91 protein-coding genes are annotated in these 115,343 nt (G+C 41.4%); 69 read left to right on the forward strand and 22 right to left on the reverse strand.

The window, feature by feature from the left end; translation table 11 throughout:
* Together N475_RS20105 and N475_RS20110 are read left to right on the forward strand one after the other, a co-directional pair.
* Positions 1–342, forward strand: a 342-nt coding sequence (locus tag N475_RS20105; RefSeq protein ID WP_081232473.1) for a hypothetical protein, incomplete at its 5' end; no start/stop codon positions are given.
* A gap of 549 nt (positions 343–891) precedes the next feature.
* A complete protein-coding gene (locus N475_RS20110; protein WP_063356449.1) occupies positions 892–1,347 on the forward strand; it encodes an NUDIX domain-containing protein in 456 nt (151 codons plus the stop codon).
* A gap of 529 nt (positions 1,348–1,876) precedes the next feature.
* On the opposite strand, the gene N475_RS20120 is transcribed toward N475_RS20110, so the two are convergent.
* Complete coding sequence (locus N475_RS20120) at positions 1,877–2,974, reverse strand: GGDEF domain-containing protein (RefSeq protein WP_162269617.1); 1,098 nt, start codon at positions 2,972–2,974, stop codon at positions 1,877–1,879.
* Positions 2,975–3,275: 301 nt separating this feature from the next.
* On the opposite strand from N475_RS20120, the gene N475_RS20125 reads away from it, so the two are divergent.
* The 3 genes from N475_RS20125 to N475_RS20135 all read left to right on the forward strand — a co-directional run bounded on the left by N475_RS20125 (position 3,276) and on the right by N475_RS20135 (position 5,285).
* The gene (locus N475_RS20125; RefSeq protein ID WP_063365846.1) at positions 3,276–3,614 is read left to right on the forward strand and encodes a gamma-glutamylcyclotransferase family protein; all 339 of its coding nucleotides are present in this window, start codon (positions 3,276–3,278) and stop codon (positions 3,612–3,614) included.
* 42 nt (positions 3,615–3,656) lie between these two features.
* Positions 3,657–4,253, forward strand: a complete 597-nt coding sequence (locus tag N475_RS20130) for a pyridoxine/pyridoxamine 5'-phosphate oxidase (RefSeq protein WP_319609860.1) — start codon at positions 3,657–3,659, stop codon at positions 4,251–4,253.
* Between the two features lie 81 nt (positions 4,254–4,334).
* Positions 4,335–5,285: an ABC transporter substrate-binding protein gene (locus tag N475_RS20135; RefSeq protein WP_063356444.1), complete on the forward strand. Its 951-nt coding sequence runs from the start codon at positions 4,335–4,337 to the stop codon at positions 5,283–5,285.
* Here the strand turns inward: N475_RS20135 and N475_RS20140 are convergent.
* Complete coding sequence (locus N475_RS20140) at positions 5,282–6,307, reverse strand: LacI family DNA-binding transcriptional regulator (RefSeq protein ID WP_063356443.1); 1,026 nt, start codon at positions 6,305–6,307, stop codon at positions 5,282–5,284. The genes N475_RS20135 and N475_RS20140 overlap by 4 nt on opposite strands.
* 279 nt (positions 6,308–6,586) lie before the next feature.
* Between N475_RS20140 and glk the strand changes: the two genes are divergently transcribed.
* The 6 genes from glk (at position 6,587) to adk (ending at position 13,310) form a co-directional block, all read left to right on the forward strand.
* A complete protein-coding gene (gene glk / locus N475_RS20145; protein ID WP_063356457.1) occupies positions 6,587–7,603 on the forward strand; it encodes a glucokinase in 1,017 nt (338 codons plus the stop codon).
* Between the two features lie 12 nt (positions 7,604–7,615).
* Positions 7,616–8,626, forward strand: a complete 1,011-nt coding sequence (locus N475_RS20150) for a LacI family DNA-binding transcriptional regulator (protein ID WP_063356442.1) — start codon at positions 7,616–7,618, stop codon at positions 8,624–8,626.
* 269 nt (positions 8,627–8,895) lie between these two features.
* Complete coding sequence (gene edd / locus N475_RS20155; RefSeq protein WP_063356441.1) at positions 8,896–10,749, forward strand: phosphogluconate dehydratase; 1,854 nt, start codon at positions 8,896–8,898, stop codon at positions 10,747–10,749.
* 22 nt (positions 10,750–10,771) lie between these two features.
* Positions 10,772–11,392, forward strand: a complete 621-nt coding sequence (locus N475_RS20160) for a bifunctional 4-hydroxy-2-oxoglutarate aldolase/2-dehydro-3-deoxy-phosphogluconate aldolase (protein WP_063356440.1) — start codon at positions 10,772–10,774, stop codon at positions 11,390–11,392.
* Between the two features lie 16 nt (positions 11,393–11,408).
* A complete protein-coding gene (gap, locus tag N475_RS20165) occupies positions 11,409–12,413 on the forward strand; it encodes a type I glyceraldehyde-3-phosphate dehydrogenase (protein WP_063356439.1) in 1,005 nt (334 codons plus the stop codon).
* Between the two features lie 252 nt (positions 12,414–12,665).
* The gene (gene adk, locus N475_RS20170; protein WP_063356438.1) at positions 12,666–13,310 is read left to right on the forward strand and encodes an adenylate kinase; all 645 of its coding nucleotides are present in this window, start codon (positions 12,666–12,668) and stop codon (positions 13,308–13,310) included.
* A 174-nt stretch (positions 13,311–13,484) separates the two neighbouring features.
* Here the strand turns inward: adk and N475_RS20175 are convergent, their stop codons facing one another.
* The gene (locus N475_RS20175; RefSeq protein WP_155730865.1) at positions 13,485–15,719 is read right to left on the reverse strand and encodes a GGDEF domain-containing phosphodiesterase; all 2,235 of its coding nucleotides are present in this window, start codon (positions 15,717–15,719) and stop codon (positions 13,485–13,487) included.
* Positions 15,720–16,071: 352 nt separating this feature from the next.
* On the opposite strand from N475_RS20175, the gene tmk reads away from it, so the two are divergent.
* The 6 genes from tmk to N475_RS20205 all read left to right on the forward strand — a co-directional run bounded on the left by tmk (position 16,072) and on the right by N475_RS20205 (position 24,397).
* On the forward strand, positions 16,072–16,704 hold the full coding sequence (gene tmk / locus N475_RS20180) for a dTMP kinase (RefSeq protein WP_063365847.1): 633 nt from the start codon (positions 16,072–16,074) through the stop codon (positions 16,702–16,704).
* A gap of 30 nt (positions 16,705–16,734) precedes the next feature.
* Positions 16,735–17,649, forward strand: a complete 915-nt coding sequence (gene holB / locus N475_RS20185; protein ID WP_063356435.1) for a DNA polymerase III subunit delta' — start codon at positions 16,735–16,737, stop codon at positions 17,647–17,649.
* A 4-nt stretch (positions 17,650–17,653) separates the two neighbouring features.
* The gene (locus N475_RS20190) at positions 17,654–17,980 is read left to right on the forward strand and encodes a PilZ domain-containing protein (protein ID WP_063356434.1); all 327 of its coding nucleotides are present in this window, start codon (positions 17,654–17,656) and stop codon (positions 17,978–17,980) included.
* 9 nt (positions 17,981–17,989) lie between these two features.
* The gene (locus N475_RS20195) at positions 17,990–18,787 is read left to right on the forward strand and encodes a TatD family hydrolase (RefSeq protein ID WP_063356433.1); all 798 of its coding nucleotides are present in this window, start codon (positions 17,990–17,992) and stop codon (positions 18,785–18,787) included.
* Entirely contained in the window at positions 18,768–20,612 is a 1,845-nt protein-coding gene (locus N475_RS20200) for a metallophosphoesterase family protein (protein WP_063365848.1), read from the forward strand. Before N475_RS20195 ends, N475_RS20200 begins: the two co-directional genes overlap by 20 nt.
* Before the next feature lie 74 nt (positions 20,613–20,686).
* On the forward strand, positions 20,687–24,397 hold the full coding sequence (locus tag N475_RS20205) for a sensor histidine kinase (RefSeq protein ID WP_227008414.1): 3,711 nt from the start codon (positions 20,687–20,689) through the stop codon (positions 24,395–24,397).
* A gap of 85 nt (positions 24,398–24,482) precedes the next feature.
* On the opposite strand, the gene metG is transcribed toward N475_RS20205, so the two are convergent.
* The gene (metG, locus tag N475_RS20210) at positions 24,483–26,507 is read right to left on the reverse strand and encodes a methionine--tRNA ligase (protein ID WP_063356431.1); all 2,025 of its coding nucleotides are present in this window, start codon (positions 26,505–26,507) and stop codon (positions 24,483–24,485) included.
* 193 nt (positions 26,508–26,700) lie between these two features.
* Here metG and apbC point away from each other — a divergent pair, with 193 nt between their 5' ends.
* Positions 26,701–27,774 (forward strand): iron-sulfur cluster carrier protein ApbC, encoded by a 1,074-nt coding sequence (gene apbC, locus N475_RS20215; RefSeq protein ID WP_063365849.1) that lies wholly within the window; start codon positions 26,701–26,703, stop codon positions 27,772–27,774.
* Between the two features lie 215 nt (positions 27,775–27,989).
* A complete protein-coding gene (locus N475_RS20220) occupies positions 27,990–30,455 on the forward strand; it encodes an EAL domain-containing protein (protein WP_063365850.1) in 2,466 nt (821 codons plus the stop codon).
* Here N475_RS20220 and N475_RS20225 read toward each other — a convergent pair.
* The 3 genes from N475_RS20225 to N475_RS20235 all read right to left on the reverse strand — a co-directional run bounded on the left by N475_RS20225 (position 30,440) and on the right by N475_RS20235 (position 34,016).
* Positions 30,440–32,479 (reverse strand): hybrid sensor histidine kinase/response regulator, encoded by a 2,040-nt coding sequence (locus N475_RS20225; protein WP_063365851.1) that lies wholly within the window; start codon positions 32,477–32,479, stop codon positions 30,440–30,442. The genes N475_RS20220 and N475_RS20225 overlap by 16 nt on opposite strands.
* Positions 32,480–32,632: 153 nt before the next feature.
* The gene (locus N475_RS20230; protein ID WP_081215880.1) at positions 32,633–33,421 is read right to left on the reverse strand and encodes a CLCA_X family protein; all 789 of its coding nucleotides are present in this window, start codon (positions 33,419–33,421) and stop codon (positions 32,633–32,635) included.
* Positions 33,402–34,016, reverse strand: coding sequence for a tRNA-uridine aminocarboxypropyltransferase (locus N475_RS20235; protein WP_063356426.1), 615 nt, complete (start codon positions 34,014–34,016; stop codon positions 33,402–33,404). The genes N475_RS20230 and N475_RS20235 overlap by 20 nt, the downstream gene beginning before the upstream one ends.
* A 132-nt stretch (positions 34,017–34,148) precedes the next feature.
* On the opposite strand from N475_RS20235, the gene N475_RS20240 reads away from it, so the two are divergent.
* Positions 34,149–34,493 carry an Hpt domain-containing protein gene (locus N475_RS20240; RefSeq protein WP_063356425.1) on the forward strand — a complete coding sequence of 115 codons (345 nt, stop codon included), beginning with the start codon at positions 34,149–34,151 and terminating at the stop codon, positions 34,491–34,493.
* 184 nt (positions 34,494–34,677) lie between these two features.
* Positions 34,678–35,892 (forward strand): pyridoxal phosphate-dependent aminotransferase, encoded by a 1,215-nt coding sequence (locus tag N475_RS20245; RefSeq protein WP_063356424.1) that lies wholly within the window; start codon positions 34,678–34,680, stop codon positions 35,890–35,892.
* A gap of 40 nt (positions 35,893–35,932) precedes the next feature.
* Here the strand turns inward: N475_RS20245 and N475_RS20250 are convergent, their stop codons facing one another.
* The 7 genes from N475_RS20250 to N475_RS20280 all read right to left on the reverse strand — a co-directional run bounded on the left by N475_RS20250 (position 35,933) and on the right by N475_RS20280 (position 42,458).
* Positions 35,933–36,619, reverse strand: coding sequence for a M15 family metallopeptidase (locus tag N475_RS20250; protein WP_063365852.1), 687 nt, complete (start codon positions 36,617–36,619; stop codon positions 35,933–35,935).
* Positions 36,619–37,770, reverse strand: coding sequence for a succinyl-diaminopimelate desuccinylase (gene dapE, locus N475_RS20255; protein WP_193343320.1), 1,152 nt, complete (start codon positions 37,768–37,770; stop codon positions 36,619–36,621). The genes N475_RS20250 and dapE overlap by 1 nt, the downstream gene beginning before the upstream one ends.
* Positions 37,767–38,114 (reverse strand): ArsC family reductase, encoded by a 348-nt coding sequence (locus tag N475_RS20260; protein WP_063365853.1) that lies wholly within the window; start codon positions 38,112–38,114, stop codon positions 37,767–37,769. The genes dapE and N475_RS20260 overlap by 4 nt, the downstream gene beginning before the upstream one ends.
* Positions 38,111–38,617, reverse strand: a complete 507-nt coding sequence (locus tag N475_RS20265; RefSeq protein WP_063356421.1) for a PTS glucose transporter subunit IIA — start codon at positions 38,615–38,617, stop codon at positions 38,111–38,113. The genes N475_RS20260 and N475_RS20265 overlap by 4 nt, the downstream gene beginning before the upstream one ends.
* Positions 38,617–38,997, reverse strand: a complete 381-nt coding sequence (locus N475_RS20270) for an ACT domain-containing protein (protein WP_063356420.1) — start codon at positions 38,995–38,997, stop codon at positions 38,617–38,619. Before N475_RS20270 ends, N475_RS20265 begins: the two co-directional genes overlap by 1 nt.
* Positions 38,998–39,111: 114 nt before the next feature.
* Entirely contained in the window at positions 39,112–41,256 is a 2,145-nt protein-coding gene (gene pta / locus N475_RS20275) for a phosphate acetyltransferase (protein WP_063356419.1), read from the reverse strand.
* Between the two features lie 2 nt (positions 41,257–41,258).
* Entirely contained in the window at positions 41,259–42,458 is a 1,200-nt protein-coding gene (locus N475_RS20280; RefSeq protein WP_063356418.1) for an acetate kinase, read from the reverse strand.
* A 152-nt stretch (positions 42,459–42,610) separates the two neighbouring features.
* Here N475_RS20280 and yfbV point away from each other — a divergent pair, with 152 nt between their 5' ends.
* Complete coding sequence (yfbV, locus tag N475_RS20285) at positions 42,611–43,057, forward strand: terminus macrodomain insulation protein YfbV (protein WP_063356417.1); 447 nt, start codon at positions 42,611–42,613, stop codon at positions 43,055–43,057.
* A 52-nt stretch (positions 43,058–43,109) separates the two neighbouring features.
* Here yfbV and N475_RS20290 read toward each other — a convergent pair whose 3' ends face one another.
* Entirely contained in the window at positions 43,110–43,718 is a 609-nt protein-coding gene (locus tag N475_RS20290; protein ID WP_063356416.1) for a PKD domain-containing protein, read from the reverse strand.
* A 284-nt stretch (positions 43,719–44,002) separates the two neighbouring features.
* Between N475_RS20290 and N475_RS20295 the strand changes: the two genes are divergently transcribed.
* From N475_RS20295 to N475_RS20330, 8 genes are all read left to right on the forward strand, one after another.
* Entirely contained in the window at positions 44,003–44,647 is a 645-nt protein-coding gene (locus N475_RS20295) for a hypothetical protein (protein WP_063356415.1), read from the forward strand.
* 52 nt (positions 44,648–44,699) lie between these two features.
* Positions 44,700–46,409 (forward strand): hypothetical protein, encoded by a 1,710-nt coding sequence (locus N475_RS20300; RefSeq protein WP_063365854.1) that lies wholly within the window; start codon positions 44,700–44,702, stop codon positions 46,407–46,409.
* Positions 46,410–46,490: 81 nt separating this feature from the next.
* Complete coding sequence (locus N475_RS20305) at positions 46,491–48,557, forward strand: Lcl C-terminal domain-containing protein (RefSeq protein ID WP_162269618.1); 2,067 nt, start codon at positions 46,491–46,493, stop codon at positions 48,555–48,557.
* Between the two features lies 1 nt (position 48,558).
* Complete coding sequence (locus N475_RS20310; RefSeq protein WP_063356412.1) at positions 48,559–49,065, forward strand: Lcl C-terminal domain-containing protein; 507 nt, start codon at positions 48,559–48,561, stop codon at positions 49,063–49,065.
* A 5-nt stretch (positions 49,066–49,070) separates the two neighbouring features.
* Complete coding sequence (locus N475_RS20315; RefSeq protein ID WP_063356411.1) at positions 49,071–50,996, forward strand: calcium-binding protein; 1,926 nt, start codon at positions 49,071–49,073, stop codon at positions 50,994–50,996.
* Between the two features lie 22 nt (positions 50,997–51,018).
* Complete coding sequence (locus tag N475_RS20320; protein ID WP_063365856.1) at positions 51,019–54,120, forward strand: M4 family metallopeptidase; 3,102 nt, start codon at positions 51,019–51,021, stop codon at positions 54,118–54,120.
* Between the two features lie 23 nt (positions 54,121–54,143).
* Positions 54,144–56,162, forward strand: coding sequence for a Hint domain-containing protein (locus N475_RS20325; protein WP_063356409.1), 2,019 nt, complete (start codon positions 54,144–54,146; stop codon positions 56,160–56,162).
* A 229-nt stretch (positions 56,163–56,391) separates the two neighbouring features.
* Entirely contained in the window at positions 56,392–60,165 is a 3,774-nt protein-coding gene (locus tag N475_RS20330; RefSeq protein ID WP_063356408.1) for a PKD domain-containing protein, read from the forward strand.
* 61 nt (positions 60,166–60,226) lie between these two features.
* On the opposite strand, the gene rlmA is transcribed toward N475_RS20330, so the two are convergent.
* The 3 genes from rlmA to xthA are packed head-to-tail and all read right to left on the reverse strand — an operon-like array spanning position 60,227 to position 62,496.
* Complete coding sequence (rlmA, locus tag N475_RS20335; RefSeq protein ID WP_063365857.1) at positions 60,227–61,030, reverse strand: 23S rRNA (guanine(745)-N(1))-methyltransferase; 804 nt, start codon at positions 61,028–61,030, stop codon at positions 60,227–60,229.
* Positions 61,027–61,647 carry an energy-coupling factor ABC transporter permease gene (locus N475_RS20340; RefSeq protein WP_063365879.1) on the reverse strand — a complete coding sequence of 207 codons (621 nt, stop codon included), beginning with the start codon at positions 61,645–61,647 and terminating at the stop codon, positions 61,027–61,029. Before N475_RS20340 ends, rlmA begins: the two co-directional genes overlap by 4 nt.
* Before the next feature lie 39 nt (positions 61,648–61,686).
* Positions 61,687–62,496 carry an exodeoxyribonuclease III gene (xthA, locus tag N475_RS20345; RefSeq protein WP_063356406.1) on the reverse strand — a complete coding sequence of 270 codons (810 nt, stop codon included), beginning with the start codon at positions 62,494–62,496 and terminating at the stop codon, positions 61,687–61,689.
* A gap of 241 nt (positions 62,497–62,737) precedes the next feature.
* Between xthA and N475_RS20350 the strand changes: the two genes are divergently transcribed.
* From N475_RS20350 to yccX, 3 genes are all read left to right on the forward strand, one after another.
* Positions 62,738–63,181: a hypothetical protein gene (locus tag N475_RS20350; protein ID WP_063356405.1), complete on the forward strand. Its 444-nt coding sequence runs from the start codon at positions 62,738–62,740 to the stop codon at positions 63,179–63,181.
* 225 nt (positions 63,182–63,406) lie between these two features.
* Positions 63,407–66,073: a TonB-dependent receptor plug domain-containing protein gene (locus tag N475_RS20355; RefSeq protein WP_081215879.1), complete on the forward strand. Its 2,667-nt coding sequence runs from the start codon at positions 63,407–63,409 to the stop codon at positions 66,071–66,073.
* 180 nt (positions 66,074–66,253) lie between these two features.
* Complete coding sequence (yccX, locus tag N475_RS20360; protein ID WP_196765593.1) at positions 66,254–66,520, forward strand: acylphosphatase; 267 nt, start codon at positions 66,254–66,256, stop codon at positions 66,518–66,520.
* Positions 66,521–66,638: 118 nt separating this feature from the next.
* Here the strand turns inward: yccX and N475_RS20365 are convergent, their stop codons facing one another.
* Positions 66,639–67,925: a citrate synthase gene (locus N475_RS20365; RefSeq protein WP_063356403.1), complete on the reverse strand. Its 1,287-nt coding sequence runs from the start codon at positions 67,923–67,925 to the stop codon at positions 66,639–66,641.
* A 415-nt stretch (positions 67,926–68,340) separates the two neighbouring features.
* On the opposite strand from N475_RS20365, the gene sdhC reads away from it, so the two are divergent.
* From sdhC to N475_RS20415, 10 genes are all read left to right on the forward strand, one after another.
* Positions 68,341–68,718 carry a succinate dehydrogenase, cytochrome b556 subunit gene (gene sdhC / locus N475_RS20370; protein WP_081215878.1) on the forward strand — a complete coding sequence of 126 codons (378 nt, stop codon included), beginning with the start codon at positions 68,341–68,343 and terminating at the stop codon, positions 68,716–68,718.
* A complete protein-coding gene (gene sdhD / locus N475_RS20375) occupies positions 68,709–69,056 on the forward strand; it encodes a succinate dehydrogenase, hydrophobic membrane anchor protein (protein ID WP_063356401.1) in 348 nt (115 codons plus the stop codon). The genes sdhC and sdhD overlap by 10 nt, the downstream gene beginning before the upstream one ends.
* Complete coding sequence (sdhA, locus tag N475_RS20380; RefSeq protein WP_063356400.1) at positions 69,057–70,829, forward strand: succinate dehydrogenase flavoprotein subunit; 1,773 nt, start codon at positions 69,057–69,059, stop codon at positions 70,827–70,829.
* 10 nt (positions 70,830–70,839) lie between these two features.
* Positions 70,840–71,565: a succinate dehydrogenase iron-sulfur subunit gene (locus N475_RS20385; RefSeq protein ID WP_063356399.1), complete on the forward strand. Its 726-nt coding sequence runs from the start codon at positions 70,840–70,842 to the stop codon at positions 71,563–71,565.
* Between the two features lie 88 nt (positions 71,566–71,653).
* Entirely contained in the window at positions 71,654–74,467 is a 2,814-nt protein-coding gene (sucA, locus tag N475_RS20390; RefSeq protein WP_063356398.1) for a 2-oxoglutarate dehydrogenase E1 component, read from the forward strand.
* Between the two features lie 10 nt (positions 74,468–74,477).
* Entirely contained in the window at positions 74,478–75,965 is a 1,488-nt protein-coding gene (gene odhB / locus N475_RS20395) for a 2-oxoglutarate dehydrogenase complex dihydrolipoyllysine-residue succinyltransferase (RefSeq protein ID WP_063356397.1), read from the forward strand.
* A gap of 185 nt (positions 75,966–76,150) precedes the next feature.
* Complete coding sequence (sucC, locus tag N475_RS20400) at positions 76,151–77,317, forward strand: ADP-forming succinate--CoA ligase subunit beta (RefSeq protein WP_023399327.1); 1,167 nt, start codon at positions 76,151–76,153, stop codon at positions 77,315–77,317.
* Positions 77,317–78,189, forward strand: coding sequence for a succinate--CoA ligase subunit alpha (gene sucD, locus N475_RS20405; protein WP_046356227.1), 873 nt, complete (start codon positions 77,317–77,319; stop codon positions 78,187–78,189). The genes sucC and sucD overlap by 1 nt, the downstream gene beginning before the upstream one ends.
* Positions 78,190–78,524: 335 nt before the next feature.
* A complete protein-coding gene (locus tag N475_RS20410) occupies positions 78,525–79,538 on the forward strand; it encodes a hypothetical protein (RefSeq protein WP_063356396.1) in 1,014 nt (337 codons plus the stop codon).
* A gap of 177 nt (positions 79,539–79,715) precedes the next feature.
* The gene (locus N475_RS20415; RefSeq protein WP_081232474.1) at positions 79,716–81,467 is read left to right on the forward strand and encodes a diguanylate cyclase domain-containing protein; all 1,752 of its coding nucleotides are present in this window, start codon (positions 79,716–79,718) and stop codon (positions 81,465–81,467) included.
* A gap of 33 nt (positions 81,468–81,500) precedes the next feature.
* Here the strand turns inward: N475_RS20415 and N475_RS20420 are convergent, their stop codons facing one another.
* Entirely contained in the window at positions 81,501–82,571 is a 1,071-nt protein-coding gene (locus tag N475_RS20420; protein ID WP_063365859.1) for a DUF3083 family protein, read from the reverse strand.
* Between the two features lie 210 nt (positions 82,572–82,781).
* Here N475_RS20420 and N475_RS20425 point away from each other — a divergent pair, with 210 nt between their 5' ends.
* From N475_RS20425 to N475_RS20505, 17 genes are all read left to right on the forward strand, one after another.
* Positions 82,782–84,035: a hypothetical protein gene (locus N475_RS20425; protein ID WP_063356393.1), complete on the forward strand. Its 1,254-nt coding sequence runs from the start codon at positions 82,782–82,784 to the stop codon at positions 84,033–84,035.
* 292 nt (positions 84,036–84,327) lie between these two features.
* Positions 84,328–84,909: an RNA polymerase sigma factor gene (locus tag N475_RS20430; RefSeq protein WP_081232475.1), complete on the forward strand. Its 582-nt coding sequence runs from the start codon at positions 84,328–84,330 to the stop codon at positions 84,907–84,909.
* Between the two features lie 348 nt (positions 84,910–85,257).
* Positions 85,258–85,773, forward strand: coding sequence for a UpxY family transcription antiterminator (locus N475_RS20435; protein WP_063356391.1), 516 nt, complete (start codon positions 85,258–85,260; stop codon positions 85,771–85,773).
* Positions 85,770–86,204 (forward strand): glycoside hydrolase family protein, encoded by a 435-nt coding sequence (locus N475_RS20440; protein WP_063365861.1) that lies wholly within the window; start codon positions 85,770–85,772, stop codon positions 86,202–86,204. The genes N475_RS20435 and N475_RS20440 overlap by 4 nt, the downstream gene beginning before the upstream one ends.
* Before the next feature lie 2 nt (positions 86,205–86,206).
* On the forward strand, positions 86,207–88,171 hold the full coding sequence (locus tag N475_RS20445; RefSeq protein WP_063365862.1) for an ATP-binding protein: 1,965 nt from the start codon (positions 86,207–86,209) through the stop codon (positions 88,169–88,171).
* 1 nt (position 88,172) lies between these two features.
* Complete coding sequence (locus N475_RS20450; RefSeq protein WP_063356388.1) at positions 88,173–88,808, forward strand: Pvc16 family protein; 636 nt, start codon at positions 88,173–88,175, stop codon at positions 88,806–88,808.
* A gap of 99 nt (positions 88,809–88,907) precedes the next feature.
* Positions 88,908–90,974, forward strand: a complete 2,067-nt coding sequence (locus N475_RS20455; protein WP_063365863.1) for a tail fiber domain-containing protein — start codon at positions 88,908–88,910, stop codon at positions 90,972–90,974.
* 17 nt (positions 90,975–90,991) lie between these two features.
* Positions 90,992–93,019 carry an Ig-like domain-containing protein gene (locus N475_RS20460; RefSeq protein WP_063356386.1) on the forward strand — a complete coding sequence of 676 codons (2,028 nt, stop codon included), beginning with the start codon at positions 90,992–90,994 and terminating at the stop codon, positions 93,017–93,019.
* 144 nt (positions 93,020–93,163) lie between these two features.
* The gene (locus tag N475_RS20465) at positions 93,164–93,583 is read left to right on the forward strand and encodes a hypothetical protein (RefSeq protein WP_063356385.1); all 420 of its coding nucleotides are present in this window, start codon (positions 93,164–93,166) and stop codon (positions 93,581–93,583) included.
* A 54-nt stretch (positions 93,584–93,637) separates the two neighbouring features.
* Positions 93,638–93,994 carry a hypothetical protein gene (locus tag N475_RS20470; protein WP_063365864.1) on the forward strand — a complete coding sequence of 119 codons (357 nt, stop codon included), beginning with the start codon at positions 93,638–93,640 and terminating at the stop codon, positions 93,992–93,994.
* Positions 93,995–94,059: 65 nt separating this feature from the next.
* On the forward strand, positions 94,060–94,458 hold the full coding sequence (locus N475_RS20475) for a hypothetical protein (protein WP_063356383.1): 399 nt from the start codon (positions 94,060–94,062) through the stop codon (positions 94,456–94,458).
* A 37-nt stretch (positions 94,459–94,495) separates the two neighbouring features.
* A complete protein-coding gene (locus N475_RS20480; protein ID WP_063365865.1) occupies positions 94,496–96,757 on the forward strand; it encodes a GNAT family N-acetyltransferase in 2,262 nt (753 codons plus the stop codon).
* A gap of 109 nt (positions 96,758–96,866) precedes the next feature.
* A complete protein-coding gene (locus N475_RS20485; RefSeq protein WP_063365866.1) occupies positions 96,867–98,036 on the forward strand; it encodes a hypothetical protein in 1,170 nt (389 codons plus the stop codon).
* Between the two features lie 175 nt (positions 98,037–98,211).
* Positions 98,212–99,159: a hypothetical protein gene (locus N475_RS20490; protein ID WP_063356380.1), complete on the forward strand. Its 948-nt coding sequence runs from the start codon at positions 98,212–98,214 to the stop codon at positions 99,157–99,159.
* Between the two features lie 272 nt (positions 99,160–99,431).
* Positions 99,432–100,910, forward strand: a complete 1,479-nt coding sequence (locus N475_RS20495; RefSeq protein WP_063356379.1) for a DNA/RNA non-specific endonuclease — start codon at positions 99,432–99,434, stop codon at positions 100,908–100,910.
* A gap of 119 nt (positions 100,911–101,029) precedes the next feature.
* Complete coding sequence (locus N475_RS20500) at positions 101,030–103,864, forward strand: hypothetical protein (RefSeq protein WP_063356378.1); 2,835 nt, start codon at positions 101,030–101,032, stop codon at positions 103,862–103,864.
* A 544-nt stretch (positions 103,865–104,408) separates the two neighbouring features.
* Positions 104,409–105,728, forward strand: coding sequence for a hypothetical protein (locus tag N475_RS20505; protein WP_063356377.1), 1,320 nt, complete (start codon positions 104,409–104,411; stop codon positions 105,726–105,728).
* Positions 105,729–105,774: 46 nt separating this feature from the next.
* Here N475_RS20505 and N475_RS20510 read toward each other — a convergent pair whose 3' ends face one another.
* Positions 105,775–106,563, reverse strand: coding sequence for a hypothetical protein (locus N475_RS20510; RefSeq protein WP_063356376.1), 789 nt, complete (start codon positions 106,561–106,563; stop codon positions 105,775–105,777).
* Positions 106,564–106,907: 344 nt separating this feature from the next.
* Positions 106,908–107,519, reverse strand: a complete 612-nt coding sequence (locus N475_RS20515; RefSeq protein ID WP_063356375.1) for a FecR family protein — start codon at positions 107,517–107,519, stop codon at positions 106,908–106,910.
* 124 nt (positions 107,520–107,643) lie between these two features.
* On the opposite strand from N475_RS20515, the gene N475_RS20520 reads away from it, so the two are divergent.
* From N475_RS20520 to N475_RS20560, 9 genes are all read left to right on the forward strand, one after another.
* Positions 107,644–108,474, forward strand: a complete 831-nt coding sequence (locus N475_RS20520) for an enoyl-CoA hydratase-related protein (protein ID WP_063365867.1) — start codon at positions 107,644–107,646, stop codon at positions 108,472–108,474.
* A 107-nt stretch (positions 108,475–108,581) separates the two neighbouring features.
* Positions 108,582–108,992 carry a hypothetical protein gene (locus N475_RS20525; protein ID WP_063356373.1) on the forward strand — a complete coding sequence of 137 codons (411 nt, stop codon included), beginning with the start codon at positions 108,582–108,584 and terminating at the stop codon, positions 108,990–108,992.
* Between the two features lie 511 nt (positions 108,993–109,503).
* Positions 109,504–111,204, forward strand: a complete 1,701-nt coding sequence (locus N475_RS20530; protein ID WP_063356372.1) for a phage tail sheath family protein — start codon at positions 109,504–109,506, stop codon at positions 111,202–111,204.
* Between the two features lie 121 nt (positions 111,205–111,325).
* Positions 111,326–111,772: a phage tail protein gene (locus N475_RS20535; RefSeq protein WP_039609825.1), complete on the forward strand. Its 447-nt coding sequence runs from the start codon at positions 111,326–111,328 to the stop codon at positions 111,770–111,772.
* A 48-nt stretch (positions 111,773–111,820) separates the two neighbouring features.
* Entirely contained in the window at positions 111,821–112,282 is a 462-nt protein-coding gene (locus N475_RS20540; protein ID WP_063356371.1) for a phage tail protein, read from the forward strand.
* Positions 112,283–112,298: 16 nt separating this feature from the next.
* On the forward strand, positions 112,299–112,532 hold the full coding sequence (locus N475_RS20545) for a hypothetical protein (protein WP_063356370.1): 234 nt from the start codon (positions 112,299–112,301) through the stop codon (positions 112,530–112,532).
* Between the two features lie 2 nt (positions 112,533–112,534).
* Positions 112,535–113,272, forward strand: coding sequence for a CIS tube protein (locus N475_RS20550; protein ID WP_063365868.1), 738 nt, complete (start codon positions 112,535–112,537; stop codon positions 113,270–113,272).
* Position 113,273: 1 nt separating this feature from the next.
* Positions 113,274–114,863, forward strand: a complete 1,590-nt coding sequence (locus N475_RS20555; RefSeq protein ID WP_063365869.1) for a phage baseplate assembly protein V — start codon at positions 113,274–113,276, stop codon at positions 114,861–114,863.
* Positions 114,864–114,877: 14 nt separating this feature from the next.
* Positions 114,878–115,279 carry a GPW/gp25 family protein gene (locus N475_RS20560; protein ID WP_063356367.1) on the forward strand — a complete coding sequence of 134 codons (402 nt, stop codon included), beginning with the start codon at positions 114,878–114,880 and terminating at the stop codon, positions 115,277–115,279.
* Positions 115,280–115,343 lie beyond the last annotated feature (64 nt).

The following is a 115,343-nucleotide window of genomic DNA, read 5'->3' on the forward strand; positions in this document are numbered from 1 at the left end:
TATTTGATCAACAAGGCCCTTTCACTTGCTCTTTTGAGTCCTTTTGCCTCGTATGCTGTAGGCAAATGTATACCTGATCATTGTGGCAGTGTGTATATTGAAAGGCTGTATGTAGAAGCGTCTGGGACCATATATATCGGCACAAGTGGAGATGAGAAAGTTCTAAATTGTCAGGCCGTTGCGGGGGTTTATGCCACTATACCAGCAGGTACACCTGGAGCAGATCTGCTTTATTCAACTTTGCTTGCTGCGCAAATGTCGAATAAGGTGATAACCACGTTACAAGTGGACGACAACAAGCCCGGCTGTGTTGTTCAATATGTAACCTTAGACAAGCAATAAGTTAAGTTGTGAATGATGGCGAGTATTTGGCCATCAAACCAACTCGGTAATAGCCCTTTTGCGATGCCAGAGCAATCGGGCTAGAGTGCTTAAAGCACACCGAGATTGAGCTGTTTTAAATATAGAGGCAAAAACGGTTTATTAGTTACAATCGAAGGCTTAATTTAACGGTCGCGTTTATGACCCATTACATCAATTAAGTTTTAAGATAAAAAGCTTTCGGGTTTATGCTCTAAATTTAATCGCTGCTCATCGATGAATTTTTGCGTAATCTATTTAGATAAACCCAACTATAATGAAGATTATACATTCCTAGTTTTCAACTCTCCCAAATTACATGCGATGACCTTTAAAAAGTGAATACAGGTCTAAATCTCAGGGGGGTACATTCTGTATTTTTGGCGGCTTTTTCATAATGAAAGCTAAATGCAATCAAGATTGCTACTTAATATCAATATGGCATCATTATATTTTAAGCTGTATTGGTGTGCTGAAGGTACACGTCTAAAATTATAAAGTTAACCAATAATATATAAAGGTGAGGTAGTTATGGAGCAGAGAATTTGCGTCGGTGCATTTGTTATACAAAACGAAAAGCTACTTATGGTGAACCATAAAAGAGAGGGGAGATATGACTTTTGGGTGACACCCGGTGGCGGTGTAAAAGGAACTGAGTCTTTAGAAGAAGCAGCAACCCGCGAAGTAAAAGAAGAAACTGGGCTTAACGTAAAGGTTAATAAACTCATGTATATAGAGCAAATGTTCACGCCCGAAGAGCGTTCAGTGAAATTTTGGTATCTCTGCGAGTTAATTGATGGTGAGCTCGACAGTAGCGCAGAAGAAGCCATTCGAGAGTTTATTGTTGACGCCGATTTTAAGGATAAAACTTTTATTAAGTCGAATGAAGTTTTTCCGCCGATGTTGAACGATGGGTTTTGGGAAAAAATAGCAAAAGATAATATACAACCAGAGGTTATAGAGCTTAGAGAGCTTAAGTTTTATTAAAGTTTAAACTTAGAATAATAATTTTAGTGTAATTCAACCCAGTCGTTTTTATATATAATAGCAGTGGTTTATATGGTACCGTTCCTCTTTTATGATATGAGATCAGTAAAAAGTGAAAAGAGCGATACTAACTCTGGCTCTACTAGCAACGGGGAACGTTGTTGCACAGCCGATTTATTGTAGTGGGAAAATTTCCAGTGTTTACATTCAGTCAGATGGGAACGTAAATATAAATGGAACTTGGCGAAATAGTTGGACATCAATTTGTAACACTAAAGGCAGCGATCCAATTACATGCTCATTGTGGGCTTCATATGCTGCTAGTGCAGTACAAAATAATTTAAAAGTTACGGTTAGCTATAACCTGCCCGCAGGTAGCAGTTGTGCTTCATTGGAAACATATGGTAATGCACCAAAGCCCACTTACTTTATGATACATAATCCTAGTATGTAATAAACCAATATTAATCGTAAATAGGCCATCGTACCCAAGCGTTAATTGTGCGAGGGTCTATTTACGATTTAATGGCTAAATATCTTCATCACTATACATTTCACTACGGTTGCGACCATTCTTTTTTGCAATGTACAGCGCGCGGTCAGCTAATGCCTGAGTTGATTCAATATGTTTTCTTGACACCGTACTACTAAAAGCAAGCCCTGCACTTACTGTTATTGGATTAGTGATAAACTCTGGCGACAATTGTTGCGCTTTGTGGGAAAAGGCTTCTCTAATTTTTTCTGATAATTGAAGCGTGTGAGTTGGTGTGATGTCAAACAGCAATATACAAAATTCCTCACCTCCCCAACGAACCACCAAATCCGAGCTCCTTACTTGGGATTTTAGTGTCGAGCCCAGCTCTGCCAAAATTGCATCCCCCATTGTATGTCCATACGTATCATTTACATGCTTGAAGTGGTCCACATCAAGCATAATCACGGCAAAAGAGTCACATTTCCTTTTTGATAAGGGCAAAATACTCTCAAGGCTCTTACTCAATCCATGGCGATTAAGTAAATCCGTTAGTTCATCATGGTGTGCAGAGTATTCTAATTTGCGAACAAACCGCCCAGCACTGAGTAGCATTAGTAATGGCGTACCGGCAACAATGCCTATCAAGGCTACTAGCCAAGTATAACCACCTACCCAACTAAAGTTAGACCCAATGTTTGGCAGTGAACCAAATGCACCGTAGAGTGTGTATAGAGCGCTAAGTGTGATTTCAAGAATAACTACCGCAATGGTTATTTGGGTAGCGAGGTATTCGTTTTTATCATGCTTTGCGTGCTGCCACAGTACCCAACCATAATGAGATCTAACACATATTAGCCAAATACCTATTACGGCTAGTCGCCATTCTCTATCAGGCATAACTAAGGTAAATAGAATTGACAAAGCCAAAACTGGAACGATTAAGAATGCAATACGTCTCGTAGAAGGTTTGATATACACGAAATGCCATGCACCGATGAGCCACAGAGAGTGCCCTAAAATCAAACAGGTATTAAAGGTGGTTACTAAGAGTGCGCGAGGCACATTTTGCATTGATAGCTGAGAAAGATAAGCTACGGATAGCACAGCTAAAGCTGCAGCCCAGTAGCGTGCTCCTTCTACTTTCTGGCTCATTCTTGCCATTGACATCAGGACTATTGAGCCTGTCAATGAAGCAATAAACAAAGAGAGCATTAACGTTAAATCATGGACTTGCACTTGTCGCTTAACCTGCTTATTTAACTACAAAAAGGACAGGAATGTTGATTTTTATTGAGCAATCAATTGGTTCCTTGTCTGCGCGCATAACGTAAAGCTTAGCAAAGCCCAGTTATTTTGCAGCGTAGTACGGTGACTCTATTTTACTTTACGCCTCATGATTATCATGCAATAAAGGTGGGATGTAGTGGTATGTATTAGGTTCTGGGAAAGTTTTATGGTCACTAGCAATAAAGTTTTGTTTGTATATGGAACATTGGCGCCAAATAGAGCGAATTCACACTTGCTTGAAGATATTGGTGGTAGTTTTGAGAAGGCTTTTGTGAGGGGAGATTTGTTCGAAGAAGGGTGGGGAGCTGCACAAGGGTACCCAGGTATTAAGCTCAATAAGGAAGGGCCTAGAATAGAAGGGTATATTTTTATATCTGAGCAATTGCCAAATCATTGGCGAGCGTTAGATGATTTTGAAGGGCCTGAGTATGAACGGGTTGAGTGCGATGCATGTACAGAAAGTGGTGAATACATCAAGGCAAGTGTCTATGCATTGGCAAAATAACGATTAACTCGAAGCAATGAATAAGAAGTAAAACAGAGAGTAATAGCATGGAGCAAAACAATGAATAATCCTATTGAGCAATTTTCGCAATGGTGGGAACAAGCGCTTATTGATTCGCCACTGAAGCAAAAGAGCGCTGTGTGTGTATCGACGATTGACCAAGAAGGTTTCCCAGCAGCGCGTTTTGTTGATTTGAAATCCGTTTCAAATGAGGGCATGGTGTTTTGTACTTACCTCAGCTCTCAAAAAGGCATAGAAATTAGTAAATGTAACAAAGTTGCACTTACTGCATGGTGGGATCATATTGGCTATCAAGTTAGAGTAACGGGCTGCGCTACAAGGTTGTCTGACATAGATGCAGAGAAGTATTGGAAAACGCGCACTCGATCAGCTCAAATAACGACACACGTTTGCGAGCAAAGTCAGCTCATAGCCAATCCATCTATGCTTGGGGGGAAAGTTGCCGAATATACTCAAAGTAATGAGGCTGAACCGATCGAAAGGCCAGTTAATTGGGGTGGGTACCGTATCAAGCCAATCCGCATTGAATTTTTGACATTCAAAGAAGATAGATTACACATTCGCGAGCTTTATACTTTGTGTAATGAAAAGTGGAATAGAGCTTATTTGCAACCTTAATTGCTAATGCGCTCATGAGACATGTCGTTATTGATTTAAGTATCTATAATTTAGAAACGCTTATACAAATGTTGGACGACTATGAACAGGTGCTTGATTGCACTTGCTTTACTCGCAAGTAGCCACTTTCCAGCTTCTTCACAGCCCATAAGAGTTGTTGTCAATGACTGGTCAAGCCAGCGAATATTGGCGAATATTGCAGGCGAGATTTTTCTTCGTTTAGGTTATGAAGTTGAGCTGATTAACATATCAGTAGATGTGCAATGGTATTTGCTTAAAACCAATCGTGTTGACCTGCAGCTTGAGATTTGGGAAGGTACGATGGAGGACAAGTATGAACAGCTGCACCAAGCAGGTGACCTAATTGATTTAGGGGACTACTCGGTTACAACTCGAGAGGATTGGTGGTATCCATTGTATGTCAAAAGCATGTGTCCAGGTTTACCGGATTGGAAAGCGCTTAAACAGTGTTTTGGTATTTTCGCTAGTCCAAGTTCACGAGGCAAGGGGGTTTATATTGCAGGCCCTTGGGAAAAGCCAGATCGAGCACGGATAAAAGCGCTGGGATTGAACTTTATCGTTGAGCAGGTAAATGACGACACAGAGCTTTGGAAACAATTAAAGCAGGCTGTTTCGAAACGCAAACCTGTGCTTATATTTAACTGGACACCCAATTGGGTAGGTGCGGTGTATCCAGGAGAGTTTGTAGAGTTTCCAGAGCACAGTGTTGAGTGCGAAACCGAGCCTGAATGGGGGATCAACTCTACATTAGTCCATGATTGTGGCAACCCCAAATCGGGTTGGTTAAAAAAAGTTTCCAGCAGACGCTTTGTAAAACTTTTTCCTTGTTTGGCTCAAAGTATTGAACGTTTTGATCTAACCAATGAAGAGATAGAGCAGCTATCTGCTCAAGTTAACAGAGAGTTGTTAAGCCCAAAACAAGTGGCACAGCGCTGGGTAAAAAGTCATAGAAAGCGTTGGGAGCAGTTATTTTCTGAGTGTAAGGCCCCCAAATTAAAAACTAATAACTAGGATGTTGACTGGCGTAGAATCAGTTTTGGTGGCAGTAAAGTATCTGTTATTTGCTCTTCACGAATTAACGCCAGTAGGTTTTGTACGAGCATTTGACCGGCTAATGTTGTATTTTGCTGAACTGTCGTCAGTGAAGGGCTAATATAATTAGCGGCGGCAATATTATCAAAGCCTATAACATTGACATCTTCAGGCACCCTCAAGCCAGCCTCTTTCAATGCTTTGATAGCACCGATTGCAATTAGATCGCTAGCTGCAAACAGCGCATTAAAAGAAACATTGTTCGCTAACAAAGAGCGAGTTGCATGGTAGCCAGAGTCTTCTGTAGAAATTGCATTCGCAACACAACGCTCTCCCAATGATATCTGGTGCTGATCTAAGGTATCTTTAAAACCTTTAAAACGAGTTAAAAACTCGGGGCTGTGCTCTGAAGCATCTCCAATAAATACGCAGCTGGTTTTGTTAAGCGAGATAAAATGCTGTGCGGCAAGTTGTCCGCCACCATAATTGTCACAACTGACCGTAAGATCTGGCCGCCCCTCGACCTTTGCACCCCAACAAACAAACTTAGTGTTTTGCGACAATAAGTTTTGTAACCGTGATTGATAATCCATGTAATCGCCATAACCAAGTAGAATTATGCCGTCTGCGCGATGGCTATCTTCATATTCAGCACGCCAATCTTGGCTAGCTGACTGAAAGGACACGAGTAGGTCATAACCTTCTTTTGCGCAGGCTCGAGTGATGCTACCAAGCATGTTTAAAAAGAAAGGATTGATCTGAGACTCATCACCGGTAGGGTCCTCGAAAAGTAAAATAGCTAGCGTTGCACTTTGTTGCGTGCGCAAATTACTGGCATTTTTATCTACCTTATAATTGAGCTGCTTAGCAATTTCCCAGACTTTTTTGCGGGTTTCCTCATTTACAAGTGGGCTGTTTCTGAGCGCTCTTGAAACAGTCGATTGGGAAACTCCCGCATAGTGCGCGATGTCAAAAGAGGTTGCTTTTCCTTTCGTTTTCATGTTCTGCGTTATTTTAATGATGTCTTGGACATTGTCTGTGATTAAATTTTTTTTGCAACCAATTTCACAAAAGGTGCAAATTTTTATTGATGAAGTTTGACACCGGTGTCATAATGTCACTGTTTTATCATTTTGTTGTCAAAACATATTTGGCTGCCCTTTATAGGGCAGCATTTTTTCAGCCTGCGTGCAAAGTTTCGGCTGAGTATTTATTGGGATAACAAGCAGGGGCAACCCTGAATGGTGGTTGGAACACCACTACAACAGAGAAAAAACAACATGAGCCAGACAACACTTAAAAGTCTAAATGGTCATGACCGTGCGTTCGAACCGATCATCGTTGCAGATATTGGTGGAACAAATGCGCGATTTGCTGTCGTGACAGAATTTAATTTGGAAACAAACCAGTTCGTTATAGACCATCAATTCACTTTTCCCAGTGCGGAATTTCAATCCTTTGAATCTGCCCTTTCAGCATTTCTTGCTAAATTAACAATTAAAAAACCTTCCAGAGCCTGCTTTGCTGTCGCAGGACCAATCAAAGGTCAGCAAGTTTATCTGACTAACTTGGGCTGGAATTTTAATACCCAAGATGTAAAAAGTGATTTTGGTTTTAGCGAGCTCGCTGTAATTAATGATTTTGCTGCTTTTGCTTTTGCGGCGCCTCACTTAAGCAAAGAAGACAATATTCAAGTGAAAACAGGTCAAGCAGATCCAAACGCCAACATTGCAGTGTTAGGTCCAGGTACTGGGTTTGGCGCGGCTTGCCATGTGAAAGATATCCATGGCAGTGCGGTAATGAGCTGTGAAGCAGGGCACATTAGTTTGGCAGCGGTAACCGAATTAGATAGACAACTTTTGCAAGTACTTAAAGAAAGCACACAACATGTATCTGTAGAAACGGTTTTTTCAGGACCTGGTTTGGCTCGATTGTATAAAGCAATGGCGCAAGTAAAAGGTGTACCAGCTGAAGATTTGAATGCAGCGCAGATCAGCGCGAGAGCGAATGAATGTGATGTATGTGACGCTACACTCAATCAATTTTGTGATTGGATAGGTAGTGTTGCCGGTGATATCGCGTTGACCTTTGGGGCGTTAGGCGGCGTATTTATAGGCGGTGGAATATTGCCCCGCATGACCGAGCGGCTTATTTCTAGCCGATTTGTTGAAAGGTTTACGGAAAAGGGGATAATGTCTCAGTACGCTGGGCAGATTCCAGTGACTTTGGTTGTGCAGGACAATATTCCTCTAATTGGTGCTGCGGCATGCTTACATGACCGAGACCAGTTTTCGTAAATTGGAATAAATATGAAAAAAGTTACCATAAACAGTGTTGCAGAATATGCCGGGGTATCCAAAAAAACGGTATCTCGTGTATTAAATAATGAGCCAAATGTTAGCCCCGCAACACGTGAAAAGGTGCTCAAAGTATTCAAAGAGCTCGATTACAAACCTAACCCAATAGCACGAGGGCTCGCTCGGAATAAAAGCTTCATCATTGGTTGTTTGTATGACAATCCAAGTAAAAGTTATATTACACGTGTGCAAAGTGGCGCACTAGAAGCCTGCCATAAGTTCAATTACAACTTGCTTATTCACCCTTGTGAATTGAGAGGCACAGAGCTGATTGAAAATGTGGGGCAATTACTAACAACATCGAGGCTAGATGGCTTGGTGTTGACGCCACCATTTTCCGACTCACAAGAACTAATTGACTACTTGAAACAGCAAGATATTCCATATGCGCGGGTTGCTTCGGCTATTCAAGATGACTCATCAATTTCTGTGCGTAGCAATGATGAGCAGGGAGCATTTGAATTAACAGAGCATCTTATATCTCTGGGTCATAGAGATATCGCTTTCATTAAAGGTCATCCAGATCATAGTGCAACTGAAAAGCGTTTCAGCGGTTACCGCAATGCACTTGTGAAACACGGTATTGACTTCAAATCTCACTTGGTTGCTGAGGGTAACTTTAGTTATCACTCAGGTGCAGATAGCGCAAAAGAAATTCTTGATCTTGATCCTATGCCTACGGCCGTGTTTGCCTCAAATGATTACATGGCAGCTGCTGTTTTAAAGTTGGCGACGCAAAGGCAGTTGAAAGTACCCGGGGATATTTCTATAGCGGGGTTTGACAATGCACCTATTGCGAGACATATCTGGCCTGGATTGACTACAATTGCGCAACCTGTAGAAGAAATGACACGTCAAGCTGTTGAGCAGTTAATTATGCAAATATCTGATCCTTCAACAGAAGTTTATCAAAAAGTATTAGAGGCAAAACTTATCACGCGAGAGTCTACTGCTGCGAGATAGTTACTATCTTTTTACATTTACTTGCCAAAAGCCCAATCCTAGCGATTGGGCTTTTTTTGTCCATAATTTAGATATGGGTTTTATTTAATCTAATTTTCATATTCAACTGTTGACACCGGTGTCAGGAATGTGAGTTAATACAGTGACACCGGTGTCAGGTTGAGGTGAGAGACAACCTGATAGCGTACCTTTGAACGGGTAAATCAAAGCAGCTCAGTACATATGAATGTGCTGAGCCTTTTTCCTCTAAACATGCAGAGAGGCAGATTATGTTGCATCCTCGAATTCAAGAAGTTACTGAAAGAGTTGTAAAACGCAGCCAACAGACTCGAAGTGCCTACCTAAAGCGTATTCAAGAAGCAAAAAAACAAACGCGCGTTAGAGCTGGGTTAGGTTGTGGTAACTTAGCACACGTTATGGCTGCGTGTTCAAGCAGTGACAAAGCGAGATTAAAGGCTGACGATCAGCCAAACCTTGCGATCATTAATTCTTACAATGATATGCTTTCTGCTCATGTCCCCTATATCGAATATCCAGATTTAATCAAAAAGATAGCAACCAAATACGACGCTACAGCACAAGTTGCTGGTGGTGTACCTGCAATGTGTGACGGTGTAACGCAAGGCCGTGACGGAATGGAGCTATCTTTGTTCTCGCGTGATGTAATCGCAATGTCGACTGCTGTTGCGCTATCTCATGACGTTTTCGATGGTGTATTTTGCTTAGGTGTGTGCGACAAGATAGTACCAGGGCTATTAATTGGCTCATTGTCTTTTGGTCATTTACCTATTTTCTTCTTACCAGCTGGTCCAATGGAATCTGGTATCCCAAATAAAGAAAAAGCACGTGTTCGTCAGAGTTTCGCTCAGGGCTTAGTAAGTCGAGAAGAGTTGCTGGAAGCTGAGAGTGCATCTTATCACAGTGCTGGTACATGTACCTTTTATGGAACAGCAAACTCAAACCAAATGTTGATGGAAATTATGGGTTTGCACTTGCCAGGTAGCTCATTCATCAACCCATACACCGAATTGCGTAATGGCCTTACAGCCAGTGCCGTTCAATTGATGCTTGAACAGCTAATTAAGACCAAATCAGCAAATCCAATTGGCGAAGTTGTCAGTGAGAAAACCGTTATCAATGGTTTAGTTGGCTTGCTTGCAACAGGTGGCTCAACAAACCATGCAATTCATTTGGTGGCTATGGCTAAAGCCGCAGGCGTTCAGATTACTTGGAAGGACATGGCAGAATTGTCAGAAGTTGTTCCACTACTAACACGTATCTATCCAAATGGTTCTGCAGACGTTAACCACTTCCAAGCAGCAGGTGGCATGGGCTTCCTAATGCGTGAATTGCGTGACGCTGGCTTTTTACATAACGATGTTAAGACAATTGTTGGTGAAGGGTTAGATGATTATACCAAAGAGCCTGTATTGGATGTGGACACAAATGTGATCATGACTAATAGCGAAGGCCCGAGCAAAGTTAAGTGGGTGCCGTGTCCAGAAAACTCACTTGATGAAGATGTATTGAGACCGGTGTCAAATCCGTTTAATAAGCAAGGTGGCTTACAGTTGTTAACGGGCAATTTGGGCAAAGCGGTTATCAAAGTTTCAGCGGTAGATGAAAAGCATCAGGTTGTTTCTGCTCCTGCAAAAGTATTTAGCTCTCAGGCGGCTCTACAAGATGCTTTTGCAAACGGTGAGCTAAATAGAGACTTCATCGCAGTTATTAAAGAGCAGGGGCCGAAAGCCAAAGGGATGCCTGAGTTACACAAGCTAACACCTGTTATGGCGACACTTCAGGACCAAGGCTACAAGGTGGCAATCGTCACTGATGGTCGTATGTCTGGCGCATCTGGAAAGGTACCGGCGGCAATCCACTTGGCACCTGAAGCGGTAGAAGGTGGCACGATAGCGAAAATTCGTGAGGGCGATTTAATCACTTTAGACGCACCAAATGGTGATCTAGTACTTCATGTTTCAGATGAAGAGCTTGCCAAACGAGAGCTTGAGCTAACTCAGCCAGAGTTAACTTTTGGTACAGGGCGAGAGCTATTCACTGGCTTTAGAAACATGGTAAGCAGCGCAGATATGGGCGCAAGCGCCTTTGGTATCGACGAATAACATCATTGGGAATGGGGTAATTATGAAAATACAAGAAATTTTATCGGCAGCACCAGTGGTACCTGTCATTGTTATTGAAGAGCTAGAAGATGCTATCCCTCTTGCTAGAGCGCTTTATAACGGTGGTCTGCGCGCGTTGGAAGTAACTTTAAGAACTCCGGTAGCAGCAGAAGCAGTAAAACAAATTAAAGAAGCGTTGCCAGAGGCATATGTTGGCACAGGCACGGTTGTCGACAAAGCGTCGTTTGAAGCATCTGTAAATGCTGGTGCAGATTTTATGGTCAGTCCAGGTGTGAGCTCTGAGTTATTAGAGTTAGCAAAAAGTACTGATATTCCATTTTTGCCAGGTGCTGCAACACCTAGTGAAGCAATGGAGCTAGCTGCACATGGCTTTAAGTTTTTAAAGTTTTTCCCAGCGGAAGCTGCGGGTGGTGCACCAATGTTGAAATCTATTGGTGGGCCTCTTCCACAAGTGACATTTTGTCCAACTGGTGGGATTTCACTGGAAAGTGCGCCTAAATATTTGGCGCTAAAAAATGTAGTTTGCGTTGGCGGTACTTGGATGCTGGATAAATCGCTAATTGCAAATAAAGATTGGCAAGCCATCGAAGCGCTTGCGAAACAAGCAAGTGAAGTTAAATAATTAGGGGAATGTAATCATGATTAACATCGCAATTAATGGCTATGGCCGTATCGGTCGCAACGTACTACGTGCACTTTATGAGTCTGGCCAGAACGAACAAATTAAGATTGTTGCTATTAACGACTTAGCACCAGCTGAAACAAATGCACACTTAACGCAATTTGACTCAGTTCATGGTCGTTTTCAAGAAAAGCTAACTTTAGCTGGCAACACTCTTATTATTGGCAACGATGAAATTACATTAACCCAAGAACGTGACCCTGCTAACCTGCCTTGGAAAGCTCTTAATGTGGATATCGTACTTGAATGTACAGGTATTTTTACTTCACGTGATGCGGCTGCAAAGCATATTGAAGCAGGTGCAAAGAAAGTGATTGTATCTGCACCAGGTACTGACTTAGACGCGACAGTTGTTCATGGTGTGAACAGTGAAGTGCTAAACGCCGAGAGCAATATTGTCTCTAACGCTTCTTGTACTACGAACTGTTTAGCGCCTGTGGCTAAAGCATTAAACGATGTGGTAGGCATTGAGCAGGGAAGCATGACAACAATTCATGCGTTCACTAACGATCAGAATCTATGTGACGTTTATCATAAAGATTTATATCGTGCTCGTAGTGCAACGCAATCGATGATCCCAACTAAAACGGGAGCTGCAAAAGCGGTTGGCTTAGTACTTCCAGAGCTTGCAGGTAAGCTTGATGGAATGGCCGTTCGAGTTCCTACGGTGAATGTGTCACTTGTAGATTTAACTTTTGTTGCTAAGCGCGAGACTACTGCAGAAGAAGTGAATGAAATCGTTAAGGCAGCTGCTGAAGGCGCTATGGCTGGCGTACTTGAGTACAACACGTTACCGCTCGTTTCTATTGATTTTAACCACAACCCTGCGTCATCTGTGTTTGATGCTACGCAAACAAAAGTTGAAGGTAAACTGGTTAAGGTCATGGCTTGGTATGACAACGAATGGGGCTTCTCTAACAGAATGATTGATCAGGTTAAAGCGTTAGGCGCATTCCTGTAAAAATGTTTATTTAAAAGGCCCCGCAAATGCGGGGCCTTTTTTGTTTATACGCATAAAGAACTTGGCTTTGTGTGCTAAATATATCTCAACTCGGCCTATTTCTTAAACAGAAGCATATTGGTCGAGGTCATTTCGGTATAAACAACGATTAAACCTATTATCAATTGGTATAAGTCACTTGTGAATCATCGCGCAATGTGAAAAAATTCCAACCAAACAAAATACAGTAAACTCCGATTCGAGGAACATAATATGCGCATTATCCTTTTAGGCGCGCCTGGTGCTGGTAAAGGCACTCAAGCTCAATTTCTGATGGAAAAATTTGGTATCCCACAAATCTCTACAGGCGACATGTTACGTGCCGCGATCAGTGAAGGTACACCGCTAGGTTTAGAAGCAAAGAAAGTAATGGATGCAGGCCAGTTGGTTTCTGATGAAATTATCATTGGTTTAGTTAAAGAGCGTATTGCAAAGCCTGATTGTGAAAAAGGTTTCCTACTAGATGGTTTCCCGCGCACTATTCCTCAAGCTGATGCAATGAAAGAAAACGCGATCAATATTGATCACGTAATTGAATTCGATGTTGCTGATGAAATTATTGTTGAGCGCATGGGCGGCCGTCGCGTACACCCAGGCTCTGGTCGTGTTTACCACGTTGTTTACAATCCACCTAAGGTTGAAGGTAAAGATGATGAGACAGGTGAAGACTTAATTATCCGTGCTGATGATACCGAAGAAACGGTACGTAAGCGCCTAGGTATCTACCATGACCAAACAAGACCTCTAGTTGACTACTACCAAGCAGAGGCGGAAGCTGGCAATACGCAGTATCACAAACTTGACGGTACACAAGCAGTAGAAAGCGTGAGCCAAAAGCTAGGTGAATTACTAGGTTAATTTACTGACCAAGTATTTAGACAGTAAAGCCCAGCGATAGCTGGGTTTTTTTATGCGCGAAAAGTAAGAAAAAGTGCGCCTTATTTCGAGCAAGGCGCGAATATATTTGGGGGAATCCAAATGCCAAACCATATAATTTGGGCAGGGATATTAAACACTATATTTATGACTAAATTATGACAAGGTGGCGCTGCCAGACTGATGGGCTTTGTGTTGCATCACTAGCTTATCAGCAGCACAAGGCTTGCTAAACCAGTACCCCTGGAATTCTTTAATGCCGAGCTCACACAACATAGCATAATCGCTGTGTGTTTCTACACCCTCTGCAAGCAGAGATATGTGCATATTGTCGCAGATAGTAATTAACCCAAGTAATAATGCATGCTGCTTTTTAACATCATTGATATCAGTTAGTAAGCTCCTATCTAGCTTAAGGCGCTTAATGGGGCATTCTAGTACGCGAGCAATGTTTGAGTATCCAGTACCAAAATCATCGATGCTGAGAATAAACCCGAGTTCTTCTAGCCTGTTCATTGTGTGGTTGTGATCATCTGCAAAGCTATACTCAGTTAGTTCAAGTTCTATAGAGCTAGGGGAGATACCATAAGCCTGTGTAATTCTCTGAACATCATTTACAAACTCAGGGTCCGCAATATCACGAGAGCTGATATTGATGGCTATTGGTACATCAATATACGAGTTCTTAGTTAAAAACTGGCAAACCATTTCGAGCATCGTTCGTGTAACATAGCTGACAAGTCCAAATTCTTCCGCAATTGGAATAAATTGAGAAGGCGGAACCCAGCCTAATAGATTACTATGCCATCTCGCCAAGGCTTCATAACCGATAATGTTTTTGTCAATATCATGCTTACTTTGCAGATATAACTTAAGTTCGCCCAGTTCAATGGACTTTTCTAAAAGCAGTGCCATTTCATGACGAGCAAGCGTTTGTCTTCGCGTTAGTTGATCAAATATGGTGACCATTTGTTCGGGGGCGCGAAGTTCGCATGCCTGTAGTGCATTCTTCAGTAATCTCTCAGCAACATAACCATGTTCGGGATAGGTTGCGATACCGATTGCGTACTTTGAATGAAATTGGTGTTGCCCTAGTTTTAACCAAAAGTCGAGGTTCTTATGCCATCGATTTGCGGTCTCACTCAGAGAGCTTTGGGTTTCAACAAGAATAGCGATACGCCCAGCGCCAATATATGCGATTTGGTCAAGCAAATCAGCTTCCTGCTCAACTAATTGGTTTATACGAGAGTAGAGCGTACGATGTTGTTCACCATCAATCATATAGTCTAAAACATGCTTATTCAGATTGTCTGCTATTAACAAAGCAAAAGGAGTACCTCTATCAATATGTACTTGTAATTGCTCTAGCAGCCATGTTTTGTTCGGTAAGTTGGTTGTTTTATCAAAGTATTTGGCTTGCTGGTGCGCGACGTCCAAAGCGAGTAAATCGTGCTGCATTTGTTGTTGATCAGAGACATCTTCTAAATACCAAGCTTTAATTCTGTCTGAGTGCTGTTCTTGTGCAGCTACTTCAATACATTTATTGTCAATGGTAAATGTTTTGGCAACATCCATCAGTAATTCGTTGTCAGAAGTCAGAAAAGTTATGTCATCTTTAGTAATGCGACTTAGATTAAGTGGCAGGGGAGTCGTTTGGATCCCAAGCAACCTTTTTGCTTTATCATTAGCCTCAACAATATTTAGTGATGGATCGACGAGAAGAATGGCATTATATGATTTTTGAAAGAAGCGCTGATATATTTGTTTTTGAGATCTCAAAAGTGAATTATTTTCCAGCATGTGCTGGTTTAACCGATTTGCAGCTAAACTCGTCCTCCATACAGCTAACGGAATACAGCAATTTAAGAAGAAAAACAGTAAGAGCTGAATGTGCAAAGGCGCGTCCACCAGCATACGTTGACCTTTCGGCAGAAGTGACAGGTCGATATTGTTCACAATCATTAGAAAGGGAAGGATATTGATAAGCGCGTAAAATGTTGCCGTTTTCTTACCAATTAAAATCAGTGCAATGATTGGCGTAATATACATAAATATAGAGCCAAGGTGTGCAAGCGTTACGTTTGGGATAAATAAGTTGATAAACACACCTGCCATCACAATGCTGAATAGCAATAATTGCGCAGTGATGAAAAATGCTCGTCTACTTAAATAAAGTAAACCAGCTAAGCTGACTGTATAACCTGCTGTTAAAGCAATAACATAATCCAAATTATAGTCGATGGCTGCAGGCAAGCTGTTGAGGAAAATTCCAAGGCAAAGTATCAAGCCCGTGGTTAGAATAATTCTAAGCGCACTAAGCCTCCATGCTGGGACCTTAACAGTGGGTCTTTGTTCTTCTTCAAGCAAGAAAAATCGACTAAAAGTACTCAAAACTAAATATTTCGTATTATTATTTTGAACAATACTAAGGTCTACGCGTACACAATTCAATGACAAATAGTTAAAATAAGGACCTAAATCAAAGTGATTACGCTGTCATAAGGTATCGCGAACATAGTAAAATGCATTGTTTAGACCGAAGTTTAAGCTTTTCAGACATAATTGCTGAATGTTAAGGGCAGTTAAATATCGCCGTTGTTTCAGGCGAAATATTACATCAACCCTTTTGTTATGAATGAATTGATTGATAAGTATCCAAAAACACACCAGAGTACTGATAAATTACTTAAAAGCAGTTAAGATGTTGGCATAGCACCCATTTAATAGAAGGCTTGAGTAGAAAATGAGCAAAGGGTTTATGTTGGTTTGTGATGGCAGCAATGGCGCAGGAAAAACCACCGTAATTAAGGGTATCGAAGCGCATTTGCAATCAAAAGGGTACGAAGTCGTTTTGACACGTGAGCCTGGTGGAACTGAGATTGGTGAAAAAATACGTGAGGTGATTTTAGATCCATCTACGCCACAGATGTCTGATATGACAGAACTGATGTTATTTGGTGCAGCAAGAGCACAACATATTGTAGAGAAAATTAAGCCTGCATTAGATGCGGGTAAAATAGTGATATCTGACCGGTTTGATGCCGCAACATTCAGCTTTCAACACTATGCACGTGGCATTGATTTAGAGACGATAAAAACGATCAATGATTTGGCATTAAGCGGGTTTAAGCCTGACTTGAATATTATTCTTGATTTAGATCCTAAAGTTGGCTTGCAGAGAGTTCAACAGCGTGGTGAAGGAATGGATCGACTTGAAGTTGAAAAACTAGATTTTCTCAACAGAGCGAGAGAAGGTTATTTAGCCCAAGCTGCCGCAGAGCCCGAAATATTTACCGTCATCGATGCGAGTTTTTCAAAAGATGAAGTCTTACAGCGCTGTCTTAATGCGGTAGACAACTTGTTTGAGAAAGTATGATGTACTTTTCATTAGCTGAGGCCCTTTAACATGATGTATCCATGGTTACAGGCCTTTCAACAGCATCTGCAAGCTAGTTTTTCTCAAAGACGATTTCATCATGCACAGCTTTTTTTCGGTTTAGAAGGCACAGGTAAGCGCTATTTAGCGTCAAATTTGGCTGAGGCTTTACTGTGTAATACTACTCAAAATGAGCTTAATCGTTGCGGTAGTTGTAAAAGCTGCAATTTACTCAAGGCACAAAGTCACCCTGATTTATTTACCCTTTCTGGCGAACAAAGCAGTATCGGTGTTGATGAAGTTAGAGCGTTGAATGATTTTATTTTCCATTCTGCTCAGCAGGGAGGCAACAAAGTAGTTGTAATCGAAAGAATTGAGAAAATGACGGAGTCAGCTGCAAATGCTTTGTTAAAAACGCTTGAGGAGCCGGCACTAAAGCGATATATACTGATGACATGCAACGATGTCTCAAAATTAAAAGCGACCATCTTAAGCCGCTGCAATAAAACTCAAGTAAATATCGGTGATAATCAACAGGTATCTTTTTGGCTTGAACAACAAGGAATTAACGCGTCTACACATCCATGGGCGGAAATTTTTCATAATCAGCCTTTGTTGCTGGACAAGTGGCTAAAGCAGGACTCTATGGATGAAGTAGATAATCTATGGAAAGTAGCCCATGATATTGATAGGATTTCAGATATTGCAGCCCTTGAAAATGAAATAAATAAAGATCCAAGCCTACTCAATGTTTTTAGTCGCTTTTTAATGAGCGCTTTTAAACAGCAGGTAATGAATGGTCAATTGAACTTTGTTCAGTACCAACATTGTGTGGCAAGCATTGAAACGTTCTTGTCTGACCATCATCAGGTGTTGGGGATTAACAGGACTTTGAGCCTATCGAAATTAGTTTTTGGGCTCCAGCGTGCAATAAAACAGGATTAATACAGTGCAAGAGCTATTAGTAGATATTGAAGATCAAGACGAGTTATATCGAAGTTACATGCCATTTTTGAAAAGTGGCGGTATTTTTATCAAAACGAATACTCGCTTTGATATGGGGGCGGCAGTCTCTTTGCGGATTATGTTGCCTGATGCGCTGGAGGAAGAAGAAGCAACAGGTAAAGTCGTGTGGATTACTCCGCAAGGCGCGCAAAATTCTAACCCACCTGGGATTGGTGTTAGCTTTGACACCGAGTTTGAATTATTAAATGATAAAATTGTTAAGTTGTTGGGCACCGCTCTCAACCATGACAAACCAACCTATACAATGTAAGAAGTAGTAATGATTGTAGATTCACACTGCCATTTAGACCGTTTGGAATTCGCTAAACTTAAAAGCGAACTGCCTGAAATATTGCAAAATGCCCGTGACAAACAAGTGGAACACTTTTTGTGTGTCAGCGTTACTCTTGAACAGTTCCCCGGCATGCTAAAAGTGATTGAAGGGTTTAGCGATGTTTCGGCTTCTTGCGGAGTGCATCCGCTTAACCAAGATGATGCGCTTGATAAATCACTGTTATTGGAATTGGGAAAACACGAAAAGGTAGTGGCAATTGGCGAAACAGGCCTAGATTACTATTATTCCAAAGATACACATAAAGTTCAGCAAGATAGCTTTGCAGGTCATATTGATGTGGCGAATGAACTCAATAAGCCCCTAATAATTCATACACGAGATGCGAAAAAAGATACGCTGGATATTATGAGAGCACACAACGCAGATAAGTGCGGTGGAGTGTTACATTGTTTTACGGAAGACTGGGATATGGCGAAAAAAGCGATTGATATGGGCTTTTATATCTCTATCTCGGGTATTGTGACTTTTAAAAATGCGGTTGAGCTACAAGAGGTCGTTAAACAGATCCCGCTAGATAGATTGCTAATTGAAACTGACTCGCCATATCTAGCGCCAGTTCCACATCGCGGTAAGACAAATCAGCCAGCGTATGTACAAGACGTTGCGTACTTCATATCTGATCTTAAAGGTATATCTTATAAAGAGCTTGCAACCGCTACCACCAACAATTTTTATCAGCTATTTAGCTTAGCAAAACGGAACAATGGCATTACCACAGGCTAAAATACCAACGATACTCTGCGGGCCGATGGTTCGCAGGGCAGACCCTCTAAGCATTTGCCTACAATTTGTTATTACAAAGCCGTTAGAATTGAGCGCGTCAATTGAAGGGTTGCAAATTGACTTAGAGCAGACAACAATCCGCCTCGGGGAACGGTTGTATTTGGCGTTTCTGTCACTTTCGAGCTCGGGGAAGGGGTTTCCAACGGATCAAGAGCTACGTTATAAAGTGGCTATTGATGGAAATGCTTATCAAAATGAAGCTTTGTTTTACGGTGATAGCTTCAGTTTGATAGTGCCTAAAGTATTGTCAAATGTTCTGCATGGCTCTTGCAGAAACCCACATCACCCTAGTAAAGACAGTTTGGTTGCCGCAGATAACTTTTTACAACAACGTCATCAAGCATATGAACAGCGGCCAAGTTTATTATTAATGTCTGGTGATCAGGTGTATGCGGATGATGTAGCGGGGCCCATGCTCGTTGCTATCAAACAGCTGATATCTTTGCTTGGGATCTATAGTGAGCAGCCCTTAGCATTGCCTTTACCTGAAGCATTAAAACCCCAGCTATATGCAAGAGATAAATATCTTCCAGTGGAGCCTTGGCAGAGTCGCAGCAAGTTTTCGCTTGGGTATTGGACTCGAAAAGATGAACCTCATTTTTCCAGTGTGAAAGCTGGGAATCACTTAATTAGTTTCGAAGAGTTTGTTGCTTTTTATGTCCTTAATTTCAGCTCCGCCGCTTGGCGACAGGTTAATCCATTTGAGTTTGACATTGAACAGCTATCTAAATCTCATGCACTGCAATTTGAAGCAGAAACACGCGCGCTAGAAGATTTCATATCGACTTTACCTAGGGTAGAAAGGTTGATGGCTAACGTCTCTACTCTCATGATGTTTGATGACCATGATGTTACCGATGACTGGAATCTTACGCCTAAATGGGAGCAAAACATAGCAAACTCGCTAGAAAGCAAGCGCATTGTCAATAATGGTTTGATCTCTTATTGGCTTTTTCAAGGGTTAGGAAACGATGCATTAAAAGAGACAGGATCATTAATGACCGATTTTAAAGGTGCATTAGTCGATGATGTTTGGCAGTTTTCTAAGTTTGATAAAGCAATCAACCGATTTGGTCAATGGCATTACTGCCTTGATACTTATCCAAAAGTAGTTGTACTGGATACGCGAACCCACCGCTGGCGCAGTGAGCAAGACTTCAACGAACCCAGCGGCCTGATGGATTGGGAAAGTTTGATGGAGTTGCAAGAAGTACTTATTAATCATGATAGTGTCTTGCTTGTGAGCCCCGCGCCAGTGTTTGGCGTGAAAGCCATAGAGACTATCCAAGCAATATTCAATACCTGCGGGGAGCCACTGGCTGTGGATGTGGAAAACTGGATGGCACATGAAGGGGCTGCGAAAAAGCTGATCGATATCTTCAAAAGAGAAGATACTCCCAAGGAAACCATAATATTGTCTGGTGATGTGCACTATTCATTTTGTTTTTCTGTACAAGCGCGTTTTGGCCGCCACCACAATCGAATATGGCAGCTGACAGCATCAGGCATTAAGAATGAATTTCCAAAAGGTTTACTTAATATTTTGGAAAAGCTTGATACCTGGTTATTTGCCACTTGGAGCCCTTTTAACTTATTTACCAAGCGTTGGCAGTTGGCAGTGTCAAAACACAGATCAGATTATGGTAAAGGTCGGTATTTAGTATCCGATTCAGCGATAAGTTTAATTGAACTGGAAGAAGGAAAGCTAAAAAGTTATTCGTTATTGCATGGAACTGGGGAAGTAAGCAATTTCGATTTGAATTAAAGCGCTTTACGATGAAGCGCCTAACGCAGCTTTTGCTATAGTTATTGATAAGTTTAGATACTAAGTGGCATTATATGCTGTTTAAGTTGCACTTACGAGTAATAGACAATTTGCTGGCTTCAAGCGCTTTGTTTGTGCGAGCAATGTGTATATTGGTTATTTGTGGGTTGTCCTGTGTTTCGATAGCCGGTCCTCTATTTACTGACACCTCCCAAGTTATGCGCCGTTTTGACTATGAGTCTGGTCTTAGTCAAGTTACGATAATGGCTCTGGCCGAAGATCAGCTTGGCTACATTTGGATTGGAACTCAAGCGGGACTAAACCGTTTTGATGGCCATGAATTTAAACAGTTTACAAGCAGGCAGCAAGATCCAAATGAACTGGCCGGCGCTTTTATTACTGGCCTTTGTCACAGTGGTGAAACGGTTTGGATAGGCACAAGTACTGGGTTGAGTGCCTACCATACGGTTACAGGTCGTTTTCAGAGTTTTTTAAAAGAGCATCATGACGCGATTACCTCTGACCGTGTTAAAACTCTCAGCTGTACAGGCAGTCATATAGCTGTCTCAACGGAAAATAATGACTTTTATTTAATTGACAAAGGCTCTCTTAACCCTAGCTCACTAGAGTTGAGTGGTCGCTTTATCAGCCATGTTGTTACCTACAAAAACTTAATTTATTACCTCTCTGAAGAGGGGGTGATGGCTTTCAATACGCAATCAGGTATTGGTAGCCAGCTTTTACAAGATGACTTTAAGCACATGCGTTTGAACGGTGAGCGCATATTCCTCCTATCAAAAGACAATGAACTAATTAGTTATGACACATTATACGAGCGTGTTTTGTGGCGCAGCAAAGTTGATGATCGCGTTGGGCTCGAATTAAACAAAATACATATCTCATCAGATAGCTTATTTTTGGGTACTAACTTTGGTGTTTACTTGTTTGACTTGAAAGGCAATCTCAAAAAACACTGGTTCAAACATGAGGGGCAAGGTTTAGGGCTACAAGACAACAGTATTATGTCGGTGCTGAAGGACAGCAACAGTGATTTATGGTTTGGTACCGAAACAGGAGGGTTACACTTTATTAGCCGCTTGAGCGAAAATTTTGGTCATGTGAGTGCTTACAATTATCCTGATAGCCCTTTGCAAGAGCCAGATATTCGAAACTTTTCATTAGATATACAGGATAGACTTTGGCTCGCAACGTCTTCTGGACTGTACTTTTTTGACGGTTCAGGGTTTAAAGCTGCACAAGAAGAATATGCGCAGTTGTCGATACTGGCAAATGCCTTTATTACCAAGTTGCACATTCAGAACAAATATATGTGGCTAACAACCCGTGGTTTGGGCGTGTTTCGACTGGACTTAGATAATGGAGAGCTACTGAATCTCGCGCCTGATGTTGGCAAAGGCCCAGAACTTAGTTTCAATGATGTGGTTTCATATCGGGACAGAGTATTGGTTAGCTCGAGGACGATGGGGTTATTGTTCTTTAATGAGGCAACTCAAGAGCTTGAGTCTTATTTAAAAGTACCAAATGCACCAAACCATGTATCATCAATTATTCCATATGGCGATGGGCTTTTGTTTGGCAGTATTGGGGACGGGTTGTTCAAATATGAAGAAGGGCAATTAGAACAGCTAACGATTGCAGACGGATTAGTGTCCGATATTGTATTTATGTTACAAGAAGATAGTTATGGCCGCGTTTGGGTAGGGAGTGAGTCCGGTGTTTCAGTCGTCAACTCTAGCTTTTCAGTAACTAAAATTATTAAAAAATCTGATGGACTGACGAATGGTGCTGTTTGGGCATTGATATATGATGGACAAGATCACGTGTGGCTGGGCTCAAGTGGAGGTTTATCACGAGTTAATATTCACGATTTTAAAATAGATAATTTCCTGCCAGTTGATGGTGTACAAGGGAACGAATTCAACTATAACGCAAGTTGGTTGTCGCCTGATGGCAGAGTGTTTATTGGTGGCTCTAAAGGATTTAATCAGTTCTATCCTAAGCAAATTAAAATCGCACCAACAAGCCGGCCTCTTTTAGTATCTAGTATTGAGTTACTGGGTAATGAACTTCATCCTTCTACCGATGAAGAGCTGAAGTTAGCGCCAGAATTAACAACGCGAATTGAGTTAAACCATAATCAAGATATTTTATCTTTGCATTATTCGAGCTTAGATTATGGTTCTGAAGGGCTGCGTTTTTATTATCGTATAGTCGGGCTAAGTGAGAAATGGTTGAAGCTTGCAGATGGCGTTAGGCAAATAAACTTGCTTAAGCTCAACCCTGGGAAGTATCAAGTACAAACTTACACAATAAATCGGTTTAACCAAGTATCTCCTACGCATCTATTCGATATTTTGATCCATGCGCCGTGGTGGTGGAATGATTTCACAAAAGCAGCTTATATACTGACCTTTGCCTTAGCATTTTATATTTGGATAAGACAAAGACAAAAGCGCTTCCAACAGGTTGTTAGCGACAACCAAATTATGAATGAATTACAAGAGCGGTTAGAGCTCTCTTTATGGGCAAGCCAAGATGAGCTTTGGGATTGGCACATCGAAACAGGCAAAATCTATCGTCATAGTGTTAAGCCCCGAATCGATTACGGTGAATGCAGATCGAGGATGGCAGTGATTGATGCCATGCAATTTATACACCCTAAAGATTGCGTTGCTTGGGAAGAAAAGTTAGATGCGTGTTTAGAAGGTGATGAAGATACCTATGAAATAGCGATACGCGTTAAAACAGTGGATGGTGATTGGACATGGGTGCTTGAAAGAGGCAAGGTGGTCAGTCGCGACAGTCACGGAAAGGTAATGCGGGTCGCAGGAGCTCTCAAAGACATTGCTGAATTAAAAGCACATCAAAACGCGTTGCAATCACTTAATGAAGAGTTGGAAATTAAGGTTGCAGTACGTACGGACGAATTGTATCGCAAAAACCAAAAGCTAGAACAAGCAATGATGGAGTTAAAGCGCACACAACAAGAGTTGATAGAAAGCGAAAAAATGGCATCTCTTGGAAATGTCGTTGCTGGTATTGCGCATGAGATTAATACACCTTTAGGTATTTCCATAACTGCCATTTCGTATAACGAAGAAAGCTTGAAGCAGATTTCTACAAAACTCGAAAATCAAACCTTAAAACAATCTGAGCTTGAGCAGTCCATCAACGAACAGAGAGAAGGTTATCAACTGATGAATCGCAACCTTGATAGGGCGAGAGAGCTTATTAGTAATTTTAAGCAAGTGGCGGTAGACCACTCTAGTGAGGTACAGCGAGATATCAATGTAAAGGAATATGTAGAGGACGTGTTTAGCTCGCTAGCACCGCTGGCAAAAGGTAAAAATATCACCTTAAGAATAAATGGTGATGAGAGCATTGATGTAAATACGTATCCGGGTGCAATTTACCAAATACTCACAAATTTGTATAACAACTCAATGATTCATGGTTTCGAGCATAAAGAAAAAGGAACAGTTCAAGTTAGCTTACAGCTATTAGAAGGTGCTTGGACGTTAATTTACAAGGATGACGGTATCGGGATGTCCGATAGCAGCCTCACCACTTTGTTTGATCCTTTTGTTACGACTAAACGCAGTCAGGGTGGGTGCGGGCTAGGCATGCATATTGTTTATAATTTAGTTACGCAGTTGCTTAAAGGGGAAATTTCAGCTTGGTCAAAACCAGAAAAAGGATTAGAAGTTAAAATAAAAGTACCATATATAAAAGCAGCAAGCTCAGTTAAAGCTAAAGAAGCATGACATAGGGTTTGAATGACAAAAAATATAGCGAGTCACATATAAAAAACCGCCTAATCTAAGGCGGTTTTTTATATTCAAAGTGCTGTTACATCACTCGCATGCCTGGCTCAGAACCTTCGTCAGGGTTAAGGATGTAAATCTCCTTACCACCAGGCCCTGCTGCTAGCACCATGCCTTCGGATAAACCAAAGCGCATCTTACGTGGTTTTAGGTTAGCAACCATTACAGTCAGTTTGCCTTCAATATCCTCAGGTGCATAAGCAGACTTAATACCTGCAAACACTTGACGTGTTTCTCCACCTAAATCTAATGTGAGCTTTAAGAGTTTTTCCGCGCCTTCCACATGTTCTGCTTTTGCAATTTTAGCGACACGCAAATCGACTTTTGCGAAATCGTTAAACTCGATTTCATCGGCGATTGGCTCCTTGGCAAGCGGGCTGTTCGGGTCAATTGCTGGCTTTGCTGCTTCTAAGCTCTCTTTTGAAGCTTCTACCATTGCATTTACTTTGTCTAAGTCAACACGTTGCATTAGCGCCTTGAACTTATTAATTTGGTGACCTTTAAGTGGCTCACTCACAGAATCCCATTTAAGTTCTGTTGCAAGGAACTGCTCAACATTGGCACTCATACCCGGAAGAACAGGCTTCAAGTAGGTGAGTATTACTTTGAACATGTTTAGACCAAGAGAGCAAACTTGATGTGCACGTTCTTGCGTTGCTTCATCTTTGATTAAAACCCATGGCGCTTCAGCGTCAATAAACTGATTCGCTTTGTCTGCAAGGGTCATGATTTCACGAATTGCACGACTGTACTCGCGGTTTTCATAATGTGTCGCAATTGTTTCAGAGACTGCCGTAAACTCAGCTAACAAAGCTTCGTCCATCACACTGTCGCTTAACTTGCCTGCAAACTTTTTAGTAATAAAACCTGCACAACGACTGGCAATATTAACTACTTTACCAACGAGATCAGAATTTACACGTTGTGCAAAGTCTTCCAAGTTTAGGTCTAGATCCGTAATGCCGCTATTTAGCTTAGCCGCGTAGTAATAGCGCAAGTATTCTGGGTCAAGGTGTTCAAGATACGTCCTAGCCTTAATAAACGTGCCCTTTGACTTTGACATTTTCGCGCCATTGACCGTTACGAAGCCATGTGCAAATACGTTTGTTGGTTTTCTGAATTCAGCACCTTCAAGCATTGCAGGCCAAAATAGGCTGTGAAAATAAATGATGTCTTTACCGATAAAGTGATAAAGCTCAGCATCGGAGTCTTTGCCCCAGAAGCTATCAAAGTCGATACCACTTTTATCGCATAAGTTTTTAAAGCTCGCCATGTAGCCAATTGGCGCATCTAGCCATACATAAAAGTATTTGCCAGGGGCACCCGGGATCTCAAAGCCAAAGTAGGGAGCATCACGGCTGATATCCCACTGCTGTAAACCTTCAGCAAACCACTCTTCAAGTTTGTTAGCCATTTCCGCTTGTAAACTACCTGAATGAAGCCACTCTTTAAGCATGCCCTCAAATGCAGGTAAATCGAAGAAAAAGTGCTCAGAATCTTTTAGTACAGGTGTTGCACCTGACATTGCAGATTTAGGGTTTTTTAGCTCTGTAGGGCTATAAGTCGCACCACACGCGTCACAACTGTCGCCATTTTGGTCTTCTGCATCGCAAGTAGGGCAAGTACCGGTAACAAAACGATCCGGTAGGAAGATGTTTTTCTCAGGGTCAAAAAGCTGTGAGATAGTGCGCTTTTTAATATGCCCTTTGTCGTTTAAGCGAGTATAGATAAGCTCACTCAATGCTTTATTTTCTTCGCTGTGTGTGCTGTGGTAATTGTCAAAAACGATATTGAAATCAGCAAAGTCACGCTGTCTTTCAATACTTACGTTTTTAACCATTTCTTCAGGTGTAATGCCCTGTTTCTGAGCATTCAACATGATAGGAGTACCATGAGCGTCATCCGCACATACATAGTATGCTTCGTGGCCGCGCATTTTTTGGAAGCGAGACCATACATCGGTTTGAATATATTCTAATAAATGCCCTAAATGTGTTGGGCCATTTGCATACGGTAATGCACTGGTAATGAGAATTTTTCTCTTTGTCATAGTTTTCCCATGGATTTCTTGCCGCATTGACTAATACCAATTAAAGCTGTGTACCAATTTTCATGGTTGAATTTAGTACTGTTTTGCCCCTTAACTGGAATATGCCCTCTTAACGCGAATTTGACTGGTCTTAATGAACTGAATGTTACATAATTCCAGCGTTATTTTCACCACCTGATGGCGTTTTATTTGTATGTTTGGTATCAAGAGTTTGTTCAGCAAAGAAGATCCGGTCGAAAAGCAGATTATTGAGCTTTTAAGCGGCTACAGAAGTGCGATTTTTCCGATGGGTATTCAGTCTGAGTGGATTAAGCAAACGAATAAAGAAAGTGATTGCTGGCAAGTACGTATTGAGTTGCCGTTTGCTGCACGATCACAAACCGCGCTTATTCAGAGTTACTTGGCGGAACATCTTAAAGTTACCACAAATATTGTGTTAGATACGCAACTTCCCGAGGCCTATAAGTTCAAAAAAATTAAGCATATAATCTTAGTTGCTTCAGGGAAAGGTGGGGTAGGAAAGTCTACAACAGCTGTAAATTTTGCATTGGCTCTTCAATCCCAAGGGGCAAATGTTGGTTTGTTGGATGCTGATATTTACGGGCCTTCGATCCCTTCATTACTCGGTCTAGTGGGTGAACAGCCTACAGCAAAAGATGATAAAATGCTTAATCCAATGGAAAAGTATGGGCTGAAGAGCATGTCCATTGGTTACTTGGTGCCTGCAGAAAACGCTACTGTGTGGCGCGGTCCTATGGCTTCTCAAGCACTTAATCAGTTACTGAACGAAACGGACTGGGGCGATTTAGATTATTTGATAGTCGATATGCCACCAGGTACGGGAGACATTCAGTTAACAATGACTCAAAAGCTGCCGGCAAGCGGTGCGGTTATTGTAACCACTCCTCAGGATTTAGCCTTGGCTGACGCGCAAAAAGGCATCGCGATGTTTTCACAGGTCAACCTGCCCATAATTGGGCTTGTTGAAAATATGAGCTTTTTTAACTGTACTCATTGTGGGGAAAAAAATCATTTGTTTGGTCAAGATGGCGGGAACCAGCTCGCCGCCCGCCATGGTGTGCCACTATTAGCAGAAATTCCTTTGGATGTGAACATACGTGAAGAGTCTGAACGTGGTGCTAACTTCATTGAAAACGCTTCTCCAATAACTGAGCATTATACATATTGTGCACAGCTAGTAAGCAGCATGCTATTCCTACAATCACATGAGAACCAAGGCGTAAAAATCGTCGTTACTGACGATTAATAGCTGCTCAACTTTCAAATACGGTATTATTTTTCTAATAAACTGGTAAATATTCATTGAGCTTCCATACTTGAATCATGAAACTGTCAGTTGTGGGCCATGTACCTGTGTTACTGTATAAAAAATGCAATATGTATTTTTTATTATAGGTACTTATACTGAGTAAACTGACTGTAATGTAAGCTAGGGTTAATCACTTACTCAAGGAGGTGGGTATGTGGTTTTTAACAGTAAAGCTGTCTGCGATTCTCTTGTTGGTAAGCTGCTTTAATGCAAATGCAGAGCTGCAAAACTATCATATTGAACGTTTAACTGACACGTCTAACCAGCTGTCAATTGATGCTGTTATTGATCGAAAAGACCAGTTCAGTAAGATAAATACGAAAGCCAAGTTTCACAAAGGCGAAACGGTTTGGGTTAAGGTAAGTAGCCAAGCAAGTTCTGATCAACTAGTCGCGATAACAAGTCCAATAGAGGGGCATGTTAAGCTGTACCGGGTTGTCCAAGGTGCTGTCGTCAACTATGAGCTTGTTTCACCGGTTTTCGGTTATACATCTGCCGAGCAAAGTATACTTCCTCACCAGTCTATTATTGAAAATGGAAAATACTCAGAAGTGTATATTCAAGTATATGCAAAGTATAATGGCATACTCTCTTTATCAATAATGTCCCCTGAAGAATATCGGAATGTTTTAAATAAACGGCTATTTATTTTAGGTGCGAGCAGCGGAGTACATTACTTCATTGCCTTTTTTGTTTTTTTAATGGCAATTGGGCAATCGCGCAAGGGGCTTGGTGCGCTTGGCGCCTATTTTGTGTGTATTAGCCTACAAAGCGGCGTATACAATGGCGCTAACATGTTGTTGTTTCCCAGTGAATTGATAAGCTATTTTGCGACGTTTCATAGCCAGATATTTTTATTGTCGCTGATTTTTGCGATTATATTCCTCTACTTCTTCATGATCGAAAAGCGGGCAGACAATCGGTATACCAAACTTGCCACGGCTTCTATTTGGTTTATTGCCGCACTAGCTGTCTTAATCGCGCCTCTTAACGCTCAAAATTCCCTTGTTTTCCATGCTATTGCAAGTTTAATTTGTTGCGCTTTGTATGCCGTCGTACTCAAGAGCCAATATACAGAGCATAAAGATGAAGTTTTAGTGTTAGCCCTTACTTGGTTGCCAATTTTTGTGTTGAAAGCCTCTATCTTTGTTAATCAATTTGGATTTTTTTGGCCAGTCGATGAGTCACTCTTAAGTCATCTCTTGATTACCCTTCATGTTGTTATGCTTGCGTGCTATTTGTACTGGCATGATAAAAATAAAAAAAGGCGATTAATGTTTTATGCAACGCATGACAAAGATACGGGTGCACCAAATAGCTATATGTTGCAGCAAAGCTTAGAAGCGTTAGACAAAGCAAATAAGCCACATACATTACTGCTCTTTAGACCGCTGGTTTTACAGACGATTCGTTTGAATATGGGCTGGAATTACGCAAACTCACATCTTCGAAAGCTACTTAGCAAAGTGGGGAAACAACTCGATACGTATGGAAATGTTGTGATAGTGGAAGACATAAAAAGCCATACTTCGATTTATCGACTTGACGACTCCCTCTTTGCGGTTGTTTTAATTGGTAAGTTTGAGTTGAGTCAGATAGAGCAGTTTGTTTGCGTGTTGTCAGCGAGTTTTGAAGAAGGCATAGATTTTGGTGGCGATCTATTAGTAGACCAACTTGAGATAGGTGTAGCAAGTAATCCGATCCACGCATCCAGTGCTGACTCTATTATCCAATGTGCAATGCAAGCTATGGCGGCAAAGCCTGTAGGGACAAACAAATGGCAGTTATTTGATTTTGGGAATTCCATTGTGTCTCAGAGACGCATAAAAATAGCTTCTGCCTTGAAAGTCGCAATTGAACGCGAACAACTGAGCTTATATTTACAGCCACAGCTGCACTTAAAGTCGGGTCGTGTATATGGTGCTGAGGCTTTATTAAGGTGGCATCATCCTGAGCTCGGTATCATTCCGCCAAGCGAGTTTATTCCGATAGCTGAGTCTTCGGGGATTATTTATGAATTGACCGAATGGGTTATCGAGCGCGGATTAAAGCAACAAGCTGATTTGGTCAAATTGTTACCCTCTCATCACCTCTCCTTGAATATATCTGGCCGTGATGTTGGGCGCAAGGAATTAACAGTGCAGTTAATTGAATTGATAAACCAATATAAATTGCTGCCTGGGCAACTTGTGTTAGAAGTGACAGAGTCTGCAACCGTAGAAAACGAAACAACGCTATGTGATAGTCTCGCCGACTACCGCAGTATCGGTATTAAAGTAGCGATTGACGACTTTGGTACGGGCTATTCCTCACTCGCTTACCTCAGTCAACTCGGGTTTGACAAATTAAAAGTGGATAAGCGTTTTGTCATGGACCTTGAAAGCTCTAAAACAAATCAAACAATATGCAAAGCTACTTGCGATATGGCACATAGTTTGGGATCTGTAGTGGTAGCTGAGGGCGTCGAAAGTGAAGGCAGTTACCGACAGTTGCAAAGCTTTGAGTGTGACATCGGCCAAGGTTACTTTATCTCACGACCTCTACCATTTGACGACTATAAATTGTGGCTACAAAGAATGACACAAGTTGAAGATGTTATTCATTACTTAACATCTTGAAGAGTGTTGTGTGCTTGTAAGTTTTCTAAACAATTAGACAAGGCTTCGGCAAGTGGCATGAGTTCTATCGGTTTTGATAATACATCCTGCATACCTGCCAGCTCATAAGCAGCTTTGTCGTCTGCAGAAGTGTTTCCCGTGAGTGCTACAATATGTGCGTGATTTGGCAGTAGCTTCTTTTTAATTAAATTTCTGGCTGTTGTTAAGCCATCCATGACTGGCATAATACTGTCCATAAATACTAAGTCATATGATTTAGTAGCGCACTTTTGCAATGCGATTTCGCCATTACTTGCGAAGTCAGAGGTGACATTGAATTTTTGCAAAAATGCTTCCATCACTTTTTGGTTTATCTCATTATCTTCGACCACAAGCACAGTCAACTTAGATGCATCAAATGCTTCGCACTGAATTGTATCATCGTGCGTGTTTATTGAAGCGTTTGTAAAGGGGATTGATACTTTGAATCGACTACCTTCACCGAGCGTACTCTGCACTTCAATTTGTCCATTCATAACTTCAATTAACTCTTTTACGATGGACATGCCAAGACCGGTACCACCGTAACGACTCCCAATATCTTCTTCACCCTGTTTAAAAGGTTGAAATAAAGTTGCAAGGCTAGTTTGTGACATGCCAATCCCTGAGTCAGAGACAATGACATGAAGTACAATGCCCGTATTCGTATTGTGAGTGTGAACTGACAGCTTTATTTTACCCTGAGATGTAAATTTAAGTGAGTTGCTCAACAAATTCGTAATTATCTGGTTGAGCCTTACAGAGTCGCAAAGTATGGTGCATCCACGGGTGAGGTTTATATCAGCTTCGAATTGAACATTTGGTTCTTCAATAAGCTGCTTGTACAGCTCGACAATATCGGAAATAACAATTGATAAATCCGTTGGGTGAGGAGATAGGCTCAGCCCCTCTTGAGAGATTTTAGAAAAATCGAGTACTTCATTCACTAAGCCAAGTAATATGTCTGCGCTACGCAGGGCAAGTTGCACATTCTCTGTTCTTTTGTCTGCGTTTTGTTCATCAAGTGAGTTTATCAGTAGTCCAGATATCCCATTTAGTGGTGTACGCATCTCATGACTTATTTTTGATAAGAAGTGACTTCTTTCGTCAAGGAGCATCTCGGCTTCTTTGCGCTGAGCTTTTAAAGTTTCTCTTAACTCTACGGATTGGGTGATGTCTTGAACTGAGCCGAATAAGCTAACGCATTTATCCTCATTAAATTGTGCTTCGCCATGACAAGATACCCAAATATGTCTGCGATTTTTAGTGACAACTTCGAGTTCAATCTCCCAAGGCGTGCCACTATTAATGGCGTCTGCAAGGGCATTAGAGAATTTTTGCCGACAATTTGCTTTTTCAAAAAAAGAAAGCCACTTATCTAAAGTTGGCTTTTCATGCGTATAAACATCATGGATAAACTTAGTTTGGTCACTCCAAAATACTTCATTTGATTCTAGGTCAATTCTCCAACTGCCTATTGAAGCAACTTCTTCCATTTTTTGCAGAGTTTTATAGTTGTTATAAAGAACGGATTCGGCTTGGCGCCGTGCAAATTCTGAACCTAGCCACTGCGCAAAAAGCTCAACGTAATCTACGTGTTCGCATGTGAATGGTTCACTGACTTTCGCGGAAGAAAAATTCACAGTGCCTAAGGTCTTATTGCCTACACGTATCGGCGCACCTATATAAGATTCCAATTGAAAATTGGTGTAGCAAGGGTGAGTTGAAATTACGCTTTCACCAGCATGGTGAAATGAGAGAGCTTTGTTAGCCTTTAAAGTATGTGTACAGTATGTGCCTCCCAAGTCAAAGGTACATTTGGGGGTGAGGTCAGGGTTTTCAGACTCGACATATAGAATAACGTAATTGCTTCCTACAACTTCACTGACAATAGCAATATCAAGAGAAAAAACTTCTAAACCAAACTTAAGTAGACACTGAATTTTTTCATCGGTTGAAAGTGCTTGATCCGAAACGATGGTGTGAAATTGCCTTAAAAAACTCAATTTGTGGTCCCTCTACTAGTGCCTATATTATTGATGGCATTTGCGTTCAGCACGGTTTGTATTAATCATATAGTATATTAATAGAATAACGTTGCAATCAGGTAATTTATTATCGCTATAGTGTTGTTAGGGTTTTACGCGTAAATATATAGTCTAAATTTGCTGTGAATGTAATACATTGCCCAGAGATTGAAAGTAGCAAATTAGCTTTTGAGCTATGTCGCTACGTTCACCTGTTAAAGGAAAGCCACCAGAGCGTTCAAGTTTGGAATGTATCACATCAGAGACTAAAAACTCGTTTTCAATTTCTTTTTGATACGCAATTGTGCACTCAAATGCCCGTGCTGTTAATTCTTCGGGCAGGCTGTAGTATAGGCGTCCTAGTTGTTTGTCCAAACTCATTGAGCGAGTAAAAAAGTTGCTAGGCTGCTCGCCATTTTCACTCAGCAGGACGGACTTATATACATGATTGAGCTTTTGATTAAGTGGGTGACTGATGTTAGGAGATGTTTTTAGCCACATGGAAGACGCGAAATCGGTTGGGCTACAATGTTCAAACAAGTGTTTGCAAATGTAATGATCAAAAGCATGCCACCACTCGTGTGCCAGAGCACCTGCACCTGCATTTTTTGCTAGAGCAAGCGTCCTTCTATCTGGTTCATAATGAGCTTGAACACCTTTTTGACCTCGGCTACCAAAAGCTAAATTTAACGTGTTTCTTAATCCAATAGCTTTTGGTGGAATAGCTAATATTTGAGCGAGATCGGCCAATGCATCATAAATAAGATTTGCTGCGACATGTTGCTCATTTTTAGTAACCCAATGACCTAAAATGATAGTTTTAAAACCAAATGTGGTTTTAATTTCATCGAAACACACTTGATCCCCAAATCTATAGTCTGGGCCTGTGCGACTAAATTGTCTATTCAGTCGAGTCGTCATTATCTAAGTACCGAGCTTTCACATGTTCTGGCATGAATTTGGTTTGTTCGAATATCATACCTTCGAGCAAAGTATACAAAGGCGTAGTATCGAGGGCATCGTAAGCACTCAAAAAGTAAGCGCAGGCCTCTAATGTAGAGAGGCTATATTGTTGTTCCGCTTTGCGTATTTTGTATTGGTTTGCAGGTGGGCTGTTGAAGGAAACCTGAGGTAACTCTTTGAGCCAAGGATTTAACATGGCCAGTTTGTGTGCTTTTTTCCAAGTACCATCCAACACAAATAAATAGTCTATTTGAGTTTGGTCCGGTTTAATATCTTCGACAGCGAGGGCATCTTCTCCTGGGTATAAAAGTGCACACTTATTCTGTCTAGCAATTTCTTGTGCTTGTTCAAAGTCACTAGGTGCTTCACCTACAAAGACTTGTATGTTTTTTAACTGTAAACTAAGTAGCCTCACTGTATTTTTAGCTGTGGTGAGTTCACTCGGATGTTGTAAGACCACAACGTGTGTTTTATTACAGATCGGCTCAGAAATATGTGAGCAGACACATGTTTTTACAGAAAAGTGGCAAATTTTACAGGTACTTCTTTTCATAAAGGGTAAGTGCGAGTTAAAGTGCTCGTTATATTAACATATTTTTGTGGTTATCTTTGCCCTTGCAGCGACTCTTAGCTAGCATATAGTTATGAAAGGGTGTGTACGGGTCTACTACTGTAAAGGATTTTTATGAGCACTATAATTGACGAAACCTGCTTGGACAACATGCAGTCTCTTTTGGGTGATCAGTTTATTGATACTTTGGAATTTTGCTTATCAGAGTTTGAACGACTTGAAAGTGAAGTCAGAATGACGATTGACTCTGATTTAGAGGCTGCAACGAGAAATGCGCACAGCTTGAAGTCAAATGCAGCACAATTTGGCGCAATGAGCTTATCTGACGTTGCAAGAGAAATAGAAATGGCATTACTCGCCAACGAAGTTGATAAGGCAAAAGCGCAGGTTGATAAATTAACTGAACAAGTAGTTGCTTCCAAAGCAAAACTACAGCAGTGGCTCACTTCTAGCGTGTAAGCCTCTCAAATTTGCTTCCCAAACCTTGTAATTATTCACCTTGTAAAGGCCAGAGTCTAGAAAGACTATGGCCAAAGTCCTCTCTTTCATAAAAATCATCTAATTTGTAGACATTTAGCTCAGATAGGCGCTTTAAAATTATCTGTGTAATGGGTATGCTAGCCAAGGAGTGGGGAGATGAAATATGAATAAAATAAATAAAAGTAATAAGTTAACGGGTGTTTGTTACGACATACGAGGACCTGTGCTGAGCCAAGCACAAAAAATGGAAGATGAGGGTGTCAAAGTACTTAAACTGAATATAGGTAACCCAGCTGCATTTGGCTTTGATATGCCAGAAGATATGCACCGAGATATCATTCGAAATCTTCGTCAAGGGCAGGGCTATTGTGATTCAAAAGGGCTTTACTCAGCAAGAGTCGCAGTTTATCAATACTATCAGCAAAAAGACTTCCCTAACTTGAGTGTCGATAATATTTTCATTGGCAACGGCGTGAGTGAGCTGATTCAGATGGTGACTCAAGCGTTGCTAAATGACGGTGACGAAGTGCTGATACCGGCACCAGATTATCCTCTGTGGACGGCTTCAGTTAGACTCGCGGGTGGCTCTCCTGTGCACTATATGTGTGATGAATGCGCGGATTGGTTTCCTGATTTGGCGGATATTCGTGAAAAAGTGACCAGTAAAACTAAAGCGCTAGTACTGATAAACCCAAACAACCCGACAGGCTCGGTTTACAGTAAAGAGCTTCTTGAAGGGTTACTTGATATTGCAAGAGAACACAATTTATTAGTGTTAAGTGATGAAATTTACGAGAAAATTCTATTTGATGATGCGGAACATTTTTCAGTTGGTTCGCTTTGTGACGATTTGCCGATAATTACCTTTAACGGGCTGGCGAAAACATATCGGGCCGCAGGTCTTAGAATGGGATGGATGGTCGCCAGTGGCAGGGTGTCGGCAATGCGTGATTTAATGGAAGGGTTAAACATGCTCGCCTCAATGCGTTTGTGTGCAAATGTGCCTGCTCAGTTTGCAATTCAGCAAGCATTAGGAGGTGTACAGTCGATAGACGACTTATTGCTGCCTGGGGGGCGATTGTATGAGCAGAGAAATATTGCGTGGCAAGGATTAAATGATATCCAGGGGATCTCATGCGTTAAACCAAAAGGGGCCTTGTATGCATTTGCTAAGGTTGATACCAAACATTTTAATGTAAAGAATGACGAACTAATGATGCTAGACCTATTGCGAGAAGAGAAGATACTTCTTGTTCACGGTCGAGCATTTAATTGGCCATCACCAGATCATTTTAGATTGGTGTTTTTGCCTCACAAAGATGATCTCGAACCAGCATTACAATCCATGAAACGATTCTTTGATAACTATCGACAATAGATGACGTGAAAAATGCCCCACAGAAGTGGGGCGTTTGGTTTTACTTTGGTAGATTGGTCGATGCGACGTTAATAACAAACCGTTGATAAAGCTCATTAAGGTTGCCGATGATGGTGTCTTTACCCAAGACATCATATTTTGAGATTACATCAGCAATTACCGCAATATCGAGATTTCTGGACATGTTATTTGCAAATTCAACATGGCTAATGTGCCACGGCTCGATAGCTACGCCTCCTCTAAATTGATCATAGGGTTTGTAGAACCCGTACCGAGCCAAATTATCTTCAAGCCAACACGAAAACTCATAAAAAGGCCCGCCAGCTTGATATTCCCATGGTTCTAGCTGCAACGAAGCTCCGCTTGCTAGACAGTTTTTTGCATAGATATCTAAGTCGGTACCAAAGTGGTGTCTACTCGCGCCTGGCAGAGCAGAAAACAACATTATAGACTCAACTATTTCTTCACTTGAGAGTTGCGTAATGTCCACAGCTTGATTGTGGCTATTCAAAATTGGCCGTTGTCCACTGTATTTTGCATTCCAGATCGCTTTTTGGCGATGAAAATCACGGTGGGCAGATGCAATTGTAAATTCAAATCCAGCAGACTTTGCTGCCATATTCAGGCTTTTGAGTTCTGTCAGAATACCTGCATGAACTTGGCTGCCATGGTAGGCGACCAAGTGAGAATTTGAAAGCCCAAGTGCTTGAAGCTGAATTTCGGTCATTATTTATTTGCCAAAAGTTTTTCCAGAATAAGCTCATAAATAAGAGCCAAATCGTCGAGTGACTTTGCACAAACTTGCTCATCCACTTGATGGATAGTTTTATTTAATGGGCCCAGCTCTATGACTTTACACCCTGTTTGAGCGATAAAGCGCCCATCTGATGTGCCTCCTGATGTCTCTGGTGTGGAGGCAACCCCGGTGATTTCTTTAATAGACTCAAGCGTAACATTTAGCAGGTCGCCTGGCTCAGTTAAAAATGGCAAACCATTTACTGTCCAGTTAATTTCATAGTCTAAATTATACGCGTCTAGAATATCACAAACGCCTTGCTGCAACCCTTCGACGGTCGACTCTGTGCTGAATCTGAAGTTAAATTGTACATCTACAGTTCCTGGAATCACATTGCCAACACCTGTACCGCCATGGATATTGGAAACCTGAAAGCTTGTTGCTGGAAAATAAGCATTCCCGTTGTCCCACTCCTTTGAACTCAGATCCGCAAGTGCAGGTGCAACTTCATGAATTGGATTCTTTGCTAGGTGAGGATAGGCCACATGACCTTGTATGCCTTTAACTGTTAAATGCCCAGTTAATGATCCTCTGCGTCCATTTTTGACAACATCTCCTAGCGTGTCTCGAGAAGAGGGCTCACCAACGAGGCACATATCGATTTTTTCATTTCTGGCTTCGAGTAAGTCAACGACCTTGGTTGTACCATTGATAAAAGGACCTTCTTCATCCGATGTAATTAAAAAGCTGATTGAACCTTTATGGTCAGGGTGTTTTTTTACGAACCGCTCAGTCGCCACTACCATAGCCGCGAGTGAGCCTTTCATATCTGCTGCACCACGGCCGTGTAAAACGCCGTTCTCTATCAACCCAGCAAAAGGAGGGTGCCGCCAGTCTTTTTCATTACCAACAGGCACAACATCAGTATGACCCGCAAAGCAAAAGTGCGGCCCATCTGAGCCCTTTCTCGCCCAGGTGTTTAGCGTATCAATGAAGAAATGCTCTTCAATATTGAAACCAAGTGGTGCCAGTCGGCTATTTATGAGTTGCTGGCACCCCGCATCTTCTGGCGTTACCGAAGGGCGCTGTATGAGCGCTGATGCGAGTTCAACAACATCACTCAAAGGTGTTGATACGCTCATTTAAATATCTCTTGATATTGATCTGCTTTGAATCCGATGTGATAGCTAGAGTTTACATCTAATATTGGACGCTTGATCATCGCAGGAGACTCTAACATATATTGCTTGGCAGATTCTTCATTGAGGTTTTGTTTTTGTTCATCGCTTAATGCGCGATAGGTGGTGCCTCGTTTGTTTAAAACCGTCTCCCAACCAAGCTGGGTTACGAAAGTGTCTAACAGCTCAGCAGTTAATCCATCTTTACGGTAATCATGGAATGTAAATTCAATCTCGTTTTGCTCTAGAAACTTTTTTGCTTTTTTTATCGTGTCACAGTTTGGGATACCGTATAAAACTATACTCATAATTTACATGCTCTTGCTAATGTTATAAGCGGATCTTTGCCCGCATTGACTTGATTGAGAGGATAATAACATGGCCCTAATTTGTCCGCATTGAGAATTACCATTGACCCCAGAATTGGCTGCTCTTGGGGCACATCAAAATAGCAAAGAACATCTCCAGCGGACACCGTGTTTTTTCCGACACTATGTTGTATCAACTTTTCCATTTTTTTGTATTCGGAAGGGATATGTAAGTGAAGTAAAAGTTGTAACCCTGACTCAGCGCGAATAACAAACTCACATCCTTGTTGGGTAGTTTTAATGACTTTGCCTTTACATGGTGCCAACATCAGCGCTTGATTGCTTTTTACACACACTCCAACTCCCAAAACGCCAGTGGCAAAAAGCTGTATAGGATGATTTTGTAGTGGAAGTACTTTGCCTGAAAACGGACTGGCTATGTGCAGCAAGGGGTTCGCTATTTGCGTGATAGGTGCATATTTTATTGGGGTAGAAAATATCATTAAACGAAAAGGTAACCGTCTTTTTTAAGTGCTTGAATGGCATTATTCAATTGCTGTTCTTTGACTAAAATATAGTCTGTGTCATATGTGGAAATAGAAAATATCGATACATTAGCAGAGGCTAAAACTCCCGAAATGTTTGACATTATCCCAGTTAAAGAGAACCCAAGTGGTCCAATAATTTCTATTGCTCGCCAGTAGGGCTCAGCAGCGAAGCTCTGAACAGAAACATGGGAAGGGCACACAATTGATAACTCTTCAGCTGTTTTGGCTATAAAAAAGATGTCTGACTTTAAAACGCTTGCGGGAATACCATCATCGCTATCTAGGCTATGGATAGTAAAGTCTTGTTGTAGTATTTGTAGCGTTTGTTTTGACATACTTGCGCTCTAACAGCATCGACTTATTCATAGTATAGGCAAGCATGATGAAAAGAAACCCTTTTGTGAAGAGAGAAGATAAATCTTCTCTCTTCAGCAAGTTATCACTGGCCCTTAATGGCGCTGAGCAGCTTGGATAGCTGTAAGGGCAATCGTATAAACAATGTCATCTACCAAAGCACCGCGGCTCAAGTCGTTGACCGGTTTACGCATACCTTGGAGCATAGGGCCGATACTGATAAGGTCGGCACTTCGTTGGACTGCTTTATAAGTTGTGTTACCCGTATTTAAATCAGGGAAAACAAATACGGTTGCTTTACCAGCAACTTTGCTGTTTGGTGCTTTTTTCCTCGCCACATTTTCCATAATGGCTGCGTCGTATTGTAAAGGTCCATCAATATCTAAATCTGGACGTTTAGCCTGAGCAAGCGCAGTTGCCTCTCTGACCTTGTCAACGTCAGCGCCTTGTCCAGACGTACCTGTACTATAACTAATCATGGCGACTTTTGGCTCGATGCCAAATGCGGCTGCAGAATCAGCAGATTGGATTGCGATGTCGGCGAGCTGCTGCGCAGAAGGGTCAGGATTAATAGCACAATCACCGTAAACGAGTACTTGATCAGGCAGCAGCATGAAGAAAACAGAGCTGACTAGTGATGAGTCCGGCGCAGTTTTAATTAGCTGAAGAGGTGGACGAATAGTGTTTGCAGTTGTATTGACTGCACCCGATACAAGGCCGTCGACTTCGCTCTCTGCAAGCATCATAGTGCCAAGCACTACATTGTCTTGAAGTTGCTCAGCCGCAACGACTTCAGTTAGTCCTTTGTTTTTCCTCAGTTCCACCATGGGCGCAATATATTTTTCAATGGCTTGGCTCGGATCTAAAATTGTGACATTTTCATTCAATACAACACCTTGCTGAGCGGCAATACGCTGAATTTCATCATGCTCACCTAACAATACAGTTTTTGCTATACCTCGCTCACCACAAATCGCTGCAGCTTTGATTGTTCTTGGTTCATTGCCTTCAGGCAAAACAATCGTCTTATCGGCACGTCGTGCCAAATCAGTTAGCATGTATCTAAAAGCGGGCGGAGATAGCTTTCTTGTACGTGCAATACCTTGAGATAAGCTGTCTAACCAATCAGGATCAATATGATCGGCATTGTGTTGTTTGACTTTATCTATGCGTTGTTCATCGTCTGCGGGTACTTCCATATTGAAATTATGCAGCAACAACGATGTTCTCCACGTATCGGCCTCTGTGGCGAGGATTGGGAGCCCTGTATTCATCGCTTGCTCACAAAGCTCCATAATTCGGGGCTCTGGCTTAAAGCCGCCAGTGAGTAAAATAGCACCAAGTTTTGTACCATTCATCGCAGATAAGCAGGCTGCAACTAAAATATCCGACCTATCTCCCGGAGTAACGAGCAGTGCGCCCGGTGTGAAGTGGTTTAATATGTTTGACACTGTGCGCGCACAAAATGTGACGCGGCGTAGGCGTCGATGCGCCATATCACCTTCATTTATAACCTCAGCTTGTAAATATTCGCTTAAGTCTCTGACACGGGGGGCAACGAGGTCAAAATCCCATGGAATGGCACCGAGTAGCATAAATGGGTGCTTTCTAAAAATAGGCAATGAGGCCAAACGATTCATCTCGTTTTCTAATTGCTCAGGCTCATGTTGGTCGACTAAATCTGCGCGAGCTCGGCCATCCTCATCAAGCGGTGCGTTGACTTTATTGAATATACAACCAAGTACGCGGCCATGATCAATGCCACCGTAATTTCCAGAGGCAATTTCTAAACGGTCTTCAAGCTGGTCATTGCTGTCATTGCCAGGTGTCAGGACAAATACGATATCAGCGCCGAGTGTTTGTGCTATCTCCCTATTAACTCTTCCTGCGTAGGGTTGTTTTCTGGTTGGCACCATCCCTTCGATGATAGCGACTTCATCGTCATTTACAGAACTTTCAAAACGCTCTACGATTTCTTCCAAAAGATCATCACCCTTTCCGTCTCCGATCATTTGCTCTGCATAATGCAGTTCAAAAGGAGTTGGTGGCGCGATAGAGGAGCCTTGCTTAATAATGAGTGTTGATTTCTCTGGGCCGATATCGGCGTTTCTTGGTTGTGCGATTGGTTTGAAGAAATTAACCTTAACGCCTTTTTGTTCTAACGCACGTACTAAGCCAACAGAGACAGACGTTAAACCAACCCCAGTAGAAATAGGGATAAGCATGATTCTACGACTCATATTTATAGCTCCTCGGCTAGTTTTGCCGCATCTTGAGCGATGACTAATTCTTCGTTTGTTGGAACTACCAATGCTAGTGGAGTTGAATCTTGATCAGTTATCACCCCTTCGTTGCCAAACCTTGCCGCTAGGTTGCTTTCATTGTTTAATTTAAATCCAAGGAAACTCAGTTGATTAACAACTTTTGCACGAATGACATCTGAATTTTCGCCAATACCTCCAGTAAATACAAGCGCGTCAATACCACCAAGAGGTACAGCGAAGCTCGCAATTTGCTTTGCCAGTCTGAAACAGAAAATATCGAGAGCGAGTTGCGCTTGAGTATGGCCTTCGGCAGCACTTTCTTCTATTGTACGGCAATCGTTAGATAGCTCGCTGATACCTAAAAGACCACTTTCCTTATTTAACAAGGTATCGATTTGAGATGCCGTATAGTTAAGTTGATTTACCAAGTAAGCAAACAAACCCGGATCAATATCACCACTGCGAGTGCCCATTACTAGGCCTTCAAGCGGCGTAAGTCCCATGCTGGTATCAACCGATTTACCGTCTTTAACGGCACAAATAGAACAGCCATTTCCAAGGTGGGCTGTGACTATTTTTGAGGGCTTGCCTTTTAAACCTAAAAGATCGATTGCCTGTGCCGATACGTAATAGTGGCTGGTACCATGAAACCCATAGCGTCTGATACTGTGTTTTTTGTATAGTTCATACGGCAGCGCGTATAAAAATGCTTGTGGCTCCATAGTTTGATGAAAAGCAGTATCAAAAACAGCTACTTGAGGTAGTGTTGAAAAAGCATCACTTGCGGCTGTTATGCCAAGTAAGTTGGCTGGATTATGTAAGGGCGCCAATGTTGCGGTTTGTTTAATCGCTTCCAAAACAGTGTCTGTTATGAGTGCTGAATGGGTAAAATGCTCTCCACCGTGAACAACACGGTGTCCAACAGCGACCAATTGTTGATCAAGTTTTAGAGATTTTACTAACTCGACCAATTGGTTAATGGCGACTTCATGAGCGTCTCCATTGGCTAAAGCTACAGTGTGCTTTTTACCATTGAATTTATATTTAATTTGAGGTGAGGCTTCACCAAGGCGCTCAGCTAACCCTGATAAGTGCTCTATTGCAGAGTTAGAGTCAATGATTGCGAATTTGAGGCTAGAACTGCCACAATTGAGGACCAAAACATGCGACGATGACATAATGACTTTCCGTTTTGACAATAAGAGTATTTGCGTATTAAGCTAAATGAAGAAGTTCAATCGGCATTATGCTTAATACTAAGGTATAATTGACATGTATGACTTCAATTTTACCTCATTTTTTAGATAATAGTTAGCACCTAGGAGTTATGATGCAGAAAAGTCTTATTTCACAAGTGCAACTGGGTCGTCAATACGCCAAAGAGTGGCCAATGCGCAAAGAATTAGCGCCGTTATTTCCGGAATTTCGAGTAATTAAGGCCACGGAACTGGCACTCCAGACAATGCCTATTCTCGCATTGTTCACTGTTTTTTTTCAAACCAGTCAGCTAGGAATGGACTACCTACCTCAATCAATCGCGATCGCGTTGTTTTTTCTTACTTTACCAGTGCAGGGGTTACTTTGGTTAGGCAAGCGATGTGACACATCTTTAAACCCGGCGCTCTCGAGCTGGTATCGTGATCTATATCAGAAAATGGTTGCTCAAGGTTATGAAGGGTCAATCTGTACAAGAAAGCCCACATATAGGGAACTTGCAAAGCTATTAACAGATATGTTTGAAAAAATGGACAAAGCGTTCACCAAAGAAAATCTTTGAGATGCAAAATAAAGGCGCGTCAAATAATTACAGACGCGCTTAGTGACTTAGCTCAATGTCTTTTGCGTCTTAGTTTAACGAGCATTAACATCCATATAGGTAACCAAAACATCGAACCACCGCCGGAGTCACTTTCTCCCTGAGAGGGTGGAGACGTGGGTTCTTCTTTGGCTAACACGTTGATATTGATAGTTTGTTCAGATACCAGGCGTTCATTAAAGTAGGCACTAAGTTCAACTCGGTTTTGACCACTATTTTGAAATATAACGTCAGAGCTTTTACCAGAAATGACTTCACCATTAGGCATTTTCCATTTGTAGCTCAAATTTAGGTCATAATCAGATTCTAAATTAACCGATATTAAGGCGTTTTTTCCCTGTTCTACTCGGTCAGGTAAGTTCAATGTAAGTGATTTAATCGCGGGGGTCACCGCATCAACTTCGTATTGCTTACTGTAGCTTAAGTCTTGATTTGCAAAGGCTTTAAGAGTCACAGTGTAAAAATTTGGAGTGGTGTACTCATGATTTGGGTTTTCTTCTGTACTGACATTACCATCACCAAATTCCCATTGGTAGGTCAACTGCTGAGCATGAACGTTAGCTGCTAACGTTAGCGTGCTCAGTAAAATCACTTTTGTACAAAAGTTCCATTTTAGAATCATTTTTTAGTCCTTAATTCCTTCTTCGAGTTGCATATTATCCGTAATGGGTGCGCTAGTCGACAACTTTTACACACAATCTTTACAGTGCCGTTTCACTTCTGGGAAACAAAAGTTAAGTTTATATTATTTTAATTGTGTAAATCAAAAGTGAAAAAAAGTGGATAAAAAGGTTGATTTCATATCCGAACTAATGTTTATAATTTGTTAGGCAATTTACTCAAAAAATAACATATTAAATTTCTAATTCTCATAAATGATGTCCAGGAAGATTCAAGGAGTGAGCAGTGAAAGTTAAATCATATGTGGTATCTGTTGTAGTAGTATCGTCTGTAATTACAGCATGGATTGGCTATGAAAATTATTATTTGGCTAGTGATAACAAATCAAAAAATGAGATTTCTAAGCTAGATAATAAGCCTTCATCACAACCTTCAAATGCAAATATTGAAATGAAAGGTAAGTCTGAAATGCCGGTGTTGTCGGTACAAACAGACTTGGCTGAAAGTTCAAATTTGACATCTTCGCACAGTGAAGCTTCTGTTTTTGACTTCCCACTTCGTCCATTGGAGGACCTACACGATTTAAGAGAGTTGGAAAGAGAGTATGACTTTATTCGAGAGCAACTCGAAGCAACCCAAGCAGTTGAAATGATTAACCAAAGTAACTTGAGTGAAAAAGATATTGCCTCTCTCAAGCGTACTTATACCCACCTTAACAAAGTAATTAAGCGTATTGGTGAACTAGATCTCGAAAGGATTGAGGCCGAGTTTGATGAAAAGTATGGCGAAAACGCCTACGAAGAAGACTTAAACTATGTTCGCAGTACCGTCGCTGAAGCATTGGAAAAGAGAAGAGAATCAAGGAAGGAATGGCAACGAGAAATCGATGCAATGACAAATGCAGTAAAAAATGAACAAGAAGTTCAGTAAATCACTACATGGGTCCAAGGACTCGCTTAATACTAATATAAGGATGAAAACAGTGAAAAAATCTATTTTAGCACTGGCAGTTCTATCAATTCCTGCAACTTCAATGGCGCTACCTAGCCTTCGTGAAGATTGCTCGTTTGGTAGCACAGTGAATACAGGTGGTGCAGATGTAATGTTTAGCCAAAATTGTAAAACGGCTTATGTTGCTCCACCTGATTTGGGGACGGCATCTCTCGGCGGATATGTGGAAACACAGGGTATTTCGTTTTGTAGTAACCTTGATTACGCTAAATCAGAGTTTGACTCTTCACAAACTCGTTCAAAAGTTTGGCGTGATAAAGCATTTCAACTTCAGCTAGATGGTGAGCCTCTAGTTGATGCAAAGATTGAATCAAACGTTGAGCTTACAGCATTAAAAGGTCAGATTGATTACTGGCAATACGGTGTATTAAAGCAGTCATACGAAATGGCTTTACTTGAATATACAAACCGTTTTAGTGCTTACAGCGGTTGTTTAAGAAGTGGTGTTATGACGTCTCAAGAGTGTCTTGAAGCACGTTACGCTACTGAAGATGCATATTATGAAGCGAAGCGCATTTATGACGATTACCGCTCTACAAACAATATTGCATTGTATCAGATTGATCGTTTAACGGCTGAAATTGAAGGCCTTGAAGACCAGATCCTTGAGATCGATGACCGTGTAATGCGCTATGAAACATATGCAGATAACATTGAGCAACGCGCTAAAGAAAACTACATCGAATTAGCGACAATGTATGGTGCTAATACAAAAATCATCTATCAACTTGATTACGATGCGCACGTTGAAAGCATTCGTCGTTTGAATACCAATATTCCACAGCTTACTTCGTGGAGACCAATGCCACTGGTTGCTGCAGAATTTGTTCTTAACATGAGCCCAACATATGCAGGAACAGGTGACTCTGCTCTGAATAACATCACTCCAGTGCACAGCGTGACACTTCCTAAGCAAATTATCAGCTATAAGCCAAAAGGGTTTGATAACTTGTACGAAAACTTCAACGGTGAAGAGAAATCTACCGAAGAAGGCGCGTACATGAACAACATTAATCCAAACGATGTAGATGCACTGGTATACGGTAGTTTCGGCTCTTCAAGTGCGAGTATTGCAACAAACCTTCACGGTGCTTGTAAGCTTAAAAATGATGGCGTAACTGAAAGTGAACTTGCTGCTAAAATGGATACATATATTCAGCCTTCACTGCGTCTTCAGTGGTTGATCGAAGTGCCGTTTGGCTATGAAGCTAAGTACAAAGCGCATAGTATCATCAGCCGTATGACTTCTAACAAGTCAAGTGGTTTCCTATTCTGGAAAAAGCGTAAGAGCAGCTTCCATGAGTGGACTAAGAATACGCAAGACTTCGAAGTTAACTTCATTAACCCTCCTTTCAGCCAATACTGGGATGAGGACATGAAAGCGACTGTTAAAGAAGCAATCATGCGTAGAATTGCATTTGGAGTTATGGACAGTGTTTATCCACGTATCACTGCTGCACCTTTAAATGATGCTGAGCACCAAGCCTGGTCTGATGCTGCTAAACAAGTTGGTTGTAGTTTCGGTCCTTGGGGTTGTGCGATTGGTTGGGTAGTCGGTACTTTAGACAACCGTCGTAACTACAGCAGATTCTATAGCGATAAGAGCCGCTTCTACACTGAGCGCTCTAATGAAATAACTTATATCCCGAAAGATAAGTATCTAACTTTCAAGGCTAACTAAGTCAGTCCCACCAAAATAGTAGAAGCTGCTACCGCAGCTTCTACTTATATTTCAGGTTTTAATAAGGAAAGTTCTATGTGTATGAAGCATTTATGGCTTCCGCTTGTGCTTGCGTTGGGTTTTGAAGTAGAAGCATTAGAAGTCCATGGGCCTAAATATATCCAGCCTGGTGAAGCAGTTATGTTTAACGTGGTTGACAGTGAAAAATACCAGCAGATTGAATGGCAGCAGTCGTTTTTTAACGGCGAAATATATACGACAGGGGATAAGCAACAAACGTTACAACTAGCTTTAAGCCCTACGAGTACAGATTCGTATATTTTTATACGTGCTTATGGTATCGACGGATGGAACTACGATATTGCTGATTTAGAATTAGAGATCAAGCAGAATAAGCCTCAGCCAGTAGACGTTTCGATACAAGGGCCAGAAAAATTAAGTAAGGGCCAGTCGGCAGATTATACCTTGATGGGGTTGCCTGCGGGTACGCGTATAGATTGGGTTATTGCGGATGAGTTTGGCAATGACAGAGGCTTGAAAGTGACACCAAATGGTGATTCAGTAACCTTGAAGGTAAACAAGCGTTATTCAGGATCTGATGCGTTAACTGTTAACGCTGTCTATGTGCAAAACGGGTGGCAATACATTCAAACTAAAAGTGTCACCATCGGAACAGCGGTTCCACAGCCAGAATTATCTTTAGAATTTGACGCGCGTTATACTGCGCTAATAAACGGTGGCGTCAAAGCGACAGTGAACAATCTGCCAGCGGGTGCTCAGGTTGACTATGCTTGGCGAGTCGTAACGCCACCATTAGCTAGTTCGATTACTTTATTCAATGAAGCTACAAGTAATGTGGCGTTGTTGGCACAAAACCTAGACGTCGCTTCTAAAGCAACGTTAGCGCTAAGAGTTGAAATCACAACTAATGAACAACAAGCAGTATTAGAAAAAGAGTTCGATATAACAATAAATCCTAACCTAGCACCACAACTGTCACATCAGCTAGTAAGCGCTGCGCTGTGGAATACAGAAAAGACCAAGTTGACGGTCAATGTGTCAGAGCCAGAGCAAGAAGTATATGACTATAGCTTAGATAATTTAACTCCAGCACTCATACAAGTTCAGCAAATTGCGGCCGGGGAGTATGAAGTAACTGCAAGCGCGGATACAAATGATATTGCGAGCCTAAAATTGTCGGCGTCAGATATACACGGAAATACAAACCACCAAGTAATAGATATCAATATCAAAAAGCTGCCAGTGATTGCATTTGAGCACGCCTCTAAGCGCTATACCAATAGCAAAGTACCATTGATAGCGAATATAAATGTACCTGCGTCTTTCATTCAAAATGTAACGTGGCGCCAGACTTTTGGTAGCAACGCAAATTTAGATGATATTACAACGTTTACACCCAGCTTTATGGCTAATGGGCTTCCTCAAGAATATCGGTTTGAACTGGAGGTTGATTTAGGGAATGGTGTAAAAGTTACTAACGATACGAAAGTGAATACATTCCCTGTAACTGTCCTCAATGACACTGGTGATAGAAGGTTAATTGATGAAGCTGACAAGTGGTATGGCGCCTCTTCCACTACCGTATTGCAGGGGCTTGATGCACAACATGGCAGAGATTCAGAGTCAAATCTCATTAAACTGGGAAGTGGTCCTGATGGTTTCGATTTCATGTTTTTGGATGAACAAGGCCAAATTGTCGAGAACTTTGCTGCAGGAGCGCAGTGCCTAAAAGATAATGTCTCTGGCCTCACATGGCTTTTAAAATCTTCAGATTCATATCCGCTGGAGCAACAACTGCCGCTAGAAGACAGCCTGTGCACGGGGTCGAAATGCTCAGTCAATGCCATTATCCGAGATTTGAACGCACGTAGCCTTTGCGGCAAACAAGATTGGAAGATACCAAGTATTAATCAAACATTATCTATTTTGAGTATTAACCAACAAAACTCGACTCTAGCCTGGTTAAGTAACAATGAGCTAGCAAGCGTACAGGGTCTATTGAACTTAAGAACCTCGAAAGTCAACGAACAGAAAAACTATGTTTTTCTTTTATACGGCGAAGAGCTCAATGGCACATGGAAAAGCGTAGAAGACAGCGCTCAATTTTTACTGGTAGCGGAGCAATAACATGGATAAGTTGATTTTTGTTTTAGGTGTACTAGCAAGTGGTCAAGTTTTTGCCAGCTGCAATGCGGAATCACCGATTCGATTTGATAAAGAAGCCAATCATATATTACTCGACAACAAGCATCGGTTGATGTGGATGGACTGCGTAATAGACCCAGCAACAAAAGCATGTCTCACTGACAATCAAAGCTCGTTTTCTGCAACCGCAAAGCAAGCTTTAGAAATTGCGACAAGTGCAACCCTTGAAGGGCACAGCAATTGGCGATTACCCAATATTAAAGAGTTAGTCAGCTTATTTGCTCACGAATGTGAAGCGGAAAATGCCAAGCTGGTCATGCAAGTTCCTGAACGACTCAATTATGTGTGGACCTCGACCACCGCATCAAATGGTAATTCGGCTGGTCTGTTGGTGCTAAGTACAGTCAGCACTCAAATAACACCTTGGGGACTCAGCCGTACTGGCCCTGCGGTGTTATTGGTTCGTGATATTAACCAAACTGTGGAGTAGTCATTATGTCTTTAGTTATGCTAACACTCGCCACAGTGGCAATGGATCCGGGTTTACCAAGAAGCCTAGAGCAACTGCCGTTTGAGATTAATCAAACGCCATATGTTTATACCCGTGAAGTTCGACTGGTTAACAATTATGTCAGTGCGATAACAGTTCAAGGGATCATTGAGGGTACAGAAGGTGATGATGTACTTGTGGGCACCAATGGTATTGATGAAATCATTGGTTATGCTGGCAACGATAAACTAGATGGTGGTCAAGGAAACGACATATTAATCGCAGGTGAAGGAGATGACGAGCTTATAGGCGGCAGTGGTGAAGATACCATGGTTGGCGAAAGCGGTGCAGACACACTTTATGGCGGTCAAGACAACGATAATATGCGCGGTGGTCAAGGGGACGATCTTGTTCATGGCGAAGAAGGTGATGACAAGCTGTATGGAGACAGCGCAAATGATCAACTTTTTGGTGGGCAAGGAAAGGATTTACTTTCAGGTGGTGAAGGCATCGACACTCTCAAAGGAGGCTCTGGAAACGATGAGCTAAAAGGGGGCGATGGAGACGATTCACTCTTTGGTGAAAGTGGTGACGACATCTTGAGAGGAGATGAAAGTCCGGCCTATTTGGGTAATGATTATTTGGATGGTGGCATAGGCGCGGACCTCATCTACGGTGGCGCTGGTAATGACGAGTTGCTCGGGAGTGATGGAAACGACAAGCTATGGGGGGGAGATGGCACGGATACCCTTCATGGCGGTAATCATAACGATGAACTATTTGGCGATGATGGCGCTGACCATCTATTTGGTGAGTCAGGAAATGACACGCTTGAAGGTGGGGATGGCGCAGATTATTTATACGGTGGAGCCAATGATGATCACCTCTTTGGTGATGATGGTAATGACTCACTAGATGGCGGCAGTGGCGTTGATTATGTATACGGTAATTTTGGCAATGACAAGTTGTATGGTGGTGATGGCAATGATGTGATCTCCGGTGGTGATGGGGATGACCACTTGTATGGTCAAAATGGTGATGATTTACTCGATGGAGATTGGGGCAACGACACTTTTTACAATTCTTCAGGTATTGATTTGATGGATGGTAGATATGGCGATGACCTATTTCTTTTGGATGATGCCGGATTCAATCGTCATCAAATATACGGCGGGCCGGGTACAGACACTATTCAAGTAAGTGGCGGGCAAGACCTTATCGCGTTAACTACGCAAGTTGAAGGCGTAGAAGTTTTAGCTGGCAACGATCAAAATAATCAACTTATTCCCGCTTTTGGCATCTCTCGTATCGAAGGAAGAAAAGGGGATGATTTCCTTTTCGACTCTCATGGAGACGAGACCCTAATGGGGGGAGAAGGGAACGATACGCTCAAGAGTACAGAAGGGCAAGACAAACTCTTTGGTGAAGAGGGCGATGATACTTTGATCGCTCATTCAAGCACTGGAGAGTATTACGGGGGGAATGGGAATGACACGTTCAAACTTAAGCTGCCTGTTGGATTGATTGATGGTGGCTCAGGCAATGATGTAGTTCACTTTGAAAGTGACGCTTCTACGTTAATGCGTATTTCAGAGCTTAAAAATGTGCAATCAATACTCGGAAATTCAAAGCCTAACGTCTTAGAAATTCAATATGTTACTCCTGGGAGCACAATAAATGTAGATCTTGCTCAGGGAATCGATCGATTTGTTGCTGGTGTCATAGCGGACGACCGTTCAGGTGATACTTTCCAAGTTCGTTATGGGGCTACTTTTGACAACGGTGTCACATTGACAACGAGCAACGCTACTTACCATTTAAAAAATGTCGAATTTATTTTATATGAGCGAATTAGGCAGGGATATTTTGCCCAGTTCTTACTGAACTTAACAACAAAACAACTCACGGTTATATCAGAACAACCGCTTTAAAATATGCTACAAGGAGAATAGTGTGAAACACCTAACTTGTGCTGCGAGCTTTGCGATTGCTGCTCTGCCTGCACTGGCCACTCAATATCAAGCTGTACCTGCATTTACAGGAAACGCGACAATGGGTATCAATTGTGTCCATGCGCCTGGTACTGACTTGGTAACTAATAAGGCTGACAAGTGCAGCCAATTTGTGCCGCCAACAAATCCAAGAATTGATGCACAATTTCCAACTCCACCGACAACGAACAATCTGGTATATAGAAACCCGCAATCGAAATCGTTTACGGCGTTTGATGGATACCCAATGGTGGTTGAAGTAGAACAGGGGAAATGCTACTTACGCAATGAATTAGTAAATACGATTATTGCAGAGCGTAATGTTGCACCTGAAGACTTCACAACGTATTCGTATGACTGCCCAAATGGCAATGAAGAGAGCTATGACGACAGTAACATGCTTTATAAATACATCGTGAGCGGGGCATTCCAACCGCAAAATGATGCGCACCTATTTGCTGGTGTTACCATGCAAATGGCTGTTGACTATTTTTCTGAGTTATACCCAGAGCAAACGTCTCTGTGCCCTACATGGAATGCGCAATATTGTATCAACCAAATGCAACTTCGAGTCAACTACTCAGTCGATGGTCAAACATATAGCAGTAGTTGGGATGGGACTTACGTAAATTTGGCAGCTGGTGGTAATGCTTTTGGCCAATTTGCACACGGTAGCTCATTTGACATTGTATCTCATGAAATTGGTCATGCATTGTTAACATGGAACAGCGATTTACAATACAGTGGTGGTGAACAGTCAGCGGTACATGAAGCTTTTTCAGATATGACTACGCTCGCCGCGCGAGATTATTTTTTCAAAAATTTACAAGCGACGACAAATGCGTTCCAAGACACTCCGTTTGGCTTGTCATGGCAAAATGACAACGAAAAAAAATGGTGGTTTGCAGCGGATCGTAACTTTAACGGCATGCCGTCTAGATATGTCAATTTCCCAAGATTCGATTTGATCAGTGTTGATGATTACAGAGATATTGAAGAGGCTTCTGGGCCACACCAAAAGTCTGGCGTGCTAAGCAAGTTTTTTTATCTATTGAGCAAGCAGCAAGGTTGGGACATTGCCAAGGCATACAAACTAGTTCTTAGTGCAGCGAAGCAGTGTTTCAACACCAATAGTGACATTGACCATGCTGGATTCTGTTTAGTAAAACACGCTAACGATCCTGTATTGGTTAGTACGTTACTTCAGCAAGTTGGTGTAACGCCAAGCAACTCAGGTGTTGATAACTTGCAGTTTGATATTGCAAGGTTGCTAGATGAAGCAAAGTACGACATTACTGATCGTAGTTTTAGCTACAGTCAAGTTGACACGTTAAAAGTATTAGTTAACGGCGTCACAAAAATAGATTGGGCAAAAAATAACGGTCAAGGAAGCTACTCATCAGTTAAAAGTAGTAACGTTGTTTTAGACCAAGGTGAAAGCATCATTGAGTTAAGGTTACGTCTCACTAATGGGCAAGAAAAGAATGCGTATAGAATCGTCTATGGTGCAGATACACCAAGGTGTGTGCCTGAAACAGCGGCAGTTGCTTTATCGAGCTTAACCATAAATGGTCAACAAGTTAATGCAAATTCGGGCTATACATTTGCTTCGTTACAACAGCCTGTCTATTCATTAAACCAGTTCAGAGCAGAGTTTAATACACAGTTAAGTAATCGCCACGTAAATGTGTACGCTGATTTTAATCGAAATCGCGTGTTCGAAGAAAAAACAGACCTACTTAGTAACGAACTGTTACTTTCTCAGAGTAGTGTGACAACGGATATCAATTTTGACTTCAGTAGTTTCCAGCATGTTGAAGCAGGCCCTATGCTACTTCGTATCCGAGTTGATGATGCAAAGCAAAGCGGTTGTGCGAAAACAACGACGGGTCAGGTTGTCGATTTATTGGTTGATTTTGTTCAGGGCAGTGATGTTAAGACAGTTGAGTTTACACATCAACAAGTGAATGACTCTATTACGCTTACAGCATCAAGCACTGGTGTAGAAAATCCAACATATAACTGGTATTTCAATGATCAGCAAGTAGCTCAAAATACAGCTGTAATTACGCGTCAAATGACCGATACAACCAAAGTGCGTGTTGATTTGCTATCTAATGGTCAAGTTGTTCAAAGCTCTGAGCAAAATATAACGCCTATCGCATCACCAAGATTAAACTTCAGCTGTACTGTACAACAGACTCAATGTCAATTCTCTGTACAACATGATGAGCTAACGGCATCTCCTCGTTACTTGTGGAGTTTCGGTGACAGTTTCGATACTAAAACCACACGCTATACAAATGAAGTGTTCACATTTGACTATCGTGAATATGGTCAGTTTGATGTCTCTGTGGACTTGTATTTAGATAGCTTAAATGCGCAATTCACTGCTACAAAGCGCGTCCACGTAGAGTCTTTACCTGATGGTGTAACTTTTGATGTGAACGTATCGCAACAAGACCCACTGAAAGTAACTTTGACACCACAGATAGGTGCATTGGACATCATTGATTTACGTTGGAATGTAGAGCGAGTTTGGCACCAACCTCAGGATCTAAAAGGGGATTGGAGTTATACATTTGCACAGGCTGGTACCCACGATATTTACATGGCCTTGACGCTTAACAATGGTGCGATCCATACCATCAAGCAAACAATTGTACTTGAGGATGTCACGCCACCAGAAGTCGTTACGATAACTGATGTTGATGTGACAATGGATTACAGCTATTGGTGCTGGGTTAATGAAACCTTTGACGGTATTAAAGATAACGACACGGTTAATTACTGGGGTAACTACAGTTATGGGTGTTTGAATCGAGTCAAAGTCAATGCCACAAGTAGTGCAGGCTCGCCAATTAAAACAGAAGTTTGGGTAGATGTTGATAAAGATGGCGTCTATGAAACAAACGAAAGAAATAAGTACCACACAAGATTAAGGTTATCTAATAAGTCTGTGAATGTATGTGTTGTTGCATATACGGACGAACAAGGTAGTTCAGCAGTACCATGCGTTCCGCAAGAAGGCGCGGACAGCATGCAATTTAAAATAGTGAAGTAAATATATAAATTAAGGAGAATATAATGAAACTTAGCTTTTTAGCGCTTACTGTTAGTTCGGCATTGGCATTTGGATCTGTCGCTGCATTCGAACAACCAATAACTAAAAAAGTGAGCACGCCTATCGTTCAAGGTCTAAACGTACAACAAGGTGTTCAGTACGTTGACCCTGATAGCAAAGAGGCAATTGCTGAGATGGAGAAAATTTTTAAAGAAGCAGGTTGGAATGAGAAAAACAGTCCACAGCTTTTCAAAGAGCTAAATACTCCTCAGGCAAAAATTGATGTACAAGATGCACGCTTTGTAAGAAGTTACAACAGTAGCGATACAACGGAAGCAGAACTAGAGTCATATTTTAGCCACCTAGGTTTTAACATTGTTGGTGAAGGTGCTTCTAAACTATTCAAAATCCGTTTATTAAATGCTGAGCCTAAGGCTACGAATTTAACAATTCTTTCTATCAAGTTAGTGAATGAAAAAGGCGAGCAAATTACTACTCAGCAAACGGCTCGTTTCTTTGGTGACGGTGGCTCAAACTTAAACCGTAAAGTGCTAGGTGGTGAAGCGACAGTTGAAAGTGCTTACGAGCATGTTAGCCGCGCGAAAGAAGTATATGGTAAAGGTACTGCTTACGTAATGTTTGCTGACGGCACTAAGGTCTTGAAAAAGATTGATGTTAAGTACGACAAACACGCAATCTTGGGTATGTTAGCTAAAGAACTGGGTTTACCTATTAATAACCGTCCTGCAAATGCACCTTTGGTAATGGCTAAAGCGGGCTTCGCTGAAGCAGCAGGTGGTGTGGGTATTGCTCAGTTTGACGCTTTCCAACACGTTGTTGATCACCCAAGAGATTTCCGTAAAGCGGATGCAAACAAGCAAAACGTTGCGGGTCAAGACGGTGTGATCATGGTTTGTTTGAACCGTGACTATGGTGATTGTGATTACCCTATGGTTCAAGCTGGTGGTGACTATAACAATATCCCGCATGTAACGATTCCATTTAAGGGTAGCATTACATTACCGACGTACATCTCTCGTGTACTATTTAAAGAAGATGATGTGCTAGGCGCGCAAAACGTACCGCCGACAGATGTGATGATTCAATCAAAAGAAGCTTTCCATGACAAATTGTCGCTACATAATCCAAACATGAAAGCGAAGTTTGAGCAGTATTTCACAATTGACTATCGTTTTGACCAAGCTACTTGGTCTCCGGTAACAACTCTAACTTGGGATATTCCTCGTGAAGCTGCGCTTTTTGCTCGTCCAGGTATTTTCCAACGTCGTGCTGATGCATATTGGATCATGAACATCGCGCTAGAAGTTAACTGGATGGGTAACTTGCAAGATGCAATGACATACTTTGGTGCAACTGAAGAAGAGTATAACTACATTACTGGTTTCACTTCTTACATCATTGCATCTGAAGAAGCGCCAGAACTACCAAAAGATATGGCTCGATATGACCAAGCGCCACTTCAGTTTTCTTTCAGCTGTTTAGCTAAGGGTACTCAAATCTTAATGCCGAACAAGCAATCTAAAGCAGTTGAAACGTTCAACGTTGGTGATTTAGTTCTTGGTGCTAGTGAGTTTGAGCCAGACAATACAGAAGTTCTTAAAGTTGTAGATGTGTCTGTAGGTGTTGAGCACTTACCGATGGTTAAATTAACAACTGAACTTGGACAAACGTTAACGTTGACTGAGTCTCACCCACTTGTACGTGAAGGTGGTAAAGCGGTATGGGCGCTAAATGTAGCTGAAGGCGATGTAATCCAAACAGCTAAAGGTCCGGCTAAAATCACTAAGTTTGAAAAAGTTGACTATAAAGACAACGTATACAACCTTAAACTAGCGCGCGTTAATGGTAAGCAAGACGCAGGTGAAACTTTCGTAATGTTTGCAAATGGTGTGTCAGTTGGTGACTTAGCAATGCAAACAGAGAACGAGCTAGACACTCACAAGGAAACTGTTGAAGAAGTACTACAGCGTATTCCTCAAGAGTGGCACGCAGATTACCTAAATAGTTTAGAAACTAAATAATAGGTAAGTATTGGAAAAAGCTGGCTTTACGCCAGCTTTTTTTTTGATAAAAACCAAGGCGATATTTATGGTTTGAATTTAACTGTTGAGCTAATTAGTATATTTTAATATAGAAAAAGTAAGTTAATAATTTTTACTAGATAAAAAGTACTTTTTAAAGTAATAGCTGTAGAACATAATGGTGAGTTGTGTAAAATAGAAGTTAACTTAACGAAATAAGGATTAGGCAGTGCGCATACTAGGAAGTGTCGTTGCACTATTTGCTTGCTTCTCAGCGGCGAGTAGTCAACTATCGTATCAACATCTAGATAAAAATACTCATTTACTCCCAGCCTCCGACGTATTGAATAAGGGTGAGCTTAATAATCCTTCGCCATTCAAATATATAAAAACAAAGTCAGTTATTATCGCAGAAGAGTCAAAGCTAGAACACTATGCGCTCTATTGGCGAGATGTCAAAGTACTCAATACCAACCTTGTGATTCGTATTGATGACAATCACACACAACGAATTGTTTCTGGTGAATTACTTTTGCCAGAAATACTTAGCTCGAGCTACTTTGCCAAAGCAGCAATCACAGCGCAATTTCCGTACGATGACAAAACGCTAATTGAGAAAGTCTCTAAAGATTATGGGATTAATGCGTCAGAAATTCGAAATGTAAATAAATATATTGCAATGGGTGATAATAAAACCTTGTCACCTATATATAATATTGAGCTTTTAGATAATCGCTATCAGCGTAAATTTATTAACTTTGATGCTCACTCTCTTAAAGTTGTCTCGAAGTACAATGCAACTGCTTCTTTTTTATCTCCACACTCAGCTGATTATCATGCAGTAGCGACGACGACAGGCAACTATAAATTAGGCCTCAATTGCCATCAATCACCAAATATGGCAACTGAGAAGTGTCAAAATACGGAACTCCCCCAAGCACACCCTATAGCTCAACAGTATTATCCAATCGCACCGATTGTGAGCAATCTTTATTTTAGAAATACAGAGGGAGGCGCTTTTGCCGAATTTGATGGTTATCCGATGGTGGTCAAATTGGAAAACGGTCAATGTGTATACGCTAATAATTTAGTCGAAACTTACTATGGGAGTGCACAAGCTCCCTATGCATATGAGTGTGCTCAAGGTATTGAAGAGAGTCATGGAATTAGTGGTGACCCATACATTTACTATCTATCAAAAGGCGCTTTTAAATCTGTTAATGATGCCCATTTTTATGCGGGAGTTACTGCTCAACTGTTCTATCACCACTTTACAAGTTTATACCCTGAGCAAATCGAACGATGCCCTCAAGGAGGTAGTTACTGTCTCAATGTAATTAAGCAACGGGCTGACGCAGGCAATATTGCGCAAAGTAGTTGGGATGGTGAGTATACCAATTATGCAAGTGGCTTCAGAGGAAGTCCATTCCCTCATGGAAGCTCTATTGATATAGTTTCTCACGAAATTGGGCACGCGATATTAGAGTGGAATACAGGCAATATAATTTCTGATGTTGATGATATCGGCGATTCTGATGGCAATCGACAGCAAAGAAGTGCCTTCCACGAGAGTTTTGCAGACATCACTGCGATTGCGGTTAAAGATCATTATTTTAGCAATCTGCTTTCAGAGCCGTCCGAATTAAATTGGAAAAATACAGATGTATTTTCCAAGCTGTCTAGCGAAGATGAGTACTTCTGGGCAATTGGCTGGGATGCGAGAATAAGAAATGCCTACTCAAGATATGTAAAACACCCACGACGTGACGGGGTTAGTATTGATGATTATAGGGATTTTGAGCGTGTTAGTGGGTCGCACCAAAGAGCGGGGGCGTTTAGTAAACTGTTTTATTTAATTGCGACGAGCGAAGGCTGGAATGTGAAAGCAGCTTATGGGTTGGTAATTAAAGCGATGACTGCATGTTTCACCGAAACTACAGGTATGTTGGAAGCATCGAATTGTCTTGTTGAAGTTGCCGATGATTCTGATAAGCATCATATTGCGACGCTTGCTCAAAAGGTTGGGCTAATTCCAGAAGCACAACAAGAAAGTACTTTAAACGTAAATATTGAACGTCTTTATGGGCAAGTTTTTTACAAGCTGGAAGACAATCGATTGTCTTCAGACAATGTTGCTCGCTTAGTTTTACGAAAAGGTGAAGAGGTACTGCTTAATTGGGATCAAAGTAGTGAGGTTGAGTGGCAAAATGTTGCTCAAGGAACTTTGACTCTAGAGGAAGGAGATCATGAACTTTATTGGTTAGCTGAGTTAACAAGCGGTACATATTTAGAAGCTTATCGTATTGCCAATTTGATTGATCAGGCAATTTGTCAACCTGAACCTAGTACTGGTGCTTATACTGACTCGGTTGTTGTCAATGGAGAAAGTGTACCTGTAGAAGCCGGATTTGGACATGTGACATTAACAGACTCAGTATATTCACAAGAGCCATTAAGCATAGTACTTTCACAGAGCTTGGGAGAAGCTTCGATTAAAGCATACGTTGATTTGAATCGAAATGGATATTTTGATGGCGAAGAAATTACGCTGCCTTCTGACATTAGCGATACAATTTCATTGCCAGCCCAGCCATTTGGTGAACTTAGTCAAGGCCCAGTAGTCGTGAGGTTGGTTTTGGGAGAGCAGTCAGGTACATCTAGCTGTACAAGTGAAACGCAAGCGCAGACCGTTGATTTTAAGTTTGTATATCAGCATGGGCAATATATTGCTCCAGCGATAGGCTTTGAGTTTAAGCAGGTTGATCAGGACATAAATTTTTCAGTAGTCAATCAATATAGTAATGCTTATTCATTTAGGTGGCTTGTTGAAGGTGAGGCAATAGACAGCCGTGAATATGAATTTACAAAACAAATGCAGCAGAGCTCAGAAGTCACTTTGCTTTTATTACGTGATGGTGTTGAGGTAAATCGCATTGTGCAGCAAGTCAATGTGATGGCTGAGCCTTTATTTGATATTCAGTGTGTTCAAAATGGCACACTGTGTCGGCTAAGTTTAAATTATGAAAATCCAATTGCAGGCACTACATATCAATGGGAGATCAATGGGGAGGTGATTGAAAAGGATGACTTGGCCCCATTTGAGTATGATTTTAAAGAATATGGCCAGTATCCAATATCTGTAAGTGTGTCTATTGGTAATGGAGCAACACAATTTACGCACTTTGAAACGATATCACTACAAGAAATACCTACGGTAGATGTAAAGGTTACTCAACAGGATATGAACTTTACCTTTTCACTGACTGAACCACTTCCACAAGGGTACGAGTTAGTGTGGGTTATTGACGGTATGGAGTATCAGTATGACGAGTTGGGAACACAAATCAATTTGCCAAGCCAGCCATCAGATATCCAGTTTATTTTGAGAAAAGATGGGGTTGTTGTTAAACAACAAGAGATACAAATTGATTACGTAGAAGACCCTGAGTTAAAACTCAATTGCAATATTCAAGGACAAACCTGTACATTTAGTGCAGAGCACAGAGACCTAGGTGTTGTAGCTAAGTATATGTGGGTATTTGGAGATGGTAATTCGGTGACTACTGAAGAGCCAACAGTTTCACATACTTATCTTGAATCAGGTAACTTTACAGCGCAATTAACATTAATGTTGAATGAAAATACAGTATTTACAACTGAAAAAGAGTTGCAGGTGGGTATTTTGACGCCAACGTACGAAATTAGCTCAAAACAGCATAACCAGATTCTTCAGTTGCAAGCCAAAGGAGATGTTTCAAGCAATACAACGTTTACCTGGTTTATTGACTCTGAGCGCCTTGTTGGGGAAATAGTTAGTTTTCCAATTGGAGACTTGGGTGGTGAGTATAGTATTCGACTCCAAGTGAGTGAAAATGGGGTTATCACTGAAGAGGTCGAGCAGGAAGTGATAGGTTACCCAGATATTGGTTTGGACTTTGAGTGGAAGCAGCAAAAACAAAACTCGCTAAGCTTTGAGTTTTCTGCGTCTCAAGCAAACCCGTGAGGTAAATAGTTAAACAGAGCCCGATAGAAGCTTACCTTCATCGGGCTCTGTAAAGTAACTATCAGTTCTTTTTAAATTGCGTAATTAAAAAAGACAAAGTGACATCATGGTGTGTTTGCTTAGATAGGTCCTCAAAATGTGAAGGTTTAAATTTCCAAGCAAAAGGCGTCATTTTAATTAAGTGGAATATTACATCTGTTTCGATTGAATGAACTTCTTGAATAAGGTTTTGCTCTACTTGATTGAACCCTTCTGGACATTCTGGCGCATCATGTAAGTGTACATTTTCATATATCTGTTGCTTTAACTCATACAAGTGATTGGGCCCAGGGCTTACAACGATTAGAGTGCCTTGCTCATCTAGTAACCTGGCAGACTCAGTTGCGAATACTGGGGCAAAAATACTCAGTACGATATCTGCAAAGCCATTATTGAACGGCGCATCTTTGCTTGAGGCAACACTGAATTTTGGCTGAGCATAGCGTTTAGCAGCGTACTTAATAGCTGGTTTACTAATATCTAAGCCATACACATGACTGTTAGTGCCTAATGCGTCGGCAACTGCGTGTGTATAAAAGCCTTCACCACATCCCAAGTCAATTACCGTATTTGGGGATTTATATGCAATTAAATTTGCCAACGATTGCTGTAGGAATTGATAGTGTGAAGTGGCGAAAAATGCGCGTCTAGCCTGCACCATATCAAGGTTATCGCCTGGCTGCTTAGAGCGTTTAAACTGTACGGGTAGAAGGTTGACATAACCCTCTTTTGCAAAGTCGAATTGATGACGGTTGGCGCACCCCAAGCTGTTACCATTACGGGTAAGGGGTTCGGAACATATTGGACAACGATATTCTACGGTCATCTATCTAAGTATTCCTTATCATAAAAAGTTCTCACCCAGTGAGGGCGATACGTGATCAAGAGCGTGATAGCCATGCCATTGAGCATTGCTTCAGGAAACCACATGATCACAGAATAAAACATATAATTGTCTTTGAGTACTTGCCAGTCATAGAGGCCTATGGACCAGAAGTATACCGCTGAAAGTATAATTTTCAGAGCAGCTACTAGTCCGCCAGATATAAATGCGCACACAAAAATATAAATAAAAAAGTGTCGAGGCAAATAGTGATAACAAACTACAAACAATGCATAACTGATATAAACTGGCAGAATTCCATTTAGTAGCCAAAATGACGAAAAGTTTATCTCAGATGATGCAAAGAAGTAGCAAAGTAATGAGGCCAGCAAGCTACTTAATAAAGACAACCGCCAGCCCAGCACTAATGTGACAGCAGTAACTGCTAAAATATGGATGTTTAAGCTGGGCAGTATTCCTGCTTGAACCTGCCATAGTAATGCCATTACTAACGCACAGCTTAAAATACCAATTTGCCTTTGCGAGTTGCGAAAAAGCGCACCGTATTGAACCTTGTCTAGGCTCATGGCAAATGCAAATATGGCAAACATAAATGTCATCATGCTCTACCATCCATATAATCAGTTGTCGTTTAACAGCTAGATCTCAAACGTTGCCCAAATAGGAGCATGATCAGATGGCTTCTCAATACCTCTGAGTTCATAATCTATGTCACTTTCTTTACATACTGACATTAAGCTTTCTGTTGCTAACACTACGTCAATGCGCAGACCTCGGTTGTCATTGAACCCTTTAGAGCGGTAATCAAACCACGAAAACTTATCATCTACATCAGGAGTTAGTTCTCTGAAAGTATCTTTGAATCCCCAATCCATCAGTGTTTTCAACCATTCTCGTTCTTCAGGCTGGAAAGAACATTTACCTGTTTTTAGCCAGCGTTTGCGATTTGCTTCGCCGATGCCAATATCGCTGTCGGTCGGGGAGATATTAATATCACCCATAACGATTAGGTTACTATCAGGCTTTTCGTAAGTATTGAGATGGGTCATCAAATCTTTGTAAAACTGTCTCTTGTATGGGAATTTTGTTTCATGGCCAATATTGTCACCTTGAGGGAAATAGCCATTCATGACGGTTACTTCATTACCATTTGTGCTTTCAAACACACCTGTGATCATACGCTTTTGAGCTTCGTCAGTATCCGTAGAAAACCCTTTTTGAATCGATTTAGCAGGCGTCTTTGATAGTAAAGCCACACCATAATGGGCCTTTTGACCATGAAAATAGACGTGGTAGCCCATGGCTTCAACATCCTCTACTGGGAATGCTTCATCATGCACTTTTATCTCTTGAAGGCCGATGACATCGGGCTGATGTTTGTCGATGAGAGCTTGTAATTGATGTAGACGGGCACGAAGGCCATTAATGTTGAATGAGATAACTTTCATATTTTTATTTTTGAGAGTAAATGATGTAGGAAGTGTATCATTTTGTCTGTCTGAAAGGGGAAAAATGTGGTCAGAAGATGGGGGAGAGTTGTTAACTAAAGAACAAAATTTAGCAGGTTTGAACGATGAGTTTATTGATATGTAAATAGTACATTAAATAATCAGAAAAGTTAAAAATTACCATTTACAAGACTGAAAGTGACTATATAATGCGCACCAATTCGTTCTTTCGAGGTAAATTATGTTTAAGTCTCTCTCAATTGCTACTCTTATTTCTATTGCTTCAACTTCTGCATTTGCTGCTGGCAGCCAGAGTTTTGTAGCGAGTGATGCATCTACGATTTCAAAAGTATGTGAAATCGCGGCAAACCAAGGCCTTAGCGAAGCACGTAAGTTTGGTGCTCAACAGGGCGTATTCGTTTCTCGTTTTTCTCCTTCTGTAGAGTGCAATGGTGAAGATATTCGTACATTCGCGAAAGCTCAGCAGAGAATGCAAAATACTGAACAATCAGTTAAAGCTAAATTAGTAGCAGAAAACACATCTAGAGCGACTGAGTTGTGCATGAAGGCGGCAAAAGAAGGTGTAGCGAGTTTACACAAGTACCGTAGTCAAGCTAGAAACTTAAAATGTAACAATTTACCTGTAAAACAATTTGTTAAAGAAGTTAGAAATACTGCTATCTAAACACGTTGTTAAGTATCATAAGCCCAGCAAACATGCTGGGCTTTTTTTTGCGTAAAACTTAGTAAAGTCGTCATTCTTATGCCTATGAGCTCAAAAAGAAGAAAAGTATGAACAGGAAAATTAGAATTATGTAAATTCTTTTAGGTGTTTTTATTGTTTTTATTGTTTTTTTAGTGTGTTATAAAAGTTAAAAAGATGTTTTATACACTACGGAGAATAAAGATAATGAAAAAGGGGATTACGCTAATAGCATCTTCAGTTAGTTTTGCATTGCTTGGGGGAGCAAATTTAGCAAATGCGAATGAATCTGAGGTTGAACGTATTGAAGTTACTGGATCACATATCAAGCGTTCAGATTTAGAGGGGCCATCACCTGTACAAACCATTTCTGCAGGTGACTTAGCAGCGACAGGGTCTACAGATCTGATTGGCGCGTTACAAAAACTACCAGTTGCTGGTGCAGGAACATTTAGTACACAAGGTAACTCTAGTGACGATACTGCAAATGGCGGCTCGAGTGTTGCGCTTCGAGGTTTAGGTGCATCATCAACACTCGTGCTGATTAATGGTCGCCGTGTTGCTGTTAGTCCATTCGCTAAAGATATCGAAACGTCATTTGTTGACCTAAATACCATTCCGGTTTCTTCAGTAAAAAGAATCGACGTTTTAAAAGATGGAGCGTCAGCGACTTATGGTTCCGATGCTGTTGCGGGGGTTATCAATATTATCCTTCGCGATGATATTGATGGATTTGAAGTTGCAGGCAAAATTTCCGACACGGCAGACGGTGGTGCTGAAGAAGAAAACTTCACTTTACTTTGGGGTAGTTCAACGGACAAGGGACATCACAACTTCTCTTTGGACTACTTTAAACGTGGCGACGTATTTTATGCAGACAGAGATTATGCATCTACCGCAGATCAAAGGTTCAGAGGTGGTAATAACGCATTAAGCTCCTCTGGTTTCCCTGGTAGTATCGAAGTTGTAAGAAGCCAACTTACAGATGAGCAATGGGATGCGCTTCCAGTTACGCGCGTTGAAGACGATGGTACTAAAGTAAGACAAACCATCTTTGCAGACGTTTGGGGCAACGATAAGTGTCCTGAAAATATGATTATTGGTGATATTTGTCGATATGATTATGCGCCACACATGACACTTATTCCATCTACTGAACGTATCAGCTTTAACTATAATGGCGTACAAGAAATTATGGATGGAGTAGAGGGATTTGCTGAGTTCTCTGCACAGCATACTTCTACATTCATTCAAGGTGCAGCTAGCCCAAGTTTCACTGAGTTGACCATGGCTGGTGACAACCCAAATCATCCTCTTGCAGCATTACCGGACCACTTCTTACATGGCGTAGACATTTCTATGCGTCGCCGTACAGTGGATATTGGCAATCGTAAAAAAGACGTTGACTCTGAGTACTATCGAGCAGTCATGGGTATGCGCGGCGAGTTTAAAGAGTGGGATTGGGAGTTTGCCTACTCTGCAATTCGTTCGAGTGCAGTAGAAAAAGGCTTTGATGGTTTCCCGAATAAGCTAAGAGCACAAGCGGCGATTGATAGTGGTGAATGGAATCCATTTGAACCAAGTCAGAATAGTCAAGCTGTATTGGATAAAATCGAGACGACAACGACACGTTACGGCGCTTCCACAATGCAATCATTCGATGCGACTATTTCTGGCGAGTTGTTTGAGTTTGGAGATGGGTATGTTGCAGCTGCATTTGGTTTGGAGCATCGTTATGAAAAAATAGAAGACAATCCCGATAATCAATATTTGAATAACGAAATCTTTGGTACTGAAGCGACACAAGCAAATGGTGATAGAGATAATACAGCTTTGTTTGCTGAATTTAACGTGCCTGCGACTGAAAACCTAGAACTACAGTTTGCACTGAGATATGAAGATTATAGTGATTTTGGTAATACTACTGATCCAAAAGTTGCATTCCGTTGGACTCCTATCGATGAAGTGGTAGTTCGAGGTTCTTGGGGTACTGCGTTTAGAGCCCCTTCTTTAGTGCAGTTACACTTGGGTAAAACAGATGAATCACCAAGTGTTATAGACCGTGAGCGCTGTAAAATTACGGCTGACCCACTAGACTGTGAACCATTTGAGTATACCGCAGAAGTTGCTGGTAACAAAAATCTTCAACCAGAAGAGTCAACTAACTATAACTTAGGTGTTATTTGGCAGGCGTCTGATAACTTTAGTATTGGTATCGATTACTGGAATTACGATCAGGATAATCTAATCAAGAAAATTGGCGCACAAGAACTTGTAGATTGTTGTGGTGATAATCCAAATTTGGTTATTCGTAACCCAAGCACTGGTAGTACACCAGGTCGTATACTTTTGATTAATGATACTTTCGTCAATATTGGTGGCAGAAAAACTGATGGTATCGATATCGATCTGGAATATAAGCTTGAAACACAAGGGATGGGTGAATTTAAGTTTGGCTACAACGTAACTTATGTAATGAGTTTCGATGAGGAGCTTGTAGAAACAGATGCAAATGGTAACTCAGTCTCCGTTGTTAAAGACGAGAATGGAGAGTACCAGCACCCAGATTTACGCTGGAACGCACGTGTTGATTGGGCACTTGACGATTGGATTGCAAATGTAAGCGTGAATTATATTAATTCATACAATGATTTGGCTGATAGCTCGGGCAATAAGTTTGAAATCGATTCTTGGACTACAATCGATACAAGTGTGACGTACGTCGGTTATGAAAAGCTTACTGTGACAGTAGGTGCCTCTAACCTAACCAATGAAGAAGCGCCATTTGCGCCTTCAGAATCTATGGGTGTAGATAATAAGACACACAGTATACTTGGTCGTCAAGCGTACTTGAAGTTTGCCTATAAGTTCTAAATAAAAAGACACGACTTTCCAGTCTGAAGGCCCTATTAGGGCCTTTTTTTATGGATTATATTGATAATAGATGCGTTGTTTCTATTTATAGGTGCATTCGGGTCATTTGTGTCGGGACCTTCAATTCTGTTGTATTGGGGCCTAAGCTAATAAATATATTTGCTTATGAGTTCAAATAACATGAAATGTTCTAAATTCATAATTACTGGGGTTGTACAAGGTGTTGGTTTTCGCTACCACACTAAACAAATAGCTACAAAACTAGGCTTATGTGGTTATGCTAAAAATCTACCAGACAGAAGTGTTGAGGTGGTAGTGCACGGGTTTGATGGCAGCGTGTTGGAAATGGCAAGCTGGCTCAAGCGCGGCCCTGCAATGGCCAAAGTGGAAAACGTAGTTGAAAAGGTTATTGACCAAAAAAGCTACACTGGGTTTGAGATATTCTAATTATTTTAAAAATATTAGAGTTGTTACTACCGTAAAATATACTGTACGAAATCGTTTTGTGGTTAAAAATGAGGCGAAAAAAAGGGCCTTAAGGCCCTCTTTCTGATTAAAGCGATGATTAACGTTCGCCTTGATCCTCATAATCACGTGCAGTATAGCCTGTGTATAGCTGACGTGGACGGCCAATTTTGTGGCCTGCTTGAGAAAGCATTTCATTCCAGTGTGAGATCCAGCCAACTGTACGAGACATAGCGAAGATTACAGTGAACATGCTTGTTGGAATACCAATTGCTTTCAAGATGATACCTGAGTAGAAGTCTACGTTAGGGTATAGTTTCTTTTCAACAAAGTACGGGTCTTCCAGTGCAATTTGCTCTAGCTTCATTGCTACGTCTAGAAGCGGGTCTTGGATGTTTAGTTCTTCTAAAACTTCGTGGCATGTTTGACGCATTACTGTCGCACGAGGGTCGAAGTTTTTGTATACACGGTGACCAAAGCCCATCAAACGGAATGGGTCGCTCTTGTCTTTTGCTTTAGCAACGTACTCGTCGATGCGATCTACTGAACCAATCTCTTCAAGCATGTTCAAGCAAGCTTCATTTGCACCGCCGTGCGCAGGTCCCCAAAGAGAAGCAATACCGGCAGCAATACATGCATAAGGGTTTGCACCTGAAGAACCAGCTAGACGAACTGTAGATGTAGATGCGTTCTGCTCATGGTCAGCGTGAAGCATGAAAATACGGTCCATTGCTTTGGCAAGAACAGGGCTTACTTTATATTCTTCAGCTGGAACAGAGAACATCATGTGTAAGAAGTTTTCTGCATAGCTTAGGTCATTGCGAGGATATACAAATGGTTGACCTACATTGTATTTGTAAGCCATTGCAGCGATTGTAGGAAGCTTAGCAACTAGCTTTGTTGCACAGCGCATACGCTGCTCTGCGTCCGAAATATCCAAGTCATCGTGGTAGAACGAAGATAGGGCACCAACCACACCACAAAGCATCGCCATTGGGTGTGAATCAACACGGAAGCCTTGGAAAAATGCAGCGATTTTTTCGTGCATCATCGTGTTACGCGTGATCTCGTCAGAGAAGCTTTCAAGCTGCTCTTTATTTGGTAGTTCACCGTTTAAAAGAAGGTAGCAAAGCTCAATGTAATTTGAGTTTTCTGCTAGTTGTTCAATTGGGTAACCACGGTGAAGTAATACACCTTTCGCACCATCAATGTAAGTAATAGATGATTCACAAGAGCCAGTTGACATAAAACCAGGATCGTATGTGAAGAAGCCGTGAGCACCTAACGTACGAACGTCGATAACGTCTTGGCCGGCTGTGCCAGAGTGAATCGGTAGTTCGATTGGGTCGTGCCCATCAATATGGACTGTGGCTTTCTTATCTGCCATCTATCTTATCTCCTATGAAATAACAACATTCTGATTGTTATGTTGTGATACTAATGTTAAGCAAATTCAGATCATTGTAACTTATAAATGGGGTGAAAAGTCAATTTTTCTAAGAATTATGCAAAAATGTATAATAAGTATTCTAAGCAGATTAAATATTATACCATTGGCTAATTCGCAAGCGTCTCAAACTAAACAAGAATTGTAAAAACACGGATAGCCTTATATACTGTCAACGGTTTTATACCGTGTCGTCTGTGGGTAAACCTATTTTTACATCGAAGTTTTACAGGCAAGTGATCTTTTAAGTGTTTAAACAGGTTTATCTAGAGTGTGCCATTTGTGCATGTCGTGCAAGTGGGTTGATAAAAACAAGTAGATGAAGCTCTAATCGAGCAAAGATGGGCAAGTAACTGTGAAAAAGCAAAGACCTGTAAATCTAGATCTTACGACTATATCTATGCCGCCAACGGCAAAGGCGTCGATATTACATCGTGTCACTGGTGTCGCGTTGTTCTTCGCGCTGACATTTGTCATTTGGGCGTGGTCTGAATCTCTCTCTTCTCCTGAAGGTTTTAATTTTGTAAAAGAGCTTATGACTGGCTTTGTTGCAAAATTTATTGCGTGGGGCACCTTCGCTGTATTGTCTTACCATATCATTGGCGGTATCCGTCACATGATCCAAGACATGGGGCATTGGGAAGAATTAGAGTCTGGCAATGCAAGTGCTAAAATTGCAATCGCTCTATGGGTAATCGTGGCTATCCTTGGTGGAGTGTGGATATGGTCTTAAATCAAGCAACTCTTAAACGTGATGGTGTACAAGACTACGTATCACTTCGCGCTACAGCATTAATCATTGCAGCATATGCTGTATTTATTGTTGGCTATTTAGCATTAACTCCTGAATTAACGTATGAAGCTTGGTCTGGGTTGTTTGACAACCTAGCGATGAAAGCAGCTACTATTATTACCTTAATTTGTATAATGGTTCATACTCGTATTGGCCTTTGGCAAGTACTAACTGATTACGTTAAGTGTTCAACAATGCGTTCAGTTTTGGGCTTTGTATTGAATCTAATGGCACTAGCATACGTTGCTGTTGGTTTGTTTGTTCTGTGGGGTGTTTAAGTGAAATATAATGTCCGTGAATTTGATGCTGTAGTTGTTGGCGCCGGTGGTGCAGGCATGCGTGCAGCACTAGCGATTTCTGAGTCTGGTAAGACATGTGCGCTTATTTCAAAAGTATTCCCAACGCGTTCTCATACTGTATCTGCGCAGGGTGGTATCACTGTAGCGCTAGGTAATTCTCACGAAGATAACTGGGAATGGCACATGTACGATACAGTCAAAGGTTCTGATTACATCGGTGACCAAGACGCTATCGAGTACATGACTAAAACAGGTCCAGAAGCTATTACTGAATTAGAAAACATGGGTCTACCATTTTCTCGTTTTGAGAATGGCCGTGTTTATCAGCGTCCTTTCGGTGGTCAGTCTAAGCACTTTGGTGGCGAGCAGGCTGCACGTACTGCGGCAGCAGCTGACCGTACTGGTCACGCACTTCTTCACTGTCTATACCAACAGAACGTTAAAAACAAAACTAACGTTTTCTCTGAGTGGTATGCACTTGATCTAGTCAAGAATGACAAAGGCGATGTTGTTGGTGTTACAGCGATTGAGATCGAAACAGGCGAAGTTGTATACTTCAAATCTAAGGCTGTAGTACTTGCAACAGGTGGTGCTGGTCGTATCTATGCATCTACTACAAATGCTCACATTAACACTGGTGACGGTGTAGGTATGGCTGTGCGTGCTGGTATCGGCATGCAAGACATGGAAATGTGGCAATTCCACCCAACGGGTATTGCAGGTGCTGGTACACTAGTAACCGAAGGTTGTCGTGGTGAAGGTGGTTACCTTCTAAATAAAGACGGCGAGCGTTTCATGGAACGTTATGCGCCTAACGCGAAAGACCTTGCGGGTCGTGACGTTGTTGCCCGTGCAATGATGACTGAAATCCGTGAAGGTCGTGGTTGTGAAGGCCCTTGGGGTATCCACATTAAGCTTAAGCTCGATCACCTTGGTGAAGAAATGCTTAACCTTCGTCTTCCAGGCGTTTGTGACCTGTCTAAGACGTTCGCGCACGTTGATCCAGCTAAAGAGCCAATTCCGGTAATCCCAACTTGTCACTATATGATGGGTGGTGTGCCAACTAACGTTAACGGTCAGGTACTTGACGTTGATGTAAATGGCAAAGAACGTATTGTCGAAGGTTTATTCGCAGTTGGTGAAATCGCTTGTGTATCTGTACACGGTGCAAACCGTCTAGGTGGTAACTCACTGCTAGACTTAGTTGTATTCGGTCGTGCTGCAGGTAACTTCTTAGGTTCTTACCTGAAAGACTTTGAGTCAACAGGTGAAGCTTCTAAGGACGACGTCGATGCTGCATTTGCACGTTACAATCGCTGGGAAACTTCAGAGATTGGTAAAGGTGAAGATCCGGTACAAATTAAGAAAGACTTACAAGAGTGTATGCAACTTAACTTCTCGGTATTCCGTGAAGGTGATTCAATGGCGGATGGCTTGAAAGAGCTTAAAGAAATCCGTGAGCGTCTTCAGTATGCACGTCTAGACGACAAGTCGACTGAATTCAATACACAACGTATCGAATGTCTAGAATTAGACAACTTAATGGAAACAGCATACTCAACAGCAGTTGCTGCAAACTTCCGTACTGAGAGCCGTGGTGCACACTCAAGATTTGACTTCCCAGATCGTGATGACGAAAACTGGCTATGTCACTCAATGTACCACCCTGAGAGCGAGTCAATGACTAAGCGTGATGTAAACTTTGCGCCAACGACCCGTGAAGCATTCCCACCTAAAGCTCGTACGTACTAGGAGTTAAACGATGGCAACAGCAACTTTAGAATTCTCTGTTTATCGTTACAACCCAGATGTAGATACTGCACCTCGTATGCAGGAATACAAACTTGAGGTTGAAGAAGGGCGTGACATGATGGTGCTAGATGCACTATTAATGTTGAAAGAGCAAGACTCAACTCTTTCATTCCGTCGTTCATGTCGTGAAGGTGTATGTGGTTCTGACGGCGTAAACATGAATGGCAAAAACGGTCTTGCATGTATTACTCCGTTGTCAGCTCTACAAAAGAATGGCAAAGGTAAAATTATCATTCGCCCATTACCAGGTCTTCCTGTAATCCGTGATTTGGTAATTGACATGAGCCAGTTCTACACTCAATACGAGAAAGTAAAACCTTACTTGATCAATGATAAGCCAACAGGTGGCGAAGAGCGTCTTCAGTCAGTTGAAGATCGTGAAAAGCTTGATGGCCTTTATGAGTGTATTTTATGTGCATGTTGTTCAACTTCATGCCCATCATTCTGGTGGAATCCAGATAAATTTATCGGTCCTGCTGGACTACTTCATGCTTATCGTTTCTTGGCTGATAGCCGCGATACAGCAACAGAAGAACGTTTAGCTGGTCTTGATGACGCGTTCAGCGTATTCCGTTGTCACAGTATTATGAACTGTGTTAGCGTTTGTCCAAAAGGTTTGAATCCAACCAAAGCGATTGGACACATTAAATCTATGCTATTAAACCGCTCGGTTTAAAGCATAATTATCTTAAGATGGCATGCAATGCATGCCATCTTGTTTTCGTTTAAGTTAAAGTTTCTGCGCTAGAGAAAAGGGCTAATAAATGCACGAAGGTGTGATGAAGGCATGGCTGGAATCTTCTCACTTATACGGCGGCAACGTTGCGTATGTAGAAGATTTATATGAGGCGTATCTTGACGATGCGGCTTCAGTGCCAGAAGAATGGCGAGAAGTGTTTGATCAACTACCTAAAGTTGAAGGTGTTGATGTTGATATTAAACATTCGGATGTAAGAGCACAATTTGCTGAGCTTGCTAAGAACAAACACAGAGAAGTAGTAGTTTCTGCAGAAGGTGCGGCAGATGCAAAACAAGTGCGTGTGTTGCAGCTTATTAATGCATTTAGATTTAGGGGCCACCAGAATGCCAACCTAGACCCGTTGGGTTTATGGCAACGTGAACGAGTTAGAGAACTCGATCTGGCTTACCATAATCTAGATGATGTGGATCTCGATAAAGAATTCAATGTTGGCTCTTTTGCCTGTGGCAAAGAGACAATGAAATTAAAAGATTTATACGCGGCGCTTAAGTCTACATATTGTGGCTCTGTTGGCGCTGAGTATATGCACATCACATCAACAGAAGAAAAACGCTGGTTACAACAACGTTTAGAAGCTGGTTTCTCACAGACTCAATTCAGCAAAGAAAACAAACTTCGCCTACTACAAGGCTTGATTGCTGCTGATGGCCTAGAAAAATACCTTGGTGCGAAATTCCCAGGTGCAAAACGCTTCTCTCTTGAGGGCGGTGACGCACTAGTACCGATGCTTAAAGAACTTGTTCACAGAGCTGGTGAGAGCGGTCAAGAAGAAGTCGTTATTGGTATGGCACACCGTGGTCGCCTTAACGTACTGGTAAACGTGTTAGGTAAAAACCCACAAGAGCTATTCGACGAATTTGCTGGCAAGTATGGTGAATCTGCGGGTTCTGGTGACGTTAAATATCACATGGGTTTCTCTTCTGATTTCGGTACTAAAGGTGGCGATGTTCACATGGCATTGGCCTTTAACCCGTCTCATTTAGAAATCGTAAACCCAGTAGTAATGGGCTCTGTAAGAGCTCGTCTGGATCGTTTAAATTGTGCAAGTGGCTCAAAAGCATTGCCAATTACAATCCACGGTGACTCAGCTATCGCAGGTCAGGGTGTTGTTCAAGAAACATTTAACCTCTCTAAGACTCGCGCATATGGCGTAGGCGGTACGGTACGTATTGTTGTTAATAACCAAGTAGGTTTTACAACATCTAAACCTGAAGATACACGTTCTACAGAGTACTGTACTGACATCGCTAAGATGGTACAGGCACCAATCTTCCATGTAAATTCGGATGATCCTGAAGCCGTTGCTTTGGTAACTCAGGTTGCATTAGATTTCCGTAATAAGTTTAAGCGCGATGTTGTAATCGACTTAGTTTGTTACCGTCGCCACGGTCACAACGAAGCTGATGAGCCAAATGCGACTCAGCCTCTAATGTACCAGAAGATCAAAAAACACCCAGTACCACGTCAGCTATATTCTGATAAGCTAGTTGCTGAAGGTGTGTTATCTGCACAAGAAGCAAAACAGCTTGCAGATGAATACCGTAATGGTCTAGACAATGGCGTTTGTGTTGTTGACGAAATCCAACCAGAAACTAAGCACTCTTCTGAGTGGTCTAAATATGTTGGCCATGACTGGGATACGCCGTATGAAACGGGTGTTTCTGTAGAAAAGCTGAAAGAGCTTGGTGAAAAGGTTGCGACTTACCCAGAAGATCATAAAGCACAGTCTCGTGTTAAGAAAATCTACGATGACCGTAAAGCAATGGCAAAGGGTGACAAATTACTAGACTGGGGTATGGCTGAGACATTGGCATACGCTACTATGGTTGACCAAGGCACAGACATTCGTCTAACTGGTCAGGATTCTGGTCGTGGTACTTTCTTCCACCGCCACGCTGTAGTCCATAACCAAAATGATGCTTCAACATACTTGCCACTACAAAATATTAGTCCAGAACAAGGCACCTTTGAAGTTTACGACTCTGTACTTTCTGAAGAAGCGGTACTTGCATTTGAGTATGGTTACGCAACAGCAGAGCCAACCTCATTAGTACTTTGGGAAGCTCAGTTTGGTGACTTCGCAAATGGTGCTCAAGTTGTGTTTGACCAGTTTTTAAGCTCTGGTGAGCAGAAGTGGGGTCGTCTATGTGGTTTGACTTTATTACTTCCTCATGGATACGAAGGTCAAGGCCCAGAGCACAGTTCTGCACGTATGGAGCGTTACCTTCAGTTGTGTGCTGACCATAATATGCAAGTGTGTGTTCCTACAACACCTGCGCAGGTTTATGCAATGCTTCGTCGCCAATCAGTGCGTCCACTGCGTCGTCCACTGATCGTAATGACACCTAAGTCATTACTACGTCACCCACTGGCGGTTTCTAGTTTGGAAGAGCTTTCTGATGGTGTATTCCACAACATGATCGACGAGATTGACGAAATCAATCCTGAAAATGTTGAACGAGTTGTGTTCTGTAGTGGTAAAGTTTACTACGAACTACTGCAAGAGCGTCGTAAGCTTGAACTAAATAACGTTGCAATCGTCCGTGTTGAGCAGCTATATCCATTCCCTCACAAAGAAATGGATGAAATTATGGCGCGTTACCAGCACGTGAAAGATTTCGTATGGTGTCAGGAAGAACCACAGAACCAAGGCGCTTGGTACTGTTCTCAACACCATTTCTGGGAAGCTATCCCAAGTGGAGCAAAACTTACTTATGCAGGCCGTCAGGCTTCTGCTGCTCCAGCTTGTGGTTACATGTCTACCCACACTAAAGAACAAAACGCGTTGATTGCTGACGCATTAACAATTAAGAAATAAGGAATAAGAGATGACAACCGAAATTAAGGTTCCTGTTCTTCCTGAGTCAGTTGCAGACGCGACAGTTGCAACTTGGCACGTAAGCGTTGGTGACACTGTAAGCCGTGACCAAAACCTAGTTGACATCGAAACTGATAAAGTAGTTTTGGAAGTTGTTGCACCTGAAGACGGTGTAATTGTTGCAATCTCTGAAGAAGAAGGCGCAACTGTACTAGGCGAGCAAGTAATCGCACAAATAGGTGCTGCCGGTGCAGCACCAGCTCAATCAAATGAACAACCAGCAGCGCCAGCAGCGGCGCCAGCATCAGAAGGTAAAGAAGTGGACATTAAAGTACCAGTACTTCCAGAGTCAGTAGCAGACGCTACAATCGCAACTTGGCACGTTCAACCAGGTGAGGCAGTAAGCCGTGATCAAAACCTAGTTGACATCGAAACTGATAAAGTAGTTCTTGAAGTTGTTGCACCTGAAGACGGTGTAATGGGTGAGCAGCTACATGCCGAAGGCGATACAGTACTTGGCGAACAGGTAATCGGTAAGCTTTCAGCGGGTGGCGCACCTGCAGCTCCGGCAGCATCTGACGCAGCACCTGCTGCATCTGACGAGAACGCTGATGTTCTTACTCCTTCAGTTCGTCGTTTAATTGCTGAGAAAGGCCTTGATGCATCTCAAATCAAAGGCACTGGTAAAGGCGGTCGTATCACAAAAGAAGATGTTGACGCATTCTTGAAAGCACCAGCAGCTAAGCCAGCTGCGGCTCCTGCTAAAGCAGCTGCTGCACCTGCAGCACCAGTTGGTGACCGTACACAAAAACGTGTACCAATGACTCGTCTACGTAAGACAATTGCTAACCGTCTTCTTGAAGCGAAAAACTCGACAGCAATGCTTACTACTTTCAACGAAGTTAACATGAAGCCAATCATGGACCTTCGTAAGCAATATAAAGACGTATTCGAAGAGCGTCACGGTATTCGCCTAGGCTTCATGTCTTTCTACGTGAAAGCTGTAACTGAAGCACTTAAACGTTTCCCTGAAGTAAACGCGTCTATCGACGGCGATGATATCGTTTATCACAACTATTTTGATATCAGCATCGCTGTTTCAACTCCACGTGGCCTAGTAACACCAGTTCTACGTGACTGCGACAAGTTATCAGTTGCTGAAATTGAAAAAGGCATCCGTGAGCTAGCGCTTAAAGGTCGTGACGGTAAGCTAACAGTTGATGACATGACTGGTGGTAACTTCACTATCACAAACGGTGGTGTATTTGGTTCACTTCTATCTACGCCAATCATCAACCTACCTCAGTCTTCTATTCTTGGTATGCACAAAATCCAAGAGCGTCCTATGGCTGTAAACGGTAAAGTAGAAATTCTACCGATGATGTACTTAGCGTTGTCTTATGACCACCGTCAAATTGATGGTAAAGAGTCTGTTGGTTTCCTAGTAACAATTAAAGAATTACTAGAAGATCCAACACGTCTACTTCTAGACGTTTAATCAAAAGATTAAAACTTAAGCTGTATGAGTGCAATAAAGCAACATACAGCTTTTTTTTTGCGCCTTTGGTCTTACTGGGGTTTTCTTACAAGTCCGTGGGATCTATACTATGGGCGCAATTTGGGATAGCTGATTATTTGCATAAATATTCAGCCTTTTTAGTATAAAAAATTGGATAAAGCATCATGAATTTGCATGAGTATCAGGCAAAACAACTTTTTGCCGAATATGGTTTACCTGTATCTGAGGGTTACGCTTGTGACACTCCTCAGGAAGCGGTTGAAGCTGCTGGTAAGATTGGTGGCGACAAGTGGGTCGTTAAATGTCAAGTACACGCGGGTGGCCGTGGTAAAGCTGGCGGTGTTAAGCTAGCTGATAGCAAAGACGAGATCCGCGCATTTGCTGAAAACTGGTTAGGTAAAAACCTAGTTACTTATCAGACTGACGAAAAAGGTCAGCCTGTTGCTAAGATCTTAGTAGAAAGCTGCACTGATATTGCAAATGAGCTATACCTTGGTGCTGTTGTTGACCGTGCTTCACGTAAAATCGTGTTCATGGCTTCAACTGAAGGTGGTGTAGAAATCGAGCAAGTTGCTGAAGAAACACCAGAACTAATTCACAAAGCTGAAATCGATCCACTAGTAGGTCCTCAGGCATACCAAGGTCGTGAGCTAGGCTTCAAGCTTGGTCTTAACCCAGCTCAAATCAAACAGTTCACTAAGATCTTCCTAGGTCTTGCGAACATGTTCATCGATCACGATTTCGCACTACTAGAGATCAACCCTCTAGTAATCACTGACGAAAACAACCTACACTGCCTAGACGGTAAGATTGGTGTTGATGGCAACGCGCTATTCCGTCAGCCTAAGATCCGTGAATTCCACGATCCTTCACAAGAAGATGCACGTGAAGCACACGCTGCAAGCTTTGAACTAAACTACGTTGCTCTAGACGGTAACGTTGGTTGTATGGTTAACGGTGCAGGCCTAGCGATGGGTACAATGGACATCGTAAACCTACACGGTGGTAAGCCAGCTAACTTCCTAGACGTTGGTGGCGGCGCGACTAAAGAGCGTGTATCTGAAGCATTCAAGATCATCCTTTCTGATGACAATGTTAAAGCAGTACTAGTAAACATCTTCGGTGGTATCGTTCGTTGTGACATGATCGCTGAAGGTATTATCGGTGCGGTTAAAGAAGTTGGCGTAAGCGTACCTGTAGTTGTACGTCTTGAAGGTACTAACGCTGAAGCTGGCCGTGAAGTACTAGCTAACTCTGGTCTTGACATCATCGCTGCTGAATCACTAACTGATGCTGCAGAGAAAGTAGTTGCTGCTGCGGAGGGAAAATAATGTCTGTACTAATTAATAAAGATACTAAAGTAATCTGTCAGGGTTTCACTGGTGGTCAAGGTACTTTCCACTCAGAGCAAGCTATCCAATATGGTACGCAGATGGTTGGTGGTGTATCACCAGGCAAAGGTGGTCAAACTCACCTAGGTCTTCCTGTATTCAACACTGTACGTGAAGCTGTAGAAGCGACAGGCGCAACTGCAACTGTAATCTACGTACCAGCTGCATTCTGTAAAGACGCTATCTTAGAAGCGATTGACGGTGGCATCGAGCTTATCGTTTGTATCACTGAAGGCATCCCTACACTAGATATGGTTGATGTTAAAGTGAAGCTAGAAGAAACTGGCGTTCGCATGATTGGTCCTAACTGTCCAGGTGTTATCACTCCTGGTGAGTGTAAGATCGGTATCATGCCTGGTCACATCCATCTTCCTGGTAAAGTAGGTATCGTATCTCGTTCAGGTACTCTTACTTACGAAGCGGTTAAGCAAACTACTGACGCTGGCTTCGGTCAATCAACATGTGTTGGTATCGGTGGTGACCCAATCCCAGGTACTAACTTCATCGACGTACTAGAAATGTTCCAGAACGATCCTAAGACTGAAGCAATCGTAATGATTGGTGAGATCGGTGGTACAGCTGAAGAAGAAGCAGCAGAGTACATCAAACACAACGTGACTAAGCCAGTTGTTTCTTACATCGCTGGTGTTACTGCTCCTCCAGGCAAGCGTATGGGTCACGCAGGTGCAATCATCTCAGGTGGTAAAGGTACTGCTGATGAGAAGTTCGCAGCTCTAGAAGAAGCAGGCGTTAAGACTGTTCGTTCTCTAGCTGAGATCGGTGCTGCACTTAAAGAAAAAGCTGGCTGGTAATCTACGATTTCCAATCAGATAAAAGGCTCCTTTGGGAGCCTTTTTTAGTTTTGCTTCCATGTCTTTATCCTCGTTCTTCTGCTCTACCACGAGCTGTGCAGTGCTTCAATAGTAAAAAACACAATCGACAGGCACTCGGTTTGTAGAGGGGATACTCATTTTATCCTAGAATTAACATACTAGATCATTTGTACCCGATACTGATTTATTCTTAAAATTACCTCATACCATTATTCAATCACTTAAATCTTTGTAATTCGTAACTAAATGTACTTGAAGTTAAGTATTGTTAACTGATATAAACGCAATCTCCCATATTACAGATAGGTAAGACTATGTCTCAAAAGGATTTCATAAGCCACTTGTTAACAGAGTGTGATGTTATGATTCGTTATGCGTCTGGGCAGGGAAAAACAATACCCAGTTATATGCCAAATACAGTTTATCAGTTACAGCGTAAGCAAGAAGTGATTGAGTCTGAGGGCTCTAGTATTGAGGGCGGTATTGGGTTTTACGAACATGAATTATCTGAGCTAACGAAATGTCACAAAGAACTTTCAGTTCTTGTTTGTCCAGCAAAGCCATTAACATTGGCCATTATGGATAAAGAATCAACTTCTGTGGGGTGGATTAGGTTTTTGGGGCCCGTCAAGCTTGTAAGGCATATGTCTGTATTGGCGGTATTTTTTCTGTTGTCTATTATCGGTCTCTCAATATCGCCTGAAGTTAATCAGAAAACAATTAATGAAGGGCTGTTTAATTCGGAAGGTAAAACGCTACTGCTGAATCAGTTGTTTTTGTTGTGTTGTGCAGGCCTTGGCGCTACGTTTGCTTGTTTACACAAATCTCGAAATTACATTCGACAGTGTAATTATGATCCTAAGTTTGATTCAACTTATTGGTCTATGGTGATTATGGGTTTCATGGCCGGTTTGATAATTGCTGAACTTATACCTACAGCTGACTTAGCTCATGGTAACCCAACTATCAGTGACTTTCATAAACCTCTCGCAGCGTTATTGGGAGGATTTGCCGCAGATGTTATTTATAGTGTATTAAATCGATTGGTTGATGTATTTAATCAATTATTGGGTAGCACAGATCAGAAGACAAAAGATAAGGTCAAAAATACCATTACGCAGGCCGATTTGGCTGAGCAATTACATCAGCACAACAAAGACCTAAAAGAAAGCATTGTAACGACCCAAGATACAAACAGGCAGTTGTTGTCTTTAATAGCAGATGAGCTGACTATATCTGTCGAAAGAAAGCAGCTACTATTGCAACAGCTAGGAAGTACAAACAACACAATACATTCGGATACAAGCAAAGAAAAAACGACGGTGTAAAGTGAGTGGCAAGTTGTAATACCAGATACTGACCAAATATCCTATAAAGGTTAAATTTATTGAACATTTCAAAATTAGGGATTACATTTAAACTAGTATAAAATTCTGGGATTTTTCTAGTTGCGTTTACATTTTGTTATCCTTTATTTGTGCTTCTTTTCAGGCCTCTCTGTTGCAATGACTAAGCAACAGATGCTTGAATTTGAGGCTCAAGCGATTGAAGACCCTATCAAAATACTGACAGCAGATCATAAACCTGACGCGATGAACCGCGCTTTTTGGCTAACTATGAAAGCGAGAGCTGCATTTTTCAAGGGAGACATTCAGGCTGCGCAAAAATATTATGATAATGCCAAGTTTTACGTGAAAGAACACCCGCTGAGTTTAAGCTCAGGGTATTGGTATCTGTATCGCGCATTTTTTTCAATAGAACAGGGAGAGTTGCCAAAGGCTAAACAATATATAAAGCAAGCCCGTCTCAGCTTTACACAACAAAAAGCTTCAGATTTATTGATTAGAACAGATGCAATGGAAGCTGTGATTGCGGTGTGGCGAGAAGAGTATAGCTTGGCATTAAAGTCGCTTCAGACAGCTCAAGGGTATATTTCACGAAACCCAGAAAGCGTGGACGATACTACCAAGCTTATGGTTTATGACAGTTTAACGGCGTACTATTTAACACTCCAGTTTTATGTCAAAGCTCTTGGATATGCGTATCAAGCTCAAGACTTAGCGCGTGAGAATGGTAATTTGCTTGATGGTTTACCAGTTAAGTACAATTTGTGTTTGGTTTTACTGCGAGCAAACTTAATCGATAAAGCTGAACAGTGCTACCACGAAATGCATGATTTGGCACACACTAAGAACTTACCACGATATGAATTTTGGGGGTTATCAGGATTAGGTAAGATAGCACTTAATAAAAAGGAATTTAAAGAAGCGATTGAATACTTTAAGCAAGCAAAATTGGCCCAAGTAAATGCGATAATCAACCCAGCTCATTTAATTGTTTTGAACAACAATATGGCTTTAGCTTATTCTGATATAAAGGATTTTGATAAGGCGTTGGCTCAGCTCAGCTTCTCGAAAGAACTATTAAAATCCTACGACAACACACTTAACAACCGTTACACCCGTCAAACATTAAAAATTGAAGCTGACGTATACCAAGCTAAACAGGATTTGCCTCAAACAATAGCGACACTTCGCACCTACGTAAAGTTTCTTGAGGAAAACGACGAGGTGTCCAAAAATAGAAACCAGTTTAAGACAAACGGGTTGATTGAAACACAACGGCAAAGAGTTCAATTGGTATCATCGGCTAACACGAACAGTGCTCAAGCCGGACAATCGGAAGACGGAACTGGTAGCCATGATTTACTAAAAGCATACATAGTAATTGCACTGCTAGTCGTGACGCTTATGGTCGTCGTGGCTTACTATCGGCGCTCTAAAAGTAATCTGACTGAGGTCCTTAATTATAAAGACTTTGGTACTGGGCTGTACAATAGGCGCTATTTTGTTGAACAATTTGAGGTTGTCTCTAATCGTACTATTGATTATGCGATGGCTTTAATTGAACTTGATGGTATTAGGGACCCAGAGTTTCAAAGTCGAGGACGCGAAGAGATGCTGAAATTGGCGGCTGATCTCATTTTAAAACAGTTTAGGGACGACGGAGACTTGGTATGTAGGGTGAGTGAAGAAGAATTTGTGATTTTGTGCGAGGGGATGAAAAAAGCGGTTCTGCAAAAAAGGTTATCAGCATTTAAAGAAGCACTTAGAGAGCAAGAGAAGCTGAACAATGTTAGTTTTTCTGGTGCTTTGATTTGCTCAGAAGAAGGGGACTTTGGCAATATTTTTGCTGAGCTTGAAAGCCGTTTGGTTCATGTCAAAAGAAATGCTCCAGGGCAGGTTGTTGCTTTTTAACCGACCCAAAGAGCTTATTCTTGACTAGGTAAATTAATACGTATAGCTGATGTGCTGGAAGAATCGCATTGTGATGTCTTGTTTTTCAGGGTTTATCGGCATTTGTGTTGTAAAACGTCTTACCATAGTTTCGACGTTGTTCATAAATTTACCATAGCCCACGTCCTTGTTGTCTTTATCGTTCGCAACAACGACAAAGTGCATCACTTCACATAGATACTCAGGATCCCAGATAGCATGGGTTTGTCCGTCTTCTAAAGAAGTATCAAAGCTAAGCTTTTGCAACTCTCTATTGTGATCTGATTTGTCTATTTGGCTGTTTCTAACGATAGGCATTCTGCCGTCGGCAACGAATCCAACGTGGCTCAATTGCAACTGGCTACAAATCGTCAGGAACTTGTCTTCGATGGTTTGGTAAAACGAGGTGTAGCTGCCGGGTCTTAGCAGATGTTGATATTCAGTTTTAAGTGCACGGGTAATTGGCACTGAAAAAGTGACGTAAGTAATCTCGCTGTGGGATTCTGGCAGTGTACAATTTCTTGCTTGATATCTTGGGTAAAGGCTTCGTAGCTTATAGCCATATGTTTCTCTATGCCCCTTAATTTTGGAGAAGATATCGTATGTTAAGTGTTGGTGATCCCGTACTCTAAAATGAATACTTTGATCAGCATACTGTGATTGTAGTGCATCTAAAGTACGTTTCACTTTACTGTGAAAAGCGGCAGCATTGGCACGTAATTCATCACCAGTTGCTAAAAATAGTAAGCGTATTTTTCTAGCTTTGTGATCTTTATCGCTGTAGATTTTGTGAGCTTCATGGTATCTCGGGTTGTAGAAAAACAAAATTTGTTTGTCGGTTTGCAAGTTGTAAGTTTCTTCATGATAGCGAACAACCGGCAACTTATCGTTAACTATCAACTGCACGTTGTACAGTTCAAATTCGTCGCATAACGCAAATAACTTTCGCCCAAGTCGTTGATATGCACTGTCTATATCATCAAAATGACTGTAAAAGGAGTCATCAGGTTTAAACTCGGCCAAAATATAGTGATTATTTCGGGCATTTGTGGGAATGTAGACGCGGTGTAAATTCATTGATGCCATTTTTAGTCCTTAACAATACATCTTAGTTGGCCTCATATTATTGAATTTACATGACGATTTTATTGCGCTAGAACAAAAATTGTCACACTACTTTTTTTGAAGTCTAGACAAAAAGTTACAAATATATTTGTGTTTATATTTGATTTTACAATAGTGTGTAGACATGGGAATGATTCTTGTTTAATGTCTGTTGTTAAAAAAGGAACTTCAATGAAGAAATCATACCCTTTAATTCCATTAAGTGCGAGAGCCTTAAACTTTTTAGCCTTATCTGACGCAAACGACAATGGTAACTCGTGTGATCTGGTAATTCTGAAAAGCAGTCCAAGCCAAAAGCAATTAAATGAAGCTGTCGACCACATTGCTAAAAGCCATCCGATCATGCAAAGTCGTATTGTCCGTAAACGCTGTCGGTATTTTTGGCAATTCGATCAACAGCTGTTTCCAGAAAAGCGTTTTTTAAACTGGTCTGAAAAGTACTCTAGTTATGAAGATTGGCATGATGCTCTGAGAAACTACTTATTTGATGATGTAATTGACCCATTCTCTTCTTCACCTGTTAAATTTATCTGTATTCATTATCATCAATATTGCGCATTGTTGTTTATATCCTCACATACAGCGTCTGACGCTAGAAGTGGTTATCTGCTTTTTGAGCAAATTAATGCGTATTTGAATTCTCGTTCTTTAGATATAGAAGACCGTTCTTTTGAGCGTGAAGACAAGCTCTTTGAGTCCTGCAAAGTGAGAGCATACTTTAGCGCATCACAGCTATTACTCAAAAACTTCACTCGACCGAAAAAGCAAGTTGATTTGATGCACAAAAGGAGTGACCAATGGCAGGTTGATTACATGGATCTTGGTGAGCTAGCAACTAAAAAGCTAGTAAGTTGGTCAAAGAATCACAAAGTTTCAGTAAACGTGGCACTTAACTACATATTGAGTCAGTCTATTTGCGCAGACAAGGAGTTAAATGTACTTGAAACAATGTCGGTTCGAGATCTTTCGAACAAGAATCTTAAATGGGCTTATAACAATCTCATTATTGTTTTTGAATCTAATATCGGTGGTGACAATAATTGGTTGGAAGATTATCGACAGCATTTGGATAAGGTTAAGGGAGGGGGCTACAAAACCTTTCAAGCTCAGCAAGAAATCCAAGCGTTGACAATAAATCTTCTACCTAGATCAGCATTAAAAGGGCTTGTAAGTATATACAAAAAGCTTTTTCTAAAAGGAAATATGATCCTGTCTAATTTAGGTGCACTGGAGTTTGACTTGAGCCATTTAGGTGAGCATGAGATTGTGGATATCTATAACTTTAGTGTACCGCTGCCTCCAGCTGGCTTGGCGTTTGTAGTGAGTACTTATAGGCAAAAATTGAGAGTTTCATTAGCTCACAGAGGTGATGATGTTGATCCTATATTGAGTGAAATTAGGTCAAATATTCTATCAATTAAATAAAAGCTTATATTTGATTACTACGTAAAATGAATTTGGCTTTAAATCTTTAGAGCTGGTTGTCGTTTACGAGCGGCTAGCGAATAACAGCTAAGATAACGTAAAAATTAGTCTTAACTAGAGTAATTACTTCCTTGTTTTGATGGTAGGATTTAGTTTTTGTTTAATTTGTTGTATTTACTTATATAAACATTGAATCCTATAGATACAATGGTTTACAAAATGTGTTAATTTTGTTTTCACAGAGTCATTGAGACCCCGTCTTTCCTCCGATATAAATTTTTTTATTGGAGAAATGATGTTACATACAGGGGAGTTAGTTGCAGCAGAACAAAGGCAGCTAGAAGGACATAGTGAGTTTTGGAGACTCAGGTTAGAAAATAAAGAAAAACTATTAAGTTGTTGCTATCGCTGGCTGAGAAATGACAGTGATAAAATAGAAGACGTAATCGCGCACACCTGTGAAAAAGCTTTCAAAGCATACACCCGCTCAAGTGCTATTATTGAGAATGAGTTTGCTTGGTTGTGTCGAATTGCGCACAATTTATGTATGGATGTGCATAGAGCTAACGCAAAACACCAAGATATTGTAAATCACGTATCAGAACTTCCAGACCAATTCTATTTTGCTGATAATCAATCAGTGTCGTTAGAGAGTGAACATTTAAACCTAAGCCTTTATAAAAAGCTTATTCAAGAAATAGATATTTTACCCAAAGAGTTGAGATTGGTAATGCAATATAAATTTATGTATGAAATGGAATATACAGAAATTGCTAGCCGATTACAGCTATCGCCAGAAAATGTAAGAAAGAGAGTACAGTTAGCTCGAAAGCGTCTGTCTGTTTTAAAAGAAGAATATAGAGTTTTAAGCTAATTAAATAGATGTTTTTAAATAGGTTGATGGCTGTTTTTTTTCATTGATGAAAATAAAAAGGAATAAAAATCACATAATACACATTACTTCGTCTTATCATTGCTAGGTTTTTGAACTATAGCCCAACCTTTAAAGTGGTGACTTGCAAAAGTCACCCTTTTTTATCTATGACCACCTATTAATATCTAAATTTTTTTAAATCAAATTCACGAAATTTATTTCTCTGCGTCAGTTGTTTACAACAGTGGTCAAAGCTTTTCTTTTGGCCTGACTATGCAATAGATATTAGCGCCAATTTTACTTCGCCTGCTATGTGGGTGATGTGGCGGAGCGTATGTGGATTTTATAATGACAATAAATAGAAACTGGTATGTAGTTTATACAAAGCCCAATATGGAGAAAAAGTTTGCAGATCAAATTACGAGGCTAACTTTTGGCTGTGAAGTTTACTTGCCGCTATTAACTGAGCAAAAGCAGTGGAGTGACCGTGTTAAATCCGTATCTAGACCACTATTTAAATCCTATGTTTTTGTATATGCAGATGAAAGCGAATATCACCATATCAAGCGAATTAATGGATTTGTTGAATACATTAGATTCAACGGTAAACCAAGTATTATTCGTACTACAGAAATTGATAAAATTAAAAATATCATTGCCTCTGGCTTCCCATGTGAGCCCGCTTTTAATCAATTTACTGTAGGCCAAACAGTAGAGATCCACACCGGTAGTCTAAGAGGCTACCGAGGAAAACTCGTCGAGATAAAAAACAACACGTTATTTGCAATAGAAGTGCAAGGCCTAGACCAAAGTCTTTTGATGTCTGTACCCGTTTCTATGTTGAACAAGACGGAGGAAGCATGAGTCACTCTACAATATCAGTGGAAAACCTAGAAGCACTCAAAGTGCAGTTAATTTGCCATGAGGGGCTTACAACAATACCAACTAAGAACGGTTTAGGCGAATTGACAATTGGTGTGGGTAGAAACTTGTATCACAAAGGAATAAGCGAAGACGAAGCAGAGAGGATGCTTGCTCGCGATCTAGACGAGTTGCACAAAGAAGTCAGTGACAATCTACCAATTTTTAATCAGTTAGGTGAACTGAGAAAGCTTGTATTGTTAAACATTGCTTTCAGCTTAGGTGTTGAAGGGCTTAAATCGCAGAAGAAACTTATAGCCGCTTTGTGCGTACAAGACTTCACTGTCGCGGCCAATGAAATATTACGTTCTAACTGGATACCAGATTGTCCAGATAGAAAGGAAGAACTCTCTATGATGATGAAGGCAGGGTGAAAATGACTGAGAGCTTATCGGAGCACTTTGAACCCCAGCATGAACTAGAGAGGGCTTTGGCTAAAAGCTTCTTTTTGGTGGGAAGTGCGCTGCAGAGCAACGATGAAAGCTTAGGAGATAGTGTGAGCAAATTGCATCAAGCACTTGAGCGGATCCTTAGCCAACAACGATTTAAGTTTGTAAGCCGATGCTTTGAGCTTAGTGATTATGAACTAAAACTCATAGGTTTGGTATTTATTCAAGCAATAGAGCCAGACAGTTTAACGCCGTACCTTGGCCTGACTTGGTATGAGCAAGGGCCTTATTTAAGTTTAGACAAGCTCTTAACGTTGGCTCTAAAGCAGCCTCAAAGAAAAGCAAAGGTAAGCAGCGAACTGAGAACTTCTAACGTGTTTCAATGGGGATTATTACGCTCAAATACCATACCTTCTCTCACCGAGAGTATTTACCTTGCTCCTGAGTTGTTGCGATTTTTGCAAACGGGCGAGGTCGTGATGGGAGAAACTTGTATGTTTTCACAGCCTATCTTAGGTGAAATCGACGGGGCATTTTTAATACTTAATGAGGCTGCAAAAGATTTTTCCGATGACTTTACAAATCAGCAATTAAATAGCGTTTTCAACAAAGATATTGAGTTTGCTCGTTGGTATGCAATCCAGGTAGCGAGTAACCAAGGTGCAATGGTCAGCATGTTGACCAATGAGGAACCGGAAGGACTCACTCAAACTCAGATACGATATGATTTGGCTTGGTTACTATTGTTCGCACATAAAAAGAAAGTTATCGTGTTATTGCCGCAATGGGCTAAAAGCTTTTTTGATTCTAAAGCAGAAACTATTCAAGGGCTTAAAAGGCAGCCTAATTTAGCGTGTTGTTTCATCTGTGATTCAACTTCTTATATTGACGATGCAATGTTCAATGTACGAGAGGTGAAGTACCCAAGTGAGCTAACCCTAACAGATATTTGGTTGGAATTATCCCCAGTAAACACGCCAACCGAGCAAGATAGACTGCATGCTCGCAATGTAGCAACCCGGTATCCGGTTCCCATTCCACACATACAAACCTTGGTATCGCAAGCAGCTTTAAATGAACGAGCTGATTTTTGGCAAGCTTTGGCAAAATTATGCCTTTTGGAGCAGAAAAAAGGACCCAGCGACCTTGCTACGCTCATTGAGCCCAGATATCGACTAAGCGATATGGTGCTTTCAGACGGTGCTTTGGAGCAATTGCAAGAACTCGTGGCCCGTAATAACTATCAGTCAGAATTAAAGCGTCGCTTACCTAGGTATACAAAAGGCTGTAAGGCTCTATTTTGGGGGCGGCCCGGGACTGGTAAATCTATGGCTGCAGAAGCAATTGCAGGGGAGTTACAGTTACCGGTATATGTTGTCAACTTGGCTAATATTGCGAGTAAGTGGATAGGAGAAACAGAAAAGCATTTAGCAAATTTGTTTGATGAAGCACAGCGGTGTAATGCAGTACTGATGTTTGATGAAGCCGATGCAGTATTTGCGAAACGTAGCAAGGTAGAGTCAAGTCATGACAAAAATGCCAATATGGGAGTTAGCTACCTACTACAAAGAATGGAACACTACTCAGGGCTCCTGTTACTGAGTACAAATCTAAAAGCAAACCTAGATGAGGCCTTCATTCGTCGATTTCACAGTGTTGTAGAGTTTGCATTACCCAACCATGACCAGCGCAAAGCAATATGGGAACGTGTTGTCGGTGACAACGGCAATGACGCATTACTTGCTGATTTAGACAAGTTAGCAAAGCGCTTTGAACTGAGTGCAGCCCAAATTATCAATATTACAGAAACGGCCTTGTTACAAAGCCTCATGCTCGAGCAGCAAACCATCGATAAGGGCAATATTGCTAAGGCCTTGCGCAGAGAGCTCTCGAAGCAACACGAAGGCTTTATGGCACAACACGAAATCAGAGATTGGCTAGAAGGAAATTAAAATGGATCCCAAAATTATCTACAAAGTACAGCAAGCCCTTAAAACCTTTATCAACGAAAGAATTCTTTCGGTTGATCTCGATATTGGAACATCGCAAGACTCTGAAATTTCGCTTAGTTTTGTGGCACCAGATAAGAGTTTCTTCGATAAATCAGTTAGCGACGAGCCCACTGTAAATTGCTATCTGATTGGCATTGCGGAAGATGTTACACGAAGACAAAGTGAGCCCCCTAGAACGTATCTGAATACCGCTCAAACTCATAGGGTGTATCAAAAGGAACCTAGGTTTGTGTCGCTAACATATATGTTAACCGTATGGAGTAAAGCAGAAGCGGGGAGTGCAGAGCTCGAACACTTAGTGCTGAGCTACTTGCTATCTGGCTTAGGTGCTTACGATTTTCTACCAGAAGATATATTGAATAGTTATGGAGTGGAAGACAAACCGTATGGTATTCGAACTCAATTGTTTGGTAATGAACACAGTGAAAAAGTGAGCGGTCAAGTTTGGCAAGCGTTAGGGTCTACTCCAAAACCTACATTGTTGCTCTCTTTATCTGTACCGGTGCCTGTGTTCACGCCAGATCTATTGCCAGTTATCCAAGAAATTGAAACAGATATGGAAAACAAATCTGTTTAAGTTTTTCAATCAGTCTTAAGCCAATTACTTACAGCTACTCAGCCACTCTTCGAGTAGCTGCACTTCTTCACATAAACGATTAATCACCAAAGGTAAAATATGAAACATTCAGAGCTTAATACAGAGCTAAGAGGTTACTTTGAAAATGGAGATATTCCTACTCAAGTCGAGTTCAGAAAACTCATAGATGCGGCAACTGATAACCGAACCACGTACAGCTTGGTTGCGCATCTTTTCGGTATGATTGTTGATTGTGCAGTGACAGAACCACTTGCCGATCTCAACGAAGATCTCTCTGAAGAGCTTGCAAAATATGAGTTGGGATCTGGAGAGACCGTCTTATTGTACTTACAGAGTGATGTGTCTGAAAATGGCGTGTATACCTATGGCTATCGTAATCTAGATGAAGGTACGGTAGCAACGTTGACGAAGCAATCAATCAGCGAATATGAAGGAATGCTGGTCAAAGCTAATCGCTCTCAAGATGTGAGTACCAGCTACTATCATTATGTTAATACCAGTGATAGTGGACAAAACTTACAATGGGAAAAGGTAGAGAACTTCGACGTTCCAGATTATTACGCCGCTAGTTTCAGAAACGCACGTTTCCCGCAGCACATTGATTTAACTCAGGGTGGGCAAATATCAAACTCGGCTTTAACGGCAGACCGCTTAAAAGGTAATGGCAATGATATCACTGACCTGAACAACGCTAGTTTGCCTGCGCAAATAGATCTCACTCAAATTGAGCAAGACTCAAAAGTCAAAGCTAAGTACTTTGAAGGTAATGGTTTTGGGCTCACCTCCTTGAATGCAAATGAACTAAAAGGTGGGCAGGTGCCACCAAATATGTTGGATTTCGCAGAAATATCAGATATTCGTCAAGGTAGCTCTGTCAAGGTTTTAAACGCTGATCATGGCCAGTGGCTGAATCAAAAGCTGGATAGAGTCGCCAGTCCCACTTTAAGTGAAGCCAATATTGTGTGCGTAGAAACAGATAGCAATGTCAATCTGTCTTCTGTTCCTAGCCAAATAGATGGCGTAACGTTGCAACCTGGGAACTTAGTGCTACTCACCGCTCAGGCAAACGCTTCAGAAAATGGTATTTGGCAACATCAAGCTGATGGCACACTTGCGGCGCCTGACCCGTCACATGGGATCCACCACCGCCATGGATTAGCAATTAAGGTGTTACAAGGGACCATGCATCAGTTCAAAGTATTTGTGTTGTTTTCTCAGTTCGAAAACAGCGACGGCACTATGGACAACGAATGGCAAGAAAGTGAACAGATCACACTAGCTGGTGCGGGTATTCAAGTGACAAATAACCAGCACGCAGCTGACATTGCGTCTTCGGCGGATGTTGAAGCACAAAGAGCCAATAAACTATTGGATGCCGCTCTTTTTAAACAAAAACTCACGGCTTCAGAACAAGGACTAACAGCTGATTACACTGCAAAAATCAACGAGCAAAAAGATCGAATTGACAGTATTTTGCATGCCAGTGATGCAGATGCAGATTCATTCAAAGAAATTGTCGACTTAATTAACTCGATTGATACAGAGTCTGATGCCGCGTTTGCGACTTATGTGCTTGAAAACGATGCGAGAAGCCAAAAAATAGAAGACGATTTAGACGGCGAGATTACCACAAGACAGCAGCAAGTAGCTGGGCTGCAGTCTAGTTTGCAGTTGGAAGTTTCTACTCGTTCTGCTGAGTCTGCAAACCGCTACACTAAAGCTGAGTCAGATCAGCGATTCCTAAGATCTGTCAACACCAAGCTAGTCGGTCAAGTTGATATCTCTGAAGCAACTTTCAGCGGTGACTTAAAAGTAACTGGCGCTATTACCGCCACTGGGGATGTTACTGCATTTTCAGATGAACGACTCAAATCCAACGTAAAGTCTATTGAAAATGCACTGACAATTGTGAACAAGCTAGATGGTGTTACTTTTGAGCGTTCAGACTTTAATGACGCTCGACGTTATACAGGGCTTGTTGCTCAGCAGGTTCAGGGAGTATTTCCAGAAGCAGTGCACCAAGAAGGGGAATATTTGTCGGTTGCTTACGGTAATTTAGTGGGCTTACTGGTAGAAAGTATCAAAGAGCTCAACGGAAAAGTGGCAAGTTTGCAAAGTAAATTAGTCAAGCTTGAATCTGAATAGCCAAGAGGTGATGGACGATGACTTTACAAAGTAACGGGCCCATATCACTTAAAGATATCGGTGATGAGTATCGGGACACACTACCTTACGAATTGAGCTTTTACAGTGAGCATGTTGAAAAGGTACCCGGCGATACGCTCGCCATTAGTGAGTTTTATGGCAAATCAGCCATGACTATTCGGCTCTTAGATAAAACCTTCGAGGTATATACTCAGCGCAAAGCAATTATACCCATAGCCAATATACTTGCAGGAAGTTTTGACGAATATAGTGATGGCAATGATCCTGTGAATTTGATCACGGTGCAAAATGCTCAATTTGGTACAGTAAGAATTGATGGCGCCAATGTTGAGTTTACATCGACTAATGTAGTGGGCAGTGCTGCGCGTTTTGATTATACCGTTGAGAATAGTTCTGGGATCAGAAAGACGCATTTTGTAACAATGTCAGTTGTTGCTGTGCCGCCCATTGTGTGTAACCCCGATACGTTTAGCTTGCAGCAAGGTGAAGCGCTACTCATTAGCAAGCAACAGCTGATTCAAAATGATGAAGATGGCTCAGGAACAGGTTTAACACTCATTTCAGTCAGTAACGCGCAAGGTGGTACTGTATCACTTAGCGGCAATACAATAACATTCACGTCAACCGGTCTTGCAGAGCAACCTGCTCAGTTTAATTATAGGGTGCGAAATGGGCACAGTATCGAACAGACGGGTATCGTTTATATTAATGTCACACCGCTGCCAGAACTCGAATCTTTTGTTTATCGAACTCAGCAACAGGCAGAGCAAGCGAGGCAAAGCTATAGTCCACCCACGATGCAAGATATATTTAATAACTGGGCTAGGTTTAACGGTAATGAATACTTTATCAATAAACAAGATGCTGAAACTCGGGGTAGTTCGAATGCAACAGCTTGGTATTACAACGCATCGTCAGATAGTGTTGTTATGCCACTTAACGTAGCGCCGCCGAATGGGTTCGTTTCATCTGAAAAAGTAGACAACTATACACTTGAAGCAACGCTCTCGTCAGACAATGGTGACAACGATACCATCGGGGTGGTTGCCGCATTTGTGCGAGAGGGCAATATCAATTACGTGTTGACCATTGTATTAAACACTGGTGGCACAGCACCTAGTTCAACGGGGTGCGGGGTGTATTTTGGCTACGCTGGTGTCGGTAGTGGCTCCGATAAATTACTGGGGCAATATAATATTGGTACCGGAGGAGGTTGGAGTAATCGTAAGGCGCGTGTCAAAGTGCAACGCCAAGGGGATATCTTCAAGTTTTACGTGACTCCTTGGAATCAAGTAGATAACTTTCAGTCCGCCAGTGAGATAGTGGTTGACCTGAACTCTGACTCTTCATTGCACCGATTTAAAGGCAAGCAATCATATGGGTATATTACGTACTCACAGCCTAACTCAACTTATTTAGATACAGATTTACGCGGTGGACTCGATGTATCGAAAATTTACGACGCGCAAAATAACACTGTTTGGGAGTATATAAACGGCAGTTGGCAGTTAATATCAGGCAGCCTTCAAAGCCATCTGGGTTATATCCGCAAAGTGTTTAACCCATCAAGTAACGAACGATTCTTGATAGCACAAAGTTCAGTGACTTATTTGGGCAAACTGGTTAACAACAATCAGTGGAACAACACTAAATTACTTGATGAAAGTCAGAATGTGCTTTATGAACAAGACCAGTCGCAGCACGGTGCACCATCAGGTCGAAGAGTTATAGCGCTTTATACTGCGGGTAAAGAAGAGAAGAATTACCTTAAGGGCAAGCCATCATTGGTCACTAGTTCTGGCCATACCCATAATGCTTCAAACCCTGGTTTCAATAATCTCAATAGCAAAAATTGGTTTGCCGATAATGGTATTGATATTAATACCACCGACTTTACCGGTGGAACTGTAGCTTTAGAAGGCGGCATTGTTGGTCGTATAACAAATATAGGCAACGACAATGGCACCAGTGCGTTTATTCACTATCAGGTCACAAGCTATCGGCTATTCGATAAAAACGCTTAAGAAGCAACCATTTCAACATACATACAACGTCTAAAGCGATTTTTGGTACCTACCCAACAGTAAGTAAATCGCTTTTCCACACCACTAATTTATCAACTCGTAACTTAGGACTTAGTGAAAGTTACATTTTTCAAGGAGGCCGTCATGGCACAGAAAACTCTATCTGGCATCCTCGCAGCAATCGATGCAGAGCAAATCGCAGTTAATATGACTGCAACTAAATCACTATACAGATATACCGGTATCGTAGACCGAGTTAATGCAGTAAAAACAGACTCGAACGTAAACTTATCTACTGCGAATGATGACAACTATTTAACGAATACATTGGGGCTTGCTGACGGCAATAAAATTTTACTCACTAAGCAATCAACGACTTCACAAAATGGCGTATATCAGAGAGTTGGAAATACATTAAATCTGATCGCCTATCCAAATATTGAGCTTGGTAACTTGGTTGAGTTGTTAGGCACACCCCCAACTTCTTCTACTGAGTTTTATAAGCTGATGGAAGGCAACCTGTGGGCTTCGGTTACATTTAACGACGGCGTAATTGCTGTATAACTATTGTTGGTCAAGTGACAAGCTTGGCCATCTTAATTTTTTGGAGCCTTAAGTATGGCTTTTCAATATTTTAATGTTAATGCATTACTTCGGCGTCTCAACCAACATCAATTACACCTTGAGCGATACATTGGGTTTCTTGGCACAGTTGATACGGTATTTGAGAACAACAGATCCTTGGCTGAACCTTTACCACCTAGATATTGGCAATCGCGTGTTTTGTTGGCCGCACAATCGGACAAAACGCAAAATGGGCTCTATGACATTACTACAAATGGAGAATGGCAGGTCGTGCCGGGTGGCCTTGAAGTTGGAAACTTTATAGCGACACAAGAGCCAGAGAATAAGTATTACAAACTTATAGAGTTCAAGAGTAATCAACAGGTTTGGCATGTTTTTAATTTGGCTTAATACATTTATTTTACTTGGTGCTAGGTAACTACACGAACAAAAACAATCTACACAGAGAACCTATCATGCCTAACCAGTTGAGAAAAACACTTAAGTCATTTTTCAGGCGCGGAGCAAAACCGACAGAGTCTCAATTCGCAAAGTGGATAGATGCTTGTTTATTGCTAGGGGAAGATGGAATAAGCAAGGATGGTTCAGGTCTCGAAATTTCCAAAAACCTAGTTGTGAAAGGCAACTTAATTGTTGATGGCACTTTTTGGTTGTCTGATGGCGCACTCCCAGAATCAAATGATGTGATGAACCCTAACCTAGGACAGACACCCAAAGGGGCGGTTTTCTTATGGTTTGGAGAGACATTACCTTATGGATATGAATTTTGCGATGGAAAAAATGGCAGACCATATTTGGCCCCTCCTGAATGCACGTCAAATGGGCTTAACTACATCATTAAAGTAATTGGTTAGTCGAACATCATTTATTTAATCAACATAGATTATAACTATGACAGTACAAAATAACTCTAAACTAAGCGCTGGCGAACTAGTAATCAATGGCGTTGAATATGCGGTTCCCTCGCAAGCACCAAAGTCGAGTGTTTTAGCAACCAATCTAATGCAAAATTGTCACTTTAAGACGTCGATAAATGCTGATTTTTGGCCTAAAGAGGTACCAGAGCCCAAGTATAATCAAGCCTGGGTCGAGGTATATGTCACATCTATATTGGCTTGGTTGCATGAAGCAACACACAGCAAACTGTTAGATACAACAAAGCCTGTCTATATTTTGCAAGCTGGTAGTCAAACATACCGGCTTGGACTGACTATTCTTCACAAGTTGCTACAGAGTATTGAATCGCAAGGGCTCAGTGATATTAATCTTTGTATGATATTTACCGCTGAGGATGAAAACAAACAAACCCTATTAATGAATCACCCAGATTTTGGCTATTTCTGCGAACAACAACAAGCAAAGATTATCGAGTGGGATATTTATTCTTCTCGAGCACTGCCATTGCAAGCAATAGATGGCGATAGAATATACACAGAACAAAATCCACTGGTCTTCATCGCCCATGGCGTTTTGTCTTTATTACCTCAGGCGGTTTATCAAGTACATTATCAACAGGTCTATCGTGCTGAGTTTGCATCCATTTCTTTGGATGAGGTGCCGCAAAATTACGACACAGAAGCGCGTGATAAACCAGCAATGCCATTACTTTGGTCGCTGCAAAAACAAAGTAAAGTGCATAGTGCTGCTAAGGCTGATACAAAACAACTTGCCGTTAACTGGCAATTAGCCAACCCAAAATCCGAAAGCAGTGGCCTAGACGATATGCTTAGACCGTGGCTAGAGAATACACTCTTATTTTATATGGCACAGGGAGTGAATAAAACGATAGCGGTACCAATAAAAGCGGCTCAGTTACTCAATAACATAGAAGTGGCTTTTCCTCGAGGTGTCGTTCAACTTGTTAGCGATGAAGTTCATCCTGAGTTTGGTCTAAAGCTGCCGCAAACTATTTCTCCAGAAGGAATAGGGTTGCCAATAGACATCGGTTTACTTCACAAGATTGAAGAAAACAAAGGGTTTGTAAAGCACATTAAATTACCTTTTGATAATAAGTCGCTTGCAATATCAATGAGCCACAAAGACAGTATTACATTCAGTTATACATCCCATGCATTAGAAAATGCATGTAAGACAGGTTCCCCGGCTGCGCACGAACATATTCACCAGAGTTTACAACGCGCGACCAAGGCTTTAACCGAGTCTCAAATTCAAGCATATGTCTCACAGAGTAACTACGACCCACTCGTTATGGCGATTTTTTTGCCTCGGCTTCTAAAAGAAGGGGGTCCTATAAATGAACGCCCGGCTTGGCGTGAACTACTGAACAAAGTTTGGGAAAACCATGTAGTTGATTATGAAAATGAAACATTTGCATTTGAACTCGGGCTATTGGCTATTGACCTAAGCCACTGGGCATTGGCAAAAACTTGTATGTTAATGCGCATGGAAATAAATGGGCCAAGCACTGCTTGCTTGCACAACCTAGGGTTAGCAGCATGGGCAACGGGCGATATGGAAATTGCAGTTCAAAGTGTTGATCTTGCGTTAGAACTGAACCCTCAAGATGAGCAAGTACTCAACTTACGCTCAAACATGTTGGAATACTTGAGTCGATGCGACCAATTACCTTGGTTTGATGTACAGGCAAATCAAAGCCAAGATAGCGTCCTCAAGCTTCTACCTGTAAGTGAGCAACATTTGCGAGAATACTACATACAGTATCGCCGGCCAGATATTGCTGAGCGTCTACGCGGGGTCCGATTACGTCAATTCGAGCAGTTACAATCACTCTGGCATACCTGGTTAGAGGAGGAAAAACTCAAACAAAAAGCGCATTTTGCACTAGTTCATGCCGAGTTTGGCTTTATTGGTGGCGTTGTAATTGAATTCAACGCGGTTGAGCCAAAAGGTACTCACGGAGATGGGAAGTTTGAATACCAAAGTGCACATTTGTCTTTTTGGGTAGGGAAGGACTTCCAGAACCGAGGCTTTGGAAAAAGCTCTGTTTCGTTAATCATCAATCACCTCCGTGACTTATCTAACAAGCTCAATATCTCTCTTCTGAATACTTCTGCATGGTCACATAACATGGTATCCCGTCACATACTCGAGGTGTCAGGTTTTCACGAAATAGAAAAAGTTAAAGGGGAAGGGGTGATGGAGGAAGTTTTTTACGAATTAAGTCTTAGGTAATCATTAAAGACTTCTGTTTGGTATTTTTTCATAGGAGGGAGCAATAACTTTTTAAAAGTGTTTATGAGTATTTTGAAACATAAATCGGAATTATTAAAAGGACAAATAAATGCGAACACTTGATCGGGAAAATAATAAAAGAAGATTAATTTTAGAAATACCTCAGTATGTGTCAGATGAGAATGCGGCAAATAGTATCATGGATAAAGCCCGCATAAAGCTAAATAATATAAATGCCCAAAAGAAGCAAATATATGTAGCTTATGCGTTTAATCAGCAAGGTGACAAAACCAAAGAAAATAGAATTGGCTGGAATATTAAAAATGGGCGATATACTACAAGCCAAAATCGAACAATGTCTATAGAGAAGACAGTTTTATCGAAAAATGTAGAGGGTAATGTAGCTGGCCATTTGTGGAAGCTAGAATGGCCCAGTGTAACGGAACAGGAACTTGAAGAGCTGAGAGCGGAAAACCTTAAAAATCCACGCAATCAAACTATCCCTGAAACTGAAGCAATAAAAACACGGAAGAACTTTCCCTTTGCAAAATGGCGAGAGCTAGCACATGAAGTTGGAAAAGAAATTAATACTTATGGTAATACGTTAGATCTTCGTAGCGACAACGCTTTGTATATTACAGGAGATGATGATTTCCCTCTGGATAAATTAACAAATGCGATAGGCAAGACCGAAAGCGAATTTCTCAATACGGGTACAACCCTGCAAGCAAGAGTTATTGGCATGCCTTATATTTGGCAGTCACCTGACGAGACTGACATAGAAAAATCAGATTTCATTTCAAAAATTAATGATGCAGAACTAGAAGGTCGGGAGGAGCTGTTTAACAAGCACCCTTTGAGAGTCTATTACCCTGAGCCTTCAACAATATTTAACAGAACAGCAGCCGATATAGTACCAAGTAATAAAGTTGGTACGAGAGAGCAAGCGAGGAAAATTTCCACTATATGGCTAAGAGAGGTATCTAATTATACGAAGGCTGGTGAGGATTCTGCTGCGAGGGATTTGATGACAGAGAACAAAAATAGTCAGGATGTAGCAAAAAAAGTATTCAGTTTTAAATTTAGCAGCCCGATTAAAACAGCATTGGGTGCAAGGGTATCAGAAATAGATGAGGTTTATAGTGATTGGCAGAGTGATAAGCAAAAAAGACAGCTAAAAGACATAAAGGATTATGCTAAGAGAATAGACCAATCTGTACTTGATCAGGGATATGGAGAGCGAATTTTAAAATGGCATAAAACATTGCATTCTAAATGATTAATTATAATTTAAATGGGGTTTTATTTTAAACTTATTATAATTTAAATCACAATTTTTAGCATCTATGATTTTGAAAATCAGTGCCAATTTACACATATAAAATTTATTAAAAGTCAGCTTCAAACCTATTTATTATTTGGAGGGCTACTTTTAAATAACGGAGAGACTCCCAATGCAAGCAGAAAAAAATTTAGTCGTGGAAACCATAGGGATTCATGATGAATCGTCGAAGGCGTTAATCGGTGAGCTAGAGAAAAAAAAGCCAAACCCAAGAGTTGGTTATGTCATGGTAACCAATAGTGCTAAGGGTGGAGATGGTAAGATCAAATCACATGATGTCAAAGGTCATAAATTTGCTGTTCAGCATTCAAAAGTAAGAGCGCCTGCGGTATTTAATACTCAGAAATTTCCTTTTGGTAGATATCGAGATGAAGCACATGATTTGGCAGTGGATAGAGGAAAAGCATGGTTTGGAGAGGCTTTTGTTGGATACAAAAGCGGTGACAGCGATGGTTTTTGGGACGAAGGAGAAGTCGATAATTGGTTATTAGCACTGGACCCATTGGCTGATGGTGAATATGACACTGAAGTTAGAACGAGCGCTTACCGTTTTAAATCCCAAAGTAAAGGAAGCAAAAAGGATAATAATGATAAGTGTTTTGGAGACTTTAATACGTTTTTAGAGCAAGTCTCTGTTTTTGAGAATGAAGAGCGTAAAGCCTTGCACAGTAATGACCCTCTTTTTATCTACTACCCTGAGCCGACTACAATGTATACAGGCTATGCGCGTGAATTAATGAAGTGGACTGACGAAGGTCAATCTGAAGGGATGAAAATGATAGCGAAGCTCGCCAATACAATGGAAGACAAGAATGAGCAAAAAGAGAAGCTCATTTATGACGAAAATTTAATGACGAGTACAGATTTGGGTAAAAGGGAAGAAAATTTATTTAAGGCCTATACCGAAACCAGTAAAAATACCAAAAGAGATCGAAGTAAGGAAAATGTAAAAAATAAGGTTATAGAAAATATTAGGGAGCATGATGCACAGTCTTCATTCAAAAAGGGCGGTCCAGAAATGAAAAGTGAATACAAGAAACATGGATATGATGGTGAATAAAAAATTAACGTAACACTCTAGATATATTTTAAATTTTAAGACGATAAACTGTGGTTTTATTTCCACAGTTTATTTTTAAATTAATAAGTCATTTATAATTTAATTTTTCATTATTGAGTGTACACACTGGCAAGCATAATTTTATGCTGTAGAAAAGTTATTTGCTTTGTACATAGTGCGCACAGCAAGTTCATCTGTGTTGAGTCGTATCCCACCCCATATCCGAGTTACAAGTCCGATTATATCTAATAATTCAAAGAAGGTAGAGCATTATGATGTCAGAAGCCGATATGTCCGCTCGACAATTACAGCAACAGAGAGACAGAGAGTTCCGCCGAAATAGGCATTTACTTGACGAGCAACCTGAGTACCGAAAACGAAAGCGCAGCCCTGTGCATGGTATTGGCGACGCAGATATGCGCTTTGGGTCTGATACCAGTATGCAAGAAGAGGATATTGAAACAATATTTCTTGAGGATTTGGAGTATTCAGAAAGTCTTAGCTCTGATAGTTATGACGATTTTGTGCCAATTTTAGACGAGCATGCTGCCTACATTACTTCAACAGACGAAGTGGAGGAAGCCATTGAAAAGATTGGTAGTAGTAATTTTGATATGTTACTCAATAGCGAGCAAATTAAAGACGTAGCGCAGCACTATTATCAGATTGTTGGTGCTAGATTGAGTCATATTTATAAACTTATAATACCTGAAAGTCGATTTGTAGATGTCGGTTTTAAAGAGATAAACAAAGCCGCGATGCAAGAAATGCCTGGAGCAAATTTAATTAGAAATTTTGCATTCCAGTATGGTGAAGAGTCAGTTGAAGCAGCTTTTTCAATTAACCCAGCATGGAATATTGCGATTCCAGCTGGTGGTAGTGAAGAAAGGGTACGTGAGGCGGCCGGCGCAGATTCAATCAATGACACAAAAATAAGGTTTTTCGCTGCCAAAGATTTTAAATATTTGGACTCAAGTGGTGTTACACAAACCATGAGCAATATCGTTGGAGACAAGTTTGAGGCAAGGTTGTCTCGCTTTGCTCCAAGAGGTGAGTCAGCAGAGGTTAATGCAGATCAAGCCGATTTAATGAAAAAGACCTTGGTACGTAACAATCATGGTAACAATGCTAATGAAAAAGGATGGATAAGAGGGCATCTACTAAATGATAATTTAGGCGGTTCAGCCCTTAAATTTAACTTATACCCGATCACCGGTTTTGCGAATAAAGAGCATCATTCTCGTGTCGAATTACACGTAAAGAACTTAGTAGCAGCGGGTTATATCGTTGAATACAAAGTGACTGTGAACCCCATATCTCCCGCGCCATATCAGCTTGAAAGTGCACCCGGGTATAAAAGTGGCGCCGCGCCTAAAGCAGATTTTCAGTGCTCGGTTAAAGTGCTTAATGACACAAGTACAGATGCTGTCAGTCAATACCATTCGCAGGGCACATTTGATATCACAATTACTTCAGAGTACAAGCAAAAACACACAGCTACAGGTGATGTTGCTAAATTAAAGACTTTTGCAAACAAAGCAGTTAAGAGCAAAAACAACCAAGTTGACAGCATAGACTATATGCGGCCATGGAAAAATAAAAAAGGATTGACAAAGCCACTTGGAAAATCACACAAGGACGATAAACATATACTCAAAGACTATACAGATTGGACAAGTAATCAAAAAAGTAGCAAGTTTTGGACATGGGACCAAGCCCGTATAGACGCACTCAAAGCGGCACTAAAATAAGTAAATTTGTACAGTTTTACCCTTTTCGCGCTCATTCGTATGTAAGTATCTTCCTACTGCTCAGTAGTGCCCATTTTACCTTCCAAAATTCTCGTCTCAACAAAAGGAAACTTTTGAATATGCAAAAACAACAGCAAGAACAGGAGCTTAATCCTGCTTCAAAAATGTACCCCACTAAAGCGGCGTTGTCAGTTAGCAAAGCGCTCGATGAAGATTCAGTAAGTGTTGATCTCTTATCATCGGGTGTGGATGTTGCTAAAAGCTATGCTTCGCAGATTGTGTGGGATCACTTCCAAGGGGATCAAACTGCGAAATGGATTATAGCAAGTGTATTTAACTACGCCATGACGTCTTTAAAGTCCTTAAACCCTTGGGTAACAGCTATTGCACAGGCACTGGTCTATTTAGCAAAAGTGCCAGCTGGTGTAGTGTCTGCTGTACTTTGGGCCATTGGTAAAATGTGGCTGTGGGTTGCCAATAAGTTTTATAATGGTGGTTGGATAGCCATGGCCTGGGGAGATATTGATGAAGCTTATATTTATAAATGGCTAAAACAAGGCAAGGATGCTCATTCAGCTCTAAGTGCGCTAGTAGAAAATTTAGAGTCTTGGGTTAAATATATTCAAGATAAGCTTTCCAGTCGAGTCGCCGGACTGATGGGGATCAGTGCTGACAATGGTTCCCCGGAGGAACCGGCACCAAATGATAAATCAGAATCTGAATCGTCTCCCAATATCGTTGATAACAAGTTTATTTCTCTCGGTATTAATCAACCTGAACTAATGGAGTGGGAAGGAGGGGGCAATAAGCCAAAGCGGGCAGGGTTGCATGGCACTGGTGTGGCAAAAGTTAACTTGCTTGGCCAGCAGTTTGGCGGTGATATCGACATCAAGCTACCTTTCGGCTCTGGCTGGGAGGTATCTATTGAACCCGTCTTTGTTAGTCAACAGGGCGTTGGATTCAGTGGCATTATTAGCGCCCACCAAGTACTAGGTGATGAGCTTGTCATTAATGATGAAGGTCTTTCAAGTTTTAAAGCCAGCATTGTTGGGTTGGACATTGCCGATAAGCGAGTTTACTCAGATTTAATGTCATTGCACTACAACAAGCAGCAAAAAGAGGTTCATTTTTCGGGGGATGCACATGTTCCCCTTTGGGATAAAAAGAAGCTAGATGGTGATTTTGATCTTAAACTCGATACAGCTGGTAAATTTAAATCATCACGAGCGAAAATTGCCTCATCTGATACCTTTGAGGTGATCCCAAACTACTTGTCTGTAAGCAACCTTTCGGGTGAAGTTGAAGTTGCGAAGGATACGGCACCTGAATTTGAGGTTGGCACAGATGTTTCTCTGTATGGACTGCCCGCAGGAGTAAAAGCATCAGTGACGCAAGCTAAAGTGATGTACCATGACGAGCAACTCGGTGGTGAAATTGAACAAGCCGACATCGAAATCCCTGTGAGTAAACACACCACAATGACGCTAGCAATGAGTAAGGCCAAATTTACCAAAGATAAAATTGAGGCAGAAAATGCCTATATGGATTTGGACCATGACAACTCTAAAATAGCGAACGACAAAGCGATTGTAGAGTCGAGCTTTTTCTCAGGCAACTTTGATTTTGGAAAAGTCTTCGAGCTGAAACAGCTGAAAGTCCACCAAGGTCTTTCTTCGATAAAATTTGAAGGAGGCAAGTTTACTTATGAAAAGGATCAAAATAATGGACTGCAGTTACTTAGAGCACGTATTTTAGGACTTGAAGCGTATTACGACCATGAGCAGCGAGAAGGTGGGATCAAAGGGGAGTGGAAAAAAGGGATAGATTTCCCCGCATTTTCTCTAGATTTTCCGGTAGGTGCAGGCTTTGCGGGTGTGGCTATCGATGTGAGTGGCGGATTTGAATTTGGTGCCGGTATTGGTGCTTCACTTCGCAACAAAGAAGAAGAAAATACCGATACTGAAATGGTCTTTAATGTCATTGGTGAAGCATCCGCCAGTGCGAAAGCAAAAGCACGTATTGAAGCTGGCGCGTTTGTGGGGGTTCCTTATCTTGCCAAGGTGCAAGGTGGGCTGTTTGGAGAGATTCGAGGAGGTGTTGAAGGGAAAATACTCACCTCTGGGCGTTTGAAATATACTCGCGGTCAAGGTGGAGACAGTTTTGGTCACTTTGGCATTGATAAAGATTGGCCAATGCAAGGTGACTTCAGCCTAACTGGGTCGTTAGAAGCAGAAGTGGGAGCTTCAATTAAAGCAAAAGTACTTACTTTTGAAAAAGAAATTGCCTCTATTTCTATAGGCGATTGGACACTAGGTGAGTATACCCTTGATGGCACGATTAAGAAGAATCCAAATGGCAAGGGTTATCATGTTGAGCGATCTAAAGGCGAATTCGCCAACAAAAAGCCAGAGCCAGTAAAAGTAACGAAAGAAAACCTAGGTGTTGATAAGTGGGTAGCGCAGCTTGAAAAAGATGATAGTCACATCGAGTACACAGATGAAGAAGCGAAACGAAAGTTGCCGGAGGTTGCAAGGAAGACTGTATACAGTCCATTAAGCCCGCCACAAAAAGACGACATCAGAGAAAGGTATACTAATTTGCTTAAGCTGATGCCACACCGCCTTAAATTCGGGAAAATCTATCAAAAACTTAAGGCCGAAAGGGATAATTTACCAAATAGTGGCACATATATTTGGACCTCCAAAGTTTGGAGTGAAGCGGTTCAAAGAAAGAACTTCTGGTTTATTGAACTTAGCTGGAGTAAAGCGAAGGTGGCAGATAAGTTAGATGAGTATCACAAGGCATCTACTATTTTAGAACGCCGGATTATCTTACAAAAGCTCGAGGAAATAGCCACGGACTATCGTACCAATCGCTCTAAAAACGAGGAAAACAAAGCTGCTGCACAAGACTTCTTAGATAGTATCGACAAAGAAAGACTTTTCCTCATGTAGTTCTAATTACCTGTCAAATTCAGTGTATTGCGATTAAAGCAATGTGTGTAATGAACGTGTAATACCTAACTTAAAGATTTATCGTTAAGGTCAACTCAGGCCAATTGAGCGGTGAAGACCACATCACTTTTTAGGCCAATTTGGTACAACATGTAAAAGGAACACATAGTATGCTTAATCATTATAGGCTACTTACTTTATGACTCGAAACACACTCTATACTTCTGATATATGAGTCAAACTAAAAGCAGCCACATGGCTGCTTTTTCTATTCAATCTAGCGCAATAATAAAGGGGCTACTGTACAAGTTTGGGATATTCACTTTCATTAACCGCTTTTTGATAAAGGACGGCCAATAGTGATTGGGGGGCAAAGTGATAAATGACAGTGCGTTCTTTTATCTGCACATAATGAGCAAACATATAGCTGTATGACTTTTGATAATTAATTTTACTTTTAACGACTTATACCGCGTATATTTAAAGAAACATGGTTCCGCTTTGTGTACAATGACGCCGAATATCTACATAGAATGGAATGAACATGAACAAATATACAGTGTCTTCAATCATGCTTGCTACTTTGATGCTTGGAGGATGTGGTGGCTCGTCTCATAATACAGCTGATAAAGATGCTTCTATTCCAGCAGCGTTATCTAAGCCTAAGCTCACTGTTAACGTTAAAAAACGCAATAAATGTGGAGAGCTAGTTGGCTACCCTCTGGCTAATATCGTGTTTCATGGTGAGGACGGCAGCCCTTTGTTAATCGACTCTCCAAATAATAGCGGCTTCTATAGCAAAGAACTACCTGAAGGCGCTCAATCAGTGTCATTTGTTGGTCTTGAAGGTCTTGATGAATATACTAAAGTACGGACAATTTTCACTGAGTTAGATATTGCCAATGGCGCAGAACTAAACACAATAGAGTTTAAAGATGAAATGGCTTACTGTGATTGCCGTCAAGTTGAAGTAGACTTCAGCCCGCTGGCCATCTCTCACAGTCAATATTATTTGTCTAAAGAAGGAGGAGGTAGCGTAAGTTATTTTAAAGATTTCCCCTCACTCTGTGGTGACAATACAAAACTCTATTACACGCTCACTAGCCCCGGTTATGATTTCACCACGGTGGCTGCCATAGACGTGCCAAAGACGATGTCCAAAGTGGTCGTTGATGGAAATCAGTTTGTCCATGAGGGGGTGCTTGTCGCTACTTCCAGTTTGGAGCATGGAACGCAAGTATATGTAAACGGTAAAGATAATAACGATAACGAAATCTTTTCCGAGATGGATTTTGTGAGTGACTCAACAAAATTGAATATTTATCCTTCTGTTTCAGAAACGAATGAACTACGCAATTATGCTGTTTCAAGGAGCACACAGACAGGGCGTTATGAAATGGTATACGCAGGGATCAAGAGGCGAATCAAAAAAGATGGCAAGATAGGTGAAGTTGTACTGCCAACTGTTCCTGACGAATTAAGCGGCCATTTAAGTGCTGCTAAATTAGCTCTCACACAGCAAATGGAGTTTGATTATAGTTTCAAGACGATTGATAGTCGTATTCAATCCGCAAAATGGCAATTCTACTTTGACTCTTCGGAACATAATGTTGAATACACACGCTGGCATGTGTCTGGCCCTCTAAATGCAACAATCCCTACTTTGACCTATGGCGATGCGTTTAAAGCGACAAACCATGAAGTAACTCGAACGCATTTGCATTTATCCGGTTTTGAAGGGGCACCAAGAGATTTCTCTGATTACAGGCAATATTTGTACACGCACGCAGATAAAGCGACAGCAGGAGATAATGTTTTCATCCTACTTGTGTCTCGTATTAACGGAGAAACACTCATTAAATAAAAAACGGCAGCGAAATAGCTGCCGTTTTTGGATTCTTACGAGACAGTTACTTGATGATAAGTTGATCTTCGTAAGTGTAGATACCATTAGGGTCAGTTAGATTGAATACTTTTACTGCCATTGTTTTACCAGCAGCATTTTCACACTCGATGATTTGATAAAGCACAGGCTGAGCTGTGTCATTTGTATATACTTTGTCTTGTGTGAATACATCAGCGTGGAATACGTTTGAAGTGTCTTTACCGTGGAAAAGACCAAGTGAAACACCGCGGTTTGCTACCGTGTGGCAGTATGACTGAGAGCGATTCTGGTTATCTACATTTAGAGTGCTCTTAACACGGTATGCAGAGTGGTAGCCGAAAGAGTATGGCTGATTAACAAACTCACCAGCAGGCTCTACAGTAATATCCCAATTTACAATTGGTGCACCAGGTACATTTACTAATACGTGGTACCAAGTATTGTCAGCATCGTAGCAACCAAGCTTAAGTAGCTTCGAATCTGTTAGGCGCTCTTCAGGGATGCCATTGTTAACACCAATAGTTGCTTGGCCAACGATGTTTTGATCTGGTTGAACAGCTGCATTAACAATGTGGCTGCCATCAACGTTTGAATATAGGTTACCGTACTCACAACGAGCGCCGTCACGAAGCTCAATATCAGCTGAGAAGTTATGTGCAAATTCACTAGTGATTACTACACGGCTAACAGGGCCGTCAGCGTATACAGTGTGGCGGTCATAACCATTTGTATCTGCGATATTGATAGGTGCAGCAACTGCACTTACAGAAGTTATCATTGCAGCAGCAAATGTACCTAATTTAAACATTTTCATTTTTAATCCTTTGGATAGTTTTATACCAGTGTCACCACTGGGTTTCACTTGTCAGTTTTATCAGTTTTAGTTGGTTATCACTTGGGCCCAAAGTGTTAACGAGGTGCAAAGTAGCAAACAAAAAAGGGACAGGCAAATTGACTGGGCAGATTGATTTTTCTGATTTGAAAATATTTATTTCTATATTTATCAGTTGGTTATGATTTCTTTAAGTGTGACATATTTATCAATGAAAATTTTCATAAGGAAGCATCAGGGTTTCTACGCAACTCATTTTATGAATATAAGGTTTTATATGCTAGATAGTCGGAGTTCCTGTATTTTTTTGAGTTTTCTTTCGTTTTTTATTGAATTGTTTTTACAGCGTCCTGTAATTTTTGATTTGACCACTTTTCAGGTTTGGAAGGCGCTTTACCTATTCGTAATGTTGAACCCGTGCCTGGCTCAGTGATAATCACCTTGCCAAATTGATTTTCTATGGTGATGGGATGTTCACTGTCTAGTAAAATGACCTCTATGCTCTCGTTATCGTAGAGGTTACCACCCCAAAAATCGGTGCCTCTAATACCAATAGATCCCAGCGGTGTTTTTATTTTAAAGTTTGGTCTAGCAACTTTGGTGATTTCACCGGTTACGACTCGAAATGCACCTGCAACAAACTCAAAGCTAGCACTTGGATCTTTTTGTGAATGCCCATGGTTAAATTCAGACACTAAAAACTGGGTATCAGCTCCAAGTGTGAGAATAGTCCCTTCACTAAATCTAAATTGAGCGCGAGCTAATTTCCCTGTGGCGATAGAGTCATTATTAAAAATCGAGGACTTGCGTTTTAAAGTCCTGAGCTTCTCACCTTTAGTTGCGACCACGTTATGTTTCGCCAACATCGTTTTAGCCACTTGTTCAGCGCTAATTGAAAAACACATGAAGCAACAATAGACCAGCAGAGAAATTTTCATAATGAGCCTGTTTTGTTTTGCCTACTCAACTTCCTTAGATAGGTTTTAGCTGTTCAATTAATTAATCGCAAATAAATAGTCACAAATGTTTTAAGCCTGCGTCAATGAGCATAGAAAAACGAAAATGGCAGTGATTTTTGTGCATGTGAGAAAGACATCAACACAACAGAGTGAACCCTTAGCAATCATGAAAGCTGGTTCTCTCCATTGGGCTCGAATGCAGCTTGATCAAAAAGCGTGCTTGAGCGGTTCTATCATAGCTCAGTTAAACCGATTTTTTGCCCCAGAGCAGGCGACACAATCTCCAACATTCAAGGTGTTGAGCGGTAATCACACTGGCGCTTTTTGTTTGGGAGCTGATTTAACATTGCTGGCACAGCTCGCCCAGCACGGAGATATCGCCGGGTTGCAAAACTATGCTGCCGATTATCTTATGCTCGTTAACCGAATACTTACAGGCAGAAAAGACAGCGTGACGAGTATTTCGGTTGTGCAAGGGCGAGCGCTGGGTGCTGGCATGGTGATGGCGTTGGCGTTGGCGTCAGATATTGTGATTGCTGAACCTCAGGCCGAGTTTATGAATCCAGACATTTTGTTCAATGACTATCCAAGTTCGGTGCTTGCGAAAAAGTTAAGCAATAAAGCCAGTTGCGACATTGTTATGGACGTAGTTTGTTCTGGAAAAAAGTTTAGCGCTGAAGCCCTATACGAATTAGGTCTAGTGGATATTTTGTGTAAAAAAGGCTGTGCCGACAAAGCAGTTTACGATTTGGTTGCGCGGGTAAGGGCGTCTTCGCATGGTCATATTGCATTGCAAAAGTATCGAGCTGATCATCATGGACTGTCAAATAAGACAAGAAAAATCCTAATAGATAGATGGGTTTCAAATATAACAAATGGAGATAATCGCTTTATTCAATACATACGCAGATTGGGGCGATTACAAAGCGAATGAGAGTAGTGTGAGTTGGCAAACTGTTTTGCGCGCAAGGATGGGGCGCAGTTTGCCCTTTTTCGCTATTTTTCACGTTGTATATGCTATACCGGGGAAGGAAAAAGCCGATGATAAAAATACTAAACGCAAGTACTATTTTTAACCTGCTGCTTGATAAAGGCGTTTTGATAGTGCCAACAGCTGGGCCATTGGATGTTGTATCCAAAGGGCTAATATGTCACGGTGAAATTGCAGTTCAGGATGACATTGAAAAGTTCTTAAAAAAGAAAGTGAATATGTCTCCATATATTCAAGGTGCTCATGTAGCAGGTGGTTCTGTCACTTTTAGTGCGATAAATGATATTGTGTTATCAGATGTTACCTTTAAAGGCGGCGCTCCCATCGTTTTAAAGGGAGACATAAAATGCTCGTTGAGTGTTATTCCAGCCTTAAACGACAAAGGGATCCCTGACCCATCGCCACCAACAGAACTTACTGTTAAATTTGTACCGACACAGCCCATCACGGTATCAAAATAGATGTTTGAGGTTAACGCCATAATACCCAGTCTATACTTTCTATAAAGCTAGAATCGAATAATCATCGTGCACCTAAAGCGCTTCCAAATTATTAAAGGAGCGCTTTTTTTTCAGCTACCGTGCTGTCACCTATAGCACATCTTTGTACTCACTTGTTTTGCGACTTCTCTATCTTTTTAAAATATTAAAAACAGAGCGTTTGTTTCTGTTTTATGTTTTTTATCAGGTGTTTATAGATTTATTTAAAAAAGTATTAGTTATTTTTCACAGTGCTGACTAAGGGGCGTCTTAGCCATACAAATTAATTTACAAGACACATCGGTTGGGACTGATGTGGCGGAGCCGTGGTATAGGCTCTTTGTCTTAAGAGGCGCAGGCTTGCTCGAGTGGATTTGTTCCCATTGATTTGCCATTCGATAGGTTTTTCAGTTAGCCGGGTCTTGCGCCTCGTTTACCCAAATTCTTGCCGTACTGGCTCATTAGAATGTAATTATCAACGTAAGGAAATATTATGCCTCAATATAAAACCCCAGACGTCTATGTCCAAGAGAAATCAACGCTGCCACCGTCTGTAGCAGAAGTTGCAACAGCTATCCCTGCTTTCATTGGTTACACTACCAAATTAAATGAAGAAGGCAATGCACCAGCATACTTGAACACACCAGTTCGTATCACCAGCATGGTTGAGTTCGAAGCTGTATTTGGTGGCGCTTACCAAGAAAGCTTTACACTTAAGCCTAAGTCAGCAGGTGGCTTTGCTGTGATGTCTAGTACAGGCGAACTAGAAGATGCACAATACTTCTTGCATCAATCAGTAAGCCACTATTTTGCAAATGGTGGCGGTGCGTGTTACATCGTTAGTATCGGTAAAGCAGGTGACATGCTATCAGCTGAAGGCTTTACTAAGGCAATCGATTTACTGAATAAAGTTGACGAAGTAACGCTTATCTCAAGTCCAGAGTCAATTGGCTTAAGTACGACAAAACACTACGAAGTACAAAACAAAGCGCTTGTACACGCTGAAAAAAGAATGGACCGCTTTGCACTTGTAGATGTACAAATGCAAGCAGATGCAGCCAGCATTGACCCAATCTCTGAAGATGCCGCTGCACTTCGCGCTGGCGCAACGCTTGGCCTGAAATACGGTGCAGCATATTACCCATATCTAACAACGACGATTGCACGTGCATATGATGCAACCAAAGTTGTTGTTAATACGCCACTTACTGCACAAGTTTGGTGGCCTAAAGACCCGTCTCATAAATTAGTATGTTTAGACCAAGGTGCTTGGGTTGAGATTGGCCAAGACTACCTGCTGCCAAAAGGCGATAGCTCTGACGATATTACCGACCCGGCATATAGCCCAGCTGGTAAGCGTTACTTGGTGCCTGAAACTGTTTTTGCGACAGATGATACGAACTATTACCGCTTGACAGATGGTTCAGAAGTGAAACTTGAAAATGGTGAAATCGTTGAAACGGGTGGTACTGCGCTTGTTATCGAAAACGAGTTTGCATTGACACCAGTGACTCTTCCTTCTCTTCAACTTGCGGCGATAGGTAACCCAGCTTACCCATTCTCATCGGCAGACGTTTATAACCAAGTAAAAGCAGAGCTTGGTAAAAACTACCTTGATCTTCCTCCTTCACCAGCGATTGCCGGTGTAATGGCTAAAACAGATAAAGATCGTGGTGTATGGAAAGCGCCTGCGAACGCAGCCCTTGCACAAGTACTTATGCCTAAACTAACCATCGACAATGCAGACCAAGAAGGCCTAAACGTTGATGCGACATCAGGTAAATCAATCAACGCAATCCGTACTTTTGTTGGTAAAGGTACGCTGGTTTGGGGTGCTCGAACGCTTGCTGGTAATGACAATGAATGGCGTTACGTCTCTGTACGTCGACTGTTCAACATGGTTGAAGAGTCCGTTCAAAAAGCGACGCATTTCGCAGTCTTTGAGCCAAACACACCATTCACTTGGTTAAAACTTAAAACCATGATTGAAAGCTACCTAGAGAACTTATGGCGTTCAGGTGCGTTCTTTGGTGAAACTCCAGAGCAAGCATTTTTCGTCAATGTAGGCTTAGGTCAAACAATGACAGAGGATGACATTAACAACGGCTTGATGAACATTGAAATCGGTCTTGCTGCGGTTCGTCCTGCAGAATTCATCGTACTGACTTTCTCTCACAAAAGCTTAGAAGGCTAAGCCATAGCTTTTGGTTTTCAGCGAAACACAAGGTCTATTTGGCCAGAATAAATTGCCAAATAGACACCTATTTTTTCACTACAGCATAGCTGTAACTAAAGTATTTTTTTGGAGTTATTAAATGGCTACTACTAAAGCAGATATCGCAGCAGAATATCCAATTCCGGTCTATCGATTTGTTGTCAGTTTTGGCGAAGAAAGCATTCCGTTTTCAGAAGTTTCTGGTCTAGACATCGGTGTTGAAACAATTACTTATAAAGATGGCTACGGCAAGAAACACATGCCTGGGCAACCAACAGATGTGAACATCACATTGAAGCGTGGTTTAGTTAAACAGAAGAGCCAGTTCTACGATTGGATCTCTTCAATCAGCTTGAACCTTGTTGACAAAAAGGACATCACAATTTCATTGACGAATGAAGACCGTTCACAGCCTCTAGTTACATGGAAAGTGATCAATGCATTTCCTAAGAAGCTAACTGCACCAAGCATTAACGGTGGCTCAAATGAGGCAAGTGTTGAGTCATTAGAAATGATGGCAGACGACATTAAGATCGAGTTCCACTAATTTTATTCTCTTGTTTAGGGCACGAGAGTGCCCATTTAGGTGTGAAATATGTTTCAAGATCCTAGAACGCCGATGGTTGGGTATCGCTTTCTTGTTAGCATTGTAACTGCTGGCATACCTAACCCCGTTGATATTCTATTTAAGGAAGTCAGTGGACTGAAAATGGCTAGGAGCATCGACTATACGAATAACCGAGTGAGTGTTGCAAACTCAAAACAAGCGAGGGCCCTGACTTTGAAAAGGGGGGTCTTTCAAGGAGGTAGTTTGTTAATGCTACAAAACTTGGTAGTGGGAGATGCATGGAGTACCTATTTAGTTAAGAACGATATTTTAGTCACGATACTAGATGATAACTTTTTGCCAGCCCAAGCTTGGCTAGTACAAAACGCATTTTTAGAAAGTTGGGAATGGGAAGGAATTGATGCTGGTCGAAATGACGTGTTAATCGAATCATTGAGTTTTAGTTATCGTGACCTAGTTTCAGTGCCAGTTCCAGGCTTACCTTCGTAACAAGGAGTAAGCAAACATGGAAATAAAGTGTAATCAAGTTCATGTCAAAGCGCGCATTCGAGCAGACCAAGCGAGTGAGGGTACTGGCGATAATTCTTCCGAGCCTTCCCAGCAAGCGCCAGCACCGGAGCAGCATAGCAACGCGATTGGGCGCTACGAAATTCAGGAGCTGCTTTGTCAATTGGAAGCTGATTTAAAGCGTCATATTGAGTTTAGGTTTGCAAAATTTGGTAAAGATAAAAGGCCCTGATAATGACTAAATCAAGTGGTATTAATGCAAGTGGGCTACCACTTTGCAAAGTAACATTTTATAAAAAAATCGAACGTGGTGATGGAAACAAGCTGGGAGAGCTGACTCTCCCTTACGATCCAAAATCGTTAAATGTGACTCACCAAAATCATCTGGTTGAATCTAAAATTATTGGCTCTGAGAGTGGTTCGGCGCGTTATCAAAAATCGCCCACTTCAATGCTGACAATCAAGTTTTTGCTCGACGACACCATCATAGAAACGCCAGGTCAACTTGGCATGGCAGAAACTGGAGAAACAGAAACTGAAGACAGCATTCAGCAATTACTAAAATATGGATTAGCTGTACAAGGAGAAACACATTTACCTGCGTTTGTCACCATAATGCCGTTGAATATGGTTTTAAATCACGGTGCAGATGGTGGTTTCCATGGGATGTTAAACGACATCCATGTAATTAGTGAGCTAGTAAACGGTAAGGGCAATCGAGTCAAGGCACAGGTTGTGTGCCATGTGTCTGAGTGCCTCTCAAATAAAGAAATAAAATTGAGGACTGGTAAAAGCTCCCCGGATTTAACTCACGTATTTCAGCACAAAGCAGGTGATAGCATCATTGGTCAAGTCACGTCAATTTATGGCGAACCTGGATACGTGCACCAAGTTGCGAGCGTGAATAAACTGGCCTCAATTCGTGGTGCTGATGTGGGGGCTGACATTATTTACCCCCCATTGGAGCGTTAATATGGACATACGTTACACCATTTTAGTTGATGGCAGTGAGAAGAAGTTAGAAGTCGGGGTAAAGGAAATCATCGCACATAGGGGCGTGAATCAAATTCCTGAGCTATCAATCGTGTTTGAAGATGGCGATATGGCTGAAGAGAAATACACTTTGTCTTTGTCGAGTGATTTTCCTCCTGGCAAAACGATTGAAGTAAAAGCCGGCTTTGGCGATGCGCCACAAATAACTGTTTTTTCAGGTGTGATCACTGGAGGCAAGATAGGTTATTGCTGTGCGCCATTTGTTGAAATCACCGCCAAAGGAGAAGCGAACAAACTCTGTCAATCGCAGATCAGCAAGTTATACAAACCAGACTCTACAGACACTGACATAATAAACGATTTGCTAACACCTTGTTCAGGCAAAAAAGCCGTAGCGGAAAGTAAAATTAAGCATTACCAATATCTTATGGTCGAAAAAAAACCTTGGGAAGTGATGATGAATCGCATTTTAACCAATGGTTTTGTTTTTTACGAAGAAGAAGGTGGGATCAATATTGTTGACCTAACTAAGCATAAGCCAGCGGCAACCGAGTTTAACGTCGCTATGGATGGGTGTACAGAGTTTGAGCTTTGTCTAGACAATAGCTCTTATGCAAAGAAAGTTGACCACAGCGCATGGGACATTAAAACACAGGCTTTGCTGAGTGAGAATCACGACTCTGGTGATAAAAAAGATGGATCAACAGCCGACATTGTTATCAAGTCGCAAGCACCTATCGACAAAGTTGAATTAGCAGCCAAAGCCAAGGCAGAACAAACATATCGGTTATGGGATACGCAGCAGGGTCGGATTCAAGTAGATATGTCTGTGGCCGAATCGCTACATAAGCTCAAGCTATTAGAGGCCATTACGGTATCTGGTGCAGGGGAGGGTAACAAAGCTGATTACATGGTGAGTGAAATTCATCACCACCTCTCCAATCAAGGGTGGTTTTGCGAGTTTACATTGGGGTTGTCATTGATGAACAGTGGCTGGTCACAATGGGAAACACTAGCGCCAACGCCAGTTGTTATTGGTAAAGTTGCGCCGTTTAAAGAAGATAAACAAAAGCTACACCGTATACCGCTTACACTGCACACCCTAACAACAGAGCCTATTTGGGCGAGACTACTGACCCCTTATGTTGGACCAGAGGAAGGATTATTCTTGCCTCCAAATCAAGATACCGAAGTGATTGTCGACTTCATTGGCGGAGATGCACGGTTTCCAGTGATTGTAGGCGCAGTACACAACCCAGTCGCAAAGCCGCCTCTAGGGGGCTACAAGAAAGAGTACGATGTAAGAGGATTGGTGTTTAAAGAACAGGCAATGGGTTTGAAGTTCACCTTTAAAAAGCCACATATCATTATGGAAGGAAGTAAGGAACACTCAATTTCATTAGGTGAAAGTTCAGGTTATAGCTTGTCGCAAAAAGACAAAGCAGGCATGACTGCCAAAACTGATGTTGTGATAAAGACACCGGATGACAGCCAAATTAAGATGGATAAATCCATCACCATCGAAAGTAAAAAAGTCGCTGTCGTAACAGATAAAATGGAAATTGGATAACGAGGAATTAAAAAATGGATCAATCATTTCTTGGTCAAGGCTGGGGGTTTCCACCCCAGTTTGCGAGCCCTGATTCAGGGCCCCATATGGCACAAGGGGAAGAACTTGTAAAACAAGCGATTTCTATTGCCTTAAACACGTTAAAAGGTGAGCGACCATTTTGGTCAGAGTTGGGATCAGGACTATCAAATTTTGTTTTTGAAGATGCAAGTGAGTCCGCACTTGTGACGCTCAAGCAAGAAATCTCGGCTGTGCTTTTGAATCATGAACCTAGGATCATATTAGAAGATATTTCCTTTGATCCGCAAGAGCTTTATGACGGTGTGCTACTTATCGAGCTAACCTATCTGATCAGAAAAACAAATAGCCGAAGCAATATGGTCTATCCATTTTATTTGTCTGAACAGTCAGTTTAAACACTATTACTTTCAGAGCACTAAGCGACACCTTTCACTTTTATCTTTGCACCGCAGCAATTGA

Origin of the sequence: Pseudoalteromonas luteoviolacea DSM 6061 (assembly GCF_001625655.1) — a bacterium.
Classification (GTDB): Bacteria; Pseudomonadota; Gammaproteobacteria; order Enterobacterales; family Alteromonadaceae; genus Pseudoalteromonas; species Pseudoalteromonas luteoviolacea.

Excerpts from the sequence above, each read along its gene's own strand:
- N475_RS20525 (WP_063356373.1), top strand. The coding sequence starts at position 108,582 with ATGATAAAAATACTAAACGCAAGTACTATTTTTAACCTGCTGCTTGAT.
- glk (WP_063356457.1), top strand. The coding sequence starts at position 6,587 with ATGAGCCAGACAACACTTAAAAGTCTAAATGGTCATGACCGTGCGTTC.
- N475_RS20480 (WP_063365865.1), top strand. The coding sequence starts at position 94,496 with ATGACAGTACAAAATAACTCTAAACTAAGCGCTGGCGAACTAGTAATC.
- N475_RS20495 (WP_063356379.1), top strand. The coding sequence starts at position 99,432 with ATGATGTCAGAAGCCGATATGTCCGCTCGACAATTACAGCAACAGAGA.
- N475_RS20415 (WP_081232474.1), top strand. The coding sequence starts at position 79,716 with ATGACTAAGCAACAGATGCTTGAATTTGAGGCTCAAGCGATTGAAGAC.
- N475_RS20445 (WP_063365862.1), top strand. The coding sequence starts at position 86,207 with ATGACTGAGAGCTTATCGGAGCACTTTGAACCCCAGCATGAACTAGAG.
- sdhD (WP_063356401.1), top strand. The coding sequence starts at position 68,709 with ATGGTCTTAAATCAAGCAACTCTTAAACGTGATGGTGTACAAGACTAC.
- xthA (WP_063356406.1), bottom strand. The coding sequence starts at position 62,496 with ATGAAAGTTATCTCATTCAACATTAATGGCCTTCGTGCCCGTCTACAT.
- yccX (WP_196765593.1), top strand. The coding sequence starts at position 66,254 with ATGAAATGTTCTAAATTCATAATTACTGGGGTTGTACAAGGTGTTGGT.
- N475_RS20505 (WP_063356377.1), top strand. The coding sequence starts at position 104,409 with ATGAACAAATATACAGTGTCTTCAATCATGCTTGCTACTTTGATGCTT.
- N475_RS20555 (WP_063365869.1), top strand. The coding sequence starts at position 113,274 with ATGGACATACGTTACACCATTTTAGTTGATGGCAGTGAGAAGAAGTTA.
- N475_RS20485 (WP_063365866.1), top strand. The coding sequence starts at position 96,867 with ATGCGAACACTTGATCGGGAAAATAATAAAAGAAGATTAATTTTAGAA.
- rlmA (WP_063365857.1), bottom strand. The coding sequence starts at position 61,030 with ATGACCGTAGAATATCGTTGTCCAATATGTTCCGAACCCCTTACCCGT.
- N475_RS20560 (WP_063356367.1), top strand. The coding sequence starts at position 114,878 with ATGGATCAATCATTTCTTGGTCAAGGCTGGGGGTTTCCACCCCAGTTT.
- N475_RS20550 (WP_063365868.1), top strand. The coding sequence starts at position 112,535 with ATGACTAAATCAAGTGGTATTAATGCAAGTGGGCTACCACTTTGCAAA.
- odhB (WP_063356397.1), top strand. The coding sequence starts at position 74,478 with ATGACAACCGAAATTAAGGTTCCTGTTCTTCCTGAGTCAGTTGCAGAC.
- N475_RS20260 (WP_063365853.1), bottom strand. The coding sequence starts at position 38,114 with ATGAGTATAGTTTTATACGGTATCCCAAACTGTGACACGATAAAAAAA.
- N475_RS20430 (WP_081232475.1), top strand. The coding sequence starts at position 84,328 with ATGATGTTACATACAGGGGAGTTAGTTGCAGCAGAACAAAGGCAGCTA.
- metG (WP_063356431.1), bottom strand. The coding sequence starts at position 26,507 with ATGACAAAGAGAAAAATTCTCATTACCAGTGCATTACCGTATGCAAAT.
- N475_RS20245 (WP_063356424.1), top strand. The coding sequence starts at position 34,678 with ATGAATAAAATAAATAAAAGTAATAAGTTAACGGGTGTTTGTTACGAC.
- N475_RS20290 (WP_063356416.1), bottom strand. The coding sequence starts at position 43,718 with ATGATTCTAAAATGGAACTTTTGTACAAAAGTGATTTTACTGAGCACG.
- adk (WP_063356438.1), top strand. The coding sequence starts at position 12,666 with ATGCGCATTATCCTTTTAGGCGCGCCTGGTGCTGGTAAAGGCACTCAA.
- N475_RS20120 (WP_162269617.1), bottom strand. The coding sequence starts at position 2,974 with ATGAGCCAGAAAGTAGAAGGAGCACGCTACTGGGCTGCAGCTTTAGCT.
- N475_RS20440 (WP_063365861.1), top strand. The coding sequence starts at position 85,770 with ATGAGTCACTCTACAATATCAGTGGAAAACCTAGAAGCACTCAAAGTG.
- N475_RS20500 (WP_063356378.1), top strand. The coding sequence starts at position 101,030 with ATGCAAAAACAACAGCAAGAACAGGAGCTTAATCCTGCTTCAAAAATG.
- dapE (WP_193343320.1), bottom strand. The coding sequence starts at position 37,770 with ATGAGCGTATCAACACCTTTGAGTGATGTTGTTGAACTCGCATCAGCG.
- yfbV (WP_063356417.1), top strand. The coding sequence starts at position 42,611 with ATGCAGAAAAGTCTTATTTCACAAGTGCAACTGGGTCGTCAATACGCC.
- N475_RS20195 (WP_063356433.1), top strand. The coding sequence starts at position 17,990 with ATGATTGTAGATTCACACTGCCATTTAGACCGTTTGGAATTCGCTAAA.
- N475_RS20150 (WP_063356442.1), top strand. The coding sequence starts at position 7,616 with ATGAAAAAAGTTACCATAAACAGTGTTGCAGAATATGCCGGGGTATCC.
- N475_RS20310 (WP_063356412.1), top strand. The coding sequence starts at position 48,559 with ATGGATAAGTTGATTTTTGTTTTAGGTGTACTAGCAAGTGGTCAAGTT.
- N475_RS20450 (WP_063356388.1), top strand. The coding sequence starts at position 88,173 with ATGGATCCCAAAATTATCTACAAAGTACAGCAAGCCCTTAAAACCTTT.
- N475_RS20140 (WP_063356443.1), bottom strand. The coding sequence starts at position 6,307 with ATGAAAACGAAAGGAAAAGCAACCTCTTTTGACATCGCGCACTATGCG.
- N475_RS20420 (WP_063365859.1), bottom strand. The coding sequence starts at position 82,571 with ATGGCATCAATGAATTTACACCGCGTCTACATTCCCACAAATGCCCGA.
- N475_RS20325 (WP_063356409.1), top strand. The coding sequence starts at position 54,144 with ATGAAACTTAGCTTTTTAGCGCTTACTGTTAGTTCGGCATTGGCATTT.
- N475_RS20465 (WP_063356385.1), top strand. The coding sequence starts at position 93,164 with ATGGCACAGAAAACTCTATCTGGCATCCTCGCAGCAATCGATGCAGAG.
- N475_RS20265 (WP_063356421.1), bottom strand. The coding sequence starts at position 38,617 with ATGATATTTTCTACCCCAATAAAATATGCACCTATCACGCAAATAGCG.
- N475_RS20475 (WP_063356383.1), top strand. The coding sequence starts at position 94,060 with ATGCCTAACCAGTTGAGAAAAACACTTAAGTCATTTTTCAGGCGCGGA.
- N475_RS20200 (WP_063365848.1), top strand. The coding sequence starts at position 18,768 with ATGGCATTACCACAGGCTAAAATACCAACGATACTCTGCGGGCCGATG.
- N475_RS20515 (WP_063356375.1), bottom strand. The coding sequence starts at position 107,519 with ATGAAAATTTCTCTGCTGGTCTATTGTTGCTTCATGTGTTTTTCAATT.
- N475_RS20460 (WP_063356386.1), top strand. The coding sequence starts at position 90,992 with ATGACTTTACAAAGTAACGGGCCCATATCACTTAAAGATATCGGTGAT.
- N475_RS20540 (WP_063356371.1), top strand. The coding sequence starts at position 111,821 with ATGTTTCAAGATCCTAGAACGCCGATGGTTGGGTATCGCTTTCTTGTT.
- N475_RS20385 (WP_063356399.1), top strand. The coding sequence starts at position 70,840 with ATGGCAACAGCAACTTTAGAATTCTCTGTTTATCGTTACAACCCAGAT.
- N475_RS20240 (WP_063356425.1), top strand. The coding sequence starts at position 34,149 with ATGAGCACTATAATTGACGAAACCTGCTTGGACAACATGCAGTCTCTT.
- N475_RS20270 (WP_063356420.1), bottom strand. The coding sequence starts at position 38,997 with ATGTCAAAACAAACGCTACAAATACTACAACAAGACTTTACTATCCAT.
- edd (WP_063356441.1), top strand. The coding sequence starts at position 8,896 with ATGTTGCATCCTCGAATTCAAGAAGTTACTGAAAGAGTTGTAAAACGC.
- N475_RS20365 (WP_063356403.1), bottom strand. The coding sequence starts at position 67,925 with ATGGCAGATAAGAAAGCCACAGTCCATATTGATGGGCACGACCCAATC.
- N475_RS20230 (WP_081215880.1), bottom strand. The coding sequence starts at position 33,421 with ATGACGACTCGACTGAATAGACAATTTAGTCGCACAGGCCCAGACTAT.
- N475_RS20160 (WP_063356440.1), top strand. The coding sequence starts at position 10,772 with ATGAAAATACAAGAAATTTTATCGGCAGCACCAGTGGTACCTGTCATT.
- N475_RS20425 (WP_063356393.1), top strand. The coding sequence starts at position 82,782 with ATGAAGAAATCATACCCTTTAATTCCATTAAGTGCGAGAGCCTTAAAC.
- pta (WP_063356419.1), bottom strand. The coding sequence starts at position 41,256 with ATGAGTCGTAGAATCATGCTTATCCCTATTTCTACTGGGGTTGGTTTA.
- N475_RS20125 (WP_063365846.1), top strand. The coding sequence starts at position 3,276 with ATGGTCACTAGCAATAAAGTTTTGTTTGTATATGGAACATTGGCGCCA.
- N475_RS20350 (WP_063356405.1), top strand. The coding sequence starts at position 62,738 with ATGTTTAAGTCTCTCTCAATTGCTACTCTTATTTCTATTGCTTCAACT.
- apbC (WP_063365849.1), top strand. The coding sequence starts at position 26,701 with ATGTTTGGTATCAAGAGTTTGTTCAGCAAAGAAGATCCGGTCGAAAAG.
- sucA (WP_063356398.1), top strand. The coding sequence starts at position 71,654 with ATGCACGAAGGTGTGATGAAGGCATGGCTGGAATCTTCTCACTTATAC.
- N475_RS20340 (WP_063365879.1), bottom strand. The coding sequence starts at position 61,647 with ATGACATTTATGTTTGCCATATTTGCATTTGCCATGAGCCTAGACAAG.
- sucC (WP_023399327.1), top strand. The coding sequence starts at position 76,151 with ATGAATTTGCATGAGTATCAGGCAAAACAACTTTTTGCCGAATATGGT.
- N475_RS20135 (WP_063356444.1), top strand. The coding sequence starts at position 4,335 with ATGAACAGGTGCTTGATTGCACTTGCTTTACTCGCAAGTAGCCACTTT.
- N475_RS20435 (WP_063356391.1), top strand. The coding sequence starts at position 85,258 with ATGACAATAAATAGAAACTGGTATGTAGTTTATACAAAGCCCAATATG.
- N475_RS20530 (WP_063356372.1), top strand. The coding sequence starts at position 109,504 with ATGCCTCAATATAAAACCCCAGACGTCTATGTCCAAGAGAAATCAACG.
- N475_RS20455 (WP_063365863.1), top strand. The coding sequence starts at position 88,908 with ATGAAACATTCAGAGCTTAATACAGAGCTAAGAGGTTACTTTGAAAAT.
- N475_RS20510 (WP_063356376.1), bottom strand. The coding sequence starts at position 106,563 with ATGAAAATGTTTAAATTAGGTACATTTGCTGCTGCAATGATAACTTCT.
- gap (WP_063356439.1), top strand. The coding sequence starts at position 11,409 with ATGATTAACATCGCAATTAATGGCTATGGCCGTATCGGTCGCAACGTA.
- N475_RS20235 (WP_063356426.1), bottom strand. The coding sequence starts at position 34,016 with ATGAAAAGAAGTACCTGTAAAATTTGCCACTTTTCTGTAAAAACATGT.
- tmk (WP_063365847.1), top strand. The coding sequence starts at position 16,072 with ATGAGCAAAGGGTTTATGTTGGTTTGTGATGGCAGCAATGGCGCAGGA.
- N475_RS20520 (WP_063365867.1), top strand. The coding sequence starts at position 107,644 with ATGGCAGTGATTTTTGTGCATGTGAGAAAGACATCAACACAACAGAGT.
- N475_RS20535 (WP_039609825.1), top strand. The coding sequence starts at position 111,326 with ATGGCTACTACTAAAGCAGATATCGCAGCAGAATATCCAATTCCGGTC.
- sucD (WP_046356227.1), top strand. The coding sequence starts at position 77,317 with ATGTCTGTACTAATTAATAAAGATACTAAAGTAATCTGTCAGGGTTTC.
- N475_RS20355 (WP_081215879.1), top strand. The coding sequence starts at position 63,407 with ATGAAAAAGGGGATTACGCTAATAGCATCTTCAGTTAGTTTTGCATTG.
- N475_RS20315 (WP_063356411.1), top strand. The coding sequence starts at position 49,071 with ATGTCTTTAGTTATGCTAACACTCGCCACAGTGGCAATGGATCCGGGT.
- holB (WP_063356435.1), top strand. The coding sequence starts at position 16,735 with ATGATGTATCCATGGTTACAGGCCTTTCAACAGCATCTGCAAGCTAGT.
- N475_RS20305 (WP_162269618.1), top strand. The coding sequence starts at position 46,491 with ATGAAGCATTTATGGCTTCCGCTTGTGCTTGCGTTGGGTTTTGAAGTA.
- N475_RS20250 (WP_063365852.1), bottom strand. The coding sequence starts at position 36,619 with ATGACCGAAATTCAGCTTCAAGCACTTGGGCTTTCAAATTCTCACTTG.
- N475_RS20220 (WP_063365850.1), top strand. The coding sequence starts at position 27,990 with ATGTGGTTTTTAACAGTAAAGCTGTCTGCGATTCTCTTGTTGGTAAGC.
- N475_RS20490 (WP_063356380.1), top strand. The coding sequence starts at position 98,212 with ATGCAAGCAGAAAAAAATTTAGTCGTGGAAACCATAGGGATTCATGAT.
- N475_RS20545 (WP_063356370.1), top strand. The coding sequence starts at position 112,299 with ATGGAAATAAAGTGTAATCAAGTTCATGTCAAAGCGCGCATTCGAGCA.
- N475_RS20110 (WP_063356449.1), top strand. The coding sequence starts at position 892 with ATGGAGCAGAGAATTTGCGTCGGTGCATTTGTTATACAAAACGAAAAG.
- N475_RS20280 (WP_063356418.1), bottom strand. The coding sequence starts at position 42,458 with ATGTCATCGTCGCATGTTTTGGTCCTCAATTGTGGCAGTTCTAGCCTC.
- N475_RS20410 (WP_063356396.1), top strand. The coding sequence starts at position 78,525 with ATGTCTCAAAAGGATTTCATAAGCCACTTGTTAACAGAGTGTGATGTT.
- N475_RS20205 (WP_227008414.1), top strand. The coding sequence starts at position 20,687 with ATGCTGTTTAAGTTGCACTTACGAGTAATAGACAATTTGCTGGCTTCA.
- N475_RS20470 (WP_063365864.1), top strand. The coding sequence starts at position 93,638 with ATGGCTTTTCAATATTTTAATGTTAATGCATTACTTCGGCGTCTCAAC.